We start from the raw sequence: 115343 nt of genomic DNA on the forward strand, positions 1-115343 counted from the left end.
ACAGAACATGTGTCGCGGCCCGCGGCTCTTTGTCGTCCTGCGGCTCTTCGTCGTGCGGCCCCGCCGGGGCGGGGCCGGGGTCCTTCAGGGGATCAGCGGAGGGCGGTCCTCGCCGTCGTCGGGGCGGGGCCGCCCGGGTGTGCCGTCCTCGCGGATGACCTCGCCCTGCACCACCTTGCCGTCCGGCCGGTGGATCCGGGCCTGCTGGAAGGCGTCGGAGAAGCCTCCCGGCGCCGCCGCCCGCATCCGGCGCTCCAGGGAGCGTTCGGTGTAGCGCGCGAGCACGGAGCGCACCGGGGGCAACAGCAGCAGGAGTCCCGCGGCGTCGGAGATCACGCCGGGGATCATGAGGAGCAGACCGCCCAGCATCAGGAAGCCGTTCCCCTTGCCGGCCGAGGGGGCCGCGGGCGGGGTGGCGGGAGCGCCGGGCCGGCCCGGCATCTGCTGGAGGGTCTCGGTGAGGTTGCGGAAGGCCCGGCGCCCGGCCCGCTTGATCACCGCGGCGCCGAGCACGATGCCGGCGACCAGGATCAGCAGCACGGTGAAGCCGTTCGCCGCGCCGGCCACCACGGTCAGCAGCCAGATCTCCAGCACCAGCCAGGCGGCGATGCCCAGCGGCAGGAGCGTACGGGCGCGTGAGCGCCGTGGACGGTTCGGAGGCGGTGTGCCGGTCGTCATACCCCCAGTGTGCCCGTAAGCCGGTGCGAGCGGCGTAAGGGGGGTGATCATGCGGCCTCGGCGGGACCGGTCAGGGCGTCTTGCGGCCCAGCACCTTGTTGGCCCGGCCGGTGATGCCCCAGCCCGTGACCCGCCACAGTGCCTCGACGAGGATGTCGCGGCTCATCTTCGAGTCGCCGATCTCCCGCTCCATGAAGGTGATCGGCACCTCGACGACGTGGTAGCCGGCCTCGACGGCCCGCCGGGCGAGATCGACCTGGAAGCAGTAGCCCTGGGAGGCGACCTCGTCGAGTCCGAGACCGTCCAGGGTCTCGGTGCGGAAGGCGCGGTAACCGCCCGTGACGTCCCGCACCGAGAGGCCGAGCAGCATCCGGGAGTAGAGGCTGCCGCCGCGCGAGATCATCTCGCGGTGCCTGGGCCAGTTGACCACCCGGCCGCCAGGCACCCAGCGTGAGCCGAGGACCAGGTCGGCGCCCTTCAGCGCGGTGAGCAGCCGCGGCAGTTCCTCGGGCTGGTGCGAGCCGTCCGCGTCCATCTCGACCAGGACGCCGTAGCCGTGCTCGGAGCCCCAGCGGAAGCCCGCCAGATAGGCGGCGCCGAGCCCTTCCTTGCCCTTGCGGTGCAGGACGTGCACATGGGTGTCGCCGGCCGCGAGCTCGTCGGCGACCTTCCCGGTGCCGTCGGGGCTGTTGTCGTCGGCGACGAGGATGTCCGCTTCCGGGACGGCGGCACGCACCCGGGCGACGATCAGCTTGATGTTCTCGGCCTCGTTGTAGGTCGGAATGATCACCAAGACTGTGCCGAGCGGGCCGAACTGCCTCTGACCGCCGTCGTTCACTACTGCCCCTTAAAGTCCGTACGCAGATGCACACCATATCCAGCACCGAGCGGCTGGACTCCGACGCGGTCACGGGGTGGCGTGTGGCGCCCCGGACAGAAGCACGGAACTGCGGACAGAAGGGCGCGGCACTGCGGATCGGGGCCCGGTGTCCTTCGGGCCGACCTGGGACCCGCTGGCTGCGGGTCGACCGAGAGCCGTTGTCTACTGAACCTCCGGGCCCCACCCGGGTCACACCTGCCGTCCGGACGAAACCTTCCCTCGCCCCCGAGGCGCGGGCGCTGAACCTGGCTGTCAGTGGTGGTGCGCCGGTGGGCACACCACCCCATGACCCAGCGGCGTTCGACGACTGCGTGGAGGTTTGACCGGTCGGACGTCCAGTGGTGGACCCGGCCGAACCTACCGGCCCGTGACCACTTTCTGTCAACACCCCTTCGACCTGCTGGTTTCATCAAAAACGCCAGGTCAGCACCGAGGCTGGGCAGGCCGTCGCAGAGTCCTGGCGCCATCGATCGGCGGTACGGAATATCTCGACGTCACTCGTTCGGCCGCACGTAGACAGTTTGTCCGAGTACCACCGTCCGCAGGCAGACCGGAAGCTCCGCACCGGGGGTGAGATCGGGCAGGCCGGGGGTGCCGGAACGGGGATCGGTTGACCACCGCGCCACCCGGTCGTCCGGGGCCTGGACCAGCAGGTCACCGGTACGCCAGACGGCGTAGTCGGCCGGTGCTCCCGGGACCAGTACGCCGCCGTCGTCCCGCCCGACGGCCCGCCAGCCGCCCCGCGTGTGGGCGGCGAAGCCGGCGCGTACGGAGACGCGGTGCCCGGGTGTGCGGTGATGGGCCGCGGCGCGCACGGTTCCCCAGGGGTCCAGGGGGGTGACCGGGCTGTCCGAGCCGAAGGCGAGGGGCACGCCCGCGCGCAGCAGGGCGGCGTACGGGTTGAGGGTCGCGGCGCGCTCCGGGCCCAGGCGCCGGGCGTACATGCCGTCAGGGCCGCCCCAGGCCGCGTCGAAGGCGGGCTGGACGGAGGCGGTGAGGCCGAGCTCGGCGAAGGCGGCGACGGTCTCGGGGGTGAGCATCTCGGCGTGCTCCACGCGGTGCCTGGCGGCCCGGATCCGGGCGAGCCCGAGTGTCTCGGCGGCGGCCCTGACGCCGGCCGCCACGGCGGACACCGCCGCGTCGCCGATCGCGTGGAAGCCGGCCTGGAGCCCCGCCTCGGTGCACGCCGTCACATGTGCGGCGATCCCCGCGGCGTCGAGCCTCCCGGTGCCGGTGTGCGGGGCGTCGGCGTACGGCTCGTGGAGGAGGGCGGTGTGCGACCCCAGCGAGCCGTCGACGAAGAGGTCGCCGGCCGCGCCGATGGCGCCGAGCTCGCGGATGCGGCGCGCGCCCTTCTCGTCCTGGACCTGCTCGGCCCAGTATCCGAAGACCCGGGGGCCCGGCTGTTCGGCGGCGAGTGCCAGCAGTCCGGTGAAGTCCTCCTCGTCGGAGATCTCCGGGCCCGCGCACTCGTGCACGGTGCCGATGCCGAGCGAGGCCGCGTGCGCGAGGGCCGCGCGCTGGGCCCGCGCCCGCTGCGCCGGTGTGACGGCGCCGTGGGCGGCGGCCCGCACCGCGTGGTGGGCGTCGCCGGTCAGAGGGGCGTCGGGGTGGTAGCCGGCCAGCGCGGTGACACCCGGGACCAGGTCCAGGAGCGCCGTGGTCACCACGGCGGAGTGGACGTCCACGCGGGGCAGATAGACGGCCCTGCCGCCTGCCGCCTCGTCGAGCTCGGCGCGCGACGGCGGCCGCTGTTCGGGCCAGCGGGCGGCGTCCCATCCGTGGCCGAGGATCACCCCGGCTTCCGCCCGGTTGTTCGCGAACGCACGCACAAGACCGAGGGCTTCGGCGAGCGTGTGCGCACCGGAGAGGTCGAGCCCCGTCAGGGCGAGACCGGTCGATGTGGTGTGCACATGGGAGTCGGTGAAGGCCGGGGTGACCAGGGCACCTTCCAGGTCGATCACCTCGTCGACGCCGCTCGCGAAGGCGTCGGCCGCCCCCTCCGAGCCCACCCAGGCGACATGGCCGCGTTCGACGACCATCGCGGTGGCGAACGGATCGGCGGGGCTGTGGACGTCTCCACCGCGCAGCAGCACGGTGCGGTGTTCGCTCTGGGGGGCGGTGCTCTCGGTCATGGGACCAGTCTCGCGCCTGCCGGGACCGGTTCCTCCCCCGCCCCCTCCGCAACGCCGTGCGGGTCCCCTCAGATGCGCGGCGGTCGTGCCTCGTAGGGCGTGGACAGGACGACGGTCGTACGGGTGGAGACGCCTGCCAGCGTACGGACGCGGGTGAGCAGGTGCTCGAGCTCCAGGGGGCTGGAGCACCGCACCTTGAGGATGTAGTTCTCATCCCCCGCGACGCTGTGGCACGCCTCCAGCTCCGGCACACCCGCGAGCCGTTCCGCGATGTCGTCGGGTGCGCTCGGGTCGAAGGGTTTCACCGAGATGAACGCGGTGAGCGGCAGGCCGACGGCCTCGGGGTCGACGACCGCGGCGTAGCCCCTGATCACCCCGCGCTGCTCCAGCCGGCGGACGCGCTGATGAACGGCCGATGTGGACAGGCCGGTGGCCTTGCCCAGGTCGGTGTAGCTCATCCGCCCGTCCTTGACGAGCAACTCCACAATCTGACGGTCCAGCTCCTCCATGCGGATCAACCTATGGCCCCTGGCCCTCCAGGCACAGCTGTGAGACCCCCGGAAGGACACGTTCGAGGGGCTTGTGATGAACGCCACAGGTTTACGGGTCGGTAGCAACGGGCGTCGTGGTTACGGCCGACTTCCGACGGGAAGTGCTTGCTGTGGCCGAGGCCGTGGCGTCTCGCCGGCCCATCCGAGGGGGAAAGATCCATGCAGAGCCTGAAGCTCACCGGACGTACCGAACCGGAACCCACCGGGAGCGCGACATCCGCCGCTCCGGACGAGGACACCGTTCTCGACGCGTACGACACCTTCGAGATGTACCGGGTGATCTGCCCGGACTGTGCCCGGCCGATCGCCCTGCTGGCGGACGAGGACGTGCTCCCCGAGCACGCGCTGTGCCCCACCCCGTGGAACCCGTTCGTCCTCACCGTCTGCCCCGGTACGAACGGTGACGCCTCCCTGGCGCGCCCCGCGGACGAGTCCCTCCGGGCCCAGGAGCAGGAGACCGCACTGCTGTTGACGCTCCCTCAGGGGCTCGACTGGCGGATGCAGCCGTTCTCGCACGCAGGCGGTCCTGGCTCGCGTCCCCTGCCGTACGTGCCGCAGGCCGGGCGGCGCGCCGCCTGATCCCTCCGCGCCCCTGAGGGCGCGCCCACGCGCGAGGAACGGGCGCGCGAATCGGCCGGCCAGTGACCCGGGGCCCCGTGGCGGCGTTGGTTCTGTATGACCACGCTGCCTTCAACGGCCGGCCCCGCACGCCGCCGACTCGCCGCACCCGTGTCCGAAGAATCGGTTCCTCGAACCGGACCGCCGCCCCGGGAACGCGAATCCGCGGCGCAGTCCGCGCCGCACACCACCGACCCTCCCATCTACCGGGCCATGCTGCGCCGTTGGGAGGGCACGGGGCGATCCCTGCCGGGCCGTCATGACCAGGAGTGGAACCGGATCATGACAACGCCCGTCTGGTCGGACCGGCCCGTCCGGGTCAGCGCGTCTCGGGACCCGCGAGGTGACGGGCGATGACCATGCGCTGGATCTGATTGGTGCCCTCGACGATCTGGAGCACCTTGGCCTCACGCATCAGCCGCTCGACCGGGAAGTCGAGGGTGTAGCCGTAGCCCCCGAGCACCTGGACCGCGTCGGTGGTCACCCGCATCGCCGCGTCGGTGCAGAACAGCTTCGCCATCGCAGCCTGCCGTGAGAACGGCAGGCCCGCGTCGCGGAGCCGCGCCGCCTCCAGGTAGAGCGCCCGGCCCGCCTCGACCTGGGTGGCCATGTCGGCGAGCATGAAGCGCAGCCCCTGGAAGTCCGCGATGGGCCGGCCGAACTGGCGCCGGTCGGTGGCGTATCCGACCGCCTCGTCCAGCGCGGCCTGGGCGACGCCGACGGCGCAGGCGGCGATGCCGAGACGCCCCGAGTCGAGCGCGGACAGGGCGATGGCGAAGCCCTGCCCCTCGTCCCCGATGCGGCGCTCGCCCGAGATCCGTACGCCGTCGAAGTGCAGCTGGGCCGTCGGCGAGCCCTTCATGCCCATCTTCTTCTCGGGCAGGGCGGCATTGAGGCCTTCGGCGTCACCCGGCACGAGAAACGCGGTGATGCCGCGCGGGCCGTCCTCCCCGGTGCGGGCGAGCACCGTGCAGAAGTCGGCGATGCCTCCGTGCGTGATCCAGGCCTTGGTCCCGGTGAGCACCCAGTCATCGCCGTCGCGCACGGCCTTCGTGCGGAGCGAGGCGGCGTCGGAGCCCGAAGAGGGCTCGGAGAGGCAGTAGGCGCCGAGCAGGCCGCCCGTGAGCATCGCCGGGAGGTGGGCGGCCTTCTGCTCCTCGGTGCCGTATCCGGCGAGCGCGTGGCAGGCCAGCGAGTGGACACTGACGCCGAGGCCGACGGTGAGCCTGGCGGCCGCCAGCTCTTCGAGGACCTGGAGGTAGACCTCGTACGGCTGGTCGCCGCCACCGTGCGCGGAGTCGTACGGCAGGCCGAGCAGGCCCGACTCGGAGAGCAGGGTGAAGAGCGGGCGCGGGAAGTGCCCCGCCTCCTCCTCCTCGGCCGCCCGGGGAGTGATCTCTTTCGACACGATGTCGCGTACGAGCTCGATGAGCTGCCGGGACTCCTCGGTGGGCAGACGGCGTTCCACCGGCTGCGGGGCACGGTCGGACATGACGGCGCTCTCCTCCCTGTCGGGCGTGACGACGGTCGCGCGCGGGGTGTGCGCGCACCGCCGGGTGGTCCCGGGCGATGCCCGGAAATCTACGGCTCCCCAACCGATCCTGCCTTCCCGGATCACGGGAGACGCTGGCCAGCGGCTGTGGCGCGTCGAGTATGCCCGATCGGAGCGCGGGCGTCACCGGGTAGCCGGAGCCCACCCTCAGGGAAATTGGTCCGAACCATTGACCCAACTGGTCTAGTCCTTCTACGGTCTCACCCATGCCTCATCGCGTCCATGCCAATTCTGGTTGGACCGGGCAGCCACCGCCCTCCCCCACGAGGAGCCACAATGACCGGACTTCACCGCCCTCGCGCCCGCCTCAGGGCGCTCGTCGCCACCGCCTGTACCGCCGCGCTCGGAGCCGCTCTGCTCGGCATCGTCGGCACCTCGTCCGCCGGCGCCGCCCCGGCAGCCGCCCCGCCGGCCGCCGAGGCCGCACCCGCGGCGGCCGGCGACAAGGTCGTCGGATACTTCACCAACTGGGGTGTCTACGACCGCGATTACCATGTCAAGAACATCGAGACGTCGGGATCGGCCGACAAGCTCACGCACATCAACTACGCCTTCGGGAACGTCGAGGGCGGCAAGTGCACGATCGGCGACAGTTACGCGGACTACGAGAAGACCTACACGGCCGACCAGTCGGTCGACGGTGTCGCGGACACCTGGGACCAGGAACTCAGCGGCAACTTCAACCAGTTGCGCAAACTGAAGAAGCTGCACCCGGACCTGAAGGTCATCTGGTCGTTCGGCGGCTGGAGCTGGTCCGGCGGATTCGGTGAGGCCGCGCAGAACCCAGCCGCCTTCGCCGATTCCTGCTACGACCTGGTCGAGGACCCGCGCTGGGCCGATGTCTTCGACGGTATCGACATCGACTGGGAGTACCCCAACGCCTGCGGTCTCACCTGCGACACCAGCGGACGTGACGCATACGGCGAGCTCCTGTCGGCGCTGCGGTCGAAGTTCGGCACCGACAATCTGATCACCTCGGCGATCACCGCCGACGGGTCCGACGGCGGCAAGATCGACGCGGTGGACTACGCGGGTGCGGCGCAGTACCTGGACTGGTACAACCCGATGACGTACGACTTCTTCGGGGCGTTCGAAGCGCAGGGTCCGACGGCGCCGCACTCACCGCTGACCTCCTACGACGGCATCCCGTCGGAGGGCTTCAACAGCGACGCGGCGATCTCCAAGCTCAAGGACCTGGGCATCCCCTCGGAGAAGCTCCTGCTGGGCATCGGCTTCTACGGCCGCGGCTGGACGGGCGTCACCCAGGAGGAGCCCGGCGGCACCGCGACCGGTGCGGCTGCGGGTACCTACGAGGCGGGCATCGAGGACTACAAGGTCCTGAAGAACAGCTGCCCGGCCACCAGCACGGTCGCGGGCACGGCGTACGCCCTCTGCGGCACCGACTGGTGGAGCTACGACACCCCGGCCACCATCGGCACGAAGATGGACTACAAGAACGAGCAGGGCCTGGGAGGCACCTTCTTCTGGGAGCTCAGCGGCGACACCACGGACGGTGAGCTCATCAAGGCCATCAACTAGCACCGGCGGGGTACACGGCCCGCAGGGCGGGTCAGGGGTGGGGTGCCGGGCGGGCGCCCCACCCCACCTTTCGTGGCCTGGGCCCCCACCCCACCTTTCGTGGCGGGTGGCCGCGGGTCACATGAGTCCGGCCTGGGTGACGAACATGGCGAGGACGACGACGAGCGTCCAGCCCAGGACGTGCTCCAGGATCTTCGGCCCGTCCTTGGGGCCGCCGGTGCGGGCGTGGGTCCGGTTCTCGGCTGTGGTCGCGGTCATGGCATCTCGCTCGCTCGCTCGGCAACTGGTCGTCCCCCGTGACCCGACCACAGTGCCAGCGCGGACGGGCGACGCGGTAGAGATCCGGGTCACAGCGGCCGGCCGGCCGCTGCCTCGCGGAGGGCGCGTATCCGAGCTCCCCCAGGGGGATCGGCGGGCCGACGCGCCCCGCGCGGGCAGGCCGGATGTGCTCCATGCCATACCGCCGGGCACGCCACAGCTTCCCGGATCAGGAACCGGCACTCCTCAGGTCATCGGCGAGCGAACTGATGGCCGCGGGGTTGCGCGGGCTCTCGACCAGGTCCACGTAGTCGAGGACGACGATCCGGTCGTTCTTGATCGCGGATACTCCGGCGAGCGGCTTGTAGGACTTCAGGAACGTCCGCTTCTGCTCCGCGGTGGTGTCCCCGTAGTTGTTGATCACGATGACCTCCGGGTCACGCGCGATGACCGTCTCCCAGCCCACCGTGGTCCAGCTGTCCTCGAGGTCCTTCATGATGTGGTCACCCCCGGCCTTGGTGATGATGTCGTGGGGGCCGGCGTAGGCGCCGGAGGTCAGGGGCTTGTCCTGCCCGTCGTCGTAGAGGAAGACGCGCGGCCGGTCGGCGCCCGTGAGGGCCTTCGACTGTGCGTCGGCGACCTGCTTGCGGAACGAGGCGATGAGCGTGTCGGCCCGGTCCTCGACGTCGAACATCCGGCCGAGGTTCTCCAGGTCGGTGTACAGCGCGTCGAGCGGTGCCATCACCCCGCGGGCCTTGCCCTGTCCGTTGCGGCAGGACTCGCTGAGCAGATACGAGTCGACGCCGACCCGCCGCAGCGCGGCGGGGGTGAAGCCGTCGCCCTCGCTGAAGCCGTAGTTCCAGCCCGCGAAGACCAGATCGGCGCCGGCGTCCAGGACCAGCTCCTTGTTGATCTGCTTCTTCGACAGCCAAGTGGTCTTCGCGTAGCCGTCCTTCCAGGGCACCGACGTCAGGTCGCCCTTGTCGTCGGGCATCACATAGCCGGCCATGTGGTCCTCGAGCCCGAGCGCGAACATGATCTCGGTGATGCCGACATCGTTGGTGACCACATGCTGCGGAGCCTTGTCGTACGTCTTCTTCTCGCCGCAGTTGGTGACGGTCACCGGGTAGTGGCCGTCGGCTGCCCGGGCGCCGTCCCCCTTCCCGCTCTCCGAGGTGACTTCCGCCCCGCAGCCGGCGAGGGCGGGACAGGCGGCGAGGGCGAGCGCGGCGGCAAGGGCGAGCACGGTGGGGCGCATGGCGGTGGAAGCTCCTTGGGTCGGGCAACGGGCGGAGGGGGCACGCGGAACGGAGGGGGTCACGCGGAGCGGAGGCGGTCGAAGAGCAGTTGCACCGCGCCGGTCTCGGGGTGCGGGACGCGATGCGCCCGTACGCCGAAGACCTCGGCCAGCAGCTCGGGCGTGAGGACGTCGTGCGGTGCTCCCGAGGCGACGATCCGCCCGCCGTCGATGACATGGAGGACGTCGCAGTGGAGTGCGGCGAGGTTGAGGTCGTGCAGCGCGGTGAGCACGGTCAGCCCGCTCCCCCGCACCAGTGACAGGACCTCCAGCTGCTGGGCGATGTCCAGGTGGTTGGTGGGTTCGTCGAGCACCAGCACCTGAGGCTGCTGGGCGAACGCGCGGGCGATCAGGACCCGCTGCTTCTCACCTCCGGAGAGGGTGAGGAAACCGCGGCCGGCCAGATGAGCGGCCCCGACGCCTTTGAGCGCGGCCTCGCACGTCCTGCGGTCCTCGTCGGTGGTGCGGGCCACCGGCCCCTGGTGCGGCAGCCGGCCCATGGCCACGATCTCGGCGACGGTGAAGTCGAACTCCGCGACCACCTCCTGCGGAAGTGCGGCGACCCGGCGCGCGCTCTCCCGCGCCGTCATGGACCGCAGATCCTCCCCGCCGATCCGGACCGATCCGCCCGAGGGGCTCAGAGCCCGGTAGACGCAGCGCAGCAGGGTCGACTTGCCGCTGCCGTTGGGTCCGACGAGGCCGACGAGCTGCCCGCTGCCGGCGCGCAGCGTGACGTCCTCCACCAGCCGCGCGCCGGCGATCTCCACCGTGAGCGTGTCGATCTCGACGTGCATCAGGCACCTCCGAAGGTGTAGGTACGGCGGCGCATCAGCAGGATGAAGCAGGGCACGCCGACGGCCGCGGTCAGTACGCCCACCGGCAGTTCGGCGGGCGCGAGCACCACGCGCGACAGGATGTCCACCCAGATCAGCAGGACTGCGCCGGCCAGGGGCGCGACGGCCAGCAGACGGCGGTGGTCCGCGCCGACCAGCATCCGCGCGGCGTGCGGGACCATCAGGCCCACGAAGCCGATCGCGCCGCTCACCGCGACGACGGCCCCGGTGACGGCGGCGGCGACGAGAAAGAGCTCCTTGCGCAGGCGCCCGGGGTCCACGCCCAGCGCGGCGGCGGTCTCGTCGCCCATGGCGAGGGCGTTCAGCCGGCGCGCCGACCAGCCGAGGTGGGCGAGGCCGCCGAGCACGGCGCCCGCGGCGATCGGCACGGACGACCAGGTGGCCCCGCCCAGACTGCCGAGCAGCCACATCATCGCGGACCGTGCCGCCTCGCCCCGCTCGGCGGCGAACACCATGAAGGTGGTCACGGCGGAGAAGCCGTAGTACATCGCGGTCCCGGTCAGCACGAGTCTGAGCGGTGTCAGGCCCCGGGGGGTCCTGGCGATCGTGTAGACCAGCACCATGGCGAGCAGCGCGGAGAGGAAGGCCGCCGAGGAGAGCGCCCAGACGCCGAACGCGCCGAAGGCCCCGAAGATGAGCACGGCGTTGGCGCCGACGGCCGCGCCCGACGAGATGCCGAGGACGAACGGGTCGGCGAGCGCGTTGCGCACCATGGCCTGCACGGCGAGGCCGACGGCCGACAGACCGGCCCCGACGACGGCGGCGAGCACGGTGCGCGGGAAGCGGAGTTCCCAGACGATGGTGTACGAGGAGACCTCGTCCGGTGTTATCCGCCCGCCGGTCAGCCCGGCCCACAGGTGGTGCAGCGTCTCGCCCCAGCTGAGCCCCGATGCCCCGATCCCCGCCCCGCAGGCGAGGGACAGCGGGAGCGCGACGCACAGGCCGGTCACGAGAAGGGGTACGGGGACGCGCTCGGGCGGTATTCGGTCGGGGGGCGTGGCCACGGGCGGATCACTTTCGCCTCGGGCCGTGCCTACGTAATCCAAGGGGCGGCCCGGGGCGCGAGAAGCGCCGTGCGCAGCACCTCTCGCAGTCCACGGCGATCGACAGAGCTTCGCCACCGTGGGTGATCGGGCTCGCGGAACCATGTGCGGGTTCCGCCTACCGTTGCGGGTCAGCGCCGGACTTCGACCGGACTTCCCCCACGAGGCGCCTGCAGTTTAGAGCATCCGGGTCAGCCGCTTCCCTGCGCATGATTCCGGCCGGTCACCCACCCGATTAAGTCAGTCGGTTGACTCAATTAGTGGGGTGATGTCTAGTGATCAAGAGAACGCGACGTCGAGGAGGAAGCCATCGTGAACAGAACCGAGCCTCGCACCGGCCGCGGCGCCGGCACACGCGAGGCCATCATGAAGGCGGCCGAGCGTCTCTACGCGGAGCACGGGCTTTCGGGCGTCTCCAACCGGCAGATCGGCGAGGCGGCGGGCCAGGGCAACACCACCGCCGTCAGTTACCACTTCGGGAGCAAGGCGACGCTCGTACGGGCCATCATGACCAGGCACGGCACCGAGGTCGACCTGATCCGCGCGCGGTACGTCGAGACCGCCGGCGACAGCACCGACCTGCGGGATTGGGTGCGCTGTCTGCTGCGCCCGGTGACCGACCACAACGCCGCCATCGGCGCCCCCTCCTGGCACGCGCGTTTCTCCGTACAGGTGATGACCGACCCGCTGATGCGGACGCTGGTGGCGGACGAGTCCCTCACTCGCGACAGCCTGCGCCGCACCCTGAAGGGGCTTGGCACCTGCCTGCACCCCATCGTGCCGCCGGACATCCGCCCGGCGCGGGCCGAAATGGCCCGCCATCTGATCACCCACACGTGCGCGGAGCAGGAGCGCGCCCTGGCCGAGGACCCGGCCGACGCCGACGCGTCCTGGAAGCGCACCGCCGACGCGCTGGAGGACGCGCTGGTGGGCCTGCTCGCCGCGCCCACCACGCGCCACTGACACACCACGAAGAGCACGAAGAGCACGCCACACATGAACAGGGAGAACACATGAAGATCACTGTGGACGAGGAGAAGTGCTGCGGCGCCGGACAGTGCGTACTGATCGCACCCGAGGTGTTCGACCAGCGTGACGAGGACGGCATCGTCGTCCTCCTCGACGCCGCGCCGCCCGCCGACCGGCACGAAGCGGTCCGCGAGTCCGCGGACATCTGCCCGGCCGCCGCCATCCACCTCCACGAGAACGCGTGAGTACGCCGTCGGACGTGCTCGTCGTCGGGTCCGGCGCAGCGGGTCTCGCCGTCGTCGAGTGCCTGCGCCGCAAGGGTTACGGCGGGCGCGTCACGCTGCTCGGCGAGGAGACCGGAGCACCGTACGACCGCCCGCCCCTGTCCAAGCAGGTACTCGCGGGGACGTGGGACGCCGAGCGCACGCATCTGCGCACCCGTGACGTACTGGACGCCCTGGACGCCGAGTTCGTCCTCGGTGAGCGTGCGTCGGCGCTCGACGCGGCGAGCCGTACGGTGCGCACCGCGAGCGGGTCCGAGCTGCGGGCGGGAGCCGTCGTCCTGGCCACGGGACTGCGCCCGCGCAGGCTGCCGGGGCTGTCGGGCCCGGCGGGCGTGCATGTGCTGCGGACCCTCGACGACGCCGCGCGGCTGCGCACGGAGCTCCTGGAGGCCCGGCGTGCCGTGGTCGTCGGTGACGGGGTGCTCGGCGCCGAGATCGCCGCGACGGCCCGCCTCATGGGCATCGATGTGACACTCGCCGGGCCGCAGGCAGCGCCGATGGAGACGCAGCTCGGCCAGGACGTCGCGGGCCGGCTCGCCGCGCTGCACACCGAGCACGGGGTGCGGCTGCGCCCGGACACGCTGGTGGACGGTCTTGCGACGGACGATGGACGCGTCACCGGTGTCCGCACGGCCGGCTCGGGGACCATACCCGCCGATCTGGTCGTCTCGGCGGTCGGCAGCACGCCGGCCACCGACTGGCTGGAGGGCAGCGGCCTGGTGCTCGATGACGGTGTGGTGTGCGACTCCCGCTGCCGAGCCGCCGACGGTGTCTACGCCACCGGAGATGTGGCCCGCTTCGACCATGAGGCACTGGGGCGGTCGGTGCGTCTCGAGAACCGTACGAACGCCACCGAGCAGGCCATGCTGGTCGCGGCGAACATCCTGGGCGAGGACCGCCCCTACAGCCCGCTCCCCTACTTCTGGACCGACCAGCTCGGCGTGAAGATCCAGGTGTACGGGGTGCCCACGCCCACCGCCACCGCGCACATCGTCGAAGGCAGCCCGGAGCAGGGCCGCTTCGTCGCCCTGTACACCGACGACGACGGCCCCGTCGCGGTCCTGGGCTGGAACATGCCCAAACAGGCCCGTCAGCACCGCGGGGACCTGCTCGGCCGGTACACCCCCGCGCCCCGGCCGGAGTCCGCGGTCGCCACGCCGTGACCGGCTGATCCTCCACCGCCCCACCCCCACAGGAGACGAGCATGACGAGCACACCCCCCGCCACCGATACGAGCACCCCCGGCATCCCCGACTTCCCCCCGGCGCGCTCCTCGCAGTGCCCCTTCGCTCCCTCCCCCGAGATGCGGGCCCTGACCGAGCACGGCCCGCTCACCCAGGTCCGTTCCTGGGGCGACAGCACTCCCTGGGCCGTGACCGGGCACGCCGAGCAGAAGGCGCTGCTGTCCGACCCGCGGCTGAGCGTGGAGTTCACCCGTCCCGGCTTCCCCAGCCCCGTGGACCCCGCGCACGCCCATGCCGGCAGTGCCGATCTGAGCTTCGTCGGTATGGACGACCCCGAGCACGCCCGGCTGCGCCGCATGATCAGCGGCGCCTTCACCATCAAGCGGGTCGAGGCCATGCGCCCCCGGGTGCAGAAGATGGCCGACGACTTCATCGACGCGATGCTCGCGGGCCCGGGGCAGGCCGACCTCGTCCAGGAACTCGCCCTGCCGATCCCCTCCCTGGTCATCTCCGAAATGCTCGGAGTCCCCTACGAGGACCACGAGTTCTTCCAGGCCAACAGCAAGGTCATCGTCTCCGCGGTCGCTTCCCCCGAGGAGCGCACCACGGCCCACACCAATCTCGCCACGTACCTCGACGAGTTGGTCGGCCGTAAGCTCACCGAGCCCGGCGACGATCTGCTCTCCAGCCTCTGCACCCAGATCGAGGCCGGCGAACTCACCCGCCGCGAGGCCGCCACGATGGGTGTGCTGCTCCTCCTCGGCGGTCACGAGACCACCGCGAACATGATCAGCCTGGGCACGCTCCTGCTCCTGCAGCACCCGGAGCAACTCGCCGTGATCCGCGACACCGACGACCCCACCGTCATCCGCGATGCCGTCGAGGAACTCCTGCGCTACCTCTCCATCGTCCATCTGGGCCGCCGCCGCACCGCCATGGAGGACATCGAGGTCGCCGGTCGCACCATCCGCGCCGGAGAGGGGGTCATCCTTCTCGGCGAACTCGCCAACCGGGACCCCTCGGTCTTCCCCGAGCCCGACCGGCTCGACATCACCCGTAACGCCCGTCACCACCAGGCGTTCGGCGCCGGGGCCCATCACTGCGTCGGCCAGCCCCTGGCCCGCATGGAACTCCAGGTTCTCTACCCCACCCTCTTCCGCCGCATCCCCACCCTCCGCCCCGTGGAGGACCTCGACACCATCGCCTTCAAGTACGACGCCATCATCTACGGGCTGCACTCCCTGCCCGTCACCTGGTGACCGCGCGGCGCTAGAGTTCCAGGCGTGCCCTCGTACAGCATTGGCCAGGCCGCGGAGATGCTGGCTGTGAGTCCGGAAACCGTTCGCCGCTGGGCGGACGGTGGGCACCTCACGATGGACCGCGGCGGGTCGGGGAACCGGGTGATCGACGGCGTCAGCCTGGCGGGCTTCGCCACGGAGCGGGCCGAGGGTCTGCACCCCGTATCCGGCGAGATCCTGACCTCGGTGCGCAATTCCTTCGCCGGCATCGTCACCGCCGTGACTGCGGACGACGTCGTGGCCCAGGTGGAGATCCAGTCGGGACCCCACCGGCTGGTGTCGCTCATCAGCCGCGAGTCCGTGGACGAACTCGGCCTGGAGGTGGGGGTCCTGGCGACGGCACGGGTCAAGTCGACGAACGTGCACATCGACCGTCCGCGGCCCAGGAGCTGAACCGCTCCCGACGCGGTCAGCGGCACAGCAGGGCCGCGCCCTTGCTTCACCGAGCTCGTCGGTGGCCGATGACACAGCGGCCGGAGCGGAGTGCGACATGGACCTCCACACCGTGCGGGAGGTACGCGATGCCCGCGACCGCGCCTGGCTCGCCTTGGCTCGCCTTGGACCGCCGAAAGTGACCCGATCCCCTGCCGGAACTCCCAGGCGCCAGGCGGAGTAGGGGTATTGCCTCGCAGTCACGGTTCCGCGGGGCGGCTGCTGGGCATACCTTCCGACAGCCGCCCCGCGGGGCCGTCCGACCCGGGGGGATTCCGTGAACCGACTCAGTGCACAGCACCGGCCCCCACCCACGGGGCGCGGCGCGCTGGCCGTGCTCGGAAACGTCGGGCGTCCGGCCACGCTGTCCGTGGGTGACCTGCGCAGCGGGTGGAAGCAGCACCGGGCCGAGGTCGTCTTCGACTGCGCGACCAGTGGCCCGCAGGAGCACCGGTTCGAAGGGCCGTTGCTGCGCGAGGTGGTCCTGGACGCGCAGCCGCTGTTCGACATCCGCCGGCGCAAGGACCGTTCCCGTTTCGTGCTCGCGGTGTCCGGTGGGGACGGGCACCGCACCGTGCTGGCCTGGGCGGAGATCGACGCCGACTTCCGCGACGCCCCCGTCCTGCTGGCCACCCGGATCGACGGCCAGGACCTGGACACGGCGGGCAGCCAGCTCGTGGTGCCCGTCGACCGGTGCGGTGCGCGCTACGTCAGCGCCATCACCCGTGTGTGGGTCGGGGCCGTATCAGCTCCTTAGGAGCACATCACGGTCGTGGCGATCGGCCATCGACGGAGACGACGACGGCTTCGGCGTCGATCGCAGAGGCGCGCGGCGGACGTCCGGTCGGATCGAGCACCGCAGTACTGACCAGACCTTCGCGTCCCTCCATGATTCGGTCAGGCCGCCGTGGCCGACCGGGCCACCGTCCTCGGCCGGTACGAACCGTGGGAGCCGGGCCGGGGGATGTTCGCCGGGTCCGCGCACGCCTCCGCCCTGATCCGGAAGGAGGACACCGACCCGGCCGTGTTCGCCCCACTGCTCGCCGACTGGCTCGTCGCGATGGCCCCGGCAGCTCACCGGACCGCCGACCAGCTGCGGAGCGGCGACTTCACCCGGGGCGTCGTCTCCGACCTCGCCATGCAGGTGGCCGGCACGCCGACCTTCCTGAGCACCGCCGAGCAGCAGGGGGTCAGCCCGGAGCTGCTCAGCCCCTACTTCGCGCTGATGCGGCGCCGCCTGGCCGAGGGCAGCGGAGATGAGGACCTCACGGGCGTGATCGACCTGCTGGTGCGCTGACCGGTCGCGACGGAGCCCTCCCGAACCTGGCCGCTCCCCCGTGGCGGCCTCCGGGCGGGCGTACCGCGGGGCTTTCCGGACACGACCTCGGACCATCCTCCAGATGCCGACGCATCTGCTATGTAGATTCACATTAAACTTTGTAAATACAAGCGGGCTTCCTCTAATCTGTCGCACATGCAGTCCCCACCCTTGGACAGGCGGCACGTCTGCTCGGCGTCCGCCCCGGCGCAGCCGAAGCCGCCCAGGGGCCGCACCTGAATCACGCGCAAGCCGGCCACGTCCCCCAAGGAGTCCCACCCTCATGTCTCTCATGTTCACCGGACGACGTACGGCCGCCGCGGTCCTCACCGCGGCGCTCCTTGTTCCGCTGGCCGCCTGCGGCAGCGACGACGACAAGAAGGAGTCGGGTGACAAGGCCACCTCTTCCGCGTCCGGGGCGCCGAAGGCCGACCTGACGGTTCTGGCCGCCTCCTCGCTCACCGACGTCTTCAAGACGGCGGGCGCGGCCTACGAGAAGGAGAACCCCGGCACGAAGGTGACGTTCTCCTTCGCCGGCTCGCAGGAGCTCGCCGCCCAGGTCAAGCAGGGCGCACCCGCCGACGCACTGGTCACGGCGGACACCAGGACGATGGACGGGCTGACGTCCGACACCGGGACGCCGACCGTCATCGCGAAGAACCGTCTGGTGATCGCCACGGGCAAGGGAAACCCGGAGAAGGTCGAGAATCTCAAGGACCTCGCCGACCCCGCGCTGAAGGTCGTCCTCGCGGCCCCCGAGGTGCCGGTCGGGCGCTACGGCCAGGAGATCCTGGACGCGCAGAAGATCGCCGTGAAGCCGGTCTCCCAGGAGCCCAACGTCCGCGCCGTGCTCAGCAAGGTCGAACTCGGCGAGGCGGACGCCGGTCTCGTCTACAGGACGGACGCCGCGACGGCCACCGACAAGGTCGAGGCGATCGACATCCCGGACGCGCAGAACGCCGTCGCCTCCTACCCGGCGGCGACGCTGAAGACCTCCGAGAACAGTGACGCCGCGACCGCGTTCGTGAAGTGGCTGTCCACCCCCGAGGCCCAGAAGATCCTCGCCGGCGCCGGCTTCCAGAAGCCGTAACCAGGACACTCACCTGTGCGGGCGGCCCGGTCCTGAGAGCCTGGCCGCCCGCACGGCACTTCCAGCACCGGGGATCTTCCATGAGACGCCTTCGCCGCAGCGCCACCGGCCCCCGCGCACCGATCGCCCTGGCGATCCCCGCGCTGCTGGCCGTCGCCTTCCTGCTCCTGCCGCTGGTCGGGGTCCTCGCCCGCACCTCGTGGGGCGAACTGGGCGCTCATCTGACCAGCCCCGGGACGACCCAGGCGCTCAAGCTGTCGCTGGTCGTCTCCGCCTGGGCCCTGGGCCTCTCCCTCGTCCTCGGTGTGCCCCTGGCCTGGCTGCTTGCCCGTGTCGACTTCCCCGGCAAGGCGTTCGTCCGCTCCCTCGTGCTCCTGCCGATGGTGCTGCCACCGACGGTCGGCGGCGTGGCCCTCCTCCTGGCCTTCGGCCGGCGCGGACTTCTGGGCCCCTGGCTGGAGGACACCTTCGGGATCACCCTGCCGTTCCACACCTCCGGCGCCGTCCTGGCCGCGACCTTCGTCGCCATGCCGTTCCTCATCATCAGCCTCGAAGGAGCGCTGGGCGGGCTGCGCCCACGCTACGAGGAGACCGCGGCCTCCCTGGGGGCTTCGCCGGTACGGGTGTTCTTCACCGTCACCCTGCCCATGGTCGCCCCGGGTCTCGCCGCGGGTGCCGCCCTGACCTGGGCACGCGCCCTCGGGGAGTTCGGCGCGACCATCACCTTCGCCGGAAACCTTCCCGGCACCACGCAGACCCTCCCGCTCCAGGTGTATCTGCTGCTCCAGGACAGCCCCGAGGCCGCGACCTCGGTATCCCTGCTGCTGCTGGCCATCGCCATGGTCGTACTCATCGCACTGCGCGGCCGGTGGACCGGCGCCCCGGGCGCTTCCACGGACCGGCCGCGCACCCCGGCCGACGACTCAGGGCCGGCCGCACCGATGGACATCGGGGCCGATCCCGAGGGCACGCCCGAGACCGTTGAGAAGGGGGGCAGTTGGCCGCTGCACGCCACCGTCACGGGCTTCAACGACCTCACCCTGGACGCGGAGGCCGGTACCACCATCGCGGTCGTCGGTCCCAACGGCGCCGGCAAGACCACTCTGCTCAGGGCGCTCCTCGGCCTCACCCCGCGCGCCCACGCCGAACTCCGGCTCGGCGACACCGACGTCACCGCACTCCCTCCGCACCGCAGGGGCGTGGCCTGGGTGCCCCAGGACGGTGCGCTCTTCCCCCATATGAACGCTTCGGCCAACACGGCGTACGGGCTCCGCGCCCGTGGCGTCCCGCGCGCCGAGGCCCGCCGCAGCGCGCAGCTGTGGCTGGACCGTCTCGGCGTGGGGCACCTCTCGCACCGCAGGCCGGGGCAGATCTCCGGGGGCCAGGCCCAGCGTGTGGCACTCGCCAGGGCGCTGGCCGCCCGGCCACGGCTGTTGCTGCTCGACGAACCGCTCGCCGCACTCGACCAGACCACCCGTGCACACGTCAGGCACACCCTCCGCCGCCATCTCGACGGGTTCGGCGGCGTATGCCTCATCGTCACCCACGACCCCGTCGAGGCCGTGGCGCTCGCCGACCGGGTCCTCGTCCTCGACGAGGGGCGGACCCTCCAGGACGCCCCGCCCACCGAGGTCACCCACCACCCGCGCTCCCCCTGGGTCGCCCGCATGCTGGGCCGCAACGCCTGGCCAGGCACCTCCGCCGACGACAGCATCCGGCTCACCGGCGGCGGGACCCTCGTGGCCGCGGAACTGCCCCCGCCCGGCACGGGCGCGCTCGCGATCATCGCCCCGGAAGCCGTCGCCGTGCACCGGGACAAGCCCTCCGGCAGTCCACGCAACGTCTGGCCCGGCACCGTACGGGAGATCACCACCAGCGGCAGCAGACTGCGGGTCCTGATCACCTCGGACCAGGTGCCGGACCTCGTCGCCGAGATCACCCCTCAGGCGGTCGCCGAGCTCGGCCTCGCCGAGGGGACGCCCGTCTGGACCAGCGTCAAAGCCACGGAAGCGACCGTCGTCGCCCTCTGAGCAGGGCAGAATTCCCCCCGTACGGGGAAGCGGCCCGTACGGCGGCAGGAGGAGCTGAGGATGACCACGAACCCGGAGCACGGCGACAGCACGCGGCAGTGGCTGCGCGGCCTCGACGTATTCGCAGGCCCGCTGCGGGAGTTCGACCCCGAGCAGGCACCGGCCGACCCGGTCCCGCTCTTCCTCTCCTGGCTCTCCGATGCCGTGGCGGACGGTGTGCGTGATCCGCACGCGATGACCCTGTCCACGGTCGACGCGGCGGGAGATCCGGACTCCCGTGTACTGATCCTCAAGAACGTGGACGCCTCCGGCTGGCAGTTCGCCGGGCATGCCTCCAGCCCCAAGGGCCGGCACCTCGCCGGACACCCCCGGGCCGCCCTCACCTTCTACTGGCCGGTCCATGGCCGCCAGATCAGAGTCCGCGGCGAGGTGACACCCGGCTCGGCCGAGGACAACGCCGCCGACTTCCTCGGCCGCTCCGCCACGGCCAGGGCCGAGTCCCTGACGGCCCGGCAGAGCCGGCATCTGACGGACACCGCGGAGCGGGACCAGGCGCTGAAGGAGTCCCTCGCCCGGGTCGACACGGACCCTTCGCTCGTCGACCCGGCCTGGACGCTCTACACCCTCGTCCCGGCCGAGGTGGAGTTCTGGCAGGCGGCGCGGAGCCGCATCCACACCCGGCTGCGCTACGAACGCGTCGCCGGCGGATGGGAACGCTTCCGGCTCTGGTCCTGAGCCGCGTCGTTCCCTCCCTGCCCACCTCCCTGCTCACACCGCGAGGCCGAGAACGATGAACACACGCACCCAGGACGGCAGCGCGGGGGACGCCGACTACGGCTCCATCGGCGCCGGCTACTCCTCCTACCGGCGGCCCGACCCCCGCATCGCCCAGGCCATCGCAGAGGCACTCGGCGGCGCGCGCCACGTCCTCAACGTCGGCGCCGGGACCGGCTCCTACGAGAGCGCCGCCCCCACGGTCACAGCGGTGGAACCGTCCGAGTCGATGCGGGCCCAGCGTGCCGCCCCGCTCGCCCGGGCCGTCGATGCCGTCGCGGAGGAACTCCCCTTCCCCGACGGGGAGTTCGACGGGGCGATGACCCTCTTCAGCGTCCACCAGTGGAGCGACGCCGCGGCCGGTCTGCGCGAGATGCGGCGCGTCACCCGCGGCCCGGTCGTGGTCCTGACCTGCGCGCCGGAGCGCGTCCGTGACTTCTGGCTGTACGCGTACGCGCCCGAGGTCCTCGACACGGAGGCCCGTCGCTACCCGCCGGCCGAGGATCTGGCCGCCGCCCTCGGCGGCACCGGCACCATCCGGACCGTTCCGGTCCCGCTGGACTGCACCGACGGCTTCAACGAGGCGTACTACGGCCGCCCCGAGATGCTCCTGGAGCCCGGCGCCCGCCAGGCCTGCTCGGCGTGGAGCTTCGTCGACGACGAGGTCCGGGAGCGCTTCGACCGTACTCTGCGCGACGACCTCGCGTCCGGCGCCTGGGACCGGCGGTTCGGGCACCTGCGGACGCAGCGGACGTACGAAGGATCACTGGTCGTCGTGCGCGCGGTCCCCTGACAGAGCCGCGGCCCCGGATACGGGGCGCGTACCTGGACGAGGTGGTGTTCGGACTCCTCGCCCAGGACCCGGAGTTCCCTCGGCGCGGACCTACTTGCTCATCGCGAAGCGCATCAGGGCGTGCTCGTCGCCCTGCTTGATCTTCCCCGTCACATTGATCACTTCGAGCTTCCAGGAACCGCCCGCCCGCACGGCCTTGGCGACGGCGCAGCCGTTGTCCTGGGTCAGCAGGCTGGGCCAGATGTCGGCCACCTGCTGTGTGCTGCCGCCGGTCGCGTCGTAGACCTTGAAGCTGATGTTGCGGGCCTTCTGGAAGGAGCTGCCCTTCTTGAAGGCGGCCGCGACGAACACGATCGACGTGATGTTGGTGGGCACACGCGCGAACTCGACCGTGACGGTCTCGTCGTCGCCCTCGCCCCGCCCCGTCTGGTTGTCGCCGCTGTGGACCAGCGAGCCGTTGCCCAGCGGGTCGAGCGAGTCCAGACCGGCCAGACGCACCGGGTCCGCGCCCTGCACCGCGATGGCGATCAGATCGAGGTCGGTGCCGGACTTGCGGCGGATCTTGCCCATGACCCCTCCGCTGCTCCCGGCCGTGGGGTCCCAGGACACGCCTATGGACAGATGAGTGACTCCGTCCAGGTCCGCCGGCCCGTCTTCTTTGGTGAGCGTAATCATGCGTGGATCATCCTCTGGTGAAGGAACTACGACAGGCTGAGTGTGCCTGGCGCCGCGGCAGCGCAATGCGCCGGGTCCTCACATCTTCACACTTCCCCGATGCCGTCACCCTTATCCCGCTTGGCCCGCTCCTGTCCGCACCCCGCGGGACCTGTACCCGGCACCGTGACGGGGTGTGCCACCACCCCACGCAGGGGTTCAGTCACACCATCGATCCGCACGGTAGCCGGATGCCCCCGGGGCCGGACCCGGCGAAGGATGGTGCTTGTCCGAATCCGCCGCTTCCTCAGTTCTCAGGGGTCACCCATGGCACGCCTCCGCTTCTCCGGTCCGCGCACACACCGCACTTTGTCGGCCATCGCCCTGCTGGCAGTCACCACCGGTGTCGTCACGGCCTGCGGCGACGAGGGATCCACGCACCCGGACCCGGCCCCACCGGCGGCCTCGGCTTCCGCTTCGGCTTCCGCCGCGTCCATTCCGGGGGCAGGCCGGTCGGCCGGGTCAACGTTGCACATGATCGACAACGACGGTCACCGCCTCGCGTTCCATGTCGTCGACGGGCACGGCCCCACCATCGTCCTGGACGCCGGCGGCGGCGAGGACTCCTCCTACTGGACGGACATGGTCCGCGAGCTGCACGCGGCCACCGGCGCCACGATCATCACGTATGACCGGGCAGGCCTCGGCGAGAGCGATGTGGTCCCCGGTCCGTGGGACGTGGAGAGTGCTGTCGGCGACCTGCGAGCGGGGCTGGAGAAGCTGGGTGTGACCAAGGATGTGGTCCTGGTGTCCCATTCGCAGGCCGGTGAGGTCGCGACGTACTTCACGAAGGAATACCCGGAGCTCATGTCCGGCGCGGTCCTCGTCGACGCCAGCCTGCCCCCGCTGTACACGGACGAGGAGACCGCCCGTATCGCCGCCGCGAACCAGCCCGCGGTCGACGCCGCGAAGAAGGACCCCTCCACGCCGCAGAACAGGCAGCTGATCGCCACGGCCGAGAACTACGTGCCGATGCACAAGGCCTACCACGGGGTCTCCTGGCCCGACAGCGTCCCGGCGACCGTCATCGTGTCGGAGAAGACTCCGTTCGACGGAATGCCCGAGGACGCCCGACTCTGGCGGGATGCCGCCGCGTCGTTCGCGCAGCAGGCGCCGAACCGGACCCTGGTCACCGCGAAGGGGAGCTCGCACGACGTCCCGAAGGACCGGCCCGCCCTGGTACTCCAGGAGATCGAGAAGATGGCGTCCGCGCGGAGCTGAGGATGGGCCTTCCCGTAGGAGCCCGAGGAGTTCGCGGCGGGAGCCCGCCCGTGCCCGCGAGCACCTCGGGTCATCCCTGTGCGCTGGAAGGCCGCGGCAGCGAGACCGCACATGATCAGGTCAGCCCGAGCGACCGCAGGACCCGGTGCTGACTTGATGCTGGGTCAGCCGGCCAGTAGACGTAGCACACCCCTCCCGTACCGCTCTTGACCTGCCCCTGTGCGTCGTAACGCTTGGTGCGGAGCCAGATGTTCTCCCACTCGCGCCGCCGGTAGACCCGGCGCACCGCCTCGTTGGACGGTGACGCCGGGTCGTTGGCGATCACGTCACCGTCGGCCGTGAAGCCGATGACGGTCATCAGATGGCCCGATGTTCCGTACCCCGCCCCGGTCAGCTCCTCGGCGAGGAACGACTGGGATGTGATGACCGGGATGCCCACGGTGACCAGCTTCTCCACGTCGGTCAGCGAACCGAGCCGGGTGACCACGGCGTTCATGTCCCTGTACGTCGCGGCGTAGGCGGCGTTGAAGGGCCAGTTGCCGCATCCCTCGTACTGGTTGTCGAAGGTGTAGCGGGCCGCGTGGCAGATCTGCGGGTCCTCGATGCCGGGCTTGACCCAGGCCAGGTCCTCGGGTGTCGGCGTGCGGCCCCAGTATTCGATGATCATCTGCGAGGAGGTGGGGCTGCACCAGGCCTCGCCCCCGTTGTCGTACTCCGGGTACTCCCCCACATGGAGGTTCTGCGAGTAGCGCGGCACCTCCAGCTCACGGGCCGCGCCGGGTGTGGTGGCGGGGACGGTGAAGCGGTCCGGGACGTCCGATGACATGGCGCCGACCCGGTACACCGTGGGTGTGAGGGTGGTGCCGGGAGTGCGGTGGAGGGTGAGCCTCAGGCGGTAGGACACCAGCCGGGGCCCGCTCGCCGCGTCGTCCAGGGCGAGGGTGTCGGTCCAGACCGAGCTCCTGCCGTCGGTCTGGTCGTCCACGGAGGTGCGGCGGATGTCCGTGTCACCGGCGGCCCAGCGCCCCATCACGTACCAGGGGGTGTCCGTCCCGTCCGCGTAGCCGCCGCGCAGCTCGACCTGGATCCAGGTGCCCTGCGGGGTGTGGGCGTTCCAGGAGGCGATCACCTCGGTGGCGGGAACGGCCGAGCGGTGGACAGGGGAGGTCCACGTCCCGTACTCCCAGGTGCCCGTCGTGCCGGTGTGCGGGTCGGTGTAGTCGGTGCTCCCGGCGGGGGTGGAGATCACCAGGCCCGGCCGGTCTCCGGCGGTGGCACGGGTTCCGGCGGACGAGCCGCAGCGCCAGTCGGTGTACGTCGTCCAGAAACGGTTGTCCACGAGCGAGGCCGCCGCCGGTGAGGAGGGAGTAGGGGAGACAGCGGCGCTCGACGGGCCGGCGGAGGCGACGGTGCCTGCTCCGGCCGCTGCCGCGAGTGCGGCGGTGAGCACGGTCCTGCGTGAAGTCGGTCTGGTCATGGGCGAGACCCCCGGTCGTGTGAGCGGATTGGGGCTGCGGGTGCCGATCGGTGCGCCAACTATCGCCGGTCGGGGCCGGGCCTGCCAGTGATTCGCCCCGTGCCGCGGCAGCAATATTGGTCTGGCCCAGTGGCGTGACCTGCGCGGGCCCCGGGGAAGCCGCGGTTCCGTGAGGTGGGGTTCCGTGAGGTGGGGTTCCGTAAGGTGGAGGGATGAACGACCTGGCGGATCACGCGCGCCGGCTGCGCTCCCTGCCCCCCTCCTGCGGGCCCGTGCGGCTGATCGCGGTCGACGGGCACGCCGGCTCGGGCAAGAGCACCTTCGCCGGCCGTCTGGCCTCGGCGCTCGGGGACGCCCCCGTACTGCACCTGGACGACCTGGCCACACATGGGGAGCTCTTCGCCTGGACGGACAGACTCCGGGCGCAGGTCCTGGATCCGCTCGCCCGGGGAGAGCCCGCGCGCTACGCCGCCTACGACTGGACGGCCCGGCGCTTCGGGCCGCCGAGGACGTTGGGCCCCGCTCCCGTGACGCTGATCGAGGGGGTGGGGGCGGGCCGGTCGGCGGTGCGCCCGTTCCTCGCCGGGCTGCTGTGGATGGAAGGGGACCGCGAGGCGTCCTGGGAGCAGGGCCGGCGGCGTGACGGTCCCGGGCTCTCGGATTTCTGGGACGGCTGGACCGTCGCGGAGCGGCGGCATTTCGCCGACGACCCCTCATATCCCTTCGCGGACGCGGTGATACGCCGGATGCCCACGGGATACGTGTGGCTGAAAGGGCCTCACCCGACAGCGGGGGCGAGTCACATCGTCACGGACAGTGAAATCTGAGGAGCGACATACCGGCCGGTAGGGAAAAGCCCCGGAACCACCCCAACTCGGCTTGACCGACGGCCCGTACAGGTCTTACGTTCTCAATGTGCGGCTTTTCGGAGCCCACACAGACGCGAAGCCCCCGGTTGTTCCCCCGTGATCGGGGGCTTCGTTCTGCCCTCTCACCCCCCGCCGCACCGGTCCTCGGCTCACCCTCGGTCACCGCGGCCCGCAGCGTCGGATACGCACCTGACCACTCCCTCCCCGCGCAGGTACGATGCGTCTCGGGTGTGGTCAATTCCCGTCCCCGGCACGGTGATTAGCTGCGCCGAGCTGGGCATGCTGTGCGGGCGGGACATTCTGGGGCACGGTTTGTGGGGGACCTGATGGACATCGGCACGCCGGGCGCGCAGGCCCCGGCCGACCTTGCCTGGCTGCGTGGGGTGGACGCCTACACCATGGGGGCGTACCCACAGGCCGAGGAGGAGTTCAGAACGGCGGTGCGTTTCGACCCCGGCATGGCCGACGGCTGGCTGGGGCTGCACGCGCTGCGGATCGACACGACCACGGCACTGTTGCGCATGCACCGCCATCGCGACCGCTTCGGCGAGCAGCGCACCCGCCACCGCCGCACGCTCAACTCGTGGTACTGGCTGGGGTGGTGGGTACAGCCGGTGCTGGAGAGCCCCCGCGATCTGCTCCTCGCGCACGCCTCGCACTGGCTGGACGGCCGTCATGTGCCGGAGCTGGACCGGGCGTTGGCGGGTCTGCCGCCGGTGGACACCGACCCGCAGGTGCGATTCCTGCACGCCTGCCGCTCCTATCTGGTCAAGGACTGGGAGCAGCTCGTGCGCACGACGGAGCAGCTCATCGATGATCCGCTGCTCGGGATCGAGGCCGGACTCTTCGGCGGCATGGCACGGGTGCGCCTGGAGATGTACGGGCAGGCGGAGCCCCTCCTGTCCGCCGCTCTGATGCGCTGTCGCAGCGAACAGCCGCAGCGCAAGGAGCTGCGCTACTGGCTGGCACGGGCCCACGAGGGCACAGGCCGCAGCGCGGCGGCCCTGCCCCTGTACCGGGCGGTGCACCGCGTGGACCCGGCCTTCATGGACACCTCGGCCAGGCTCGCGGCGATCTCCGAGGGCGACGGCTACGACGAGGCCGCCGATCTCGCCGCGGTGTCACTGGCGGGCTTCGGTTCGGACGGCATGGGCACGGGGGCACAGACGGACGGCGACATCGTGCTCGGCACGGACCTGGCCGAGGGCCGTGAGCCCTGGCTCGGCGGCGATCCGCAGGTCCTGCCCGGCTCCGCGGTGCCGCCCGCCGGACCCGGTGGCGGGGCACGCGAGAAGCCGGGAGCGCAGCGGGCCGCCGCGTTCCCGGCGGGGCCGAGCGACCCGGTGATGCTCGCCGATGCCCTGGCCGAGCTTGAGCGCATGGTCGGGCTCGAACCCGTGAAGCGCCAGGTCAAGGCGTTGTCCGCGCAGCTGAACATGGCGCGTCTGCGCGCGGAACAGGGCCTGCCCGTGCAGCCGCCGAAGCGCCATTTCGTCTTCTCGGGTCCTTCCGGGACCGGGAAGACCACGGTCGCCCGCATCCTGGGCCGGGTGTTCTACGCCCTCGGGCTCCTCGGCGGCGACCACCTGGTGGAGGCCCAACGCTCCGATCTGGTGGGCGAGTTCCTCGGCCAGACCGCGGTGAAGGCCAACGAGTTGATCGATTCGGCGCTCGGCGGGGTGCTGTTCGTGGACGAGGCGTACAGCCTGTCCAACTCCGGTTACAGCAAGGGCGACGCGTACGGGGACGAGGCTCTGCAGGTACTCCTCAAGCGGGCCGAGGACAACAGGGACCATCTGGTGGTCATACTCGCCGGCTATCCGGAGGGCATGGACCGGCTGCTCTCCACCAACCCGGGGCTCTCCTCCCGCTTCACCACGCGGGTCGACTTCCCGAGCTACCGCCCCCTCGAACTCACCGCGATCGGCGAGGTGCTGGCCGCCGAGAACGGCGACGTGTGGGACGAGGAGTCCCTCGACGAGCTGCGCAGCGTCAGCGGGCACGTGGTCGACCAGGGCTGGATCGACGAACTGGGCAACGGCCGTTTCCTGCGCACCCTGTACGAGAAGAGCTGTGCCTACCGTGATCTGCGGCTGTCCGGCTACGCCGCCGCGCCGACCCGCGACGACCTGGCCACGCTGCGCCTGCCGGACCTGATGCAGGCGTACGGCGAGGTGCTGTCGGGGCGGGGTCCGGTGGACCGGGGGAAGCCGGAGCCAGGAGCCCTGTGAAACGGCTGCCGGACGGCCCCTTCGGGACCGTCCGGCAGCGGTGGGGATCAGACCAGCGGGGCCATGGCCTTCGGCACCTCCACGGTGCGGCGGGGCACCGAGACCCGGTGGGCCGGGTCGCGTACCTCACCGACGAGCGTCTCCAGGACGTCCTCCATGGCGACCAGGCCGAGCACCTTGCCCGACGCGTCGGCGACCTGGGCGAGATGTGTGGCCGCGCGCCGCATGACCGTCAGGGCGTCGTCCAGGGGGAGTTCCGCCCGTACGGTGGCCATCGGGCGCCAGATCTGCTGCGGAACGGCCCGCTCGCCGTCCTCCAGCTCCAGGACGTCCTTGACGTGCAGATAGCCCATGAACGGGCCGCCGCCCTCCGCGCAGACGGGGAAGCGCGAGTAGCCGGTCCGCACGGTCAGCTCCTCGATGCTGCGCGGGGTGACCGAGGGGGCCACCGTCACCAGGGACGCGCGGTCGAGCAGCACATCGGTGACGGGCCTGCTGCCCAGTTCGAGGGCGTCCCCGAGGCGTTCCTGCGCCTCGGGTTCCAGCAGACCGGCCATACCGGCGTCCTCCACAAGACGGTTGAGCTGCTCACTGGTGAAGACGGCCTCGACCTCGTCCTTCGGCTCGACCTTGAAGAGCCGCAGGACGAGCTTGGCGCAGGCCCCGAGCGCCGAGGTGACGGGCCTGCACAGCCGGGCGAAGCCGACCAGGCCGGGGCTGAGCCACATCGCCGTCTTCTCGGGTGCGGCCATCGCCAGGTTCTTCGGGACCATCTCGCCGATGACGAGGTGGAGGAAGACCACCGAGACCAGGGCCACCGCGAAGCCGAGCGGGTGGACGAACCCGTCGGGCAGCTGCGCGGCGTGGAAGACGGGCTCCAGGAGGCGGGCGACGGTCGGCTCGGCGACGGCGCCGAGCGTGAGGGAGCAGATGGTGATGCCGAACTGTGCGGCGGCCATCATCTGCGGCAGGTTCTCCAGGCCGTACAGGACCTGTCTGGCCCGGCTCGACCCGGCTGCCGCGAGGGGTTCGACCTGACTGCGGCGTACGGAGACGAGTGCGAATTCGGCGCCGACGAAGAAGCCGTTCGCCAGCACGAGGAGCCCGGCGAAGAGCAGCTGTACGAGGCTCATCGCACGGCCTCCAGCAGGTCCTGGGTGAGGTGCTCCGGCCGGTCCGCCGGGGCTGCCGGTATGTCCGTCAGCCGGACGAAGCGGACCTGTTCGGCGCGGTAGTGGCCGACCTGGCGGACGGAGATCCGCCAGCCGGGCAGTTCGGCCCGGTCACCGGGTGCGGGGATGCGTCCCAGCAGATCGGCGACAAGGCCCGCCACGGTCTCGTAGGGCCCTTCGGGTACGTCCAGGCCTATCCGGCGCAGGGTCAGGACCCTGGTGCTGCCCTCCACGTCCCAGCCGGCCCGGCCGTCCTCGGCGACGACGGACGTCAGCTCGGGACGGTCGGCGCCCTCCGCGTCGTGCTCGTCCCTGACCTCGCCGACGAGCTCCTCGATGATGTCCTCGAGGGTGACGACACCGGCGGTGCCGCCGTACTCGTCGACAACGACGGCGATCGGCTGCTCGCTGCGCAGCCGCTGGAGCAGCTGTTCGACCGGCAGGGTCTCCGGCACCAGGAGCGGTGCCACGGCGACCCGGCTCACCGAGGTCCGCAGCCGGTCCTGGGAGGGAACGGCCAGGGCGTCCTTGAGGTGGACCATGCCGACGACCTCGTCGATACGCTCCCGGTAGACGGGGAAGCGGGACAGGCCGGTGGCCCGGGTGAGGTTGAGGACGTCCGCCGCGGTCGCCGACGTCTGGAGCGCGCTGACCTTCACCCGCGGGGTCATGACGTGCTGCGCGGTGAGACCGGCGAGGGACAGGGTCCGCACGAAGAGATCGGCGGTGTCCTGCTCCAGGGTGCCGGCCTCGGCGGAGTGCTTGGCCAGCGAGACGAGCTCGCCGGGGGTCCTCGCCGAGGCGAGTTCGTCGGTCGGCTCCACCCCCAGCAGCCTGACCAGCCGGTTGGCGACGGTGTTCAGGGCGGTGATCACCGGCCGCAGGAGGGTGGAGAAGCGGTGCTGGGGCCCGGCGACGAACCGGGCGACCTGGAGCGGCCTGGAGACCGCCCAGTTCTTCGGGACGAGCTCGCCGATCACCATCTGGACGGCGGCGGCGAGCAGCATGCCGGCCACCACGCTGACACCGGGGGCGACGCCTCCGGGCAGCCCGAGTGCGGTGAGCGGTCCGGTCAGCAGCTGGGCGAGCGCGGGTTCGGCGAGCATGCCCACGACCAGTGAGGTGATGGTGATGCCGAGCTGGGTGCCGGAGAGCTGGAAGGAGAGTTCCCGCAGGGCGGCGACGACGGTACGCGCCCGGCGGTCGCCTTCGGCGGCGGCGCGTTCGGCGTCCGGCCGTTCCACCGTGACGAGGCCGAATTCGGCCGCCACGAAGAATCCGTTGGCGAGGATGAGAAGGAATGCCGCGGTGAGCAGCAACAGGGGGGTGGTCATGCCGCCGCCTCCGGAGAGAGGGCGGCGCAGGTACTACCGGAAGATCCGTCCATTGCTGGAGGGAGTCACTCCTTGGGTCGCAGGAAAGTGCCCCGCGGCCTCGAAGGGCCTTCTGGTGCGGGGCGGGGCGCACCCGGTGCGCCACCGCTCCCCAGAATAATCGGGATCGGGGCGAACGGGGCGGGGGGCTCAGCTGTTCTCCGTGGCGTCCTTCACTCCGCTGCCGTGGAATTCGGCGAGAGCACGCAGTGTGCGGGCGTCACGGATGGCCCTTGCCCTGGCCATTCCGGGCTGGATGCCGAGGGCGGGCATGCTGGTGCCGTCGCTGAGATCGAGGAAGACCCACGGGTCACCGGACCGCAGATTGACGTGGAGGATCTCCTCCCACGCCAGTCGGCGGGTACGGGTGATGTTGACGACCGTGATTCCCGTCTCGTCGGCGGTGATGCGGGGCCGGCTGAGCAGGGCGAGCACGCCGAGGAAGAGCAGGGCGACGAAGACGAAGCTGGTGCGCTCCCCCGCGCCGAGGTTCTCCAGTGTGAGCGCGACCACGGTGATGACGACGAACATAGCCGCCCCCACGGTCAGCAGGACCACCCGGGTGAGGGTGGGCCTGAAGGTGGCCGGGAGGGACGGGAGTTCGGGTGGCCGGGGCGCTGGGGCGGACATGTGACGCTGTCGTCCTTCGGTGTGCTGGGGGCCGGCTGTCAGAGACGGCAGGCGTGGATGGCCGTCGTCAGGATGGCGCGGGCACCCAGCTCGTACAGGTCGTCCATGATCCGCTGGGCTTCCTTGGCCGCGACCATGGAGCGGACGGCGACCCAGCCCTCGTGGTGCAGCGGGGAGATGGTCGGGGACTCAAGCCCGGGGGTGAGGGCGACGGCGCGCTCCAGGTGCTCGACGCGGCAGTCGTAGTCCATCATCACGTAGGTGCGGGCGACCAGGACTCCCTGGAGGCGGCGCAGGAACTGCTGGACCTTGGTGTCCTGCGGGTCGGCTCCCCGGCGGCGGATCACGACGGCCTCTGACGTCATGATCGGCTCGCCGATGACCTCGAGTCCCGCGTTGCGCAGGCTGGTGCCGGTCTCGACGACATCGGCGATGATCTGGGCGACACCGAGTTCCACGGCCGTCTCGACCGCGCCGTCGAGGTGCACGACGGAGGCCTCGACGCCGATGTCGGCGAGGTGCGCCTCGACGATGCCCTCGTAGGACGTGGCGATCGTCATGCCGCCGAAGTCCTTGGGGCCTGTGGCCGTGCCCGGCTTGGTGGCGTAGCGGAAGGTCGAGCGGGCGAAGCCGAGCTGGAGGATCTCCTCCGCCTCGGCGCCGGAGTCCAGCAGCAGGTCGCGGCCGGTGATGCCGATGTCCAGGCGGCCGGAGCTGACGTAGATCGCGATGTCACGCGGCCGCAGGTAGAAGAACTCGACCTCGTTCGTCGGGTCGACCAGGACGAGTTCCTTCGACTCCTTGCGCTGCTGGTAGCCGGCCTCATGGAGCATCGCCATCGCAGGTCCGGAGAGAGAACCCTTGTTGGGGACGGCGATGCGCAGCATGAGGTCGGGTTCCTTTGTGCGGAGGAATATTCGGAAGGGTGTTCGAACTGCGTGCGGGGGGACTCAGAGGTGGGCGTAGACGTCGTCGAGGGAGATCCCTCGGGCGACCATCATCACCTGGACGTGGTAGAGCAGCTGCGAGATCTCCTCGGCTGCGGCTTCCTTGCCCTCGTGCTCGGCGGCCATCCAGACCTCGGCGGCCTCCTCGACGACCTTCTTGCCGATGGCATGCACGCCCTTGCCCACCAGCTCGGCGGTGCGGGAGGTGGAGGGGTCGCCGTCGGCGGCCTTGAGCTGGAGCTCGGCGAAGAGTTCTTCGAAGGTTTTGTTGGCCATGATGGTCCTTAGAATACGGGGTCCCGGAGCCCTGCTCAGCGCCAGGGTTCGCTGACGGTGCGCAGAGTGGCGGCCGTGGCCACGGCCGCGGTGACCGCTTCGTGCCCCTTGTCCTCGTTGGAGCCTTCGAGTCCGGCCCGGTCCAGGGCCTGCGCCTCGTCGTCACAGGTGAGCACGCCGAACCCGACGGGTACGCCGGTGTCCACGGTGACCTGGGTCAGGCCGTTGGTCACGCCCTGGGAGACGTACTCGAAGTGAGGGGTGCCGCCGCGGATGATCACCCCGAGAGCGACGATCGCGTCGTAGCCGCGGCCGGCCAGCACCTTGGCCACCACCGGGAGCTCGAAGCTGCCGGGGACCCTGAGCAGGGTCGGCTCGTCGATGCCCAGGTCGCGCAGGGCGCGCAGGGCCCCGTCGACGAGGCCGTCCATGACCTGCTCGTGCCACTGGGCCGCGATCACCGCCACCCGCAGGTCGCCGCAGTTGCGTACGGACAGTTCGGGTGCGCCCTTGCCACTCATGTCTCTCCTGTGTGCTCTGTGGGTTCTTCTGTCTCGTCGGTGCTTACTGGTTGCCGCAGGCGGACGCCGGGGCGTCGAGCCAGGGCAGGTCGTGGCCCATCCGGTCCCGCTTGGTGCGCAGATACCGCAGGTTGTGCTCGCCGGCCTGGACGGGCATGGGCTCACGCCCGGTGATCCTGAGACCGTGCCGTACGAGCGCGGCGGTCTTGTCCGGGTTGTTGGTCATCAGACGCAGGCTGTGCACGCCCAGATCGCTCAGGATCTGGGCACCCGCCGCGTAGTCCCGGGCGTCGGCGGGCAGCCCGAGTTCGAGATTGGCGTCCAGGGTGTCGGAGCCGCGCTCCTGGAGCTCGTAGGCGCGCAGCTTGGACAGCAGTCCGATGCCCCGGCCCTCGTGCCCGCGCAGATAGACGACGACCCCGCGGCCCTCGGCGGCGACGCGTTCCATGGAGGTGTGCAGCTGGGGGCCGCAGTCGCAGCGCTGGGACTGGAAGATGTCGCCCGTCAGGCATTCGGAGTGGACCCGGACCAGGACGTCCTGGCCGTCACCGATGTCGCCGTGGACGAGCGCGACGTGCTCGACGCCGTCGACGACGGAGCGGTAGCCGTAGGCGGTGAACGGGCCGAATGCGGTGGGCAGCCTGACCTCGGCCTCGCGGCGCACGGTGGGCTCGGAGCTGCGGCGGTAGGCGATCAGGTCCTCGATGGAGATGATCGTGAGGCCGTGCTTACGGGCGAACGGGACGAGCTCGGGGAGCCGCAGCATCACCCCGTCCTCGCCGGCGATCTCGACGATCGCGCCGGCGGGGCGCAGCCCGGCGAGCCTGGCCAGGTCTACGGCCGCCTCGGTGTGGCCGTTGCGGACGAGAACACCGCCGGTACGGGCGCGGAGCGGGAAGACATGACCGGGACGTACGAAGTCACCGGGTCCCGCCGTGCCGCCCGCCAGCATTCTCAGCGTGGTGGCGCGGTCGGCCGCGGAGATCCCGGTGGTCACCCCGTGCTCCCCGGAGGCGTCCACGGAGACGGTGAAGGCCGTCTTCATCGACTCGGTGTTGTGCGTGACCATCTGCGGGAGTCCGAGGCGGTCCAGCTCGTCGTTCTCCATGGGCGCGCAGATCAGACCGCGGCACTCGCTCATCATGAACGCGATGATCTCGGGGGTCGCCTTCTCGGCGGCGATGACGAGGTCGCCCTCGTTCTCCCGGTCCTCGTCGTCGACGACCACGACGGGCCGTCCGGCGGCGATGTCACGGATCGCCTGCTCGACGGGGTCGAGCGACAGGTCCTCGATCGGGCGGTCGTGCAACCAGGTGGGCTGGGCAGAAGTCATGCTGTGGCTCCTTCCAGAGCGGGTGTCCGCGTACGCAGCCACCAGTCGCGCATGCCCCACAGGACGAGGGCGCCGTAGACGACGTAGATGAGACCGGAGAAGGCGAGTCCGCTGTGGAAGTTGAGCGGTACGCCGACGAGGTCGACGAGCAGCCAGGCGAACCAGAACTCGACCATGCCGCGCGCCTGGGCCAGCATCGCGACGAGCGTCCCGGCGAAGATGTACGCGTCCGCCCACGGGCTCCAGGAGAGCGAGGGGAAGGCGGTGAAGAGGCCGCCGACGGCGAGGGTGCCGACGACGGCGCCACCCAGCAGGTACCCGCGCTCACGCCAGCTCGCGAAGCGCACGGCGATGGATCCGTCCTGCGCCTGCTGCCTGCCCCGGGTCCACTGCTGCCACCCCCAGACGGCGACGGCGATGACGATCAGCTGCTTGCCGACGCTGCCCGCCTGCTGCACGGAGACATTGGCGGCGACCAGGACGGCGCCGGACAGGAGCTGGGCGGGCCAGGTCCAGATGGAGCGGAGCCAGCCGAGCGCCAGGGCTATCAGGCCGATGGTGTTGCCGAGCATGTCCGACCAGATGATGTGCTGCCCGAGGACGGTGAACGCCTCCGAGTTCAGCCAGTCCAGGGGGCTCATGAGACCGGCTCCCCGGATTCCGGCGCGGCGCCGTGGCCGAGCAGCCGTTCGACGTACTTCGCGAGGACGTCCACCTCCAGGTTGACCGGGTCGCCGGGCTCCTTGATGCCGAGCGTGGTCAGCGCCAGGGTGGTGGGGATGAGGCTGATCGTGAAGTGGTCGGTGCCCGCGTCGACGACGGTCAGGCTCACGCCGTCGACCGTGATCGAGCCCTTCTCCACCACGTAGCGGGCCAGCCCGTCGGGGAGGGAGACCTTCACGATCTCCCAGTTCTCCGAGATCCGGCGCTCGACGATGTGACCCGTGCCGTCCACGTGCCCCTGGACGAGGTGTCCGCCGAGCCGACCGCCGAGCGCCATGGGGCGCTCCAGGTTGACGCGGGAGCCCGGCGCGAGCACGCCGAGGCTGGAGCGGTCCAGGGTCTCGGCCATGACGTCGGCGGTGAACTCGTCGTCCCCGAGGTCCACGACGGTGAGGCAGACGCCGTTGACGGCGATGGAGTCGCCGTGTTTGGCGCCCTCGGTCACGACGGGGCCGCGCAGTCGGAAGCGGGAGGCGTCGTCGAGCTTCTCGACGGCGGTGACCTCACCCAGTTCTTCGACAATTCCGGTGAACACTCAGTTTCCCTTCCGAGCAGGAACGGGGACGGCGGTGATGCGCAGATCGGGGCCGATACGGACGGTCTCGGTCACATCGAGGCGCAACGCCTGGGAGATGGTGGAGATTCCGGCGTCGGCGAGGGCTGCCGGGCCCGCGCCGAGCAGGACCGGAGCCAGATAGCCGACGACGGTGTCGACCGTGCCGGCGGCGACGAAGGAGCCGGCCAGGACCGGCCCGCCTTCGAGGAGTACGGAACGGACGCCGCGGGCGTGAAGGGCGGCGAGCAGCGCGCCGATGTCCAGGCCGGGCCCGGTGGCGGCACGCGGCAGGCGCAGCACGGCGTCCTCGGGGAGATGGCCGGCCTCGGCGTCGTCGGCGACCGCGATCAGGGTGGGCGCGGACCCGTCGAGTACCCGGGCTCCGGGTCGGACGGCGGTGGCGCCGGTGTCGACGACCACCCGGAGCGGCTGGGTGGCGCCCTCGATGCCGCGTACACCCAGCTGCGGGTCGTCGGCGCGGGCGGTGCCGGATCCGACCACCACGGCGTCGGCCTCGGCACGCAGCCGGTGGACGTCGGCGCGGGCCTCGGGTGAGGTGATCCAGCGGCTGGTGGCGTCGGCGGCGGCGATCCGGCCGTCCAGGGTCGCCGCGTACTTCCACAGGACGTACGGGCGGCCCAGGCGGACCGAGGTCAGCCAGGCGGCGTTGCCGGCCGCCGCCTCGTCGGCGAGGAGACCCTGCTCCACCTGGACGCCCGCGCCACGCAGGGTGTCCGCACCGCCGGTGGCCTGCGGATTCGGGTCGCTCACCGCGTACACGACGCGGCTCACGCCGGCTTCGACGAGTGCCTGCGCGCAGGGCCCGGTGCGTCCGGTGTGGTTACAGGGTTCGAGGGTGACCAGGGCGGTGCCGCCCCGGGCACGCTCGCCGGCCTCACGCAGGGCGTGGATCTCGGCGTGCGGCCCTCCGGCGCGCTGGTGGAAGCCTTCGCCGGCCTGTTCCCCGGCTGCGTCGAGGATGACGCAGCCGACGACCGGATTCGGGCTGGTGGCGCCGGTTCCGCGGGCTGCGAGCGTGATCGCCCGCCGCATGGCGGCTGCTTCGGCTGCGGTGGCCACCGGGTCCTCCTGCCTCTTCGGGCACGGACTCCGGGGCCTGTCGATGACGACAGATGAAGCGAGCCGCAACAGAAAACGCCGGAAACCACGTACGGACGAGGTGATCCGGGAATATCCCGGAGACCCGTCCGCCGACGGCGGCGTACCTGTGACAACCCGCCGCGCACTGCCTCCCATCCGGACTTTCACCGTCGGTCCAGGAATCTCACCTGGTCAACCGGCCGCTGGATGCGGACGGGTCGCGGACTATAACCGCCGGTTCGGAATTACACCGACCCCGGAGTGCGCTGCTGCTGGTACAGGACTCATTCTGCCACGTTGCGCAACGGTCCATGCGGGTGACTTCTGTGGTACGGCTCACAGGGCGTGCGGCGGCGGCGCGAGGGGGCTGCGGCTGTGGGAGGGACTTAAGGACAAGTTCGGCCCGGAATTCACCGAGGAAGACGTCCGTAACCCCCGTTCAGCGAACCATCGCCGACAACATGGCCAACCACGTCGAGACGACGGGCGGCAGGGGACGCCGGTACTTCAGCCCCAGGCAGGCGGACGGGAGGGCCCTACCGCGCGCCCGACTGGGTGTTGCGGCGGGGCCCTGCCGCGTACGTTTTCAGCCCGCGACGAACCCTACGAGCCCGGCCCAGGCATCGGGGCGGACGGTCAGCATGGGACCGGTGGTCTGCTTCGAGTCCCGGATGTGCACGTGGGTCGCTGCGGCGGCGAACTCGACGCAGTCGCCGCCTTCAGCCCCGCTGTAGCTGCTCTTGCCCCAGGCGACCTCGACGCACTCGCCGCCGTCGCCGGTGCTGTAACTGCTCTTGAACCACTCCAACTCTGGCGCAGTCGGTTCAGTGCGTCGAACGGTCATTTCTCTCCCAGAAGTTTCTGAACGAACTCCGAAGACTCACACGGAGTGAGCGCCTGCGATCGGATGATGCCATAGCGGGCTTCGAGCTGGCGGACCTTCGCCTGGCCTGTGTACAGACTGCTGTCACCTTGCGCTTCGGTGTAGGCGATGCGCTGCCCTTGCACCGTGTCAATGAGTGTGAACGGCCCGCCCAGTGCCCCGTGATCCTCCCTGTCGGTCGGCATCACCTGGACCTCAACGTTACGCTTCTGGCCGATGAGCAGTAGCTGTTCCAGCTGACCAAACAGCACCGCCTGTCCGCCAATAGGCCTCCTGAGCACCTCCTCATCGATGATGAAGCTCAACAGCGGAGCTGGGTGCCGGTCATAGATCGCTTGCCTCGCCAACCGACCTGAGAGCCCCCTCTCAATCGCGTCGTCGTCGAGCAAGGGGCGCCGCATCTGGAAGACAGCGCGCGCGTACTCGGTCGTCTGCAACAGACCGGGGATCGCGTAGACGCCGTACACAGACAGCGCTATGGCCCCGGCTTCCAATCCGGCCATGTCCCGGAAGAACGCCGGGTACTGAGACCGCGCCAGCTCCTCCTTGAGCGCCACCAACAGCCCACCCGCCTCCAGCTCCCGGTCCGCCTTGTCGACGAACTCCGGCTGCGGGATGCGCCGCCCCTGCTCGAACGAGGCCACCGACTGCGCCGCGTACCCCACCCGCTTACCGAACTCCACCCGGTCCAGCCCCGCCCGCGTCCGAAGCAGCTTCAACTGCCGTCCGAACGCGACCGCCACCCCGTTCTCCGACTTACCCTCCGGCAGCGTTCCCGCCGGGGTCACCGCCCCCGCACCCATGGCCGCCTCGTCCTGCGTCATCGCCACCGCCTGCCCCACGTACGTACACGCCTCGGCCCATCGCGTACAACCAGCCTGTGAGGGACGACCCTTCGAGATCCCGCCACACCAACGGCGCCGACCCCGGAAGCCGGAAGGCAGCGCCCGCCCCGGCCCGTCCCACTCGGGCACCGTAATGACCCGCCCTCTCGCACGCACACCATTCCGGCAGCGTTCCATCGAAGGAGTGGCCCGACGCTCGGCACCCGAGATTCAAGGGCCGGGATGCGAGCTTCAAGATCCGAGCGATGTTGTTCACCCGGTGCGGCCCACCGTCACGCCTGCTTACGGTGCGCCCAACGAATCGACCCCGACGCGGTGCGGAAACACCAGGCCGGGGTCTCACGTCAAGATCGAAAAGAGCGATCTCGTGGCTACCGAGCGCCTTAGCCCTGCCCTTCGCGCACCCGCGTACTCGCGCCCGTACGCGAAGTTCCGCCCCGGCTACGGCAAGCGAACCGCGAAAGGTCAACGTGCGTCCCGGGCCGATGACTTCGCCCTGATGTCGGAGCGAGAGCGGCACATCGCCGGAGGCGCCCGCCGCACCACCTGCTGAACGTGACGTACACGCACTGGTCGGACAGCTCCGCGACCTGACCCGCCCGCCCTGACCCGGCCAGGGTCGGCCATGCCAGGAAGAAGGGGAGCGCCGACGCAAGCTTCACGGAACCGACGGGACCGACGGGACCGACGGAACCGACGGGACGCCCCGGGGCCGCGACCGTCGGCGCAGGCCAAGCCCCAAGTCAACTGTCCTCGGGTTGCCGCTGCTCCTCGCGCGTACAGGCCCTGCACACGCCACGTACAGCCACCCCACGACAGCGCGTCACCTCTGGTCACGTAGGGCAACAGCGGAGCACCGTTGAGGCATGACCAGCACGCAACCGCCCCTTCCTGTACGCCCGGCCCGTACCCCTCGCACCCGTTTCCCCTGGCACCACTTCACGATGCGTTTCAGTTCCACCCCGCGGGGCGCCCGCCTTGCACGTCACCTGGCCGGTGAACGCCTCGACACCTGGGGCATCCCGTACGGGAGCGACGCGCACGACGCTGACGGTTGCCGAACTCAGCAGCAACGCCGTGCGCCACGGTCAAGTGTCCGGCCGCGACTTCCGCCTCCGCCTGTCCGCCGAAGGCACGGCCATCCGCATCGAGGTCACCGACACCCGGGGCGAACGCCTCCCCTCCCCCACTGACCCAGCCTCGCCCGACCAGGAGGGCGGTCGCGGCCTCCTACTGGTCGCAGCCCTCTCCGACCGCTGGGGCTGGTATCCCTGCGCGGACGGGCCGGGCAAGACGGTGTGGGCGGTCCTGGAAGTGCTCCCCGCGCTCGAAGCATCAGGATCCAGCCAGTAGGCGCGGTCACGTTGCACTCGAAAATCCGTGCGTGTGATGATCCTGCGCATGACCACGGGTGGGGACGGGATACCGGAGCAGCAGCGTAGGCGGTCACGGCTGGCGGACCTGGATGATCTTTCCGGGCCGCCCCCCGAGCGAACTCCCCCTATGACGTCGGCAGAGGCCGAACAGGACCAGGCGCGTGCGGCCCGCCGCGAGTTTGCAGTGCTGCTGGGTGAGTTCAGACGTACGGCGGTGTTGGTGCCGCTGGACGAGGCCGGTGACCTGTGGTCGGCGGAGCAGAACGGCGTCCGCTGGATCTGCGCCTTCTCGGACGAGGAGGCGCTGGCCCGGTTCGCGCTCGCCCGGGGTGAAGCCGGGCGGGAGTGGACGTATCAGGCCATTCTGGGTGCGCGGTTGCTGGATGTGATGGTGCCTCTGCTGCCAGGCCCTGCTGGGGTGGCGCTGGATGCGGGCAGTACGGCCGGCGGGATGTTGTTCCCGCCGGTGGCGGGCATCGTGCCGGACGCGGTTGCGGTGGATCTCGGGGGGATGCAGTGAGCGGGGAAATCGGGGATCTTCAGGTTCCGCCGGAGGCGTTGGCCGAGATCGCGAAGGGGATCGATCTGGCGCACGCGGAGTTGAAGGAACTCGGGTTCATCGGCGAGGCGTCGGTGGGCCGTGGGTTCTCGGATCTGGCGTTGTCGGGGCTGGAGTTGGGGCACGGCGGGCTGACATCGGAGTTCAAGACGTTTTGCGACCGCTGGGAGTGGGGTGTACGGGCCCTGACCCAGAAGGGGAACGGCTTCGCTCTTGGTGTCGGACTGTCGGCGGGTTCCTTCGCGGAGCAGGAGCAGTACGTCAAGGACTCGATCAAGATCGGCGTGAACTCCCTGAACGGCAACCCGCATGCCTCCGAGGACGACGTCAAGGGGATGAGCTGGGACACGATCAGCACCCAGTCCGCCTTCGACAACGCGGACTACAGCCGCGAGTCGTGGGACACCGCCCAGGCCGAGGTGAAACAGACCTGGAAGGACACCGCCTACGACGTGGACGACGCCCTGCTCGACTCGATGGAACGCAACGGGCTACTCGATCCGACAGTGCGGGACGCGACGGATGAGCGGCTGAAGGAGCAGCTCGATCCCTCCCAGGAGATCCTCGATCAGGCTGAAGAGCCGCGGTGGGGGGAGAGTCACTGATGGTGGACTGGAGGGGGTTCGCCGGGGATCTGTACGACGGTGCGGGCGATCTTTACGACAAGGGCAAGAAGGTCGTCGGCACGGGGATCGACGTGGGCACCGATGTGCTCGGCTCGGGTCTGGAGAAGGTCGGTGCCGACCAGTGGGCCGACAAGGTCGAGGACTGGGGCGACGAGACCGCGTCTTCGCTGGGCGCGGACGTCAGGGAGCAGCAGCTCGGTCATAGCGAGGAAGCCGACGAGCTGATCCACGGGCGCCCGGAGAAGATCAGCACGGCGGTGAAGAACCTCCAGGACTTCCAGAAGGCGTTCGATCTCGTCGGCAGCGGGATGAAGAAGCTCGACTCCGGTCACTGGAAGGGCGAGGCCGCCGACGCCTTCCGCGCCAAGTTCCAGACGCTGCCCACCGACTGGCTGCGTGCGGCGGACGCGTTCGAGGATGCGGCCAAGGCCCTGGAGACGTACGCGGGGGCGGTCACCAGCGCGCAGGCCAAGGCGGGCGAGGCGATCGCTCTCTACAAAGAGGGCAAGCAGGACTACGAGACTGCGGCAGCCGCCTTCAAGGAGAAGGCCGAGGCGTACAACGCGGTCCGCAACACCGACCACCCCCTCCCGCACCCGGGAGAGTTCTCCGACCCGGGAGCAGCCAAGCGCCGGCACGCGCAGGAGATTCTTCAGCGCGCCCGGCGGGCACGTGACGACGCGGCCGAGACGGCCAAGGGTGCGATCACCGCCGCGATGGCGCACGCCCCGAAGGAGCCGACAGGCCTGGACCGGGCCAAGCAGGAGTTGATCGACTACGGGGTCGGCCAGGGCATGGAACTGGCCCACTTCGGCGGCGGCGTCATCAAGGGCACCGCGGGACTGGTGAATTTCGTCCGCTCGGTCAATCCGCAAGACCCGTACAACCTGACGCACCCGGCCGAGTACTACAAGGGCGTCAACATGACGCTCGCCGGCCTCGCGTCCACCGCCGCGAACCCCGACCGCGCGCTGAAGAACGCCTGGGACGCGGCCAAGGGCGACCCCTCCGAATTCCTCGGCCGCCTCGTCCCCGAACTCATCGGCACAAAGGGCGGCGGCCTGATCAAGGGGCTCGCTCGCCATGGACTGAAGGACGGGGCAGAGAGTGCTGCCCGGAGGAGTGTAGAGAATCCGGCGAAGACCTCGAAGCCGGACAAGGGTGTGGAGAAGGACCCCACCGATCCGGTCGATCTGGCTACCGGGACGATGTACCTGCCGCAGACAGACATCGCTCTCCCGGGAACACTCCCGTTGATCTTCCGCCGCCGGGTCGCCTCCAACTACCGTGCAGGGCGCTGGTTCGGTCCCTCATGGTCCTCCACGGCAGACCAACGGCTGGAGATCGACTCCCAGGGCATCGTCTTCGTATGCGAGGACGGCCTGCTGCTCTCCTACCCACACCCCGCACCAGGCGTGCCGGTCATGCCGAGCCACGGCCCCCGCTGGCCCCTCGACGTGGACGCCACGGGCCACTACACGATCACTGATCCGGACAGCGGCCGAATACGGCACTTCAGCCCGCTTTCCGGGACGGTCGCGCTGCTCGTGCAGATCGACGACCGCAATGGCAACTGGATCCAGTTCGAGTACGACGAAGAGACCGGAGCTCCGTCCGGGATCATCCACGGTGCCGGCTATCACCTCAAGCTCACCACGAGCGAAGACCGGATCACCGCACTCCACCTCGTAGGGGCCGCCCAGAACGGTTCCGACCAGGAAATCCTCCGCTACCGCTACACCGAAGGCCATCTCACCGAGGTCGTCAACTCCTCAGGACTCCCACTTCGGTTCGCCTACGACCACTGTGGTCGGGTCACGTCCTGGACCGACACCAACGACAGCCGATACGAATACGCCTACGACGACCAGGACCGGTGCATAGCCGAAGGCGGAGCCGCAGGTCACATGGCCCTCCGCCTGGACTACGACGACACGGATCCCGAGACCGGGATGCGCGTCACGACTGTCACCAACAGCAGCGGGGCCGTCCACCGCTACGTCGTCACTGACAACTGCCAAGTGGTTTCCGAGACCGATCCGCTGGGCGCCACAACGCGCTTCGAACGCGACCGCTACAACCGCCTGCTGTCCCGGACGGACCCACTCGGCCGCACCAACCGCTTCGAGTACGACGAGTCAGGCCAGCTGACCTGCGCGGTCCGACCGGACGGCCGGCAAACGTCCGCCCAGTACAACGACCTGAGGCTGCCGATCCGTGTCACCAACCCCGACCGGACCGTCGTCCGACAGGAGTGGGACGAGCGCGGAAACCGTCTCGCCGTCATCGGCCCGTCCGGCACCGTGACACGGACGACCTACAACGCGGCCGGCCACGCGACTTCGGTGACGGACGGCCTCGGACATACAACTCACATCCGCAGCAACCCTGCCGGCCTGCCCGTCGAGATTGCGGACCCGCTCGGCGCAACGTCCAAGATCACGAGAGACGCCTTCGGTCGTCCTGTCATGCTCACTGATCCCCTTGGCGCGGTCACCCACCTCCAATGGACCGTCGAAGGCAAACTGTCCCGCCGTACCGATGCGGACGGCACCACACAGTTCTGGACGTACGACGGCGAGGGCAACTGCCTCACCCACACCGATGCCATGGGAGGCACCTCCCACTTCGAATACACGCACTTCGACCTCATGACCGCCCGTACCGGGCCGGACGGCGTGCGCTACGAGTTCACCCATGACCACGAACTCCGTCTTACACAGGTCCTCAATCCCCAGGGCCTGACCTGGAACTACACCTACGACGCCGCCGGGCTTCTCGCCACCGAAACAGACTTCGACAACCGCACACTTTCCTACCACCGCGACGCGGCAGGCCGTCTGACCACGCGCACCGATGCCCTCGGCCGGACCATCCACTACGAGCGGGACAGCCTGGACCGAGTCGTATCCAAGAACGCCGCAGGCTCAATCACGAGCCTCTCCTACGACTTCTCCGACAAGCTCGCCAGGGTTGTCAACGCGGACGCCACCATCACCTACCTCCACGACCGCCACGGACGTCTCAAGTCCGAGACCGTCAACGGCCGGACGATGACTTATGAGTACGACCGGCTCGGACGACGCATCGGCCGCACCACCCCGAGCGGCGCGGCCAGCACCTGGACCTACGATGCCGCAGGACGGGGCACCTCACTCACCACTTCCGGCCGCGTCCTCACCTTCGAACACGATGCGGCGGGCAGGGAGGTCGGCCGCCACATCGGCGACAGCGTCAGTCTGACTTCACGGTTCGACCCGATGGGCCGCCTCACCACCCAAGAGATCACCGGGGCAGGCCGCGGCATCCAACGCCGTGACTACGCTTACCGCGCCGACGGTCACCTCACCGGACTCACCGACCAACTGGCTGGTACGAAGATCTACGACCTCGATCCGGCCGGCCGTGTCACCAGTGTCCAGGCGCCGAATTGGACGGAACGCTACACCTATGATTCGGCTGGCAACCAGACCGAAGCCTCATGGCCGGCGACACATCCCGGCAAAAAGGCGACCGGCTCTCGCACTTACTCCGGCACCGCGATCACACGCGCGGGCGATATCCGGTACGAACACGACGCACTCGGTCGCGTAACTCTCCGCCAGAAAGTCCGGCTGTCCAGGAAACCGGATACCTGGCGATACGAGTGGGACGCCGAGAACCGCATGCGCTCGGTGACCACGCCTGACGGGGCGGTCTGGCGCTACCGGTACGACCCATTGGGGCGACGCGTCGACAAGCGCTGCTTCACTACCGGCAGCCTCATCCCTTCGGAACAAACCACATTCACCTGGGATGGGACAGCTGTCTGCGAGCAGGTCACCAGAAGCGAGGGCCTTCCGCACCCGATCGCTTTGACGTGGGAACATCAGGGACTGCGTCCGCTGGCGCAGCTTGAACGCGCCCTATCCGCTGACAATCTACAAGAAACCGTTGATGAGCGCTTCTTCTCCATCATCACCGATCTCGTCGGAACCCCCGCCGAGCTCGTTGATGAGTCGGGTAATCTTGCATGGCGTACCCGCAGCACCCTGTGGGGCGCTACAACATGGAAAAGGTCGAGTTCAACTTTCACTCCCCTCCGATTCCCCGGTCAGCAATTTGATGCGGAAACCGGATTCCACTACAATTATTTCCGCACGTACGACCCTGAAACCGCCCGATACCTCACGCCAGACCCATTAGGCATCACGCCTGCCCTCAACGCGAATACCTACGTCCACAATCCGGCAACCTGGACTGATGCACTCGGCCTCGCCCCCACCGATTATTCGGACTCAGTCCCCATCTACCGTGCACCCAAAGCAGTGGACGCTCAGTATGAACTCGACCACGGGCCAAATCCGGCGAACCACGTTCCGGGGGTAGACATTGGCGGCGGCATCCTGTCCGACGGCAAGATATATTTCGGCGAACGTGGTGTTGCAGCGGAGTACGCGGGACCTAATGGCATCAATTTCGCCAAGGGAGTTGTGCGATACGACATGCACCCATCATTCCTTTCCGAGTTTGCAGAATACGCCAAAGTGCACGACAGGAATGGCCCCGGCGGGGCCGTTCGAATTGAATTCCCGATACCAGTTGACAAGCTAGAAAGATTTAACGAATTGACTCGCAATAGATCTTGGGAACCAATCTTTGGAGGCCCTTAATGAATCTAATCAATAACCAAGAGGTCGACGTGATCATCACGGCAGTAGCACCTGTCGGTTCAATAGCCAAAGTAGTTGGCTCCAGCGCTACCGGATTCATCGACCAGGTGAAGCATCCGTCCTGGCATTCTGCGGGTACTTCCTCCCCGCAGGTCGGCGAACGCCTCCACGCCGTTGTCCTCGACGACTCGAGAACACCTCCACGCCTCAGTGCACTTCAGCAAGATATTGAAATTGCAAGGACACTGCGGGAAGACGCTACTCGCGAGCGCTGAGTGAGCTTGTCGGACCTCGGCATGTTGACTTCGAGTCTGGCAGCTCTGCGTAACGACGAATCTCCTGGTGGGCAGGCTTCGGGCCAAGATCGTCCACGCCCACCAGGAGCTTGGTCTATTGACGACCAGGCGCTCTTCCTCCAGGACCGAAAAGTACGCGCCCCCAGCTTCGCTGGACTCACGATCGCCGCCCGGAGCAACTTGCCGCACCATGTCGGGTCCGCACACCAACACGCGTCGGCCACCAGCGCACGCACAAACGGGGCAAGTGCCGGAGCAGCCGATCGCCGGGCGGTACGAACTCATGGAGGAGCTCAACAGCGGCGGCATGGGCGACATGTGGCGTGGTTCCGACGCCCTGCTGGACCGCCCGCCGCCGTGAAGATGGTCCGGCGGCAGGCCCGCGCTGGTCGCACCGTGTCGTCGTACGCCCACGAGGTGCCCGTCATCCACCATGACCTCAAGCCGGGAAACATCCTGGTCGCGCAGGACAGGACGGTGGAGGTCCTCGACCTCGGGATCGCTGCGCGGAGCCCTCCCAAGCGTGAATCGAAAAGTGCACCCGCCCCCGCCAGCCCCCTCATCCCCCCGCGCCGAACAGCGCCTCCTGCGCGGCCTCGCGCGCCGCGTACAGCGCGCCGCTCAGGACCGCGCCGCCGCCCAGTGTCCCCGCCCTGACCTCCGTGCGCAGCGGGGACATCCGGGCCAGTCGCTCCTCCACCCGCGCGGCGAGCGCTTCGCCGCCGGCGCGGCCGACCTCGCCGGCGAGGACCAGGCAGCCGGGGTCGAGGACGGAGACGACTGCGGCGGCTCCGAGCGCCAGCCGGTCGGCGAGCGCTGCCAGGAAGGCCTCGACTCCCCCGCCCTCGGCGCGCAGCGCGGCCCGGACGGCGTACGCGGCGGCGGGGTCCTGCTCCTGCGCGGCGCCGGCCGTGGGGTCCCATGCGGCGATGCCGTGTTCCTCGGCCAGCCTGCAGACGGCGGCCGAACCCGCCAGGGAGTGGAAGCCTCCCTCGCAGTTGACCGCCGACGGGACCCCGGAGGTGCCGGGCACCGGCAGGAAGCCGATCTCCCCTGCGCCGCCCGAGGCGCCGCGGCGCAGCTTCCCGTCGAGCATCACGGCGGCGCCGATGCCGTGGCCGAGCCAGAGCAGTACGAAGGTGTCGCGGTCCTGGGCGGCTCCGATGCGGTGTTCCGCGACGGCGGCGAGGTTGGTCTCGTTCTCCACGAGGACGGTGGCGGGGAGCCGCTGCTGGAGCTCCCTGACCAGGCCCCCGTGCCAGGCGGGGAGCCCCGCGGTGTTCCTGAGCTCGCCGGTGACCGGGTCGATCAGGCCGGGGGCCCCGATGCCGACGCTGTGCAGCGGGGCGGTGCCCGCCGTACGGGCGGTGCGCTCCAGCATCGCCACGGCGCGCTCGACGGCGGGCCGCGTCCCGGTGTCGCCGCCTATCGGCAGGGTGGCCTCGGCGAGCGTGGTGCCGAGCAGATCAGCCACGACCACGGCGACGCTGTCCGTGCGTACGTCGAGGGCTGCGAGGTGGGCCCGGTCGGCGACGATCCCGTACAGCCTGGCGTTGGGTCCGCGGCGGGCCGCGCCGCTCTCCCCGACGACCCGGACCAGGCCGGCGTCCTGGAGCCGGTCCACCAGATCGGCGACCGTAGGGCGGGACAGGCCGGTCAGGGCCTTCAGCTGAGTGGCCGTCAGCGGGCCGTCCTGCTGGAGGAGCCGCAGGGCGAGCCGGTCGTTGATGGCCCGGGCGGTGCTCGGGGATGCGGGCATGCCGGGATCCTTCCAGATCGCTGATGGACCGCCGCCCATGGGTTATTTATCAGGCAGGGTTCCTGATAGTTTACGCTCCTGCACTGCGCGACGCGGCGCCGGGACACCGGCGGCGGGCCGGAATTCCAGGGGAGGGCACGGCGTATGACAGAGGATCCAGCGGTCCCCGTCTTCGGCATGGACCGGATCAGACGGGCCAGGTACGCGGTCGCCGCGGTCTTCGCCGTGCACGGGGCCGTGACCGGCAGCTTCGCCACCCGGGTCCCCTGGATCCAGGACCATGCCTCGGTGAGCGCCGGCCAGCTCGGTCTGGCCCTCGCCTTCCCCGCCATCGGCGCGTCGCTGGCGATGCCGTTGGCGGGCAGCGTCAGTCACCGCTTCGGCGCCAGAACGGCCCTGCGCGGGCTGCTGGCGCTGTGGACCCTGGCGCTCGTCCTGCCGGCTCTGGCCCCGAATCTGCTCACGCTCTGCCTCGCGCTGTTCGTGTACGGGGCGTGCGCGGGAATGTCGGACGTGGCGATGAACGCGCTCGGTGTCGAGGTGGAGAACCGGCTCGACAAGTCGATCATGTCCGGGCTGCACGGTATGTGGAGCGTGGGCGCCCTGACCGGTTCGGCGGCGGGCACCGTCGCGGCGCACATCGGAGCCGACGCCAGGCTGCACCACACCCTGGCCGCACTGGTGCTCACGGCGCTCGGCCTGGCCGCCTGCCAGGGCGTCCTCGACCTGCGCAGCGCGCCCGACGCGGAGCCGCCGCCGCGCTTCACCCTGCCGCCGAAGTCGGCGCTGGTCATCGGAGCGGTGGGCTTCTGCGCGGTGTTCGCCGAGGGGGCCAGCCTGGACTGGTCGGCCGTCTATCTCAAGGACATCATGGGGAGTTCGGCCGGGCTCGCCGCGGCCTCGACCACGGCGTTCGCCCTCACGATGGCCATCGCCCGGATCGCGGGCGACAAGATCGTCGACCGCTTCGGAGCGGTACGGACCGTACGCGTCGGAGGCGTCCTGGCCACGGCCGGCGGACTGCTCGTGGTCCTGGCCCCCGGCCCGGCCCTCGCGCTCTGCGGCTTCGGGCTGATGGGCCTCGGTGTGGCGGTCGTCGTCCCCCTGGCGTTCGCCGCGGCCGGGCGCAGCGGCACGAACCCGAGCCGGGCCATCGCGGGTGTCGCCACCATCACGTACACCTCCGGACTCATCGCCCCGTCCGCGATCGGCTCCCTGGCGGAGGCGACCTCGCTGCTCGTGTCGTTCGGCCTGGTGACGGTGCTGGCGTTCGGGCTGGTCCTGGGCGCGCAGGTACTGCGGGCCGGTGACCGCAAGGTCGCCGAGGGCAGCGTCCCGCAGCCGGCCCCGTCCAGAAGCCCGGCGGGAGACTGACGCCCGGCGGGAAACTGACGGCCGGCGCGAGACTGACGGCCGGGCGCGGTCCACCGCGCCGGCCCGTCTACCATGGGCCTGATCTTTTTCCGCGGATGGACCCCCAGGGCGTACCGCAGACATCAATCAGGGAGCGACCATGGGCGGCCTCGGCGTGCGCTGGACCTTGCACGGCGACGGAAAGACTCCCGCCCCGGGAGCCGTCGTGCGTCCCGACGAGCGGCTCTCCTGGCCCCGTACGTTCGGCCTGGGCGCCCAGCACGTGGTGGCGATGTTCGGCGCGTCCTTCGTGGCGCCCGTCCTGATGGGCCTCGACCCGAACCTCGCCATCATGATGTCCGGTGTCGCCACCGCCATCTTCCTGCTCGCGACGCGGGGCCGGGTGCCCAGCTATCTGGGGTGCTCGCTCTCCTTCGTGGGAGTGGCCGCCACGATCCGGGCCAGTGGGGGCAGCAGCGCCACGGTCACGGGCGCGGTCCTCGTGGTCGGTGCCGTGCTGTTCCTGGTGGGGCTCATGGTGCAGCGGTTCGGCGCGCGGATCATCCACGCGGCGATGCCCCCCGTGGTGACCGGCGCCGTCGTGATGCTGATCGGCTTCAACCTGGCACCCGTCACCGCGTCGACGTACTGGCCCCAGGACCAGTGGACGGCCCTGCTGGTGATGCTGTTCACCGGTCTTGCCGTGGTCTGCCTGCGCGGGTTCTTCTCGCGCATCGCGATCTTTCTCGGGCTGGTCTTCGGGTACGTCCTGTCCTGGGTCCTCGACCTGGTCTTCGGGAAGATCCACTCCCCGGCCGGCGGCGCCGCGGCCGTCGACCACTGGCGGCTGGACCTGTCGGCCGTGGCGGACGCGGACTGGATCGGGCTGCCGTCCTTCCACGCACCCAGCTTCCAGTGGTCAGCGATCCTCGTCGCGCTGCCGGTCGTCATCGCGCTGATCGCCGAGAACGCCGGGCATGTGAAGGCCGTCGGCGAGATGACCGGCGACTCGCTCGACGACAAGCTGGGCACCGCCATCGCCGCCGACGGCGCCGCCTCGATGCTGTCCACGGCAGTCGGCGGCCCGCCGAACACCACGTACTCCGAGAACATCGGGGTGATGGCGGCGACCCGGGTCTACTCCACGGCCGCCTACTGGGCCGCGGCCTGCTTCGCTCTGCTCTTCGGTCTCTGCCCGAAGTTCGGCGCGGTCGTCGCCGCGATCCCCGGTGGGGTGCTCGGCGGGATCACGGTCATCCTCTATGGCATGATCGGCCTGCTGGGCGCCCAGATCTGGCTGAACGCCGGTGTGGACCTGCGCAGTCCCCTCAACCTCGTGCCGGCCGCAGCGGGCATCATCATCGGCGTCGGCGGCGTCAGCCTGAAGATCACCGACAACTTCGAGCTGAGCGGCATCGCGCTGGGCACGCTCGTGGTGATCACCGGCTATCACGCCCTTCGCGCCCTGGCGCCTGCCCATATGAAGACCGGGCCCGGCGAGCCCGGGCACTAGGGAATTTCGTTTCCCGCGTCGAGGTCGTGCGACGAGGCCGCCACCAGCTGGGTCATGGATGAGATGACTCCCAGATCCGCATGTGCCAGCGCGTCGGCCTCGGTGGGGCCTCCGGTGTAGCCGACGACCCGCATCGCCGCGGCGAGCGCCGCGTCCACGCCCGCCGGACTGTCCTCGATCACCAGGCATCGTTCCGGCGGGTGACCCATCGCCCGGGCCGCGTGCAGGAACAGGTCGGGCGCCGGCTTGCCGAGGGACACGTCATCGGCGCTGTAGACGCGCCCGGCGAACCGGTCCTGGAGCGCGGTGACCGACAGCGAGTGCGCTATGCGCTCGTGACTGCCGCTCGAAGCGACGCAGTAGGGCAGGCCTCGCGCGTCGAGGTGATCCAGCAACTCGCCCACGCCGGGCATCGTCCGTGGCCGCGCGGCGAACGCGTCACGGAACCTCGTGCGGTACTCGGTCAGCCACTCCGGGCCGACGGGAGCGGTGGCGTGGCCGCGTATCTGTTCGTAGAGGTAGCTCTCGGGGCGACCCAGGAACCGGCGGCGTACCTCTGCGGGGCTCAGGGGCCAGCCGGCCTCCGTGGCCATGGCCGCCACGACTTCGGGGCCGATGCGTTCGGTGTCCACCAGGACGCCGTCGCAGTCGAAGATGACAAGCTGGGCGTTTCTCAACGCGATCTGCGCATGCGTGTTCAACATTGCCTCGCTTCGTGATGCGGTGCGTTCGACGGCCGCCCGCCGCGTCCAGGGGCGCGGCGGGCGGAGCGGTTCTGCGGAGTGCCGGGCAGGCGGGACCTTCGGAACACGCCTCAGACGTCGTGGTCCTGGAGCAGCAGCGCGGCCAACGTGTCCAGCGCGTCCGCCGCGCCCTCTCCCTCGGCAGCCAGGGTGACCGCGTCGCCGTGCCCGGCCCCCAGCGCCAGTACCGACAGCAGGCTGTTGGCCGATACGGGGCTGCCGCCCTCGCGCGAGATGGTCACCGGCATGTTCTGTTCGGCCGCCGCCCGGACGAAGGCGGTGGCGGGCCGAGCGTGCAGTCCGCTGCGCGCGCCGATCGTGACGGTACGTTCCGGCATGGCAAGTCTCCCTCTGTATGACGGGTGTTGGTGTGGCAGGGATCCACGTGAGTGGTCCCGTGCGGACGCCTGGTCAGCGACCGGCGGCAGCGGCGAGTGACGTGAGAGCTGCCTCGACCACCGCGTCCTCGGTGAGGCCGACCGCGGCCATGGCGTCGTCCGCCGGAGCCGACGTACCGAAGTCGTCCACGGTCACGGCGCGGCCGTGTTCACCGAGCAGGCCGTGCCAGCCGAAGGCGGTTCCCGCCTCGACGACCACACGGGCGCGGACGGACGGCGGGAGCACACTGTCCCGGTAGTCGGCGTCCTGCTGCATGAACCAGTCCAGGCAGGGCACCGAGACGACCCTGGCCGTGATCTCGCGCTCGGCGAGAAGGCGTCGCGCCGCCATGGCAAGCGTGACTTCGCTACCGCTGGCCATCAGGACCACGTCGGCACTCTCTTGAGCGTCCGTCACCGCGTAGGCGCCACGTGCGACCCCCTCCCGGACCGTCTCGGACGGTGTCGGGAGGACGGGCAGGCCCTGTCGGGCGAGGGCAAGGCCCACCGGACCCCGGCAGCTCAGGGCGCTGAGCCAGGCGGCAGCGGTCTCGGTGGCGTCGGCCGGCCGGACCACGGCGAGCCCCGGCATGGCACGCAGGGCGGCGAGGTGCTCGACCGGCTGGTGGGTGGGGCCGTCAGCGCCCAACGCGACGGAGTCGTGGCTCCAGACGTGGACCACGGGCAGCTTCATGAGGGCGGCGAGGCGCAGGGAGGGGCGCTGGTAGTCGCTGAACACCAGGAAGGTGCCGGCGAAGGGGGTGTCGTACCCCACCAGGGCGATGCCGTTGAGGGCCGCCGCCATCGCGTGTTCGCGCACGCCCCAGTGGATGTTGCGCCCCGACGGGCCTTGAGGGTCGGCGTCGTCCGCCGGCAGGAACGACCCGCCGGACTTGATGGTCGTACGGTTGCTGTCCCCGAGGTCGGCGGACCCGGCCCACAGCCTGGGCAGCGCTTCTGCCAGCGCCTGGATGACCTTGCCCGAGGCGTCGCGCGGGGCGACGGTGCTCCCGGGCTCGAAGTGCGGAAGTACCGCTGCGGCGGCGGCCGGGTCCAGCGGTTGGACGGCATGTGCGCGGGCCTGCGCGACGTCGGGGTGCTCGGCCGCCCAGCGGGCCAGCTCCCTGTCCCAGGCGGCGTGCAGTTCGGCGCCGCGCGTGAGGGCTTTGCGCGTGTGCTGCAGTACGTCCACGGGGACGCTGAACTCGCCTTCGACGCCGAGCAGTTCCTTTACCGCAGCGGCTTCGGCGGCACCCAGCGGAGCGCCGTGCGACGCCGGCGTGTTGACGGCGTTCGGAGCGGGGAAGGCTATCTGCGACTTCAGGGCGATGAAGCTGGGCCGGCCGGTCTCCGCACGTGCGGCGCCGAGGGCCAGGTCGAGGGCGTCGGTGTCCACGTCGCCGTCGGCACCGAGGCCGACCGTCTGCACGAACCAGCCCTGCGCCCGGAACCGGGCCGCCGTGTCCTCATGTGTCGTCAGGCCGGTGGGGCCCTCGATCTGGATGTCGTTGTCGTCCCAGACGACGACCAGGTTGTCCAGGCGGTGCCGGCCAGCGAGCGCGCCGGCCTCGTAGGAGATGCCCTCCTGGAGGTCGCCGTCGGAGCACAGCACCCACACGGTGCGGCCCGCGGGGCCCTCGGGTGAGGTGTCCGCGCCGGCCAGCCGGTTCTCGTCCCGCTTGAGGGCCATCGCCATGCCCACCGCGGTGGCAACACCCTGGCCCAGCGGACCGGTTGTCGTCTCGACGCCGGCGGTGTGCCGGTACTCGGGGTGACCGGGCGTCAGTGAACCGAGCCGGCGGAAGCGGCGCAGGTCGTCCAACTCCAGCCCGTATCCGGTCAGGTGGAGCTGTGTGTACTGAAGGATGCTCGCATGGCCGCAGGACAGCACGAAGCGGTCCCTGCCCTCCCAGGCGGGGTCCGCCGGGTCGTGCCGGACATGCCGCTGAAACAGCAGGTGCGCCACGGGCGCGAGGGCCAGCGCCGTGCCCGGGTGTCCTGAACCCGCGGCCTCGACGGCGTCCACCGCCAGGGCCCGCGCCACAGCGACGGCCCGTGTGTCCGCCGCGCCGAACACACGCCTCCCAGCGGGGGAATCCTCAGGTGACCGTGTCGACCGTGCTGTTGAGAGAACCACGAAGACTCCTTGCAGAGAGCATGACGTCATGATGACTTCAGGAAACGTAACCCACTCCTCCGCATCGGCACCAGGGGGGTCGCATCGAGGCCCTACGAGGCATCACACCAGGCCAGAAGCGTGCTGGTGGCGACCACAGAGGGCAGCAAGGGCATCGAGCACCCGAAGATTTCGTTTAGGTGTCTACTATTGACTCATCGAATGTCCTGTAGTCATCATGATGTCTCGATGACATGTAAGCCCGACAAGGAGGTCGTGGATGGCCGGGCATAAGTATGTACAAGTGCGCGACCACCTCCTGCGGCGTGTGCAGAGCCTTCCCGTGGGGGAGCGACTGCCCGCCGAGGGCACCCTGTGCAGCGAGTACGACGTGAGCCGCATCACGCTGCGCCGGGCCGTGGACGAACTCGTCCAGGACGGCTACCTGGTGCGCGAGCACGGCCGTGGCACCTTCGTGAGCCACCCTCGCTACAACCTCAAGCACCGTGAGCGGTTCGTGAACGAGGTGACCGGCTTTCACACCCAGCTCACCAGACAGGGGCACACCGTCACCTCCAGGGTGACGGAGCAGCGGAGCGAACGGGCGGGCAGCCGCCTCGCCGCCGCGCTCGGTGTCAGTCCCGCCGCCTCGGTCATCCGCCTGGAGCGGCTGCGCAGCGTGAACGGCACGGTGCACCACCTGGCCGAGTCCTATGTCGATGAGGACCGGTTCCCCGACGTCCTCACTTCGGACTTCACCTCCTCCTCCCTGTACGCCCACCTGCGGGCCCGCCACGACGTGCTGCTCGTCCGCAACGAGATCGTCGTCGGACTGCACCGGTGCGACGCGCGGGAGGCGGAGCTGCTGGAAGTGGCCGAGGACACACCTCTGCTGCTGGCCACATCGCGCGTGTTCGAGCCGGGGCAGAAACCCGTCATCTTCGGCACATCGAAGTTCCTGCCGCACGCGGCGGAACTGTCCTTCGACATCGTGGCCGACTCCGATTAGTCGACCACGCCCGCCTTCCCCCGCACCCCCTGTGGAGCACGCATGCTCAGTCGCCTTCTCCCCGAGCAGAACATCCACTTCACCCAGGACGAACTGACCTGGCAGGAAGCTGTCACCCGGGTCGCCCGTCCGCTGGTGGAGGCCGGAGACGTCACCCCCGAGTACGTCCAGGCCATGCTCGACTCGATCACGGCCGGCGGCACCTACATCGACCTCGGCCACGGCATCGCCCTCGCGCACGCCCGGCCCGAGCACGGGGTGGTGCGCACCGGTATCTCCATGCTCCGCCTGCGGGAGCCGGCCCCACTGCTCGGCCTGCCCGAGCACGCGGTCGACCTCTATTTCTGCTTCGCGGCGGCGGACGCCGACGCGCACATGCGCGCCATGGCTTCCCTCGCGCGCATCCTCTCGGACGCCGGGACCCGCCAAGCCCTGCGCGACGCGGCCTCGGCGCCCGAGGTAGTCACACTGATCAAAGAATTCGAGGACTCAGAATGAAGTTCCTGGCGATGTGCAGCACCGGACTGGGCAGCAGCTTCATGGTGCGCATGAACATCGAGACCGTCGTACGCGAACTGGGGCTCCAGGGCGTCACGGTCGAGCACTCCGACATCAGCTCCGCCGGCCCCGACAGCGCGGACGTGTTCTTCGTCGCGAAGGACCTGGAGGACGCCGTCCAGGGTCTGGGTGACGTGGTCGTGCTGAACAGCATCATCGACATGGACGAGCTGCGCGGCGCGGTGAAGGAAGCGGCCGCACGCCACGGTCTCGCCTGACGCACAGCGGTCCCCACTGATCAGCAGAAACGTTTCTCCCGTACGTTCACGGGCGGCCGTCGGCCCCGGCACCGCCCCACGTCGATCCGCGCCGAACCCGGCACCCACCACTTCCCCGCACGCCGCCTCGTCGTGCCCGAAGAGAGGCGTTGTCTGTGAACAGCGTTCTGGACAGTCTTCTGGATGTCTTCCGTGAGCCATCCGTCATCATCGGCCTGATCGCCCTGCTGGGCCTGGTGCTCCAGCGCAAGTCCGCCTCCGACACCGTCAAGGGGACCATCAAGGCCTTCGTCGGCTTCCTCGTCCTCGCGGCCGGCGCCGACGTCGTCTCCGGCGCCCTGACCCCGTTCGGCGACATGTTCCAGCACGCCTTCGGGGTGCAGGGCGTGGTGCCCAACAACGAGGCCATCGTCGGCAAGGTGCTCACCGACTACGGCTCCCAGGCCGCGCTGATCTTCTTCTTCGGCATGATCGTGAACGTGCTGCTGGCCCGGCTCACCGTGTTCAAGTTCATCTACATGTCGGGGCATGTCGCCCTGTACCTGGCGGCCATGGTCGCCGTCATCCTCATCGCGAACGGCTTCAGCACCTGGCAGGCCATCCTCTGGGGCTCCCTCGCCCAGGGCCTGATCACCACCCTGTCGCCGGCGCTCGTCCAGCCCTGGATGCGCAAGGTCACCAAGAACGACACCGTCGCGCTCGGTCACACCGGGAACTTCGGCATCGCCACCAGCGGCCTCGTCGCCAAGTTCCTCGGTGACCGCTCCAAGTCCACCGAGGACCTGAAGATACCCAAGGGTCTCGGCTTCCTGCGTGACACCACCGTCGTCATCGCCAGCTCCATGGGCGTCATCTACCTGCTGGTCACGCTGGTGGCGGGCCCCGGCTACGTCGAGGGCGAGCTCAGCAACGGCCAGTGGTACGTCCTGTGGGCGATCATGCAGGCCGGCAAGTTCGCCGCGGGCGTGTTCATCATCCTCGCCGGTGTCCGCGTCGTCCTCGCCGAGATCATCCCGGCCTTCAAGGGCATCTCGGAGAAGCTGGTGCCCAACGCCAGGCCCGCACTGGACGTCCCGATCGTCTTCACCTTCGCCCCGAACGCCGTACTCGTCGGCTTCCTGGCCAGCTTCGTCGGCGGACTCATAGGCATGGGCATCCTCGTCGCCGTCGGCGGCACCATCATCATCCCCGGCATCGTCGCCCACTTCATGACGGGAGCCGCCTCGGGTGTCATCGGCAACGCGACCGGCGGACGGCGCGGCGCCGTACTCGGCGCCCTGACCAACGGCCTGCTGATCACCTTCCTGCCGCTGCTCGTCCTGCCCTTCCTCGGTGACGTGGGCCTGCAGAACTCCACCTTCTCCGACGCCGACTTCGGCATCTCGGGCCTCCTGATCGGCGGCGCCGAACGCTTCGGTCACACGGCCGTCATCGCTCTCGTCCTCGTCTCGCTGGCAGCCACCTTCGTCGCCAGCACCCTCGTCGCCCGGCGCGCCCCCACCGACGACGCCGACGCGGAGAAGGAGACTCAGCCCGTGGCCAGCTCGTAGGCGTAGTCCGGGCAGTCCGGTGTCCGTCGTCGGTGGTCCTGCCGAGCGCCCGGCCCGCCGGGTCGCACCACTCGCCTTCCGCCGGTGCCCCGTTGCCATTGCGGCTGGTGTCGATGACGGCGCCCAGGCCGGGCGGGCCGCCCGGTGCGGCGAGCACCCGCCCGGCGTACGCGGTCTCGTCGGCCGTGCTGTGGAAGTTGGACACGTTGGTGAAGACGCCGTCGCCACTGGTCGCGGCACCCGCATCGCGGAGTGCCGCGGCCTGTTTCGTGGGGCCGGGCTGCGCCGCGCGGTCCTGGTGGGGCTTCCCCTCCCCCGGCGCCGGGTGTCCGGCCTGTCGGCGCCACGGCGAGCCCACGGGGGACGCCGCCCGCGGGGCGGGATCGAGCGTTCCCCGCCGAAGCCGCCCTTCGCTCAGCCCTCGGGGAGTTCGACCGGCGCGATGGTGTCGAAGACATCGCCCGGGCCGGGGTTCGCCGGGTCGGTGGCGCCGCCGAACTGGGCCATCACACCCCATACGGCGTTCAGCGCGGTCTGCACGGCGCCCTCGGCCCAGCCCGCCGTCCAGGAGATGTCGTCGCCCGCGAGGAACAGGCCGCGCTTGTCGGCCGGCAGCCTGTCCTGCATGAAGTGGGTGAACAGGCGCCGCTGGTAGCGGTAGTGGCCGGGCAGGTTGGCCTTGAACGCGCCCATGAAGTACGGCTCGTTCTCCCAGGAGACGGTGACCGGGTTGCCGATGATGTGCCCCCGGATGTCGACGCCCGGATAGATCTCGCCGAGCGACTTGAGCATCACGTCCATGCGTTCGTTCGGGGAGAGCGGCAGCCACTTCAGGCTGTCGTCGCACCAGGTGTACGAGAGACAGATGACGGCCGGCTTGTCGGGCCCGTCGTCCAGGAGATACGTCCCCCGGGTCATCCGGTCCGTGAGCGTCATCGACATCGTGTCCCGGCCGGTGGGTTCCCCTGCGCCGTCGACGGCCCTGTCCAGCCAGAACGGCCGGTCGACAGGGACGAACAGCTTGGACGACTCCATGTAGTGGGTGCGCTCCATCGCCGTCCAGTGGTCGATCGGGAAGAGCGCGTCGTCGCAGGCGATCTTGGAGAGCAGCAGCCAGGACTGACCGGTGAAGACCGCCGCCCGGTAGGTGCGGATGTCACCGGTGGCGTCGGTGACCGTGATGCGGTTGCCCGCGGTGCGGTCGAGCCGGGTGACAGCGCCGCGCGGCGCCCCGCCGTGCAGGGAGGACAGCGAGGTGCCGGAAGGCCAGTGCACGGTCTTCTGCGGTTCCCGTTCCCAGAGGCGCAGCGGCAGTTGCTGGCTGCCGCCGACGATGCCCCGGTGGTGGTCGTCGGCCTCGGTGTAGACGACGCGGAGGATCTCCAGGATCGAGTTGGGGAAGTCGGTGTCCCAGCCGCCGGTGCCGAAGCCGACCTGCCCGAAGATCTCGCGGTGCCGGAAGGAGGCGAAGGCCTCGGAGCCGCAGAGGAAGCCGTAGAAGGTCTGGTCGTCGAGCTTCTCGACGAGCTTCGCCCAGATCTCCCGGATGCGCGGGACGTCGCGCTCACGCATCGCGCGGTTCATGTCGGAGAAGTCGGCGCCGTCCTCCAGGCAGGAGTTCCAGGCGTCCATCACCTCCCGGTACACCTGGGGCAGGTCGTCGATGGTCCGCGCGTAGTGGGACTCACCCTTGAGGTCGACGACGGTCGAGGGGGTGGCCGCGGAGAGCGGGTTGGGGAACGGCCTGGTCTCCAGGCCCACCAGGTCGATGTAGTGCTGGAGTGCCGTGGACGAGGGCGGGAACCGCATCGCGCCCATCTCGGCGGTCAGCGAGGGGTCGCAGCCGTCGAAGCCGACGGTGCGCAGCCGGCCGCCGATCCGGTCCGCCTCGTAGACGACGGGCTTCAGCCCCATCTTCATGAGTTCGTACGCGGTGATGATGCCGGACAGCCCGCCGCCGATGACGGCGACCTCGGTGCCGTGTTCGGTGGCGGGTATCTGCCCGATGCCCGCGGGGTGCGTGAGGAAGTCGTCGTAGGCGTACGGGAAGTCCGGCCCGAACATGGTGATCGGCGGCTGCGCGTCGGTGTGCTGGACGGCGTTGGGCACCGTGGACGTCATGGGGTACGGACTCCTTGCGGGGGGAAGCGTGGATCGGGGTCGGTCAGACCAGGGAGCCGTAGAGCGCCGGGAGACGGTCGCGGAGATACGGGTTGGCGGCGCGTGAGGCGGCGAGCAGTCCGGGGTCGGCATCGGCGACGAGCAGTTCGTCGCCGTCGCCGGCGCGGGCCAGGGCCGTGCCGTCGGGGCCGGCCAGGCAGCTCAGCCCGGTGAAGTCGAACTCGCCTTCCTTGCCCACCCTGTTGGCGTAGGCGATGTAGAGCTGGCTCTCGAAGGCGCGGACCGGGACGACGGCTTCGGCGACGAACGGGAAGGGGTGCATCAGCGCGGTCGGGACGAGCAGCAGCTCGGTCCCGGCCAGGGCGTGGGCGCGTACGTTCTCGGGGAACTCCACGTCGTAGCAGATCAGCAGCCCGATCCGTACGCCGTCGAGCTCGGCCTGCACCACGGGCAGCTCCCCCGGGGTGAACCACTTCTCCTCGAAGCCGCCGAAGAGGTGGGTCTTGCGGTAGTTGGCGAGCGGCGTCCCGTCGGGGCCGATGAGCTGCGCCGCGTTGAAGACCGCGTCGCCGGCCCGCTCCGGGTAGCCGTAGTGGACGGCGAGGCCATGGCGTTCGCAGATGCCGGCGACCTCGCGGGCGGCAGGCCCGTCGGCGGCCTGGGCCAGCGCGGGGACGGTGTCGCCGATGGCGTATCCGGTCAGGAACAGCTCGGGGCAGACGAGCAGCCGGGCGCCCGCGGCGGCGGCCCGTGCGGCGGCCTGGTCGAGTGCGGCGAGGTTGTCGTCCACGGAGCCCACGCGTCCGGAGCTCTGGAGCAGGGCGGTACGCAACGGCGGCATGGCTGACCTCGGGCGGGACGGGCGGGGTGGGGAGACGTATCGAAGGTACGGCGCCGGGATCACGGTGGACAAGGCGCGAATGTTGCGCGTGGACCGTTGATCCGTTGCGTGCGACGGCCCTCTGGCGGTGATTCGTTGCGTGCGGGCGTTGTCGCAGGTCGGGCAGTGATTTCGGTCTCGTCCGCAGGACGTCCCTCAGGTCAGGCGGGTGGGCCCGACGAGGAGTAGCGCCGCAGCAGCGGGGAGAGCACGAGGACCGACTTGGTCCGCTCGACGTACGGTTCGCCGGCGATCCGCTCCAGCACCTGCTCGAAGTGCCGCATGTCCGCGGCGAAGACCTGTACGACCGCGTCCGCGTCGCCCGTCACGGTGGACGCGGCCGCGACCTCCGGATACGCGGCCAGGCCCCGCTTGATCGCTTCGGGGGCGGTGTTGCGGCTGCAGTAGATCTCGATGAACCCCTCGGTGTGCCAGCCGAGCGCCGCCGGGTCGACCCGCACGGTGAATCCCGTGATCGCGCCTTCGGCGCGCAGCCGGTCCACCCTGCGTTTCACCGCGGGTGCGGAGAGGCCGATGAGGGCGCCGATGTCCGCGTAGGAGCGGCGGGCGTCTTCGGCGAGGGCGTGGACGATGCGTTCGTCGAGGTCGTTCAGGCGCACTTCGGGTGGATCACTTCTCTGCGGCGGAAGGACTCGGGGGCGGCCAGGGTTCTCGTCCTGGGTCCGCCCCCGAAGTAGACCACGCGCGCCCCGCGCGGGGCGCGCTCACCGCGGGCGGCGGCCGGTCAGAAGGGGAACTCCGAGCGGCCGTGCTGGACCGAGATCCACTTCTGGGTGGTGAAGGCCTCCAGCATCGACTCGCCGTTCAGCCGCCCGAGGCCCGAGTTCTTCTCCCCGCCGAAGGGGACGATGGGCTCGTCGTGGACCGTGCCGTCGTTGATGTGGATCATTCCGGTGCGGATCCGCTGCCCCACCCGTACGCCACGCTCGATGTTGCCGGTGTGGACGGCGCCGCTCAGTCCGTACGGGGTGTCGTTGGCGATGCGTACGGCCTCGTCCTCCCCGTCGAAGGGGACCAGGAGCGCCACAGGGCCGAAGATCTCCTGCTGCAGGACGGGTGAATCGGCGGCCAGCCCGGTCAGCACGGACGGGCCCACCAGATTGCCGTCGGCCCGGCCGTGCAGCAGGGCGGTGGCGCCCGCGTCGACGGTCTCGTCGACGAGCTTGGACACCGCGTCGGCCTGCGCCGAGGTGATCAGCGGGCCGATGTGGGTCGCGGGGTCGGCCGGGTCGCCGACGCGCAGGGAGGCGACCTTGGCGACGAACTTCTCGGTGAACTCCTGCTCCACGGAGCGGTCCACCAGGATGCGGTTGGCCGCCATGCAGACCTGGCCCTGGTGGATGTAGCGGCTGAAGACCGCGGCGTCGACGGCGTAGTCCACATCGGCGTCGTCCAGGACGATCAGCGCGCTGTTGCCGCCCAGTTCGAGCACCGCGCGCTTGAGGTTGGCCGCGCAGACCGTCGCCACGTGGCGGCCGATCCTGTCCGATCCGGTGAAGGAGATGACCTGCGGGACGGGGTGCTCCAGCAGGCTGTCGCCGATCTCGGCGATGTCGGTGACCACGACGTTCAGCAGGCCGGCGGGCAGCCCCGCGTCCTCGAAGACCTTGGCGATCAGCGTGCCGCCGCAGACCGGGGTGTTCTGGTGCGGCTTGAGGACCACGGCGTTACCGAGGGCCAGCGCGGGGGCGACCGACTTGAGCGACAGCAGGAAGGGGAAGTTGAAGGGGCTGATGACACCCACGACGCCGACGGGCAGCCGGTAGACGCGGTTCTCCTTGCCCTCGGTCGGCGAGGGCAGGATCTGCCCGGTGGACCGCAGGGTGAGCTGGGCCGCCTCGCGCAGGAACTCCTTGGCCAGGTGCAGCTCGAAGCCTGCCTTGAGCCGGGTGCCGCCGAGCTCCGCGACGATCGCCTCGGCGATCTCGGCCTCGCGCTCCTCGACCACACGCAGCGCCTTCTCCAGCACCGCCCGACGGACGTACGGGTTGGTCTCGCCCCATGCCGGCTGGGTCCGCTCGGCGGCGCGGTAGGCCTGGTCGACCTCTTCGGCCGTCGCGACGGTGACCGAGGCGAGCTTCTCCCCGCTGTACGGGTTGAAGTCGATGATGTCCCAGGACCCCTTCCCCGGCCTCCATTCACCGTCGATGTACTGCTGGGCCAGGTCGGTGAAGAAGGAAGTCATGAAATCCCTTACCGCAGAGGGGCGGGCAGCTGATTGCGATTCATATTACTTATCCTGCAATCAGGTTGGGGAGCGTTGAAGGACACACGCGAAAGGTGCTCCTCCCGGCGCGGACGCCGGGGAGGAGCACCCGTGGTGCGGGGCCGCGGGCCCCGGGGAATCAGTTCCAGCTGGCGTGGAGCGGCTTGCCCTCCGCATAGCCGGCCGCGCTCTGCACACCCACGATCGCCTTCTCGGCGAACTCCTCCAGCGAGGACGCGCCCGCGTAGGTGCAGGAGGAACGGACACCGGCGATGATCGAGTCGATCAGGTCCTCCACACCGGGGCGGGTGGGGTCGAGGAACATCCGCGAGGTGGAGATGCCCTCCTCGAACAGGGCCTTGCGGGCCCGGTCGTAGGCGGACTCCTCCGAAGTGCGGTTCTTGACCGCGCGCGCCGACGCCATCCCGAACGACTCCTTGTAGAACCGCCCGTCGGCGGACTGCTGGAGGTCGCCGGGCGACTCGTACGTACCGGCGAACCAGGAGCCGATCATCACGTTGGACGCGCCGGCGGCGAGCGCCATCGCCACGTCGCGCGGGTGCCGGACGCCTCCGTCGGCCCAGACGTGCTTGCCGTGCTTCTTCGCCTCGGCCGCACACTCCAGCACGGCGGAGAACTGCGGCCTGCCGACACCGGTCATCATCCGCGTGGTGCACATCGCGCCGGGGCCCACCCCGACCTTGATGATGTCGGCGCCCGCCTCGATCAGGTCACGCACGCCCTCGGCCGACACGACGTTGCCCGCCACGACCGGGACGCCCGGGTCGAGCGCCCGGACGGCGGCGACCGCGCTGATCATGGATTCCTGGTGGCCGTGCGCGGTGTCCACGACGAGGGTGTCGACGCCGGCGGCCAGGAGCTGGGCGGCCTTGCCCGCCACATCGCCGTTGATACCGACGGCCGCCGCGACCCGCAGCTTGCCGTCCGCGTCCGTCGCGGGGGTGTAGAGCGTCGCACGCAGTGCGGCCTTGCGGGTCAGGATACCGACGAGCCGGCCGTCCGCGTCGACCGCCGGAGCGAGCTTGCGGTTGGCGCCGTCGAGTGTGGTGAAGGCCTCGCTCGGATCGATGCCGGCGTCGAGCACGACCAGGTCCTTGGACATGACCTCGGACAGCTGGGTGAATCGGTCCACGCCGGTCAGGTCGTGGTCGGTGACGACGCCGACCGGCCGGTGCTCGGCGTCGACGACGACCCCGGCTCCGTGGGCCCGCTTGTGCAGGAGGGAGAGCGCGTCGGCGACGGTCTGTCCCGGGGCCAGCACGATGGGTGTGTCGAGCACGAGGTGGCGCTTCTTGACCCAGCCGATGACCTCGGTGACGACCTCGATCGGGATGTCCTGGGGGATGACGACCAGTCCACCGCGGCGGGCGATGGTCTCGGCCATCCGGCGGCCCGCGATGGCGGTCATGTTCGCGACGACGAGGGGGATGGTGGTGCCGCTGCCGTCCGGCGACGAGAGGTCCACGGCCTGCCGGGACCCGACCGCGGAGCGGCCGGGAACCATGAAGACATCGTCGTACGTGAGGTCGTAGGGGACCGAGGGGGAGGCCGAGTATCGACCGGTGCCGGGCTCAAGAAAACGCATAACACCCACTTTTTCATACGAAACAGTGCAGGTCGTTTCCACGAAGACACAGCAATGGACCCCCGCGTTCGTCATTTCCTCCGAATGGAGGCCGCCGGGGGCCGGACAAGTGGAGACCTGTCTTACCCGAGGACCCTACCCGAACAGGATTCGGACCTTGGTGATCACTATCCCTGGACCGGGTGACGGGGGGTCAGGTAGCTTCAAATCCGCAGGTCCCGCAGTGGGCACGACGCCCGCCCGTGGACCCGGAAACCTGTCACGCGTTCGGCCGGAAGAGGATGGGGATCCGCCTGTGGAGAGCGAACTGCCCGACATCTACTGCCCGTTCCCCCAGCGGAGCAATCCGCACGTGGACCACACCCGGGAGCACATCGGTGCCTGGACGCGACGCACCGGCCTGATCCACCGGGAATCGGCCAGGCGGCGCTTCGAGCAGGCCGACTTCGCCGCCTTCGTGGGCATGGTGCACCCGACGGCCGGCAGCGAGCACCTGGACCTGGTCGCCGACTGGTTCGTCTGGCTCTTCCTCGTCGACGACCAGTTGGACGACGGACATCTGGGCCGCAGCCCCGACCGGGTACGTGACGTGGTCGAGCGGATGCGTGGCGTGGTCGAGGGCACGGCTCCCGACCCCCGGCCGGACGAGGAAGCACCCGCCGCGCTCATCGCCCTGGCCGACCTGTGGGAACGTACGGTTCCGCGGGCCGCCCCGCACTGGCGCACCCGCTTCGCCTGGCACCTCATGACGTATCTGACGACCGCCACCACCTGGGAGACGGGCAACCGCGCCGCCGGGGTCGTCCCGTCCGAGACGACGTACATCGCTCAGCGCAGGCACACCGGGGCGATCCATGTGTGCATGGACCTGATAGAGATCGTGGCCGGTGTCGGGGCGCCCGAGTCGGTCCACAACGACGCCGGGTTCATCACCGCGCTGGAAGCGTCCTGCAACGTCGTGTGCTGGGCGAACGACGTCTACTCCTACGAGAAGGAGCAGGTGCTCGGCGAGATCCACAATCTCGTCCACCTGGTCCGCCACCACCGCGGCTACGGCAAGCGCCGGGCGATCGAGCACGTGTGCGCGGAGATAGCCACCGAGACGGAGCGCTTCCTGGCCGCCGAGGCCGAGCTGCTCGGCCGGTACCCGGAGCTCTCGGGTCTGCTCGTGCCCTATCTGGACGGGATGCGGAGCTGGATGCGCGGGAATCTGGACTGGTCACGGCAGACCCCCCGCTACAACCCCGCGGATGTCAGCCAGTACGCGGAGCCCGGGGCCTATCTGGAGGAGTCCGTCCTCGGGGTGAGCCCGGACCACGCGGAGCTGGCCGCCGACGGCGGCTGACCCCGGGGCAGGAGGGGGCCCGTGAACCGGACTCCCCCGCGCCGCGATCAGTCGTCGGGGTCGGCCCGCTCCAGCGCCGGGCGCTGAGCCGCCGCGAACTCCGTCAGGAGGTAGTCGGCCGCCGCCGTGTCCGTGACCAGGCTGGTGACAAGACCCGAGCGCAGCACCGCACCGATCGCCGCCGCCTTGCGCTGGCCTCCGGCGATGGCCACCACCTCGGGGATCCGGCGCAGCCTGTCGGCCTCCACGGTGATGCACCGCTCGCCGAGGTCCCGGCCGACCCGGCGGCCGTTCGCGTCGAAGAGGTGGGCGGACATCTCCGCCGCCACACCGAGCGAGGCGTAATGGCCCCGCTCCTCGTCCGAGAGCATGTCGTGGACCGTGGAGATGCCCGGCTCCCAGGACCCGATGGAGACCGCGGCGACCGTCACCTTGTCGAAGTACTCGAAAGCGCGGGCGATACCCGTCTGGTGCCGCAGCGCGGCCGCCGTCGCCGGATCGGGCAGCAGCATCGGAGCGTAGATCGGGTGCGCCTCGCCGCCCGACACCTGCGCGGCGCGGCGGACCGCCTCGACCGAGCCGCGCTCGGCCGTGCCCGCGTCGTAGACACCGGTCAACTGCACGACCGTGCACGGAGGCAGCCGGTCGAGGGCCGCGGCCATGTGGATGGTGGAGCGGCCCCAGGCAAGACCCAGCACATCGCCCTCGTTGACCAGCTCGCCGAGCAGGTCGGCCGCGACCTCGCCCAGATTCTCCGGGTCGGCGGCGTCGTCCTGCTCCTCCGCCGGTGACTCGACCACGACAGCGTGCCGCAGGCCGTAACGGGCCCGGAGCGCGTCCGAGCGCTCCGCGTCCAGCTCCGCCGGTACCCGGATCTCGATCCGTACGAGATCACGCTCGAGGGCCGTCTCCAGGACCCTGGCCACCTTGAAGCGGCTGACGCCGAACTCCTCGGCGATCTGGATCTTCGACTTTCCCTCAAGGTAGAACCGACGGGCCATGGCCGCCGCCTGCACCAGCTCCGCGGGTCCCATCCGCATGGCTGACCGACCCGCCGAGATGCCAGACACCGCGATCTCCTCACTGCTGTTCACACGCTTGATACGCCGTTCATCCTGTCAGAACCGACGCTCCTGGATCAGGCCCGTCGGGCCGCGTTCATCCGATCTTGGTTCAGTGGCCGCATGCCCAGGGTGCGGAAGCCGTGGCCGTGTCCGCCTGGGCGCGCAGTGCCCGCACCGCCTGGGCCGGGTCCTCGGCCCCGTACACCGCCGAGCCGGCGACGAACACATCCGCGCCGGCCTCGGCGCACCGCTCGATGGTGCTGGCGGACACGCCGCCGTCGACCTGGAGCCAGAGCTCGAGACCGTGCTTGGAGATCAGCTCACGGGTACGGCGGATCTTCGGCAGCATGATGTCCAGGAACGCCTGGCCGCCGAAGCCGGGCTCCACCGTCATGATCAGCAGCATGTCGAGCTCGGGGAGCAGGTCCTCGTACGGCTCGATGGGCGTCGCGGGCTTCAGCGCCATGGAGGCGCGGGCGCCCTTCGCCCTGATCTCCCGGGCCAGCCGCACCGGCGCCGCCGCGGCCTCCGCGTGGAAGGTGACCGAGCCCGCACCGGCCTCGACGTACTGCGGCGCCCAGCGGTCCGCGTCCTCGATCATGAGATGGCAGTCCAGCGGGGTGTCCGCCGCCTTGCTCAGCGCCTCCACGATGGGCACGCCGAGCGTCAGGTTGGGCACGAAATGGTTGTCCATGACATCGACATGGAGCCAGTCGGCGCCTTCCACTGCCTTCGCCTCATCGGCGAGGCGTGCGAAGTCCGCGGACAGGATGCTGGGGTTGATCTGGGCCATGCACCCAAGCCTGCCATGTCCGGCGCCACTTCCACGCCCCGGTGCGCCTCAAAGCCTCACGGGATCATCACGGTTCGCGCATTCCCGGCCATTCCGCCCCCGTGATCACGTGGTGTGATCAGCTGGTGCGGTCCCGCCCGCTGCGTACCGGGGTCCGCATGGGCACCGCGCCGCCGGGTCAGGCCGTGCGGCGCAGCAGGGCCAGGTACATCGCGTCGGTGCCGTGCACATGCGGCCACAGCTGGATGTCGGGCCCGTCGCCCAGCGCGGGGACCCCGGGCAGGAGCGGGCGGGCATCGACCCACTCGGCCTCGAACGGTTCCCCGCCGCGCCCCTTGAGCACGTCGTCGACGACGACCCTGGTCTCCGCGAGATGTGGCGAGCAGGTCGCGTAGCCGACGACGCCGCCGACCCGCACGGCCTTCAACGCCTCGCGCAGCAGGCCGCGTTGCAGAGGGGCGAAGCCCTCCAGGTCCGCGGCGCGGCGCCGCCAGCGGGACTCCGGACGCCTGCGCAGCGCGCCGAGGCCCGAGCAGGGCACGTCCATGAGGACCCGGTCGAAGGAGCCTGGCCGCCACGGCGGCCGGGTGCCGTCGGCGGTGATCACCTGGTAGGGCCCCGGGTTGCCGGCCAGCGCGCGCTCGACGAGCCGGGCGCGGTGCGGCTGCTTCTCCGCGGCGAGCAGGGTCGCGCCGCGTCCGGCGGCGAGCGCGGCGAGCAGGGCGGCCTTGCCGCCCGGGCCCGCACAGCCGTCGAGCCACCGGGTGTCGTCGCCCTCGACCGGAGCGGCGGCCAGCGCGGCGGCGACGAGCTGGCTGCCCTCGTCCTGCACGCCCGCGCTGCCGTCCCGCACGGCTGCCAGGGCGCCGGGCTCGCCGCCCTCGGCCATCCGTACGGCGTAGGGCGACCAGCGGCCGGGGAGGCCGCTCTCCTCGCCGAGGGCGTCCAGCAGTTCGTCGGTGGTGGAGCGGCCGGGGCGGGCTGCGAGCGTCACCTCGGGCCGCTCGTTGTCGGCCTCCAGCAGGTCCTCGATTCCTGCACGACCGCCGCCCAGGGCGTCCCAGAGCGCGGAGACGACCCAGCGGGGGTGCGAGTGGACGACGGAGAGGTGTTCCTCGGCGTCCTCCTCGTACGGGGGCGCGACGAGCTCCAGCCAGCCGTCGAGGTCGTGCTTGGTGACCTTGCGCAGCACCGCGTTGACGAACTTGGCGCGGCCCTCGCCCAGCACCACCCGAGCCAGCTCCACACTGGCGGAGACGGCCGCGTGCGTGGGGATGCGGGTGCCGAGGAGTTGGTGGACGCCCATGTTGAGCACGTCCAGCACCGGCGGGTCGACCTCGCGCAGCGGCCGGTCGATGCAGGCGGCGACGATCGCGTCGTAGGTGCCCTGCCTGCGCAGCGTCCCGTAGACGAGCTCGGTCGCCAGCGCCGCGTCCCTGCCCTCGAAGTCGCCCTTGGCGCGCGCCTTCTTCAGGAGCGGCGGCAGGACGAGGTTGGCGTAGGCGTCGCGCTCGTCGACGGCCCTGAGCACCTCGAAGGCGAGAAACCTGACCGGGTCCTTCTTGGGGCGCCGGTGCGGTGTGGCGGGACGGCGACGCTGCTGGTCGTTCACGTGAAAGGTGCTCCGCTGATGGTGAGGGGACGATCCCGTCCAGCGTACGTCGCCGGGGCCCGGCGGCCCTCCGGAGGCCTCAGAGCCCCAGCAGCTCCCCGTGGACGAGGCGGACGCCGCGCGCCCAGTCGGCGGCCCTCATCGGCTTCTTGCCCTGCGGCTGGACCCAGAGGAGCTCCACGGCGTGCGAGCCGGTGCCCACGTACACGTTGTTCTTGCCGGCGGACAGCTCGCCCGGGGCGAGCTCGGTCCGGTCCAGGACGGGCACGGCCTGCACCAGCTTGAGGCGTTCCCCGCGAAAGAGGGTCCACGCGCCGGGGGCGGGGGTGCAGCCGCGCACCACGCGGTCCACCCGGAGCGCGGGCTCGGACCACCGCACCTGGGCGTCCTCGACGGTGATCTTGGGTGCGAGGGTGATGCCGTCGACGGGCTGCGGGACGGCGTGCAGGGTGCCGTCCTCGATGCCGTCCATGGTCGCCGCGAGCAGCCCGGCGCCCGCGAAGGCGAGCCGGGTGAGCAGATCACCGCTGGTGTCGGTCGGCCTGACCTCCTCGGTCAGCACGCCGTAGACCGGTCCGGAGTCGAGGCCCTCCTCGATCAGGAAGGTGGAAGCGCCGGTGACCTCGTCGCCGGCCATCACCGAGTGCTGCACGGGCGCGGCCCCGCGCCATGCGGGCAGGAGCGAGAAGTGCAGATTGACCCAGCCCCTGGCGGGCACGTCCAGCGCGGTCTTCGGGAGCAGCGCGCCGTACGCGACGACGGGGCAGCAGTCCGGAGCGATCTCCCGCAGCCGCGCCAGGAACTCCTCGTCGCGCGGCTTCGCGGGCTTGAGCACCTCGATGCCGGCCTCCTCGGCGCGCTCGGCCACCGGGCTCGCGACCAGCCGGCGCCCCCGCCCGGCCGGTGCGTCGGGCCGGGTCACCACGGCGGCCACCTCGTGGCGGTCGGAGGCGATCAGTGCGTCCAGGGCGGGGACGGCGACCTCGGGGGTGCCTGCGAAGACGAGCTTCATGGGTGGCGGACTGCCTCTCGGGGCGGAACGTACGTGGCGAGCAGCACACCAGTCTAGGGGGTGGCTGTCGGTCCCGCCCCGACGGTGACGGCGGGGGCGTACGCAGGTTCGTGCGCCCCGCGCATAAGCACATACGCCCCTGTTGCGTGACCACATGGCCGGGTGACGCGTTGGTCAAGTGAGATTGACCGAAGTGGGCCGCCGCCGCGCGGCCCGATCCCTTTCAACGCCGGTTCGAGAGGCTTGTTCATGGCCGACCACGCAACCCACGACGCCCAAGCGCGTGCCAGTCTGCACCTGTTGGTGCGGGACATCGAGCGGGTCCGGCGGCAGGTGGACGCGCTGCGCACCCTCACTGCCCAGCTGGGCAACGTCTACCGTCCACGCCGCTCGGGCCCGTCCGCGGGCTTCGTCGTCTACGGCAGGGCGCCGGCCCCGACGGTCCGGCTCGCCCAGGAGCTCCGGGACAGTGTCGAGACGCTGGTGACCGCGGCCGTGGACTTCGACCGTTCGCTGGGCTTCTCGTGGGACGCGGTGGGCTCCGCCCTCGGGGTCACCAAGCAGGCGGTGCACCGTCGTTACGGCGCGCGCCGTACGACTCCGCAGCCCGGGTCGGCGGAGGCCGCTGCCGAGAGCGCGAACCGTGCGGTGCCCTCGGCTCCGGGCTCCTCCTCCATGCTGCCGGCCGTGCCGGCGGCCCGCTCCATGCCGCCGCAGCCGGCGGACCGCTCCGGCGTCTTCCCGGGCCCGCGCAACGGCTGACGGCGCTTCGCCCCGGCCACGTCAGCCGATGTCGGGCGGGTCGATCCTGATCCGTACGGGGTCGCCCGTGCCCCTGGCCGTCCGCGCCGCCTGCGCCGTCTTGAGCGCGGCAGCCAACGCGGCTCCCCGCCCCGGCGGGACCCTGACCAGCGCCCGCTCCCAGGTCTCGCCGGGCGGGGCGTCCCCCTGTCTGCGGGGCCTGCCGGGAGTGGCTCCCGCCACCGGTACCGGGCCGAGCACCTCCGCCTCGGACGGCAGCTCCGCACCGGCGAGGTAGGCGGCCACCGCCTCGGGCGGACCGGTGACCGAAGCCATCCGGGACACCGGCGGGAAACCGAGCTCGGCGCGCTCCGCGAGCTCACGGCGGGCGTGACCGACCGGGTCCCAGCGGACGAGTGCCTGCACGGGCCGCAGCGTCGGCTCGGCCACGATCACCACGACGCCCCCATCGGGCTGCCCCCGCACCAGCGCGGCGGCGGCCGTCCAGCGCCGCAGCGCCTCCTCGCCCGCCCGGAGGTCGGGCCTGCCGACCATCGCCCAGCCGTCCAGCAGCAGCGCCGCCGCATAACCGCCGTCGGCCACCGGCTCGGCCCCGGGGGTGCTGACGACCAGGGCAGGCTGACCTGGCACGGAATCCAGCACATGGTCACGCCCCGAGGTCCGCACGGGGACGGCGGGAAACGCCCGCCCCAGCTCCTCGGCGGTCCTGCGGGCCCCGACGATCTGCGCCCGCAGCCGGACCCCACCGCAGGCAGGGCAGCTCCACGCCGTCTCGGAACGCCCGCACCAGGCGCAGTCGAGGTCCCGCTGGTCCGGCGCCTGGAGCGGCCCCGCGCAGTGCCGGCACCGCGCGGGTTCACGGCAGCGCTCGCAGGCCAGCCTCGGCGCGTAACCCCGGCGCGGCACCTGGACGAGCACCGGGCCCTCGCGCAGACCGTCGCGCACGGTCTGCCAGGCCAGGCTGGGCAGCCGCGCCGAGCGGGCCGCGCCGTCCCGCGCGAGCTCCCCGTCGCCGACCGTACGCACGAGGGGGGCGGCGACGCGCAGCGGGTCACGCTCCGCGCGCAGCGGCAGGGCCCAGCCGCTCTCGACCAGCTGGGCCGCCTCCACCGTGCAGTTCGTCCCGCCCAGCAGGAAGGCGCAGCGGCCGTGCGCGGCCCGCAGCTCCAGGACCTCCCTGACGTGCGGGAAGGGGGCGTTGTCGTCGCTGTGGCTGGAGTCGCCGTCGTCCCAGAGGGCCACCAGGCCCAGGTCGGCGACCGGGGCGAACATCGCGGCCCTGGTGCCGACCACCGCGCGCACGGAGCCGCGCCTGACCGCCAGCCACTGCCGGTAGCGCTTCTCCGGTCCCGAGTCGGCGGTCAGCAGCGCGTGGCGTCCCTTGCCCAGCACCTCGGTGAGCGCGGCGTCGACCCGCCCGGCGCTCCGCCCGTCAGGGACGACGACGAGGGCGCCCCGGCCCGAGGCCAGGGTCGCGGCCATGGCGCGGGCGATCTCCTCGGGCCAGTGCGGTCCCGGCAGCGCCGTCCACACGGCCCGGGGCGCCCCACCGTCGGCCAGCGCCCGCAGGAAGCCGGGACCCTGGGCGTACCGCTCCCAGGTGCCGGGCTCCGGGGCGGACGGCGGCGGCAGGGGTTCGGGCGACGGCCTGCCCTCGGCGCGGCCGCTCCTCGGAGGCACAGCGAGCTGCAGCACATCGGCGAGGCTGCCGGCGTACCGGTCGGCGACGGCCCGCGAGAGCTCCAGCAGCTCCGGGCCGAGCACCGGCTCGGGGGAGACGACGTAGGCGAGGGCCGCCAGCGCGCCTTGGTAGTCCGACGATGCCCGGCGCTCGATCAGGAAGCCGTCGATCAGCCCGCCGCCCTCGCGTCTGCCGCCGCGGACCTGACGCCCCCCGGCCCCGAACCGCACCCGGACCCGGACGCCGGGCTGTGCGTCCGCGTCGAGCTCCTCGGGGACGGCGTAGTCGAAGTACTGGTCGAGGTGGAGTGCGCCCTTGTTCACCAGGACACGGGCGACCGGCAGCTCGCCGGCGAGCGCGGCGCCCCGCCAGGTCCTGGGCTTGGCCCGCGGCACCTTGGCCTGCCGCACCGTCTCCCGGATGAGCGCAAGCTGCTCCGGTGCCCCTGCCCCGGGCTCGTCGGGCTGCTCGTCGTCGCTGCTCACAGCCACCTTCCTACCAGAGACCACTGACACGCCCCGGCGGGGAACGGCCGCACGCACCGGGGCCCGGACACCTCGTACGGTGTCCGGGCCCCGGCGTCGCGACTGGTGCTACAGCCCCGCCGCCTGACGCAGCGCGTCCACACGGTCGGTGCGCTCCCAGGTGAAGTCGGGGAGCTCGCGGCCGAAGTGTCCGTACGCCGCGGTCTGGGCGTAGATCGGACGGAGCAGGTCGAGGTCACGGATGATCGCGGCCGGGCGGAGGTCGAAGACCTCACCGATGGCGTGCTCGATCTTCTCCGTGTCGACCGCTGCGGTGCCGAAGGTCTCGACGAACAGACCCACCGGCTCGGCCTTGCCGATCGCGTAGGCGACCTGGACCTCGCAGCGGGTGGCGAGCCCGGCCGCCACGACGTTCTTGGCGACCCAGCGCATGGCGTAGGCGGCCGAGCGGTCGACCTTGGACGGGTCCTTGCCCGAGAAGGCGCCACCGCCGTGGCGCGCCATGCCGCCGTAGGTGTCGATGATGATCTTGCGTCCGGTGAGGCCGGCGTCGCCCATCGGGCCGCCGATCTCGAAGCGTCCTGTCGGGTTGACCAGGAGGCGGTAGCCCTCGGTGTCCAGCTTGATGCCGTCCTCGATGAGCTGGCCGAGCACGTGCTCGACGACGAACTCACGGATGTCGGGCGCGAGCAGCGAGTCGAGGTCGATGTCGGAGGCGTGCTGCGAGGAGACGACGACCGTGTCGAGGCGGACGGCCTTGTCACCGTCGTACTCGATGGTGACCTGGGTCTTGCCGTCGGGGCGCAGGTACGGGATGGTCCCGTTCTTGCGGACCTCGGAGAGCCGGCGCGAGAGCCGGTGCGCGAGGTTGACCGGTAGCGGCATCAGCTCGGGGGTCTCGTCGCAGGCGTAGCCGAACATCAGCCCCTGGTCGCCGGCGCCCTGCTTGTCGAGCTCGTCCTCCTCTTCCTTCCGGGAGGACCCTTCGACACGCTTCTCGTACGCGGTGTCGACGCCCTGGGCGATGTCCGGGGACTGCGCCCCGATGGACACCGAGACGCCGCAGGAGGCTCCGTCGAAGCCCTTCTTGGAGGAGTCGTAGCCGATCTCCAGGACCTTGTTGCGCACGAGGTTGGGGATGTCGGCGTAGGCCTTGGTCGTGACCTCACCCGCGACATGCACCAGACCAGTGGTGATCAGGGTCTCGACGGCGACGCGCGAGGACGGGTCCTCGCGCAGGAGCGCGTCGAGAATCGTGTCGCTGATCTGGTCAGCGATCTTGTCGGGGTGGCCCTCGGTTACGGACTCCGAGGTGAAGAGACGGCGGGACACATCGCTCCCTGGGGTTGCAGCGGCTGCTGGCTGAGCATTGATGGAACTCCGGGAGCTGCGCCCGGCACATTCCGCGACCAGTTTATCGGTCACTGCCGGTGAATGGGGCACGTGTCTCGCTCCTTGGGAGGTCTGTGACCTGCGGCACTGTTGACGGCAGTACGACAATTCCTCCGTCCGGGTGCGAGATATGGCCGAATATGGTGAGTTAACTCCCGCCGGAACGGCTCCTACGCGTCCTGGCCAAGACGCGCCGCCACCAGGTCCCAGACCGTGTCGGCGAGCGCCTCCTTCGGCCCGTGGGGCACCGGGGTCTCGCCGCCGTCGGCGCCCAGCACGACCGCCTCGTTCTCCTCGGACCCGAAGGTCTTGCGCTCCCCCACCTCGTTGACGACGAGAAGGTCGCAGCCCTTGCGGCGGAGCTTCTCGCGGCCGTTGGCGAGTACGTCGTCGGTCTCGGCGGCGAAACCGACGACGAGCTGTCCCTCCCGGGCGCGGTCCGCGGCGACCTCGGCGAGGATGTCGGGGTTGCGGACGAGCTCGACGGGGGCCGGCTCCTCGCCGTCCTTCTTCTTGATCTTCCCCGTCGCGTAGGCGGTGGGCCTGAAGTCGGCGACCGCCGCGGCCATCACCACCACGTCGGCGTCGGCCGCCGCCTTCAGCACGGCCTCCCGCAGCTGCACGGTGGTCCCGACACGCACGACGTCGGCGCCCGCCGGGTCGGGGAGGCCGGTGCCGGTCTCGATCAGCGTGACCCGGGCGCCGCGCGCGACGGCGGTGCGGGCCAGCGCGTAACCCTGCTTGCCGGAGGAGCGGTTGCCGAGGTAGCGCACCGGGTCCAGCGGCTCGCGGGTGCCTCCCGCGCTGACCACGACGTGCCGGCCCGCGAGGTCGGGGGCGCCTGCGCCCCGTGCCAGGACACGCCGGCAGACCTCGAAGATCTCCCCCGGGTCGGGCAGCCGGCCCTTGCCGGTGTCCACACCGGTGAGCCTGCCGACGGCGGGCTCGATGACGACGGCGCCGCGCCTGCGCAGGGTGGCGACGTTCTCCTGGGTGGCGGGGTGCTCCCACATCTCGGTGTGCATCGCGGGCGCGAAGACGACCGGACAGCGCGCGGTGAGCAGCGTGTTGGTGAGGAGGTCGTCGGCGATGCCGTGGGCGGCCTTGGCGAGCATGTCGGCGGTGGCGGGAGCGACCACCACGAGGTCCGCGCCCTGGCCGATCCGGACGTGCGGCACCTCGTGCACGCTCTCCCAGACCTCGGTCGACACCGGGTTGCCCGACAGCGCCGACCAGGTGGCCGCCCCGACGAAGTGCAGCGACGCCTCGGTGGGGACGACCCGTACGTCGTGGCCGGACTCGGTCAGCCCGCGCAGCAGCTCGCACGCCTTGTACGCGGCGATGCCTCCGCTGACCCCCAGGACGACCTTCGGCTTCTCCACAGCGTCTCCCCGCACTCGTGATGCTCCGCACACGCGTGCGGAGTGAATGGCGTACGTCCCCATGCTGCCTCACCGGAACACACCACAGGCCCGGCGGGTACCGACCGCCGGGCCTGTGGTGAAGGAGACGTCTGCTGCCTACTGCGCGGGGCCCTCGATGGCCTCGGAGGTCAGCAGGCCCGCGTTGATCTCGCGGAGCGCGATCGAGAGCGGCTTCTCGTGCACGTGGGTGTCGACGAGCGGACCGACGTACTCAAGGAGGCCTTCGCCGAGCTGCGAGTAGTACGCGTTGATCTGACGCGCGCGCTTGGCGGCGTAGATCACAAGGCTGTACTTCGAGTCGGTGGCCTCGAGGAGCTCATCAATCGGCGGGTTGATGATGCCCTCGGGCGTGGTGATGGAAGAGGACACTCTCTGCCTTCCGAAGGGGATAGAGATCAAAGAGATCTTTGATCATGCTGGTTCCGCAGTGGTGATGCTCTGCGTCCGTGGAACTCCTGAGGACCGGTGAGGTCAGTCGTCGCTACCACGGAGGCCGGAAGCCTGCAGCATCAACGTTAGCAGCTCGCGTGCCACGTCCTCGACCGAGGTGTTGACAAGTGTCGTATCGAACTCGGCCTCTGCGGCGAGTTCGACCTTCGCCGCCGCGAGCCTGCGCTCGATCACCTCCTGCGACTCCGTCCCCCGGCCGGTGAGCCGGCGAACCAGCTCGTCCCAGCCGGGCGGCGCCAGGAAGACGAGCTGGGCCTCGGGCATCGACTGGCGGACCAGCCGGGCGCCCTGGAGGTCGATCTCGAGCAGCACCGGCTCGCCGGCCTCCAGGCGTTCGAGCACGGCCCTGCGGGGCGTGCCGTACCGGTTGCCGGCGAACTCGGCCCACTCCAGCAGCTCGCCGTTGGCGATCAGCTTGTCGAACTCCTCGTTGTCCACGAAGAAGTAGTGGACACCGTTGCGCTCGCCGGGGCGTGGCTTACGTGTCGTGGCCGACACCGAGAGCCACACCTCGGGGTGAACCTTGCGCATATGAGCGACGACCGTGCTCTTGCCGACCCCTGAGGGTCCGGAGAGCACGGTCAGCCGCGGACGTACGTCCGGGGGTACGGGGGGTGTCCCCCGGGATGTTGCAGCCATGGGGCGATTATCCCCGCTCTCAGGAGTGCCTGAGAACGTCAGGCGGCGCTGCCGCCGAACTCACGCTCCAAGGATGCGATCTGGTTGGAGCCAAGACCCCGGACCCGGCGGCTCTCGGAGATACCGAGACGCTCCATGATCTGCTTGGCACGGACCTTGCCCACGCCCGGCAGGGACTCGAGAAGAGCGGAGACCTTCATCTTGCCGATGACGTCGTTCTCCTGGCCCTGCTTGATGACCTCATGGAGCGAGGCGCCGGAGTGCTTGAGTCGATTCTTGACCTCGGCCCGCTCCCGGCGAGCCGCGGCGGCCTTTTCGAGCGCGGCTGCGCGCTGTTCAGGGGTAAGGGGCGGAAGAGCCACGCCTACGTCACCTCGGATGTCGATCTGTCGGATACGGACCGGTGGGGAGCCTGGTGGCCCCTCACCTGGTGAGCAACGAACAACGTGTGCGCGTTGGCTCTCGACGGAGACTAGCGGCCCCGGCCGCCTGAGTCAGCGAGAACAGACGAAAAGTCCTGGTCAGCCTGAGCCGACCCGGACATTTAGGCCATAACAACCCGGAATTTTGGTCAGGATTCCGTCAACAGCCCGTTACGTGGCATGGTCACCTTTCCGGGACGGCCGTACGGACCTCGTCCGCGAACCGTCCGGCGGCTTCGCGCAGCCCTGACGCGTCGGGTCCGTGACGCAGCACGCCCCGGCTCACACTCGGCACGACATTGCCCACGGCCGCCCCGAAGACCCTGGGCAGATCCGCGGGCGTGGCGCCCTGGGCTCCGATGCCCGGAGCGAGCAGCGGGCCGTTGATCGACAGGTCGACCCCGGCGTCCCCGAGCGTCGCCCCGACCACCGCGCCGACGGAGCCGAGCGGCGTCGCGCCCGCGTTCTCGGCGGCCATGTGGTCGAGCATCACCCGCGCCAGCGGCCGGCCGTCGGCGGCGGTGGCGCGCTGGACCTCCGCGCCCTCCGGGTTCGAGGTGAGGGCGAGCACGAAGACACCCGCGCCTGAGACGGCGGCCGCGTCCAGTGCCGGGCGCAGAGAGCCGAAGCCGAGGTAGGGCGAGACGGTGACCGCGTCGGAGAAGAGCGGCGAGTCCTTGTCGAGGTAGGTGGCCGCGTAGGCGCCCATCGTGGAGCCGATGTCGCCGCGCTTGGCGTCCATCAGGACGAGGGCGCCCGCCGCGCGTGCCTCTTCGACGGCCTTCTCCAGGACGGCGATGCCACGCGACCCGAAGCGCTCGAAGAACGCGGACTGGGGCTTGAGCACGGCGACCCGGTCGGCCAGCGCGTCGACGACCGTGCGGGTGAAGCGCTCCAGGCCCGCGACGTCGTCGTTCAGGCCCCAGGAGGTGAGTAGGGAGGCGTGCGGGTCGATGCCGACGCAGAGCGGCCCGCGGGTGTCCATGGCGCGGCGCAGGCGCGCGCCGAAGGGTTCAGGGGTCACTGGATGACCTTCCGTGTCTCGGCTCCGACGGCTTCGGCGAGTGTCGTGTACGGCGATGCGGCCAGCCGGGCCGCCAGGCCCTTGTGGATCGCGCGGGCGTAGAACGGGCCCTCGTAGATGAAGGCGCTGTAGCCCTGGACGAGCGTGGCGCCGGCCAGGATGCGCTGCCAGGCGTCCTCGGCGTTCTCGATGCCCCCGACGCCCACCAGGGTGATCCGGGTCCCCACGCGGGCGTACAGGCGGCTCAGGACCTCCAGTGAGCGCGCCTTGAGGGGTGCGCCGGAGAGCCCGCCGGTCTCCTTGACCAGGGAGGCCTCCGACCTCAGGCCGAGGCCGTCGCGGGCGATGGTGGTGTTGGTGGCGATGATGCCGTCGAGACCGAGCTCGACGGCGAGGTCGGCGACGGCGTCGACGTCCTCGTCCGCGAGGTCCGGGGCGATCTTGACGAGCAGCGGGACGCGCCGGCCGGTGACGGTGCGGTCGGCGGCCTCGCGTACGGCGGTGAGCAGCGGGCGGAGCGCCTCGGTGGCCTGGAGGTTGCGCAGTCCGGGCGTGTTGGGCGAGGAGACGTTGACGACGAGGTAGTCGGCGTGGGCGGCGAGCCGCTCGGTGGACTTCACGTAGTCGCCCACGGCCTCGTCCTCGGGGACGACCTTGGTCTTGCCGATGTTGACGCCGACCGTCGTACGGAAGACCGGGGTACGGGCGGCGAGGCGCTCGGCCACGGCCTCGGAGCCCTCGTTGTTGAAGCCCATGCGGTTGATCAGCGCCCGGTCCGCCACGAGGCGGAACAGCCGCTGCTTCGGGTTGCCGGGCTGCGGCTCGCCGGTGACCGTACCGATCTCCACGTGGTCGAAGCCGAGCATCGACATGCCGTCGATCGCGACGGCGTTCTTGTCGAAGCCCGCGGCGAGCCCGAAGGGTCCGTGCATCCGCAGGCCGAGCGCCTCGGTGCGCAGCTCCTCGTACCGGGGTGCGAGGACGGCGGCGACGTAGGTGCGCAGGACGGGGACGCGGGCGGCGAGGCGGATCCAGCGGAACGCGAGGTGGTGCGCCTGCTCCGGGTCCATCCGCTTGAAGACGAGCTGGAAGAAGAACTTGTACATCGGGGTGTCCTCATGAAGAGGGGGACACCGTTTCCGGTGTCCCCCTGCTGGGCTGCTAGTCGCGGGCCGCGATCAGATGTTCGGCGTGTTCCTGGAGGGAACGCACGCCGACGTCGCCGTGGTTGAGCGCGTCGATGCCCTGGACGGCCGCGGCGAGCGCCTGGACCGTCGTGAGGCACGGCACGGACCTGGCGACGGCCGCGGTGCGGATCTCGTAACCGTCGAGCCTGCCGCCCGTTCCGTACGGGGTGTTGACGATGAGGTCGACCCCGCCCTCGTGGATCAGCTGGACGATGGTCTTCTCGCCGTTCGGGCCCTCGCCCTCGGACTGCTTGCGCACGAGGGTGGCGTTGATGCCGTTGCGCTTGAGCACCTCGGCGGTGCCGGAGGTGGCCAGCAGCTCGAAGCCGTGGGCGACCAGCTCGCGCGCCGGGAAGATCATCGAGCGCTTGTCGCGGTTGGCGACGGAGATGAAGGCGCGTCCCTTGGTGGGCAGCGGGCCGTACGCGCCCGCCTGCGACTTGGCGTACGCGGTGCCGAACACCGAGTCGATGCCCATGACCTCGCCGGTGGAGCGCATCTCCGGGCCGAGGACGGTGTCGACGCCGCGGCCGTGGATGTCGCGGAAGCGCGACCACGGCATGACGGCCTCCTTGACGGAGATCGGCGCGTCCAGCGGCAGGGTGCCGCCGTCGCCGTGCTTCGGCAGCAGGCCCTCCGCGCGCAGTTCGGCGACGGTCGCGCCGAGCGAGATGCGGGCCGCGGCCTTCGCGAGCGGGACCGCGGTCGCCTTCGAGGTGAAGGGGACGGTCCGCGAGGCGCGGGGGTTGGCCTCCAGGACGTAGAGGATGTCGCCGGACAGCGCGAACTGGATGTTGATCAGCCCGCGTACGCCGACGCCCTTGGCGATGCCTTCGGTGGAGGCCCGCAGCCGCTTGATGTCGAAGCCGCCGAGGGTGATCGGGGGCAGCGCGCAGGCGGAGTCGCCGGAGTGGATGCCGGCCTCCTCGATGTGCTCCATGACGCCGCCGAGGTAGAGCTCGGTGCCGTCGTAGAGCGCGTCGACGTCGATCTCGATCGCGTCGTCGAGGAAGCGGTCGACCAGCACCGGGCGGGTGGGGCTGATCTCGGTGGACTCGGAGATGTACGAGGACAGCCGGGCCTCGTCGTAGACGATCTCCATGCCGCGCCCGCCGAGCACGTACGAGGGGCGTACGAGGACGGGGTAGCCGATCTCGTCGGCGATGGACTTGGCCTCGGCGAAGGTGGTGGCGGTGCCGTGCTTGGGGGCGGGCAGGCCGGCCTCGGCGAGCACCCGGCCGAAGGCGCCGCGGTCCTCGGCGGCGTGGATGGCCTCGGGGGACGTCCCCACGACCGGCACGCCGTTGTCCTTGAGTGCCTGCGAGAGGCCGAGCGGGGTCTGCCCGCCGAGCTGGACGATGACACCGGCGAGCGGTCCGGCCAGCGTCTCGGCGTGGACGATCTCCAGCACGTCCTCCAGGGTGAGCGGCTCGAAGTAGAGCCGGTCGGAGGTGTCGTAGTCCGTGGAGACGGTCTCCGGGTTGCAGTTGACCATCACGGTCTCGTAGCCCGCGTCGTGCAGGGCGAAGGAGGCGTGGACGCACGAGTAGTCGAACTCGATGCCCTGGCCGATGCGGTTCGGGCCGGAGCCGAGGATGATCACCGCCGGCTTGGTGCGCGGCGCGACCTCGCTCTCCTCGTCGTAGCTGGAGTAGAAGTACGGCGTCTTCGCGGCGAACTCGGCGGCGCAGGTGTCGACCGTCTTGTAGACAGGGCGGACACCGAGCGCGTGCCTGACCTCGCGCACGACGTCCTCGCGCAGCCCGCGGATCTCGCCGATCTGGGCGTCGGAGAATCCGTGTCGCTTGGCCTCGGCGATCAGGTCGGTGTCGAGGCGCTCGGCGGCGGCCAGCTCGTCGGCGATCTCCTTGATCAGGAAGAGCTGGTCGACGAACCAGGGGTCGATCTTCGTGGCGTCGAAGACCTCTTCCTGGGTGGCACCTGCCCGGATCGCCTGCATCACGGTGTTGATGCGGCCGTCGGTGGGGCGGACCGCGTCCGCGAGCAGTTCGGCCTTGTCGCCCGGCTCACCGGTGAAGGCGAACTGCGAGCCCTTCTTCTCCAGGGAGCGCAGGGCCTTCTGGAGGGCCTCGGTGAAGTTGCGGCCGATCGCCATGGCCTCGCCCACCGACTTCATGGTGGTGGTGAGTGTGGAGTCGGCGGACGGGAACTTCTCGAAGGCGAAGCGCGGGGCCTTGACCACGACGTAGTCGAGGGTCGGCTCGAAGGAGGCCGGCGTCTTCTCGGTGATGTCGTTGGGGATCTCGTCGAGCGTGTAGCCCACGGCCAGCTTGGCGGCGATCTTGGCGATCGGGAAGCCGGTGGCCTTGGACGCGAGCGCGGAGGAGCGGGAGACGCGCGGGTTCATCTCGATCACGATGACGCGGCCGTCGGCCGGGTCGATGGCGAACTGGATGTTGCAGCCGCCGGTGTCGACGCCGACCTCGCGGATGATCGCGATGCCGACGTCACGCAGCCGCTGGTACTCACGGTCGGTGAGCGTCATCGCCGGGGCGACGGTGATGGAGTCGCCGGTGTGGACACCCATCGGGTCGAAGTTCTCGATGGAGCAGACGACCACGACGTTGTCGTTCCGGTCGCGCATGAGCTCCAGCTCGTACTCCTTCCAGCCGAGGATGGACTCCTCCAGGAGCACCTCGGTGGTCGGCGAGAGCGTGAGTCCCTGTCCCGCGATGCGGCGCAGCTCCCCCTCGTCGTGGGCGAAGCCGGAGCCGGCGCCGCCCATGGTGAAGGAGGGGCGGACGACGACGGGGTAGCCGCCGAGGGTGTCGACGCCCTCGATGACGTCGTCCATGGTGTGGCAGATGACGGAACGGGCGGACTCGCCGTAGCCGATCTTCGCCTTGACGGCTTCGACGACTCCCTTGAAGAGCTCGCGGTCCTCGCCCTTGTTGATGGCCTCGACGTTGGCGCCGATGAGCTCGACACCGTACTTCTCCAGCACTCCGTTGTCGTGCATGGAGATGGCGGTGTTGAGCGCGGTCTGCCCGCCGAGGGTCGGGAGCAGCGCGTCGGGGCGCTCCTTGGCGATGATCTTCTCGACGAACTCCGGCGTGATCGGCTCGACGTACGTGGCGTCGGCGATCTCCGGGTCGGTCATGATCGTCGCCGGGTTGGAGTTCACCAGGATGACGCGCAGGCCCTCGGCCTTGAGCACCCGGCAGGCCTGGGTCCCGGAGTAGTCGAACTCGGCGGCCTGCCCGATGACGATCGGACCGGAGCCGATGACCAGGACGGACTGGATATCGGAGCGCTTAGGCACGCTGGCCCTCCATCAGGGTGACGAAACGGTCGAAGAGGTATGCGGCGTCGTGCGGGCCGGCGGCTGCTTCGGGGTGGTACTGGACGCTGAAGGCCGGCTGGTCCAGCAGCTGGAGGCCTTCGACGACCTGGTCGTTCAGGCATACGTGGGAGACCTCGGCGCGGCCGAACTCCGTGTCGGAGACCTTGTCGAGCGGGGCGTCGACGGCGAAGCCGTGGTTGTGCGCGGTGACCTCGACCTTTCCGGTCGTGCGGTCCTGCACGGGCTGGTTGATGCCCCGGTGGCCGTACTTCAGCTTGAAGGTGCCGAATCCGAGGGCGCGGCCCAGGATCTGGTTGCCGAAGCAGATGCCGAAGAGCGGGGTCTTCCGCTCCAGGACGCCTCGCATGAGGGCGACGGGGTGCTCGGCGGCGGACGGGTCGCCGGGGCCGTTGGAGAAGAAGACTCCGTCGGGTGCGACCGCGTACACCTCGTCGAGCGTGGCGGTCGCCGGCAGGACGTGCACCTCGATGCCGCGCTCGGCCATGCGGTGCGGGGTCATGCCCTTGATGCCGAGGTCGATCGCCGCGACGGTGAACTTCCTGGTGCCGACGGCGGGGACGACGTAGGCCTCCTTGGTGGCGACCTCGGCCGCGAGGTCGGCGCCGGCCATCTCGGGTGCCTGGCGCACCTTGGCGAGGAGCACGCCCTCGTCCTCAAGGGCGTTCCCGGAGAAGATGCCGACGCGCATCGCGCCGCGCTCCCGCAGATGGCGGGTGAGCGCGCGGGTGTCGATGCCGCTGATGCCGACGACGCCCTGACTCGCGAGCTCGTCGTCCAGGGTGCGGCGCGAGCGCCAGTTCGAGGGGTGGCGGGCGGGGTCGCGCACGACGTAGCCGGAGACCCAGATGCGCTTCGACTCGGGGTCCTCGTCGTTCACACCGGTGTTGCCGACGTGCGGGGCGGTCATGACGACGACCTGGCGGTGGTACGAGGGGTCGGTCAGCGTTTCCTGGTAGCCGGTCATGCCCGTGGAGAACACCGCTTCCCCGAAGGTCTCCCCCACGGCCCCGAAGGCGCGGCCGCGGAAGGAGCGGCCGTCCTCCAGGACGAGTACGGCGGGAGACACCGCCTTCCTCTTCGAGGCGTGCCCCGGATTGGAGATCGTCATCGTGCGGTGCCTTCCGTCGTGCTGATGGTGGTGCTGGTGAGGTGGTTCACGGCGTCGACCCACGCCTGGTGCTCGGCCGAGTGGTCGGAGCGGAAGCCGGAGTCGATCAGCGTCCCGCCGTGCGCCCAGGTGATGACCAGGAGGCCCCCCTCGGGCAGGACCTTCCCGGCGAGCGCCTTGTCGGTCCTGGCCTCGCGCAGATCGGCGGCCGGCACGAAGAAGTCGGCGGCCCCGGGGCGTACGACGTCGAGGCCCTGCCCCGTGAGGGTCAGCTCGACCCGGCTGCGGGTGCCGAGGCCGTGCGCCACGATGCGGTCGAGCCACTGGCCCGCGGTCGTCGAGGCGTGGTAGCGGCCGGTGAGTGTGAGCAGCGTCTCGCCGTCGGTGAAGCCTTCGGGGGTGGTCGCGAGCTCGGGCAGGTCCGACTGGAGGCTCCCCCGCCACTTCCATCCCTGGCGCATCAGCCAGTAGACGAACGCGATGAGGACGAGCAGTCCGACGACCCAGCTGATGCGGGCGGACCAGTCCGTCACTTCGGCCGACTTCTCGTCGGCGGCGAGCTGGTACAGGCTGTTGAGTGTTGTCACGCGAGCTTCCCGTCGACGACCGTGGCACGGCCCCGCAGGAAGGTGTGGGTCACTCGGCCGGGCAGCTCGCGACCCTCGTACGGAGTGTTGCGGCTGCGGGAGGCGAAGCCCGCGGGGTCCACGGCTCCACGGTATGCCGGATCGACCAGGGTGAGGTTGGCGGGCTCACCCGCCGAGACGGGCCGGCCGTGCCCTTCGAGCCTGCCGATGCCCGCGGGGCGCACCGACATGCGGTCGGCCACGCCCGCCCAGTCGAGGAGCCCGGTGTCCACCATCGTCTGCTGGACCACGGAGAGCGCGGTCTCCAGGCCCACCATGCCCATGGCGGCGGCGGCCCACTCGCAGTCCTTGTCCTCGTGCGGGTGGGGGGCGTGGTCGGTGGCCACGCAGTCGATGGTGCCGTCGGCGAGCGCCTCGCGCAGGGCCATGACGTCGGCCTCGGTGCGCAGCGGCGGGTTCACCTTGTAGACGGGGTTGTAGGTCCGCACGAGCTCGTCGGTCAGCAGCAGATGGTGCGGGGTGACCTCGGCGGTGACGTTCCAGCCCTTGGACTTGGCCCAGCGGACGAGCTCCACGGAACCCGCGGTCGACAGGTGGCAGATGTGCACCCGGGAGCCGACATGGGCGGCGAGGAGCACATCGCGGGCGATGACGGACTCCTCGGCGACGGCGGGCCAGCCGCCGAGGCCGAGCTCGGCCGATACGACGCCCTCGTTCATCTGGGCGCCCTCGGTGAGGCGGGGCTCCTGAGCGTGCTGGGCGACGACTCCGTCGAAGGCCTTCACGTACTCCAGGGCGCGGCGCATGATCACCGCGTCGTCGACGCACTTGCCGTCGTCGGAGAAGACCCGCACTCCGGCGGCGGAGTCGTGCATGGCGCCGAGCTCGGCGAGCTGCTTGCCCTCCAGGCCGACGGTGACGGCCCCGACGGGCTGCACGTCGCAGTAGCCGGACTCCCTGCCGAGCCGCCAGACCTGCTCGACGACACCCGCGGTGTCGGCGACGGGGAAGGTGTTGGCCATGGCGTGGACGGCGGTGAAGCCTCCGACCGCCGCCGCCTTGGTGCCGGTGAGGACGGTCTCCGAGTCCTCGCGTCCCGGCTCGCGCAGATGGGTGTGCAGGTCGACGAGTCCGGGCAGCAGGACGTGGCCGGCCGCCTCGATCACGGTGGCGTCAGCCGCCTCGATTCCGGTGCCGGTCTCCGCGATCGTCTCGCCGTCGATGAGCACGTCCTGCGGCTCGCCGCCGAGGACCTTCGCACCGCGGATCAGGATCTTGCTCATGGTTACTTGTTCTCCTCGGTACGGGCGGCGGCGGACGGCAGGGCGGTCTCGGAACCGCCCAGCAGCAGGTAAAGGACGGCCATGCGGGTGGAGACGCCGTTCGCGACCTGTTCGACGGCGGTGCAGCGGTCGGAGTCGGCGACATCGGCCGTGATCTCCATGCCGCGGACCATCGGGCCCGGGTGCATCACGATGGCGTGCTCCGGCATCCTGGCCATGCGTTCGCCGTCCAGGCCGTAGCGGCGCGAGTACTCGCGCTCGGTCGGGAAGTAGGCGGCGTTCATCCGCTCGCGCTGCACACGGAGCATCATGACGGCGTCCGACTTCGGCAGCACGTCGTCAAGGCTGTAGCTGACGTCGCAGGGCCACTGCTCCACGCCGACGGGCACGAGGGTGGGCGGGGCCACCAGGGTGACGTGCGCACCGAGCGTGTGCAGCAGGTGCACGTTGGAGCGGGCCACGCGGCTGTGCAGGATGTCGCCGACGACCGTGATCCGGCGGCCTTCGAGGTCGCGGCCGATGCCCGCGTCGGGACCGACCAGCCTGCGGCGCATGGTGAAGGCGTCCAGCAGGGCCTGGGTGGGGTGCTCGTGGGTGCCGTCGCCCGCGTTGACCACCGCGCTGTCGATCCAGCCCGAGGTCGCGAGGCGGTACGGGGCCCCGGAAGCGCCGTGCCGGATGACGACGGCGTCGGCGCCCATGGCTTCCAGGGTCAGGGCGGTGTCCTTGAGCGACTCGCCCTTGGAGACGGACGAGCCCTTCGCGGAGAAGTTGATGACATCGGCCGACAGCCGCTTGGCTGCGGCCTCGAACGAGATCCGGGTCCGGGTCGAGTCCTCGAAGAAGAGGTTGACGACCGTTCGTCCACGCAGGGTGGGGAGTTTCTTGATCGGCCGGTCCGCGACCCTGGCCATCTCCTCGGCGGTGTCGAGGATCAGGACGGCGTCGTCGCGGGTGAGGTCCCTGGCCGAGATGAGGTGACGGGGGGTCCGGGGGTTGTCGCCGGGAGGGCGCAGCATCTGGGAGTCTCCGTGAAGGGTGGAGGGATCAGGCGGGTGGGCGTGCCGAAGCAGCCGTGCGGCCGGTGGCGCGCACGGGACGGGACTCGGCTACTGCTCGCCTGCCGGGATGGTCTGCTTGACGCCGAGCAGCACGGCGTCACGGCCGTCCTCCTCGGCGAGCTGGACCCTGACCGTCTCCCGCAGCGACGTGGGGAGGTTCTTGCCGACGTAGTCGGCGCGGATCGGGAGTTCGCGGTGGCCGCGGTCGACGAGGACCGCGAGCTGTACGGCACGGGGCCGGCCGATGTCGCCGAGCGCGTCGAGTGCCGCGCGGATCGTGCGGCCGGAGAAGAGCACGTCGTCGACCAGGACGACGAGGCGGCCTTCGATGCCCTCGCCGGGGATCTCGGTGCGTGCGAGAGCGCGCGCGGGGCGCATGCGCAGATCGTCGCGGTACATCGTGATGTCGAGCGACCCGACCGGCGTCTTTCGGCCGGTGATCTCCTGGAGTTTCTCGGCGAGCCGACGGGCGAGGAAGACCCCGCGTGTCGGGATGCCGAGGAGCACCACATCGTCGGCGCCCTTGGCGCGTTCGACGATCTCGTGGGCGATCCGGGTCAGTACCCGGGCGATGTCGGGAGCCTCGAGAACGGGGCGTGCCGCATTGCCGGTGTCGTCATGCTGTGCGTCCATAAGAAACGGACCTCCTTCTCCGCCTCACTGGACGGATGTTAAAGGACGTCGAAATTGCGTCATCCACGTTACCAGGGCTTGTGCGAGGCCCCGACCCCGCCCCCGGGAGGCCGCAGTCCGGACCTTTCGGCTTGACGCAGCCAAGTAACGCTGCGTAACCTCACAGTGAGTTACCAGCCACGCGGCAGCCACGCGGCACAGCCGCAGAATGTCCCAGCGTCCGGGGAGCCTTATGTCCAGCGAATACGCAAAGCAGCTCGGGGCCAAGCTCCGCGCCATCCGCACCCAGCAGGGCCTCTCCCTCCACGGCGTGGAGGAGAAGTCGCAGGGCCGCTGGAAGGCCGTCGTGGTCGGTTCCTACGAGCGCGGCGACCGCGCCGTGACCGTTCAGCGACTTGCCGAGCTGGCCGACTTCTACGGCGTTCCGGTGCAGGAGCTCCTGCCCGGCACGACGCCCGGCGGTGCCGCCGAGCCGCCGCCGAAGCTGGTCCTCGACCTGGAGCGCCTCGCCCATGTGCCGCCGGAGAAGGCCGGACCGCTGCAGCGTTACGCGGCGACGATCCAGAGCCAGCGCGGCGACTACAACGGCAAGGTGCTGTCCATCCGCCAGGACGACCTGCGCACGCTGGCCGTGATCTACGACCAGTCCCCGTCCGTGCTCACGGAGCAGCTGATCAGCTGGGGTGTGCTGGACGCCGACGCGCGTCGCGCGGTCGCCCACGACGAGGGCTGAGCGGCCCCACCCAGACACGTACGCCGGACCGGCGGGGCCCTCGGGCCCTGCCGGTCCGGCGTTTTCCGTACTCCGTGTTCCGGCCGGGCCTGTATGCCGAAGGGCCCACGGCCGCGTGCGACCGTGGGCCCTTCGTGCGGCTCGACACCGCCGGAGACTACTGCTCCCGGCGGAGATTCGGCTTGAGGTCCTTGAACCGGGCCAGCAGGCCGTTCACGAAGGTCGGGGAGTCGTCCGTGGAGAACTCCTTGGCGAGCTGGACCGCCTCGTCGATCACCACGGCGTCCGGGGTCGCGTCCATCCAGATCAGCTCGTACGCTCCGAGCCGCAGGATGTTCCGGTCGACGACCGGCATGCGGTCGATCTCCCAGTCCACGGCGTAGGTGACGATGAGGTCGTCGATCCGGTCGGCGTACTGCGCGTACCCCTCGACCAGTTCCATCGTGAATTCACCGACCGGCGGCTGACGGTCGTCGGTCCGCGAGAGCCGTACCCAGTCCGCGAGGACCGTCTGCACGGACTCACCGCGCTGGTCGGCCTCGAAAAGGATCTGGAAGGCGCGCTTGCGGGCCTTGTTGCGGGCAGCCACGGTTAGCTGTTCACCCGGCCGAGGTAGTCGCCCGTACGGGTGTCGACCTTGATCTTCTCGCCGGTCGTGATGAAGAGCGGGACACCGATCTCGTAGCCGGTCTCCAGGGTGGCGGGCTTGGAGCCACCGGTGGAGCGGTCGCCCTGGACGCCCGGGTCGGTGTGCTGGATGGTCAGCTCGACCGCGGCGGGCAGCTCGACGTAGAGCACCTCGCCCTCGTGCTGGGCGACGGAGGCGGTGAAGCCCTCGATCATGAAGTTGGCGGCGTCACCGACGGCCTTGCGGTCGACCATCAGCTGGTCGTACGTGTCCATGTCCATGAAGACGAAGTACTCGCCGTCCATGTACGAGAACTGCATGTCACGGCGGTCGATGGTGGCCGTTTCGACCTTCACACCGGCGTTGAACGTCTTGTCGACGACCTTGCCGGAGAGCACGTTCTTGAGCTTGGTGCGCACGAAGGCGGGGCCCTTGCCGGGCTTGACGTGCTGGAACTCGACGACGGACCAGAGCTGGCCTCCGTCGAGCTTGAGCACCAGGCCGTTCTTGAGGTCGTTCGTGGAAGCCACGGTTGCGGAATCTCCTGGACTGAAGCTGGTGGACGGCCAAGGATGCGCGCCGGAGTCCTCCATGGGGAGATCTCCTAGAGCGCGAGCAGCTCCTTGGTCGTAATGGTGAGTAGCTCGGGTCCGCCGTCCGCCTCGGGGCGCACGACGAGCGTGTCATCGATCCGGACACCGCCCCGGCCCGGGAGGTGGACCCCCGGTTCGACGGTGACCGGCACACAAGCGTCCAGTTTACCCATGGCTGTCGGTGCCAACTGCGGGTCCTCGTCGATTTCGAGTCCGACACCGTGTCCCGTGCTGGGCCTGAGGCATTCCGAGTGACCCGCCGAGTCCAGGAGATGACGGGCCGCGTGGTCCACGTCGCGGTAGGCGGCTCCGGGGCGCAGAGCCTCCCGTCCGGCCCTCTGAGCGGCGAAAACGAGATCGTAGAGCTCGATCTGCCAGTCCGCGGGACTGGTTCCGATGACGAAGGTCCGGCCGATCTCGCAGCGGTAGCCGTGGTAGTTCGCGCCCAGGCAGACGGAAAGGAAATCGCCTTCCTCGACCCTGCGGTCGGTGGGCCTGTGGCGGCCCTGACCGGAGTGCGGGCCCGTCCCCACGGAGGTGGCGAAGGCCGGGCCGTCGGCGCCGTGGTCCACCAGACGGCGCTCCAGCTCCAGGGCGAGGTGGCGTTCGGTGCGCCCCACCAGGATGGATTCGAGGAGTTCACCGAGCGCCTGGTCGGTGATCTCCGCTGCGATCCGCAGACAGGCGATCTCCTCCTCGTCCTTCACCAGGCGCAGCTGTTCCACGGCGGTGCCGAGGTCGCACAGGCGCAGACCCGGGGCCGCGGAGCCCATGGCGCGGTGGCGGGAGACCGTCAGATCGTGTTCCTCGACCGACAGGGAGCCGGCGCCGAGACCGCCGGCGAGAGCGGCCGCCGCGACCACCGGGTCGTCGTCGGTCTCGGCCAGGACACTCACCCGCAGCCCTTCGTCGGGGCGCCCATGGGCGGGATCACCGGTCGGCGCGCGGGGGCAGAGCAGGACATCATCGCCGGGACCGAGCAGCAGCACGGCGCCCGGCGGGGCACCGCCCGCGAGATAGCGGACGTTCGCGGGGCGGGTGACCAGGGCGGCCGCGGATCCGGCGGCGGCGTACCGGTCGCGCAGCAGCCCGCGTCGGACGGCGTACACCTCTGACATGTTTGTGAGCCTACGAGCGTGGGCGGGGCCCCGCCCGGTCAGCGCACCCGACCGGGAACCGGCACCGCCGCTACCAGGCGGGCGGGCTGGCTATGGAGCGCGCCAGGACGTCGTCGAGGACCCGGGCGGTCGTCTCGACGTCGTAGGTGGAGTTGTCGATGATCGGCAGGCCGGAGCCGTACCAGCCGGCCATACGGCCGTGGATCCGGGCGACCTCCTCGTCGGAGAGCCTGCGGTTGCCGCTGCGCGCCGCGTTCCGCTCCAGGACCACCTCGAGGCCGGGCAGGAGGACCACGGGGAGCAGTCCGGGGCCCACATGGCGCTTCCAGCCGCCCAGGCCGACGACCGGCCTGTCGGGGAAGACGGCGTCGTCGAGGATGCAGGAGATGCCGTTGGCCAGGAAATTGCGGGCGGCGAAGCCGCAGGTGCGCCGGGCCAGACGGTACTGGGCCTCGGAGTGGTCGTTCCAGCCGGCCTGCGGGTCGGCGAAGCCGGAGCAGACCCATTCGCGGACGTCGTCCAGGGACACATGCGCGGTGGGCACCCGGCGGCGGCCGGCCCAGAGCTTGGCGACCGTGGTCTTGCCCGCTCCGGCGGGTCCGATCAGCAGCACGGCCAGGGTCGCGGCGCCGGTGCCCGCGTCCGCGGGCGGCGCGGGCAGCGGGACGGGGCCGCCCGGCGGCAGCTGGATGTGCCCGGTGGTCTCCGGGGAGGACAGGGCCGGGGCGTGCCGCGGTGCCTGCGGCGGCGGTGCCGACTGCGGCGGTGCCTGCGGCGGCGGTGCCTGCGGCTGGGAGGACCCGGGGGCCATGGGTGGCGGAGGCGGCCCCGCTGGTCCGGGGTGGCCTGGGTGCTGGGCCTGGTGCGTCCACGGCCCGTTACCGGGACCCTGGGGCGGCGGCAGCGGGGCCCCCACTGCGTGCTGCATCCGGTGCCACTCCGTCTCGTACAGGCAACTGGCGCTGGTCGACGGCAACCGTACCTCCCCCGGCCGCCACGCTGTGAACGGGCGGGGGAGGCACGAAGTGCCCGGGTGTCAGTCCGTCAGTTCGTCGGCCAGGGCGCGCAGGGCGAGCCGGTAGGAGCCGATCCCGAAGCCCGCCACGGTCCCGGTGGCCACCGGGGCGACCACCGAGGTGTGGCGGAACTCCTCGCGGGCGTACGGATTCGAGATGTGCACCTCGATGAGCGGGGCGGTGCGCTGGGCCGCCGCGTCGCGCATTCCGTACGAATAGTGCGTGAAGGCACCGGGGTTGAGGACGACCGGGAGCGAGCCGTCAGCCGCCTCGTGGAGCCAGCGGATCAGCTCCCCCTCGTCGTTGGTCTCCCGGACGTCGACGTCGAAGCCGAGTTCCTTGCCGAGGGCCCGGCAGGTGTCGACCAGACCCGCGTAGGACGTCGCCCCGTAGACATCGGGCTCCCGGGAGCCCAGACGTCCGAGGTTCGGGCCGTTGAGCACGAGGACCCGCCGGGTCGTCACGCGGAGACCTCCCCGAAGGCGGCGAGCAGGACTGCCGGGTCGGGGCCCTCAAGCACGGTGGGCTTGCCGATGCCGTCCAGGACGATGAAGCGCAGCAGGTCGCCGCGTGACTTCTTGTCGACCTTCATGTTCTCCAGGAGCTTCGGCCACTGGTCACCACGGTAGGTGAGGGGCAGTCCGACTGACTCCAGGACGGCGCGGTGGCGGTCGGCGGTGGCGTCGTCGAGACGTCCTGCGAGCCGGCCGAGCTCGGCGGCGAAGACCATGCCGACCGAGACGGCCGCACCGTGGCGCCACTTGTAGCGCTCGTTCTTCTCGATGGCGTGGGCCAGGGTGTGGCCGTAGTTGAGGATCTCCCGCAGGCCGGACTCCTTGAGGTCGCTGGAGACGACCTCGGCCTTGACCCGCACCGAGCGCTCGATCAGCTCCGCGGTGTGCGGCCCCGCGGGAGTACGGGCGCCCTGGGGGTCGGCCTCGACGAGGTCGAGGATGACCGGGTCGGCGATGAAGCCGGCCTTGATGATCTCGGCCATGCCGGAGACGTAGTCGTTGACCGGCAGCGAGTCCAGCGCGGCGAGGTCGCAGAGCACACCGGCCGGCGGGTGGAAGGCGCCCACGAGGTTCTTGCCCTCGGCGGTGTTGATGCCGGTCTTCCCGCCGACCGCCGCGTCGACCATGCCGAGCACGGTCGTCGGTACGGCGATCCAGCGGACCCCGCGCAGCCAGGAGGCGGCGACGAAGCCCGCGACATCGGTGGTGGCACCGCCCCCGACGCCGACGATGACGTCGGTGCGGGTGAAGCCGGTCTGGCCGAGCGCCTTCCAGCAGTAGGCGGCGACCTCGACGGTCTTGGCCTCCTCGGCGTTCGGCAGCTGGATCGCGATGGCCTCGTAGCCCTGGGCGGCGAGGTCCGTGCGGACCGCCTCGCCGGTCTCCGCGAGCGCCTCGGGGTGCAGGACGGCGACGCGCTTGGCACGGTCGCCGATGAGGTTCGGCAGCTCGCCGAGGAGCTGGTGGCCGACGAGCACCTCGTACGGGTCGGTGCCTGCCGTACCGGCGATCTGGATGCGCGTGGTGCCCTGCTCGGTCATCGTTGAGTTCTCCTGGTCGGACGACGGTGCGGGACCGTCTGTGCGCTCCGGCAGTTCCAGTGCCTCGATGATCGCCTGGGCGACCTCGTCGGGAGCGCGTTCGTCGGTGGCGACGGTGACGGCTGCCACCTCTTCGTAGAGCGGGCGCCGGGCGTCCATGAGCTCGCGCCACTGCCGTCGCGGGTTGACGGCGAGGAGGGGCCGGGCGGTGTTGAGACCGACCCTCCGTACGGCCTCGTCCACGTCCATGGAGAGGTAGACGACCGGATGGCCCGCGAGCAGCGCACGGGTCTCCCCGTCGAGCACGGCGCCGCCGCCGAGCGCGAGGACGCCGGTGTGCCGGTCGATCGCGTCCCGCACGGCCTGCCGCTCCAGGGCGCGGAACCGTTCCTCGCCCTCGTCGAAGAAGATCTCCGAGATCTCCTTGCCGGCCGTGGCCACGATGTCCGCGTCGGTGTCGCGGTAGGGGGCGCCCAGACGGTCGGCCAGCAGTCCGCCCACCGTGGACTTGCCGACCCCCATCGGGCCGACCAGGACGATCAGCGGGCCGCTCACCGGATCTGCAGGTGGGAGAGGTACGACTGCACGTTGCGGTGGGTCTCGGCGACGCTGTCCCCGCCGAACTTCTCCGCGACGGCATCGGCCAGCACCAGGGCGACCATCGCCTCGGCGACGATCCCGGCGGCCGGGACGGCACAGACGTCGGAGCGCTGGTGGTGCGCCTTGGTCGCCTCGCCGGTGACGACGTCGACCGTGGCCAGTGCCCGGGGCACGGTGGCGATGGGTTTCATCGCGGCCCGGACGCGCAGCAGTTCGCCGGTGGTGAGACCACCCTCGGTGCCGCCCGCACGGCCTGAGGTGCGCCTGATCCCGTCCGCGGTGGACACGATCTCGTCGTGCGCCTTCGAGCCGGGCACCCGGGCGAGGTCGAAGCCGTCGCCGACCTCGACGCCCTTGATGGCCTGGATGCCCATCAGTGCGGCGGCGAGACGGGCGTCGAGCCTGCGGTCCCAGTGCACGTGCGAGCCGAGGCCGACGGGCACGCCGTAGGCGAGCACCTCGACGACACCGCCGAGGGTGTCGCCGTCCTTGTGGGCCTGGTCGATCTCCGCGACCATCGCCTTCGACGCGTCGGCGTCCAGACAGCGCACCGGGTCGGCGTCCAGGCGTTCGACGTCGGAGGGCTCGGGGTGGACGCCGTAGGGCGCCTTGGCCGCGGCCAGCTCGACGACGTGCGAGACGATCTCGATGCCCGCGGTCTCCTTGAGGTAGGAGCGGGCGACGGCGCCGAGGGCGACCCGGGCCGCGGTCTCCCGGGCGCTGGCACGCTCCAGGACCGGCCTGGCCTCGTCGAAGCCGTACTTCTGCATCCCGGCCAGATCGGCGTGGCCGGGCCTGGGGCGGGTCAGCGGGGCGTTACGGGCCTGCTCGGCCAGCACGTCGGGGTCGACCGGGTCGGCCGACATGACCTGCTCCCACTTGGGCCACTCGGTGTTGCCCACCATGACGGCGACGGGCGAGCCCATGGTCAGGCCGTGCCGGACACCGCCGAGGAAGGTGACCTCGTCCCGCTCGAACTTCATCCGGGCGCCGCGCCCGTAACCGAGCCGGCGCCTGGCGAGCGCGTCCGCCACCATCTCCGTGGTGACGGGGATACCGGCGGGAAGACCCTCCAGCGTCGCCACCAGTGCGGGGCCGTGCGACTCTCCGGCGGTCAGCCAGCGCAACCTGCTCAACGGTGCTCCTCATGCTCGCGCCTGTAACTGCGACGGCGCGACCCGGGTGCGCGGCCCTGGCCCGCCACTCCGATCCTCCCACGATCAGGAGGGCGGATCCGCCGCCGGTCCAGCAGACGGACGTTCACCCGCCCGTGCGGCGAGGGCCTGCTCGCCCGCCGCCCTCATGACGGCGAGCGGGCCCGGGGTCCGTCCTGTCATCTGCTCGGCCTGGAGAACCGCCTGGTGGACGAGGAGATCGAGGCCCCCGACGACCGTCCCCCCGGCCCCGCCCCAGCGGGCGGCCAGCGCCGTCGGCCAGGGCTCGTACAGCACGTCGAACAGGGTGCCGGGGGCGGCCGGGACGGCGTCCGCGAGGGCGTCCGTGGTGCCGGCCGGCGTGGTGGCGATCACCAGCGGGGCGCCCAGGGCCTCGCCTGCCTTCGCCCAGTCGGCGATCCTGACGTCGACGCCGAGCCGTTCGCCCCAGCCGCGCATCTCGTCCGCCCGTGCCGCGCTGCGCACATAGGCGGTGACCGGGCCCGCGCAGATCACGGAGAGGGCGGCCAGGGCCGAGGACGCCGTGGCACCGGCGCCCAGGACGGCTGCGGACTCGACCTTCTCCACGCCGCGTTCACGCAGCGCCGCGACCATGCCCGGGATATCCGTGTTGTCGCCGATGCGGCGGCCGTCCTCGGTGAGGACGACCGTGTTGACGGTCTCGACCGAGGCCGCCGTGTCGCTGATGGTGTCCAGCAGCGGGATGACCGCCCGCTTGAGCGGCATGGTCAGGGAGAGCCCCGCCCAGGAGGAGTCCAGCCCCTCGACGAATCCGGGCAGGGCGGCCTCGTCCACGTCGAAGCGCTCGTACGACCAGTGGTCGAGGCCGAGCTCCGCGTACGCGGCCCGGTGCAGGACCGGGGACAGGGAATGGGCGATGGGCGAGCCGAGTACGGCTGCCCGGCGGGTGGTGCTCACTGGTCCGCCTTGCTCTCCGCGTACTTCCTGCGGTTGGCCTCGTGCTCCTCGTTCGTCACGGCGAACAGCGTCTTGTCCTGGGTGACGGACACGAAGTAGTACCAGGGACCGTCCGCGGGGCTGATGGCAGACTGCAGCGCGTCCGCACCCGGATTGGTGATCGGGCCGGGCGGAAGCCCTCTGATGCTGTAGGTGTTGTAAGGATCGTCGATCTTCCGCAGGTCGTCGACGGCTCCCACGTCCAGCGTGCTCTCGGCCCGGATGTAATTGACCGTCGAGTCGAATTCGAGCCTGCCGACCGTTTCGAGGTTCGCCGGCTTGAGCCGGTTGTAGACCACCCTCGCGACCTTGTCGAAGTCGTGTTTGTACTTTCCCTCTTCCTGGACAAGGCTCGCCACGGTGATGATGTCGCGCGGTGATTCCAGCTTCTGCTCTTTCGCGTTCTTCTCGAGATCGAGCTTCTCGTACTCCTTGTTGGCCCTGGCGACCATCTTCTTGAGGGCGTCCTCGGGCTTCGCCTCTTTGGGGACCGCGTAGGCGGCCGGGAAGAGAAACCCTTCCAGCGGGTCCTTGATCGCGGGATCGGCGTCCGCCCACTTGGGCAGTCCGAGACTCTCGGCCTTCGTCTTCGCGACCTCGGCCGTGGTGCCCTTCTTCAGCTCGAGCCGCTTGTCGATCGCCGCGTAGATACCGATGGTGGTCGTACCCTCGGGAATGACCAGGGCGTTCTGGCTCTTCGGGTTCAGCATCAGCGCGACGGCGCTGTCACCGGACATCTCCTTCTTCAGGAGATAGACGCCGGCCTGGAGGGACTTCCCCTTGGGATTCGCTTCCTGGGCGGAGATGAAGGCGTCGACCGATTTCACGACACCGGCCTTCTTCAGGATGTTCGCGATCTCGTTCCCGTAGGCACCCTCGGGAATCTCGACCTCGACCCTGCCCGATCCCTCGCCCGCGAAGTCCGGGGCATCACCGAACTTGCTCTGGTAGTACGAGTAGCCGAAGTAGGCCACTCCCCCGAGACCTCCGACCAGGACCAACGAGATGACCAGGCAGGCGCAGCCACCGCGTTTCTTCTTCTTGCCCTTGCCGCGGCGCTCACCGCCGCCACGGGAGTCGCCCGGGTCGTCGTCGTGGTCGTCGTACGAGTCGTCCCCGCGGGAGCGGGTGCGGGAGCCGCGGCCTTCGGCCGGCTCGTCGGCGCCCGTGAAGAACGGGTGCGTCTCCTCCTGCGGCTCCTCCGGATCCCAGTCGGGACCCTGCCGCTGCGCGGGTTCCTCACGCTGCCCCGGGGGCTGCGGCGGAGGGTAGGCCCCGGGGGTTCCGTAGTAGTCGGCCTGTTCGTCGTAGCCGCCGGGGTTCTCGCCGTACTGCGGCTGCTGCTGCGCCGCGTACGGCATCGCCGCCTGCTGGCCGGTGTCCCAGCCGCCGTCGTACTGGGGGTGCTGCTGGGGCTGCTGGGCATACGGGTCCTGCGGAAAACCGCCGTGCTGCTGCTGGTACTGCTGCTGGGCGTACGGATCCTGCTGCTGCTGCGGCTCGTACGGGTCCTGCTGGTAGCCCTGCTGGGCGTACGGGTCCTGCGCGTAGGGCTGCTGCTGGCCTTCGTACTGGCCCTGGCCGTGGGCGGCCTGGTGGCCTCCCCATCCCTGGTCCCCGTACAGGGGATCCTCGGGATGCCACGGTTCGGGGCGTGGGCCCCGGCCATACTCAGTCATCGATCCCCTTGAGCCGCGAGACGACACTCCGTCTCTTCCGCTTTGCTGTGCGGTGTCTGTTCGAACACCGGCGCATCGCGCGGAACGTTACCGTATCGCGATCAGACAACCACTTCGACGCCCTCGCCAGGGGCCGCGCCTGACGCCCGTTCGGACTCCAGAGCGTTCTGAAGGATCACCACAGCGGCAGCCTGGTCGATGACAGACCGGCCCTTCTTGGACTTCACGCCCGAAGCACGCAGCCCATGGGTGGCCGTCACTGTGGTCATCCTCTCGTCCACGAGACGCACCGGGACCGGTGCGATCCCCCGGGCGAGCACCTGGGCGAAGGCACGGACCTTCGCGGCCGCCGGGCCTTCGCCGCCGCCCAGCGAGCGGGGCAGTCCGACGATGACCTCGATCGGCTCGTACTCCTCGACGATCAGGCCGAGGCGCCGGTGGGCGGCCGGGACGTCGCGTCCCGGCACGGTCTCCACCGGCGTGGCGAGGATCCCGTCGGGGTCGCACGAGGCGACCCCGATACGGGCGTCACCGACGTCGACGGCGAGCCGGCGACCACGGCGCATCTGCGGCACGTCCGGTGTCATGCCGTCTCGGTGACGAGGCGTTCGACAGCGGCGACGGCGTCGCCGATGGCGTCCGGGTTCTGGCCGCCGCCCTGGGCGACGTCCGGCTTGCCGCCGCCGCCGCCGCCGAGGGTCTTGGCAGCGGTGCGCACCAGCTCACCGGCCTTGAGGCCGCGCTCGCGGGCCGCCTCGTTGGTGGCGATGACGGTCAGCGGGCGGCCGTTGGCCGTGGTGAACAGGGCCACGACGGCCGGCCGGCCACCCTGGATGCGCCCGCGCACATCGAGGACCAGCTTGCGCAGGTCGTCGGCCGAGGTGCCGGACGGCACCTCTCCGGTGACCAGGGCGACACCGCGTACGTCCCTGGCGGAGTCCACGAGCCCGGCGGCGGCCGCCAGGACCTTCTCCGCACGGAACCTCTCGATCTCCTTCTCGGCGTCCTTGAGCTTGCCGAGCATGCCGGAGATCTTCTCGGGGAGTTCCTCGGAACGGCCCTTGAGCAGCTCCTGGAGCTGGGCGACGACCGTGTGCTCCTTGGCGAGGAAGTTGTACGCGTCGACACCGACCAGGGCCTCGATACGGCGCACACCGGAACCGATCGAGGACTCGCCGAGCAGCTTCACCAGGCCCAGCTGGGCGGTGTTGTGGACGTGCGTCCCGCCGCACAGCTCCTTGGAGAAGTCGCCGATGGTGACGACCCGGACTCGCTCGCCGTACTTCTCGCCGAACTCGGCGATGGCGCCCTGCTTCTTGGCGTCGTCGATGGACATGACCTCGGCCTGGACGTCGAGCTCCCTGGCCAGCACCTCGTTGATCTTCTGCTCGACGTCGGTGAGCACCGTGCCGGGTACGGCGGCGGGCGAGCCGAAGTCGAAGCGGAAGCGGCCGGGCGAGTTCTCCGAGCCGGCCTGGGCGGCCGTCGGGCCGAGCGCGTCGCGCAGCGCCTGGTGGGTCAGGTGCGTGGCGCTGTGGGCGCGGGCGATGGCCCGGCGGCGGGTGGTGTCGATGACGGCGAGGGCCGAGGACCCGACCGTCACCTCACCGACCTGCACCGAGCCCTTGTGGACCGAGACGCCGGGGACGGGCTGCTGCACGTCCCGGACCTGGATGACGGCGCCGCTGTCGAGCCGGATCCGACCCTGGTCGGCGAGCTGGCCACCGCCCTCGGCGTAGAACGGGGTGCGGTCGAGGACGACCTCGACCTCGTCGCCCTCGGTGGCGGCGGGCGAAGGGACACCGTCGACGAGGAGGCCGACGATCTTCGACTCGCCCTCGACTGAGGTGTAGCCGGTGAACTCGGTGATGCCTGAGTTGTCGGCGACCTCGCGGTAGGCCGACAGGTCGGCGTGCCCGGTCTTCTTGGCCTTGGCGTCGGCCTTGGCGCGCTCCCGCTGCTCCTTCATCAGGCGGCGGAAACCGTCCTCGTCGACGGAGAGGCCCTGTTCGGCGGCCATCTCCAGCGTGAGGTCGATCGGGAAGCCCCAGGTGTCGTGCAGCAGGAACGCCTTGTCGCCGGCCAGGACCTGGCCGCCGGAGGCCTTGGTCTCGGTGACGGCGGTGTCGAGGATGTTCGTGCCGCCCTTGAGTGCCTTGAGGAAGGCGGCTTCCTCGGCGAGGGCCACCGTCTCGATGCGCTTGCGGTCGGTGATCAGCTCCGGGTACTGCAGCCCCATGGTGTCGACGACGACGTCGACGAGCTCACGGACGACCGGCCCGGTGGCGCCCATGAGGCGCATGTTGCGGATGGCACGGCGCATGATCCGGCGAAGGACGTAACCACGGCCCTCGTTGCCGGGGGTGACGCCGTCACCGATGAGCATCACCGAGGTACGGATGTGGTCGGCGACGACCCGGAGGGAGACGTCGGAGCCCTGCTCGGCGCCGTAGCGCACGCCGGTGAGCTCGGTGGCCTTGTCCATGACGACGCGCAGGGTGTCGGTCTCGTACATGTTCTGTACGCCCTGGAGGATCATGGCGAGGCGTTCGAGGCCGAGCCCCGTGTCGATGTTCTGCGACGGCAGGTCACCGAGGATCGGGAAGTCCTCCTTGCCGTCGCCCGCACCCCGCTCGTACTGCATGAAGACCAGGTTCCAGATCTCCACGTACCGCTCGTCGTTGACGGCGGGGCCGCCCTCGACGCCGAACTCGGGGCCGCGGTCGTAGTTGATCTCGGAGCACGGGCCGCAGGGGCCGGGGACGCCCATGGACCAGAAGTTGTCCTTCTTGCCCAGGCGCTGGATGCGCTCGGCCGGGACGCCGATCTTCTCGCGCCAGATCCGCTCGGCCTCGTCGTCGTCGAGGTAGACCGTGATCCACAGGCGCTCGGGGTCGAGGCCGAAGCCGCCGTCCGCCACGGAGTCGGTGAGGGCCTCCCAGGCGTACTGGATGGCCCCTTCCTTGAAGTAGTCCCCGAAGGAGAAGTTGCCGCACATCTGGAAGAACGTGCCGTGCCGGGTGGTCTTGCCGACCTCTTCGATGTCCGGCGTACGCACGCACTTCTGCACGCTGGTGACGCGCGGGGCGGGCGGCTTGACCTCACCGAGGAAGTAGGGCTTGAAGGGGACCATGCCCGCGGGGACCAGCAGCAGAGTCGGGTCGTCCGCGATGAGCGACGCCGAAGGCACGACGGTGTGGCCGCGCTCCTCGAAGAAGCTCAGCCAGCGGCGGCGAATTTCAGCCGACTCCATTAGTGGTCCTCATTCCGGTTGTTCGAGTTGTAGGGAAGTGCCCGGTGGACGGCGAGCTCGGGGTCGGGCGGTGCCTCGATGCCGAGTGCCCCGCCCAGTTCGGCCTCGCGCCTGACCATGCCCTCACGGACGTCGAGTGCGAAGTCCTTCAGCCTGTGACCCGCGTCGAGCGCCTTGTCGGCGGCCTGCGCCGCGAGGCTCTCGGGAGTCAGCTGCCGGATCTTGCGGTTGACCTTGGTGGTGGCCCAGACACCGGCGGCTGCGCCGGCGGTGAACCAGAACGTACGGCGGAACATCGCTGGTTCAGTCCTTCTGTCCACGGGAGCTTCGGCCGTTCCGCTTCCTGGCGCGGGCGGACGGCACGGTACGGCCGACGATCACGGCGCGGCGGGAGGTCCGGCCGGCCGGCTCCGGCTCGGCGGCGGTGCGGCGGCCGATCGCCTGCCGCACCCCGTAGCCGAACGCCGCGACCTTCACGAGCGGGCCGCCGAACGTCGACGCGACGGTGGTGGAGAGCGCCGAGGCGTTGGAGGTGACCTCCTGGACGTCGCTCGCGATGGCATCGACCTTGTCCAGCTGGCTCTGCGCGGAGCGCAGCGTGGCGGAGGCGTCGGCGAGCAGCGGAACCGCCTGCTCCGTCACGTCCGCCACCAGGGCGGTGGCCGCCCTGAGCGTCTGGGCCAGTCTCACCAGTACCACGGCGAGGAAGGAAACCAGGATCGCCCAGAAGACAGCCACCAGGATGCCGGCCACCTCTCCACCGGACACAGTGCACCGCTCTCTGTTTCGTCGCCCGCACCGGCCGGGACCTCTCCCGGCCGCTGTCTGCCTGCCACCGCTCGGCCGGCGCGTCCTGCCGCCACTGCCGATCGTCGTCCCCCGAGCCTATCGCGCCGGGCGTCGCGCGCCGTACCGCATTACGGGAGCGGCGTGGGCCCCCGTGAAGCGGGGAGATTGTACGGAGAGCTTATGTGCCAGTACTCTGCGTGTTTCATGCGACGCCCTCAGCGCCCCTCCCCCACGCCCGACGATGCGGAGCCCGCCGCCGTACGCGGAAATCTCCCCGCGGAGCTGAACGCCTTCGTGGGACGTGACGACGAACTGGCCGAACTGGAGCCGCTGCTGCGGAAGTCGAGGCTCGTGACCGTCGCCGGTGTGGCCGGGGTCGGCAAGACCCGCTTCGTGACCAGAGTCGCCGCACTGGTGGAGAAACGGTACTGCGACGGTGTCTGGATCGCCGAGCTCTCGGCCGTCCAGGACCCCGAACTGCTCGAACACGCGCTGGTCGACGCGCTGGGGATCACCGAACAGACCGGCAGGCCGCCCCGCACGATGCTGCTCGACCACTGCGCCGAGCGCCGGCTCCTGCTCGTGATCGACGGCTTCGAGCAGCTGACCGACGCGTGCGCCTCACTCGTACGGGAGCTGCTGCGCCGGGCGCCGCACCTCCAGGTGCTGGCGGCCGGGCGGCGCCCCCTGCGGGTGGACGGTGAACTCACCTTCCCGCTGTCGCCGATGCGGGAGGACGACGCCCTGGAGCTCTTCACCCGGCGCGCCGCCGCGGTGCGCCCCGGGGTCCTTCTGACGGACGCCGACCGGGAGACGGCACGGGAGCTCTGCCGGCGCCTCGACTGCATCCCGCTGGCCCTGGAGCTCGCCGCGGGGCGGCTGCGCGCCCTGACGACGGAGCAGGTGCTGCACCGCCTCGACGACCGGTTCCGGCTGCTGACCGGGGGCAGCCCCAGCGCGCTCCCCCGCCACCAGACGCTGCGTACGGCCATCGGCTGGAGCCATGAGCTGTGCGCCCCCGAACAACGCCTGCTGTGGGCGCGGCTCTCGGTGTTCGCCGGGCAGTTCGACCTGGAGGCCGTCGAGTACATCTGCAGCGGCCCCGGCCTGCCGGCCGATTCCGTGCTGGACGTGCTGGACGAACTGCTGGCGCAGTCCGTGGTGCTGCGCGAGGACTGCGCCGTCGGCAGCCGCTACCGGCTGCTGGACACCGTGCGGGAGTACGGCGCCGAGTGGCTGCGGGCGACCGGGGACGCGGAGCGGCTGCGGCACAGGCACCGGGACTGGTATCTGGGGCTTGCCACCTGGTGCGAGCTCGACTGGTTCAGCCCCAGGCAGGCGGAGGCCGCCGCCCGGATCGACAGCGAGCTGCCCAATCTCCGCCGTGCGATGGAGTGCTCGATGGAGAGTCCTGAGGAGGTTCATCTCGCCCAGTACCTGGCGGGCACCCTCTGGTTCTACTGGGTGGGCTGCGGACGCCTCTCGGAGGGCCGCCACTGGCTGGACCACGTACTGGAGGCGGAGTCGCCCTCCGACCACTCGCGTCTGAAGGCCCTGTGGGTGCTTGGGTACGTCGCCGTGCTCCAGGGGGATCCGGCCGGCGCGGTCTCGGCCCTGCAGGAGTGCCGGGAGGAGGGCGAGCGCTCGGGGGACGCCACCGCCGTGGCCTACGCAGCGCACCGCACGGGCTGCCTCTCGCTCGTCACGGACGACCCGGTCCGCGCGGAGGAACTGCTGCGCGAGGCGATCGACCGTTACCGGGAGATCGGCGAGCTGAACAGCAATGTACTGATGGCCCAGGTCGAACTGGGCATGGCCGTGGCCTTCCGCGGTGACCTGGACGCGGCCTCGGTGATCTGCCAGGAGGTCAGGGAGATCTGCGAGGACCACGGTGAGCGGTGGACCCGGGCCTACGCGCTGTACGTCCTGGGCTTCGCGGCCCTGCGGGCCGGGGCCGACGCGCGTGCCCGCCGGATGCTCCGGGAGTCCCTCTCCATCGGGCACGCCTTCCACGATCTGCTCGGCACCGCGCTCTCGCTGGAGCTGCTGGCCCTCATCTCGGTGACCGAGGGCGACGCGTCGGAGGCCGCCGTACTCCAGGGCGCGGCGGACCGGATCTGGCCCTCGGTGGGCCTGCCGCTGTTCGGTTCCGTCCACTACGGCAGGCCCAGGACCGAGTGCGAGAAGCGTGCCAGGGCGGCGCTCGGAGACGCACGGTACGAGGCGGAGCGGCGCGTGGGCCTCCGGCTGGACGCGAACGCGGCGGTGGCGCGGGCGCTCAGGGCCGGCACGAGCGGCGATGACACGGCCGCCGAGGGCGAAGGGGCGGCTGGGGCGGCTGGGGAGTCAGTGCCCGGTGGCGGGGCCGCCGAGACGGCGGGGGAAACGCGAAGGCCCGCCGCCTCCCGTACAACAGGGAGGGGCGGGCCCGAGCTCGGTTGAGAGCTACGCCTGCGTCAGCGGGCGTAGTACTCGACGACGAGCTGCTCGTCGCAGATGACCGGAATTTCCTTGCGGTTCGGGTCACGGTCCAGGCGGAAGGCCAGGGCCTTCAGGTTCACCTGGAGGTAGCGCGGGGTCTCGCCGTCGGTGTCGAAGCCACCCTCGCGGGCCACCTGGAAGGGGACCTTGGCGCGGCTGCGCTCGCGGACCTGCACGACGTCGTCGGGGCGCACGCGGAAGGACGGCTTGTCGACCTTGCCACCGTTGACCTCGATGTGGCCGTGGACGACCATCTGACGAGCCTGGTAGATCGTCTTGGCGATGCCCGAGCGCAGGACCAGGGCGTCGAGGCGACGCTCCAGCTCGACGACCAGCGCCTCGCCCGTCTTGCCCTCGGCCTTACGGGCGCGGTCGTAGGCGCGCGCCATCTGGCGCTCGCTGATGTCGTACTGCGCACGCAGACGCTGCTTCTCGAGCAGACGGACCTTGTAGTCCGAGTTCTGCTTGCGGCCACGGCCGTGCTCGCCCGGCGGGTAGGGGCGGGCTTCGAAGTACTTGACAGCCTTCGGCGTCAGGGCGATGCCGAGTGCACGCGACTTCTTGACCTTGGGACGCGACTGGTTAGGCACGTTCTCCAGACCTCCGTTGTAGGTTAGGTTAGGCTTACCTTACTCAAGGAGATCGCATGTCTCGCCCTGGGAACACCACACACGTCACGGACAGCACAGACAGCGACGGCGCACAAGAAGGCGCCGCAACGACGGAAGGCCGATCTGATCGTGGTCAGCCGCGTCCCAGCGGGCTTGAAAACACTCGGATGCCGTCAGCAGCCGAGCGCACACGAACTCTCGTACAGAGTACCTGCTCCGCGGTGCTGCTCGTACCGGGGCTGTCGGTGATCCACCCGGACCAGCTGATGCCCGACAGCAGGAGCATCGGCCCCGAGGGGGATCTGTTCCTCGGTTTCCCCGCCGAATCCCCGGTCGTACGGGCCGCGACCCGCGCCCAGGGCGACGAGCTGACCGCTGTGCTGGAGATCACCGATGTCGCCCCGGTCTCCGTCCCGCACCGGATCCGCGGCCGTGCCCGGATCGCCGGCTGGCTCACCGCGGTGCCGGGGCTCGGGCAACCCGGCCGGATGGTGCTCCGGCTGGAGACCGGGGAGGCGTCGGTCGACGACCTGTGGGGATTCGACGAGGTGGAGCCGGAGGACTTCCGCGACGCCGTCGCCGACCCGCTGGTCGACCACGAGGCCGAGCTGCTCCAGCATCTGCACGCCGCCCACAGCGAGCAGCTGGCCACCCTGTCCGCGCTGCTCGGTGACCGTGCCGAGTGCGGCTGCGCGGACCACAGGCTCGCCGCCGTGCCCGTCGCGCTCGACCGCTTCGGCCTCCGGGTGCGGTTCGTCGAGGACGGTGACGCCTGCTTCGACGCCCGGTTCGAGTTTCCCGAGCCCGTGCGCGACATCACCGAGCTGCGCCGCGCGATGCACACCCTCTTCGAAGCGGCGTCCTGCTGAGCGGCGTCGTACCGAGCGGCGTTGTGCTGAGCGGCACTGTGCTGGGCGGCGGCCGTCACGAGGACGACGGACCGCCCGACTCGCCGCGGCCGAGCCGCTCACGGACCCGATCGGCCACATCGGCATACCGCGCCTCCGCGCCGTAGCGCGTGGGTTCGTAGTAACGCCTGCCGCGGACGGCGTCCGGGGCGTACTCCTGGGCGGCGATCCCGCCGGGCACATCGTGTGGGTAGACATAGCCCTGGGCGTGGCCCAGCTTGGCCGCGCCCTTGTAGTGACCGTCACGCAGATGGGCCGGGACCGGGCCCGCGAGGCCACGGCGCACGTCCTCCTGCGCGGCGGAGATCGCCAGGGTCGCCGCATTGGACTTGGGGGCGAGCGCCAGCGCGATCGTGGCATGGCTGAGGGTGAGCGCCGCCTCGGGGAAGCCGATCATGGCGACGGCCTGGGCCGCCGCCACCGCTGTGGGCAGCGCCGTCGGATCGGCGAGGCCGATGTCCTCGCTCGCCGAGATCATCAGCCGCCTGGCGATGAAGCGGGGGTCCTCCCCCGCCTCGATCATCCGGGCCAGATAGTGCAGGGCGGCGTCCACGTCGGACCCGCGGATCGACTTGATCAGGGCGCTCGCCACGTCGTAGTGCTGGTCGCCGTCGCGGTCGTACTTCACGGCGGCGCGGTCGACGGTCTCCTCCAGCGTCGTGAGCGTGATCTCCCGCTCGTGCGTGGTGAGGGCCGCTCCCGCCGCCGCCTCCAGCGCGGTCAGCGCACGGCGTGCGTCACCGCCGGCGATACGCAGCAGATGCGCCTCGGCGTCATCGGGCAGGGTGACGGCACCGCCGAGACCACGCTCCTCGGTCAGCGCCCGGCGCAGGAGCGCCCGCAGATCCTCGTCCGTGAGCGGCTCCAGGGTGAGGAGCAGGGAGCGCGACAGCAGCGGGGAGATGATCGAGAAGTACGGATTCTCCGTGGTGGCCGCGATCAGCGTGACCCAGCGGTTCTCCACAGCGGGAAGCAGGGAGTCCTGCTGGGCCTTGGAGAAGCGATGGATCTCGTCCAGGAAGAGGACGGTCTCCTTGCCGAAACCGCCGGTGGCGCGGCGCGCGCCCTCGATGACGGCCCGGACCTCCTTGACTCCCGCGGTGATCGCGGAGAGCTCGACGAAGCGCTTGTTGGTGGCCTTGCTGACCACATACGCCAGGGTGGTCTTGCCGGTGCCCGGCGGCCCCCAGAGGATCACCGACGAGGGGCCGGCAGGCCCACCGCCACCCTCACCGACGAGACGGCGCAGCGGCGAGCCCGGTTTGAGCAGATGCTGCTGGCCGACGACCTCGTCCAGCGTACGAGGGCGCATCCGGACAGCGAGGGGGCTGCTGGACGGGTCCTTCTCCTGGCGGTCTTCGGCTGCTGCGGTAAAGAGGTCGGGCTCCACATCGAGAAGCCTATGTCACCCCACTGACAGGACCGCCCGGCGTCAGCTCGTCCAGAAGTCCCACCAGCGGGTCAGGATCAGCATTCCGATGATCCCGATCCAGAGGACCGGCGGCACCCAGTGGAATTCGGTGAGGGTGTTCCGCAGCCAGGCGGGGGCGGGCAGGATGCCGTGCTTGATGTTGTGCGTGGTGACGTAGCAGAACATGAAGATCGTGGCGACCCAGGCCAGGCAGCACCACAGGCAGAGCGAGTTGATGTTGTACAGCGACTGGTACTGCAGCCAGGTGCAGAATCCGACGCCGAACAGCGTGCCCGCGTTGAGGCCGAGCCAGTACCAGGCGCGGAAGCGGGCGCCCGCGAGGAGCGCCATGCCGATGCCGATGACCACCGAGTAGGTGCCGATGCCGAGCATCGGGTTGGGGAAGCCGAAGGCGGACGCCTGCTCGCTCTTCATGATGTTGCCGCACGCGACCACCGGGTTCAGGCTGCAGCCCGGGACGAAGCTCGGGTCCTCCAGCAGCTTGAACTTGTCGATCGTGATCACCCAGCCGGCGAGCAGCCCGGCCGCGCCGGTGATCACCAGCAGCAGCGCGAACGCGCGACCGCTGCCGAAGGTCTTCGCCCCGTTGTCCTCGTCCTGCCGGGAGGAGGGGTGGTCTACCGCTGCCATCGTCATATCGCCGTTCCATCACTGAGTAGCCGGCCGGGCATGGTCATTGTGCCGCACCTCAGAAGCGGCCAACCGTTCGATGCGCATAAAGATGTGCCCGAACGGGCCCGGGAACACGGCACTTCGGCCGGTCCCGGCGCTGCCGACTGTCGCAGGCGCCTCCTGATCGATGCCGTTCGACGGGATGAACCGGCTCACACCGAGTTGACGGTGCGGGAGACGAACGCGCGTCGTCCCGCGCCCCGACGCGTGTGTGCCCGCCCGGGCGGACCGGGCGGGCACACGTGTCGAGCGGTGGGCAGGGGCGGTCAGGCCAGCTCGTCCCGGACCGTGGTCACGAGCGCGTCGAGCGCGACCGGCCTCTGCTCGCCCGACTCCATGTCCTTGAGCTGGACGACACCATCGGCGAGGTCACGCTCGCCCGCCACGACCGTGAAGCGCGCGCCGGAGCGGTTGGCGCTCTTCATCGCGCCCTTGAGCCCCCGGCCGCCGTACGCGAAGTCCGTGGCGACCCCGGCCTTGCGCAGCTCCGTGACCAGGCCGAAGAGCACGCGCCGTGCCTCCTCGCCGAGCGGTACCGCGTACACACTGGTGGTGGCGGGGATGTCGAGCGCGATGCCCTCCGCCTCCAGGGCGAGCACCGTGCGGTCCACGCCGAGCGCCCAGCCGACGGACGGCAGCGCGGGGCCGCCGATCATCTCCGACAGCCCGTCGTAGCGGCCGCCGCCGCCCACCGCGGACTGGGAGCCGAGCCCGTCGTGGACGAACTCGAAGGTGGTGCGGGTGTAGTAGTCCAGACCGCGGACCAGCTTCTCGTCGTCCTCGTAGACCACGCCCGCAGCCGTCAGCAGCGCACGGACCTCCTCGTGGTACGCCTTGCAGGCGTCGCAGAGGTAGTCGCGCAGCATCGGGGCGCCGGCCAGCTGCTTCTGGACCTCGGCCCGCTTGTCGTCGAGCACCCGCAGCGGGTTGATCTCGATGCGGCGCCGGGTGTCCTCGTCGAGGTCGAGGTCGCGCAGGAAGCCCTGGAGCGCCTCGCGGTAGACGGGACGGCACTCCTTGTCGCCCAGCGAGTTGAGCAGGATCCGGAACTCGCGGAGCCCCAGGGAGCGGTAAGCCTGGTCGGCCAGGATGATCAGCTCGGCGTCGAGCGCCGGATCCTCGGTGCCGATGGCCTCGGCGCCGACCTGCGAGAAGTGGCGGTAACGGCCCTTCTGCGGGCGCTCGTAGCGGTAGTACGAGCCGGAGTACCAGAGCTTGACCGGGAGGTTGCCCGCCTTGTGCAGGTTGGCCTCGAGCGCCGCGCGCAGCACGGATGCGGTGCCCTCGGGGCGCAGCGCGAGCTTGTCGCCGCCCTTGGTCTCGAAGGCGTACATCTCCTTGGACACGATGTCGGTGGACTCGCCGACGCCCCGGGCGAACAGGGCCACGTCCTCGAAGCCGGGTGTCTCGATGTAGCCGTAGCCGGAGTTGCGCAGGGGCGCGGAGATGGCCTCCCGCACCGCCAGATACGTCGCGGAGTCCGGCGGGATCAGGTCGTATGTGCCCTTGGGGGCCTGGAAGGTGCTCACAGCTTCTGTTCTCTCGTCACATTCCTCGGCGGGGCGCGGCCTGGCCGTTCATGTACGGGTTGGCGGCGCGCTCGCGGCCGATGGTCGTCTGGGGGCCGTGGCCGGACAGCACCACGGTCGAGTCGTCGAGCGGCAGGCACACGCGGGCCAGCGACTCGAGCAGCTCGGCGTGGTCGCCGCCGGGCAGGTCGGTGCGTCCGACGGAGCCGGCGAAGAGCAGATCGCCCGAGAAGAGGACCTGCGGGACGTCCGCGGCCTCGGGCATCCGATACGTCACCGACCCCTTGGTATGGCCGGGCGCGTGCGCGACGCCGAACTCCAGACCCGCCAGCTCCAGCCGGGCGCCGTCGGTCAGCTCCTTGACGTCGTCCGGCTCCCCCACGGCGAGCTCGCCCATCAGCGGCATGCCGATGGAGCGTCCCAGCGCCCTCTCGGGGTCGCTCATCATGAAGCGGTCCTCGGGGTGGATCCAGGCCGGGACGTCATGGGCGCCGCACACGGGGACGACCGAGGCGACATGGTCGATGTGGCCGTGGGTGAGGATGACGGCGACAGGCTTGAGCCGATGCTTCTTCAGTGCGTCCTCGACGCCCTGGGCGGCCTGGTGGCCCGGGTCGATGATCACGCACTCCTCGCCGGCGGCGGGGGCGACCAGGTAGCAATTGGTCCCCCAGGCCCCGGCGGGGAACCCGGCAATGAGCACGTTCGTCCTTAGGTATTCGTCCGACGAGGAGGGCCACGGAGAAGAACGTGGCCGTTCAGAGACTACCGGCGCTCCTCATTCCACAGCTAACCCATATACCGTACGGGCAAATCCAGGACCGATAAGACGACGTACAAGGAGACCATCCGGTGGTCAGCAGCGATCAGCGGCGGCGGCAGCTCGCCCGGGAGAAGTTCGAGCGGCAGCAGCAGCGCCGGGAGGAGGCGCGCCGGAGGACCAGGCGTCTCACGGTGATCATCGCTTCGTCGGTGGCCGTGGTGGCGGTCATCGGAGTGGGCGCCTATGTCTCGCTCGACGGCGACGACTCGAAGGACACGACGGAGGCGGCCGCGAGCGCCGACCCGTCGGCTTCGCCCTCGGAGAGCGAGAGCAGCACTCCTGAGCCCGCGATGAAGATCGACAAGAAGGCGAAGTACACGATGTCGCTCAAGACGAGCCAGGGCGACATCGGCATCGCGATGGACGCGGCGAAGACCCCGCACACCACGAATTCGTTCAAGTCCCTGGCGGACGACAAGTACTTCGACGGTACGAAGTGTCACCGCCTGACCACGGAGGGCATCTTCGTCCTGCAGTGCGGTGACCCGAAGGGTGACGGGTCGGGCGGCCCCGGCTACAACATCCCGGACGAGAATCTGACCGCGCTGGGCAAGGCGGGCGCCGAGGGCGCGGTGACGTATCCGGCGGGCACCGTGGCGATGGCGAACACCGGCCAGCCGGGCACCGGCGGCAGCCAGTTCTTCCTGGTCTACAAGGACACCAAACTGCCGCCCAGCTACACGCCGTTCGGCACCATGGACGACGCGGGCCTGAAGGCCGTCAAGAAGGTCGCCAAGGCGGGTGTCGCCGAGGGCGCGGGCGACGGTGCTCCGAAGAAGACCGTCACGGTCGAGAAGGTGACGGTCGACAAGGCCTGACCGCGTAAGCTGCCGCCCCGCACGACGCCCGATGAGCCCACCGGAGAATTTCAGCCGCGCTGAGTGCGGACAGCCGGGTGGCCGGTCGCCTAGATTGGCGTTGTGCAGGGCGGGCGCTGCCCGCCCCAGGAAACTGTGGACGATGCACGGGGGGCGAACCCCCTCGATGCATCAGGTGGAGGAGGCGCTGTGAGCAGCGACCCGTGGGGCCGTGTCGACGAGACGGGCACCGTGTACGTGCGTACAGCCGATGGCGAGCAGGTCGTCGGATCGTGGCAGGCCGGTTCCCCCGAGGAGGCTCTGGCCTATTTCGAGCGCAAGTACGAGGGCCTGGTGGTCGAGATCGGCCTCCTGGAGCGGCGGGTGAAGACCACCGACCTGTCGGCGAAGGACGCCACGGCGGCGATCGAGCACCTGCGTCAGCAGGTCGACGAGCACCACGCCGTCGGCGACCTCGCCGCGCTCGGAAAGCGGCTGGACGGGCTTGTCGCGACGGTCGATTCACGTCGCGAGGAGCGCAAGGCCCAGAAGGCGAAGCAGACCGACGAGGCCCGTCAGGCCAAGGAGGCGCTCGTCGTCGAGGCCGAGGAACTGGCGCAGAGCGAGCAGTGGCGGTCGGCGGGTGAGCGCCTGCGTGCGCTCGTCGACACCTGGAAGGGGCTGCCTCGTCTGGACCGCAAGTCCGACGACGAGCTGTGGCACCGCTTCTCGCATGCCCGTTCCGCCTTCTCCAAGCGCCGTAAGGCCCACTTCGCGGCGCTCGACGCCCAGCGCGAGGAGGCCCGCAAGGTCAAGGAGAGGCTCGTCACCGAGGCCGAGTCGCTGTCCGGCTCGACCGACTGGGGTGCGACGGCCGCGCGTTACCGCGACCTGATGACCGAGTGGAAGGCGGCGGGCCGCGCCCAGCGCGAGGCCGAGGACGAGCTGTGGAATCGCTTCCGCGGGGCCCAGGACGTGTTCTTCGCGGCGCGCAGCGGTGTCTTCGCCGAGCGGGACGCGGAGCAGGGCGAGAACCTCAAGGTCAAGGAGGAACTCGCCGCCGAGGCCGAGAAGTTGGTCCCGGTGAAGAACCTCAAGGCCGCCAGGGCCGCGTTCCGGTCGATCAACGAGCGCTGGGAGGCCGTCGGCCATGTCCCGCGTGACGCCCGCCCGAAGGTCGAGGGCCGGGTACAGGCGGTGGAGCGGGCGCTCCAGGAGGCCGAGGAGTCCGAGTGGCGCCGGACGAACCCGGAGGCGCGGGCACGCGCGGAGGGTCTGACCGGTCAGCTCCAGGCGGCCGTCGACAAGCTGCGTACGCAGATCGACACGGCCCGCACCTCGGGCAACAACGCCAGGGCGGACAAGCTCTCGCGTGAGCTGGAGGGCCGGCAGGCTCTGCTGGACCAGGCGCTCAAAGGCCTGGAGGAGTTCGGCGGCTGAGCCGGGCGTTTCCCGTTCCACGGAGGGGCTTTCGTACGTGACGCGTACGGGAGCCCTTTCCGCGTGCCGGGCGGCAGTGAAGGACCTGTGACGGCTGCCGGAATCGGGCAATGACCCAGGACGGCGCAGTGAGGCATGATCCCGGCACCGGCGACGCCGTGTCGCCGTCGGGTTTCCGCCGAATCACCACCTTCTTGAGGCAGGTCAACAGATGAGACTTACCCGTGCCGCGCTGACCGTCGCATCCACCGCTCTGGCTCCGGCTCTCCTGCTCACAGGACCGGCCTTCGCCGCCGGCCCCGCGGCGGCGTCCACCGCCGTGTCGGCCGCACCGGAGAGCGACGGCACCGGCACCGCGGTGAACGACATGTCCGACGACGACGTCCGGGTCGCCCTGGCCCGCCTCCTGGCCGACCCCGCGTCGGGCAGGCGTGTCATCGCCGAGGTGAACGAACTCCTCGACAACGGCACACCCGACGAGATGCGGCAGTGGCTGGAGACCGGCTACCCCCTCGCCCAGGCCGAGGACGACCAGGCCGCACTCTTCCGCATCCTCGGCGACCCCGACTCCGGCAAGCGCGTCACCGCCGAGATCAACGAACTCCTCGACAACGGCACACCCGACGAGATGCGGCAGTGGCTGGAGACCGGCTACCCCCTCGCCCAGGCCGAGGACGACCAGGTCGCACTCTTCCGCATCCTCGGCGACCCCGACTCCGGCAAGCGCGTCACCGCCGAGATCAACGAACTCCTCGACAACGGCACACCGCAAGAGATCCGGGAGTGGCTGGAGACCGGCTACCGCCTCGCCCAGGCCGAGGACGACCGGGTCGCGATCGTCCGCATCCTCGCCCGCCCCGGCATCAGCGACGCGCTCCGCGCCGCGGTCCAGGAGGCCATCGAGGGCACACCGGAGGAGATGCGGTACTTCCTGGAGTACGGCCAGTACGAGGTGGACGCGTAGCAACCAGGCGCCTCCCGTCGGCGGCCCGGAGGGCCGGAGCCCCGGTCGCCGACGGGAGGGCCTGCGCTACGGCCGACGTGCCGAGGTGACTCGGTAGACGTCGTAGACGCCCTCCACACCGCGTACGGCCTTCAGGACGTGTCCCAGGTGCTTGGGGTCGCCCATCTCGAAGGTGAAGCGCGAGGTGGCCACCCGGTCCCGTGAGGTCTGCACCGCGGCCGACAGGATGTTCACGTGCTGGTCGGACAGGACGCGGGTGACGTCGGACAGCAGACGGGAGCGGTCCAGCGCCTCGACCTGGATGGCGACGAGGAAGACCGAGGACTGGGTGGGGGCCCACTCGACTTCGAGGATCCGCTCCGGCTGCTGCGAGAGCGAGTCGACGTTGACGCAGTCCGCGCGGTGCACGGAGACGCCGCTGCCCCGGGTGACGAATCCGATGATCGGGTCCCCGGGTACGGGCGTACAACAGCGGGCCAGCTTGACCCAGACGTCTTCGACGCCCTTGACGACCACGCCCGGATCCGCCTTGCTGCGGCGCTTGTTGCGGCCGTGCGAGGGCGGTGAGCTCTCCGCCAGGTCCTCGTTGGCGGCGTCCTCGCCGCCGAGTGCCTGGACGAGCTTCTGGACGACGCCCGCCGCGGCGACATGGCCCTCGCCGATCGCCGCGTACAGCGACGAGATGTCGGGGTAGCGCATCTCGTGCGCGAGCGTGACCAGGGAGTCGCCGGTCAGGATCCGCTGGATCGGCAGGTTCTGCTTGCGCATGGCCCGGGCGATGGCGTCCTTGCCCTGCTCGATCGCCTCGTCGCGCCGCTCCTTGGAGAACCAGGCGCGGATCTTGTTGCGCGCCCGGGGCGACTTGACGAACTGGAGCCAGTCGCGGGAGGGCCCGGCACCGGCCGCCTTGGAGGTGAAGACCTCCACCAGGTCGCCGTTGTCGAGGGTGGACTCCAGCGGTACGAGCCGGCCGTTGACCCGTGCTCCTATGGTCCGGTGGCCGACCTCCGTGTGGACGGCGTAGGCGAAGTCGACCGGCGTGGCGCCGGCGGGCAGCGCTATCACGTCGCCCTTCGGCGTGAAGACGAAGACCTCGTTGCGCGAGAGGTCGAAACGCAGGGACTCCAGGAACTCGCTGGGGTCCTCGGTCTCCTTCTGCCAGTCGAGGAGCTGGCGCAGCCACGCCATGTCGTTGACGGTGTCCTGGCCCCGGCCGCCGCCGCTGTTCTTCGGGATGTCGGTGCGGACCTTGGAGGCGCCCGCGACGGCCTCCTGCTTGTACTTCCAGTGCGCGGCGATGCCGTACTCGGCGCGGCGGTGCATGTCGAACGTGCGGATCTGGAGCTCGACGGGCTTGCCGCTGGGACCGATCACCGTGGTGTGCAGCGACTGGTACATGTTGAACTTGGGCATCGCGATGTAGTCCTTGAACCGCCCGGGCACCGGGTTCCACCGGGCGTGGACGGTGCCGAGCGCCGCGTAGCAGTCACGGACGGTGTCGACGAGGACGCGGATGCCCACCAGGTCGTAGATCTCTGCGAAGTCGCGGCCCCGCACGATCATCTTCTGGTAGACGCTGTAGTAGTGCTTGGGCCGGCCGGTGACGGTGGCCTTGATGCGGGCGGCGCGCAGGTCGGACTGCACCTCGTCGGTCACTATGGCGAGGTACTCGTCGCGCTTGGGCGCACGCTCGGCGACGAGGCGGACGATCTCGTCGTACATCTTGGGGTAGAGGATCGCGAAGGCGAGGTCCTCCAGCTCCCACTTGATGGTGTTCATGCCCAGGCGGTGGGCCAGCGGCGCGTAGATCTCCAGCGTCTCGCGGGCCTTCTTCTCCTGCTTCTCCCGCTTGAGGTAGCGCATGGTGCGCATGTTGTGCAGCCGGTCGGCGAGCTTGATGACGAGGACCCTGGGGTCCTTGGCCATGGCGACGACCATCTTGCGTACGGTCTCCGCCTGGGCGGCCTCGCCGAACTTGACCTTGTCCAGCTTGGTGACGCCGTCGACGAGCAGCGCCACCTGGTCGCCGAAGTCCTTGCGGAGGGTGTCCAGGCCGTACTCGGTGTCCTCGACGGTGTCGTGCAGCAGCCCGGCCATCAGGGTCGCCGGGTCCATGCCGAGTTCGGCGAGGATCGTGGTGACGGCGAGCGGGTGGGTGATGTAGGGATCGCCGCTCTTGCGCTTCTGGCCGCGGTGCCAGCGCTCGGCGACCTGGTAGGCCTTCTCGATCTGGCGCAGCGTGGCGGACTCGATCTTGGGGTCGTTGCCGCGGACCGTACGCAGGAGGGGTTCGAGGACCGGGTTGTACGGACT

General features: G+C 70.4%; 101 protein-coding genes, 4 pseudogenes and 2 riboswitches (1 of these 107 running past the window's edge). Of the genes and pseudogenes, 35 read left to right on the forward strand and 70 right to left on the reverse strand.

Annotated elements, in window-relative coordinates:
* Positions 1–84: 84 nt before the first annotated feature.
* The 4 genes from fxsA to AB0C75_RS13225 form a co-directional block, all read right to left on the reverse strand.
* On the reverse strand, positions 85–678 hold the full coding sequence (fxsA, locus tag AB0C75_RS13210; RefSeq protein WP_362890101.1) for an FxsA family membrane protein: 594 nt from the start codon (positions 676–678) through the stop codon (positions 85–87).
* Between the two features lie 70 nt (positions 679–748).
* Positions 749–1516 carry a polyprenol monophosphomannose synthase gene (locus tag AB0C75_RS13215; RefSeq protein ID WP_362890103.1) on the reverse strand — a complete coding sequence of 256 codons (768 nt, stop codon included), beginning with the start codon at positions 1514–1516 and terminating at the stop codon, positions 749–751.
* Positions 1517–2052: 536 nt separating this feature from the next.
* The gene (locus AB0C75_RS13220; protein WP_362890105.1) at positions 2053–3693 is read right to left on the reverse strand and encodes an amidohydrolase; all 1641 of its coding nucleotides are present in this window, start codon (positions 3691–3693) and stop codon (positions 2053–2055) included.
* Positions 3694–3761: 68 nt separating this feature from the next.
* A complete protein-coding gene (locus AB0C75_RS13225) occupies positions 3762–4202 on the reverse strand; it encodes an Lrp/AsnC family transcriptional regulator (protein ID WP_362890107.1) in 441 nt (146 codons plus the stop codon).
* A 201-nt stretch (positions 4203–4403) separates the two neighbouring features.
* On the opposite strand from AB0C75_RS13225, the gene AB0C75_RS13230 reads away from it, so the two are divergent.
* Positions 4404–4823, forward strand: a complete 420-nt coding sequence (locus AB0C75_RS13230) for a hypothetical protein (RefSeq protein WP_362890109.1) — start codon at positions 4404–4406, stop codon at positions 4821–4823.
* A gap of 358 nt (positions 4824–5181) precedes the next feature.
* On the opposite strand, the gene AB0C75_RS13235 is transcribed toward AB0C75_RS13230, so the two are convergent.
* Positions 5182–6354 carry an acyl-CoA dehydrogenase family protein gene (locus AB0C75_RS13235; protein ID WP_362890111.1) on the reverse strand — a complete coding sequence of 391 codons (1173 nt, stop codon included), beginning with the start codon at positions 6352–6354 and terminating at the stop codon, positions 5182–5184.
* Positions 6355–6690: 336 nt separating this feature from the next.
* Between AB0C75_RS13235 and AB0C75_RS13240 the strand changes: the two genes are divergently transcribed.
* On the forward strand, positions 6691–7953 hold the full coding sequence (locus AB0C75_RS13240) for a glycoside hydrolase family 18 protein (RefSeq protein ID WP_362890113.1): 1263 nt from the start codon (positions 6691–6693) through the stop codon (positions 7951–7953).
* Positions 7954–8070: 117 nt separating this feature from the next.
* Here AB0C75_RS13240 and AB0C75_RS13245 read toward each other — a convergent pair whose 3' ends face one another.
* From AB0C75_RS13245 to AB0C75_RS13260, 4 genes are all read right to left on the reverse strand, one after another.
* Positions 8071–8211, reverse strand: a complete 141-nt coding sequence (locus tag AB0C75_RS13245) for an SCO1431 family membrane protein (protein WP_362890115.1) — start codon at positions 8209–8211, stop codon at positions 8071–8073.
* A gap of 229 nt (positions 8212–8440) precedes the next feature.
* On the reverse strand, positions 8441–9469 hold the full coding sequence (locus AB0C75_RS13250) for an ABC transporter substrate-binding protein (protein ID WP_362890117.1): 1029 nt from the start codon (positions 9467–9469) through the stop codon (positions 8441–8443).
* A gap of 59 nt (positions 9470–9528) precedes the next feature.
* Positions 9529–10302, reverse strand: coding sequence for an ABC transporter ATP-binding protein (locus AB0C75_RS13255; RefSeq protein WP_362890119.1), 774 nt, complete (start codon positions 10300–10302; stop codon positions 9529–9531).
* A complete protein-coding gene (locus AB0C75_RS13260; protein WP_362890121.1) occupies positions 10302–11366 on the reverse strand; it encodes an iron ABC transporter permease in 1065 nt (354 codons plus the stop codon). The genes AB0C75_RS13255 and AB0C75_RS13260 overlap by 1 nt, the downstream gene beginning before the upstream one ends.
* Before the next feature lie 120 nt (positions 11367–11486).
* Positions 11487–11565, reverse strand: a riboswitch (cobalamin riboswitch).
* Between the two features lie 206 nt (positions 11566–11771).
* Here AB0C75_RS13260 and AB0C75_RS13265 point away from each other — a divergent pair.
* From AB0C75_RS13265 to AB0C75_RS13315, 11 genes and pseudogenes are all read left to right on the forward strand, one after another.
* Positions 11772–12368 (forward strand): helix-turn-helix domain-containing protein, encoded by a 597-nt coding sequence (locus tag AB0C75_RS13265; RefSeq protein WP_362890470.1) that lies wholly within the window; start codon positions 11772–11774, stop codon positions 12366–12368.
* A gap of 50 nt (positions 12369–12418) precedes the next feature.
* Complete coding sequence (locus AB0C75_RS13270; protein WP_362890123.1) at positions 12419–12619, forward strand: ferredoxin; 201 nt, start codon at positions 12419–12421, stop codon at positions 12617–12619.
* Positions 12616–13821: an FAD/NAD(P)-binding oxidoreductase gene (locus tag AB0C75_RS13275; RefSeq protein WP_362890125.1), complete on the forward strand. Its 1206-nt coding sequence runs from the start codon at positions 12616–12618 to the stop codon at positions 13819–13821. Before AB0C75_RS13270 ends, AB0C75_RS13275 begins: the two co-directional genes overlap by 4 nt.
* A gap of 41 nt (positions 13822–13862) precedes the next feature.
* Positions 13863–15101 (forward strand): cytochrome P450, encoded by a 1239-nt coding sequence (locus AB0C75_RS13280; protein ID WP_362890127.1) that lies wholly within the window; start codon positions 13863–13865, stop codon positions 15099–15101.
* A gap of 24 nt (positions 15102–15125) precedes the next feature.
* Complete coding sequence (locus tag AB0C75_RS13285; RefSeq protein ID WP_362890129.1) at positions 15126–15533, forward strand: TOBE domain-containing protein; 408 nt, start codon at positions 15126–15128, stop codon at positions 15531–15533.
* 316 nt (positions 15534–15849) lie between these two features.
* A complete protein-coding gene (locus AB0C75_RS13290; protein WP_362890131.1) occupies positions 15850–16329 on the forward strand; it encodes a molybdopterin-dependent oxidoreductase in 480 nt (159 codons plus the stop codon).
* 204 nt (positions 16330–16533) lie between these two features.
* Positions 16534–16869: pseudogene (locus AB0C75_RS13295) on the forward strand (NAD(P)-dependent oxidoreductase); the annotation flags it as partial.
* A 304-nt stretch (positions 16870–17173) separates the two neighbouring features.
* Positions 17174–17980 (forward strand): molybdate ABC transporter substrate-binding protein, encoded by an 807-nt coding sequence (modA, locus tag AB0C75_RS13300; protein WP_362890133.1) that lies wholly within the window; start codon positions 17174–17176, stop codon positions 17978–17980.
* Between the two features lie 80 nt (positions 17981–18060).
* Positions 18061–20010: an ABC transporter permease gene (locus AB0C75_RS13305; protein ID WP_362890134.1), complete on the forward strand. Its 1950-nt coding sequence runs from the start codon at positions 18061–18063 to the stop codon at positions 20008–20010.
* Between the two features lie 60 nt (positions 20011–20070).
* Complete coding sequence (locus AB0C75_RS13310; protein ID WP_362890135.1) at positions 20071–20745, forward strand: pyridoxal 5'-phosphate synthase; 675 nt, start codon at positions 20071–20073, stop codon at positions 20743–20745.
* Between the two features lie 55 nt (positions 20746–20800).
* Complete coding sequence (locus AB0C75_RS13315) at positions 20801–21577, forward strand: methyltransferase domain-containing protein (RefSeq protein WP_362890136.1); 777 nt, start codon at positions 20801–20803, stop codon at positions 21575–21577.
* A 90-nt stretch (positions 21578–21667) separates the two neighbouring features.
* Here AB0C75_RS13315 and AB0C75_RS13320 read toward each other — a convergent pair whose 3' ends face one another.
* The gene (locus AB0C75_RS13320) at positions 21668–22252 is read right to left on the reverse strand and encodes a TerD family protein (RefSeq protein ID WP_362890137.1); all 585 of its coding nucleotides are present in this window, start codon (positions 22250–22252) and stop codon (positions 21668–21670) included.
* A 306-nt stretch (positions 22253–22558) separates the two neighbouring features.
* On the opposite strand from AB0C75_RS13320, the gene AB0C75_RS13325 reads away from it, so the two are divergent.
* The gene (locus tag AB0C75_RS13325; RefSeq protein ID WP_362890138.1) at positions 22559–23512 is read left to right on the forward strand and encodes an alpha/beta hydrolase; all 954 of its coding nucleotides are present in this window, start codon (positions 22559–22561) and stop codon (positions 23510–23512) included.
* A 115-nt stretch (positions 23513–23627) separates the two neighbouring features.
* Here the strand turns inward: AB0C75_RS13325 and AB0C75_RS13330 are convergent, their stop codons facing one another.
* The gene (locus AB0C75_RS13330; RefSeq protein ID WP_362890140.1) at positions 23628–24989 is read right to left on the reverse strand and encodes a peptidase C39 family protein; all 1362 of its coding nucleotides are present in this window, start codon (positions 24987–24989) and stop codon (positions 23628–23630) included.
* Positions 24990–25201: 212 nt separating this feature from the next.
* Between AB0C75_RS13330 and AB0C75_RS13335 the strand changes: the two genes are divergently transcribed.
* Together AB0C75_RS13335 and AB0C75_RS13340 are read left to right on the forward strand one after the other, a co-directional pair.
* A complete protein-coding gene (locus tag AB0C75_RS13335) occupies positions 25202–25816 on the forward strand; it encodes a hypothetical protein (protein WP_362890142.1) in 615 nt (204 codons plus the stop codon).
* Positions 25817–26184: 368 nt separating this feature from the next.
* Complete coding sequence (locus AB0C75_RS13340; protein ID WP_362890144.1) at positions 26185–28089, forward strand: AAA family ATPase; 1905 nt, start codon at positions 26185–26187, stop codon at positions 28087–28089.
* 47 nt (positions 28090–28136) lie between these two features.
* Here the strand turns inward: AB0C75_RS13340 and AB0C75_RS13345 are convergent, their stop codons facing one another.
* The 12 genes from AB0C75_RS13345 to AB0C75_RS13400 form a co-directional block, all read right to left on the reverse strand.
* Complete coding sequence (locus tag AB0C75_RS13345; protein ID WP_362890146.1) at positions 28137–29222, reverse strand: hemolysin family protein; 1086 nt, start codon at positions 29220–29222, stop codon at positions 28137–28139.
* Positions 29219–30595 (reverse strand): hemolysin family protein, encoded by a 1377-nt coding sequence (locus AB0C75_RS13350; RefSeq protein ID WP_362890148.1) that lies wholly within the window; start codon positions 30593–30595, stop codon positions 29219–29221. The genes AB0C75_RS13345 and AB0C75_RS13350 overlap by 4 nt, the downstream gene beginning before the upstream one ends.
* A 189-nt stretch (positions 30596–30784) precedes the next feature.
* Positions 30785–31264, reverse strand: coding sequence for a PH domain-containing protein (locus tag AB0C75_RS13355; protein ID WP_362890149.1), 480 nt, complete (start codon positions 31262–31264; stop codon positions 30785–30787).
* A 38-nt stretch (positions 31265–31302) separates the two neighbouring features.
* Complete coding sequence (hisG, locus tag AB0C75_RS13360; protein WP_362890151.1) at positions 31303–32151, reverse strand: ATP phosphoribosyltransferase; 849 nt, start codon at positions 32149–32151, stop codon at positions 31303–31305.
* A 63-nt stretch (positions 32152–32214) separates the two neighbouring features.
* Entirely contained in the window at positions 32215–32487 is a 273-nt protein-coding gene (locus AB0C75_RS13365; RefSeq protein WP_277335015.1) for a phosphoribosyl-ATP diphosphatase, read from the reverse strand.
* A gap of 35 nt (positions 32488–32522) precedes the next feature.
* On the reverse strand, positions 32523–33008 hold the full coding sequence (ribH, locus tag AB0C75_RS13370; protein WP_362890153.1) for a 6,7-dimethyl-8-ribityllumazine synthase: 486 nt from the start codon (positions 33006–33008) through the stop codon (positions 32523–32525).
* A gap of 43 nt (positions 33009–33051) precedes the next feature.
* The gene (locus tag AB0C75_RS13375; RefSeq protein ID WP_362890155.1) at positions 33052–34341 is read right to left on the reverse strand and encodes a bifunctional 3,4-dihydroxy-2-butanone-4-phosphate synthase/GTP cyclohydrolase II; all 1290 of its coding nucleotides are present in this window, start codon (positions 34339–34341) and stop codon (positions 33052–33054) included.
* Entirely contained in the window at positions 34338–34982 is a 645-nt protein-coding gene (locus AB0C75_RS13380; RefSeq protein WP_362890157.1) for a nicotinamide mononucleotide transporter family protein, read from the reverse strand. The genes AB0C75_RS13375 and AB0C75_RS13380 overlap by 4 nt, the downstream gene beginning before the upstream one ends.
* Positions 34979–35599: a riboflavin synthase gene (locus AB0C75_RS13385; protein WP_362890159.1), complete on the reverse strand. Its 621-nt coding sequence runs from the start codon at positions 35597–35599 to the stop codon at positions 34979–34981. The genes AB0C75_RS13380 and AB0C75_RS13385 overlap by 4 nt, the downstream gene beginning before the upstream one ends.
* Positions 35600–36700 carry a bifunctional diaminohydroxyphosphoribosylaminopyrimidine deaminase/5-amino-6-(5-phosphoribosylamino)uracil reductase RibD gene (gene ribD / locus AB0C75_RS13390; RefSeq protein ID WP_362890161.1) on the reverse strand — a complete coding sequence of 367 codons (1101 nt, stop codon included), beginning with the start codon at positions 36698–36700 and terminating at the stop codon, positions 35600–35602. It abuts the gene before it with no gap.
* 159 nt (positions 36701–36859) lie between these two features.
* Positions 36860–36990: riboswitch (FMN riboswitch) on the reverse strand.
* Between the two features lie 317 nt (positions 36991–37307).
* Positions 37308–37565 carry a DUF397 domain-containing protein gene (locus tag AB0C75_RS13395; protein WP_362890163.1) on the reverse strand — a complete coding sequence of 86 codons (258 nt, stop codon included), beginning with the start codon at positions 37563–37565 and terminating at the stop codon, positions 37308–37310.
* Complete coding sequence (locus AB0C75_RS13400) at positions 37562–38428, reverse strand: helix-turn-helix transcriptional regulator (RefSeq protein ID WP_362890165.1); 867 nt, start codon at positions 38426–38428, stop codon at positions 37562–37564. Before AB0C75_RS13400 ends, AB0C75_RS13395 begins: the two co-directional genes overlap by 4 nt.
* Before the next feature lie 887 nt (positions 38429–39315).
* Here AB0C75_RS13400 and AB0C75_RS13405 point away from each other — a divergent pair.
* The 5 genes and pseudogenes from AB0C75_RS13405 to AB0C75_RS13425 form a co-directional block, all read left to right on the forward strand.
* Positions 39316–39802, forward strand: a pseudogene (locus AB0C75_RS13405) (ATP-binding protein).
* A gap of 48 nt (positions 39803–39850) precedes the next feature.
* A complete protein-coding gene (locus tag AB0C75_RS13410) occupies positions 39851–40345 on the forward strand; it encodes an SseB family protein (RefSeq protein WP_362890472.1) in 495 nt (164 codons plus the stop codon).
* On the forward strand, positions 40342–40989 hold the full coding sequence (locus AB0C75_RS13415; RefSeq protein ID WP_362890167.1) for a hypothetical protein: 648 nt from the start codon (positions 40342–40344) through the stop codon (positions 40987–40989). Before AB0C75_RS13410 ends, AB0C75_RS13415 begins: the two co-directional genes overlap by 4 nt.
* Positions 40989–45662: a putative T7SS-secreted protein gene (locus tag AB0C75_RS13420; protein ID WP_362890169.1), complete on the forward strand. Its 4674-nt coding sequence runs from the start codon at positions 40989–40991 to the stop codon at positions 45660–45662. Before AB0C75_RS13415 ends, AB0C75_RS13420 begins: the two co-directional genes overlap by 1 nt.
* 543 nt (positions 45663–46205) lie before the next feature.
* Positions 46206–46465 (forward strand): annotated as a pseudogene (locus AB0C75_RS13425) (hypothetical protein); the annotation flags it as partial.
* A gap of 52 nt (positions 46466–46517) precedes the next feature.
* On the opposite strand, the gene AB0C75_RS13430 reads toward AB0C75_RS13425, so the two are convergent.
* Positions 46518–47717, reverse strand: a complete 1200-nt coding sequence (locus AB0C75_RS13430) for an ROK family transcriptional regulator (RefSeq protein ID WP_362890171.1) — start codon at positions 47715–47717, stop codon at positions 46518–46520.
* 144 nt (positions 47718–47861) lie between these two features.
* Between AB0C75_RS13430 and AB0C75_RS13435 the strand changes: the two genes are divergently transcribed.
* Both AB0C75_RS13435 and AB0C75_RS13440 read left to right on the forward strand, forming a co-directional pair.
* Positions 47862–49091: an MFS transporter gene (locus AB0C75_RS13435; protein ID WP_362890173.1), complete on the forward strand. Its 1230-nt coding sequence runs from the start codon at positions 47862–47864 to the stop codon at positions 49089–49091.
* A gap of 139 nt (positions 49092–49230) precedes the next feature.
* Entirely contained in the window at positions 49231–50583 is a 1353-nt protein-coding gene (locus AB0C75_RS13440) for a solute carrier family 23 protein (RefSeq protein WP_362890175.1), read from the forward strand.
* Here the strand turns inward: AB0C75_RS13440 and AB0C75_RS13445 are convergent.
* From AB0C75_RS13445 to AB0C75_RS13455, 3 genes are all read right to left on the reverse strand, one after another.
* A complete protein-coding gene (locus AB0C75_RS13445) occupies positions 50580–51287 on the reverse strand; it encodes an HAD family hydrolase (RefSeq protein ID WP_362890177.1) in 708 nt (235 codons plus the stop codon). The genes AB0C75_RS13440 and AB0C75_RS13445 overlap by 4 nt on opposite strands.
* A gap of 110 nt (positions 51288–51397) precedes the next feature.
* The gene (locus AB0C75_RS13450; RefSeq protein WP_362890179.1) at positions 51398–51664 is read right to left on the reverse strand and encodes an HPr family phosphocarrier protein; all 267 of its coding nucleotides are present in this window, start codon (positions 51662–51664) and stop codon (positions 51398–51400) included.
* Between the two features lie 73 nt (positions 51665–51737).
* Entirely contained in the window at positions 51738–53780 is a 2043-nt protein-coding gene (locus AB0C75_RS13455; RefSeq protein ID WP_362890181.1) for a transketolase, read from the reverse strand.
* A 319-nt stretch (positions 53781–54099) separates the two neighbouring features.
* On the opposite strand from AB0C75_RS13455, the gene AB0C75_RS13460 reads away from it, so the two are divergent.
* From AB0C75_RS13460 to AB0C75_RS13475, 4 genes are all read left to right on the forward strand, one after another.
* Positions 54100–54828, forward strand: coding sequence for a GntR family transcriptional regulator (locus AB0C75_RS13460; protein WP_362890183.1), 729 nt, complete (start codon positions 54100–54102; stop codon positions 54826–54828).
* A gap of 42 nt (positions 54829–54870) precedes the next feature.
* Positions 54871–55326 (forward strand): PTS sugar transporter subunit IIA, encoded by a 456-nt coding sequence (locus AB0C75_RS13465; RefSeq protein WP_362890185.1) that lies wholly within the window; start codon positions 54871–54873, stop codon positions 55324–55326.
* The gene (locus AB0C75_RS13470; protein ID WP_362890187.1) at positions 55323–55604 is read left to right on the forward strand and encodes a PTS sugar transporter subunit IIB; all 282 of its coding nucleotides are present in this window, start codon (positions 55323–55325) and stop codon (positions 55602–55604) included. Before AB0C75_RS13465 ends, AB0C75_RS13470 begins: the two co-directional genes overlap by 4 nt.
* Positions 55605–55759: 155 nt before the next feature.
* Positions 55760–57154, forward strand: coding sequence for a PTS ascorbate transporter subunit IIC (locus tag AB0C75_RS13475; protein WP_362890189.1), 1395 nt, complete (start codon positions 55760–55762; stop codon positions 57152–57154).
* Positions 57155–57188: 34 nt separating this feature from the next.
* Here the strand turns inward: AB0C75_RS13475 and AB0C75_RS13480 are convergent.
* From AB0C75_RS13480 to AB0C75_RS13505, 6 genes and pseudogenes are all read right to left on the reverse strand, one after another.
* Positions 57189–57422 (reverse strand): annotated as a pseudogene (locus AB0C75_RS13480) (glycoside hydrolase family 6 protein); the annotation flags it as partial.
* Positions 57423–57568: 146 nt separating this feature from the next.
* Positions 57569–59275 carry an NAD(P)/FAD-dependent oxidoreductase gene (locus AB0C75_RS13485; protein ID WP_362890191.1) on the reverse strand — a complete coding sequence of 569 codons (1707 nt, stop codon included), beginning with the start codon at positions 59273–59275 and terminating at the stop codon, positions 57569–57571.
* A 43-nt stretch (positions 59276–59318) separates the two neighbouring features.
* Entirely contained in the window at positions 59319–60116 is a 798-nt protein-coding gene (locus tag AB0C75_RS13490; protein ID WP_362890193.1) for a carbon-nitrogen hydrolase family protein, read from the reverse strand.
* A 200-nt stretch (positions 60117–60316) separates the two neighbouring features.
* On the reverse strand, positions 60317–60775 hold the full coding sequence (locus AB0C75_RS13495; RefSeq protein WP_362890195.1) for an Lrp/AsnC family transcriptional regulator: 459 nt from the start codon (positions 60773–60775) through the stop codon (positions 60317–60319).
* Between the two features lie 125 nt (positions 60776–60900).
* On the reverse strand, positions 60901–62361 hold the full coding sequence (locus tag AB0C75_RS13500; protein WP_362890197.1) for an aldehyde dehydrogenase family protein: 1461 nt from the start codon (positions 62359–62361) through the stop codon (positions 60901–60903).
* A gap of 160 nt (positions 62362–62521) precedes the next feature.
* Positions 62522–63988 carry a GuaB1 family IMP dehydrogenase-related protein gene (locus tag AB0C75_RS13505; RefSeq protein WP_362890199.1) on the reverse strand — a complete coding sequence of 489 codons (1467 nt, stop codon included), beginning with the start codon at positions 63986–63988 and terminating at the stop codon, positions 62522–62524.
* 295 nt (positions 63989–64283) lie between these two features.
* Here AB0C75_RS13505 and AB0C75_RS13510 point away from each other — a divergent pair, with 295 nt between their 5' ends.
* A complete protein-coding gene (locus AB0C75_RS13510; RefSeq protein WP_362890201.1) occupies positions 64284–65333 on the forward strand; it encodes a terpene cyclase in 1050 nt (349 codons plus the stop codon).
* Positions 65334–65380: 47 nt separating this feature from the next.
* On the opposite strand, the gene AB0C75_RS13515 is transcribed toward AB0C75_RS13510, so the two are convergent.
* The 4 genes from AB0C75_RS13515 to fmt all read right to left on the reverse strand — a co-directional run bounded on the left by AB0C75_RS13515 (position 65381) and on the right by fmt (position 69814).
* Positions 65381–66367, reverse strand: a complete 987-nt coding sequence (locus AB0C75_RS13515; RefSeq protein WP_362890474.1) for a sugar-binding domain-containing protein — start codon at positions 66365–66367, stop codon at positions 65381–65383.
* Between the two features lie 139 nt (positions 66368–66506).
* Positions 66507–67190: a ribulose-phosphate 3-epimerase gene (gene rpe / locus AB0C75_RS13520; RefSeq protein ID WP_362890203.1), complete on the reverse strand. Its 684-nt coding sequence runs from the start codon at positions 67188–67190 to the stop codon at positions 66507–66509.
* Positions 67191–67368: 178 nt separating this feature from the next.
* Positions 67369–68802 (reverse strand): transcription antitermination factor NusB, encoded by a 1434-nt coding sequence (locus AB0C75_RS13525; RefSeq protein WP_362890205.1) that lies wholly within the window; start codon positions 68800–68802, stop codon positions 67369–67371.
* Between the two features lie 79 nt (positions 68803–68881).
* Positions 68882–69814, reverse strand: coding sequence for a methionyl-tRNA formyltransferase (gene fmt / locus AB0C75_RS13530; RefSeq protein WP_362890206.1), 933 nt, complete (start codon positions 69812–69814; stop codon positions 68882–68884).
* A gap of 249 nt (positions 69815–70063) precedes the next feature.
* Here fmt and AB0C75_RS13535 point away from each other — a divergent pair, with 249 nt between their 5' ends.
* Positions 70064–70576: a hypothetical protein gene (locus AB0C75_RS13535; protein ID WP_362890208.1), complete on the forward strand. Its 513-nt coding sequence runs from the start codon at positions 70064–70066 to the stop codon at positions 70574–70576.
* A gap of 21 nt (positions 70577–70597) precedes the next feature.
* On the opposite strand, the gene AB0C75_RS13540 is transcribed toward AB0C75_RS13535, so the two are convergent.
* From AB0C75_RS13540 to pyrR, 14 genes are all read right to left on the reverse strand, one after another.
* Positions 70598–72742 carry a primosomal protein N' gene (locus AB0C75_RS13540; protein ID WP_362890210.1) on the reverse strand — a complete coding sequence of 715 codons (2145 nt, stop codon included), beginning with the start codon at positions 72740–72742 and terminating at the stop codon, positions 70598–70600.
* Positions 72743–72850: 108 nt separating this feature from the next.
* Positions 72851–74074 carry a methionine adenosyltransferase gene (gene metK, locus AB0C75_RS13545; RefSeq protein WP_362890212.1) on the reverse strand — a complete coding sequence of 408 codons (1224 nt, stop codon included), beginning with the start codon at positions 74072–74074 and terminating at the stop codon, positions 72851–72853.
* 230 nt (positions 74075–74304) lie between these two features.
* Positions 74305–75516 carry a bifunctional phosphopantothenoylcysteine decarboxylase/phosphopantothenate--cysteine ligase CoaBC gene (gene coaBC, locus AB0C75_RS13550; RefSeq protein ID WP_362890214.1) on the reverse strand — a complete coding sequence of 404 codons (1212 nt, stop codon included), beginning with the start codon at positions 75514–75516 and terminating at the stop codon, positions 74305–74307.
* Positions 75517–75654: 138 nt separating this feature from the next.
* Positions 75655–75927 (reverse strand): DNA-directed RNA polymerase subunit omega, encoded by a 273-nt coding sequence (rpoZ, locus tag AB0C75_RS13555; protein ID WP_003970369.1) that lies wholly within the window; start codon positions 75925–75927, stop codon positions 75655–75657.
* 102 nt (positions 75928–76029) lie between these two features.
* Positions 76030–76647, reverse strand: a complete 618-nt coding sequence (gene gmk / locus AB0C75_RS13560; RefSeq protein ID WP_362890216.1) for a guanylate kinase — start codon at positions 76645–76647, stop codon at positions 76030–76032.
* A gap of 38 nt (positions 76648–76685) precedes the next feature.
* Positions 76686–77009: an integration host factor gene (locus AB0C75_RS13565; protein WP_014157387.1), complete on the reverse strand. Its 324-nt coding sequence runs from the start codon at positions 77007–77009 to the stop codon at positions 76686–76688.
* A 244-nt stretch (positions 77010–77253) separates the two neighbouring features.
* Positions 77254–78093, reverse strand: a complete 840-nt coding sequence (pyrF, locus tag AB0C75_RS13570) for an orotidine-5'-phosphate decarboxylase (RefSeq protein ID WP_362890218.1) — start codon at positions 78091–78093, stop codon at positions 77254–77256.
* A complete protein-coding gene (locus tag AB0C75_RS13575; RefSeq protein WP_362890220.1) occupies positions 78090–79199 on the reverse strand; it encodes a quinone-dependent dihydroorotate dehydrogenase in 1110 nt (369 codons plus the stop codon). Before AB0C75_RS13575 ends, pyrF begins: the two co-directional genes overlap by 4 nt.
* A gap of 55 nt (positions 79200–79254) precedes the next feature.
* Positions 79255–82563, reverse strand: a complete 3309-nt coding sequence (gene carB / locus AB0C75_RS13580; RefSeq protein WP_362890222.1) for a carbamoyl-phosphate synthase large subunit — start codon at positions 82561–82563, stop codon at positions 79255–79257.
* Positions 82556–83713: a glutamine-hydrolyzing carbamoyl-phosphate synthase small subunit gene (gene carA, locus AB0C75_RS13585; RefSeq protein WP_362890224.1), complete on the reverse strand. Its 1158-nt coding sequence runs from the start codon at positions 83711–83713 to the stop codon at positions 82556–82558. The genes carB and carA overlap by 8 nt, the downstream gene beginning before the upstream one ends.
* Positions 83710–84300 (reverse strand): hypothetical protein, encoded by a 591-nt coding sequence (locus AB0C75_RS13590; protein ID WP_362890226.1) that lies wholly within the window; start codon positions 84298–84300, stop codon positions 83710–83712. Before AB0C75_RS13590 ends, carA begins: the two co-directional genes overlap by 4 nt.
* Positions 84297–85583 carry a dihydroorotase gene (locus AB0C75_RS13595; protein WP_362890228.1) on the reverse strand — a complete coding sequence of 429 codons (1287 nt, stop codon included), beginning with the start codon at positions 85581–85583 and terminating at the stop codon, positions 84297–84299. The genes AB0C75_RS13590 and AB0C75_RS13595 overlap by 4 nt, the downstream gene beginning before the upstream one ends.
* A gap of 2 nt (positions 85584–85585) precedes the next feature.
* Positions 85586–86602 (reverse strand): aspartate carbamoyltransferase catalytic subunit, encoded by a 1017-nt coding sequence (locus tag AB0C75_RS13600; RefSeq protein WP_362890230.1) that lies wholly within the window; start codon positions 86600–86602, stop codon positions 85586–85588.
* A gap of 90 nt (positions 86603–86692) precedes the next feature.
* On the reverse strand, positions 86693–87277 hold the full coding sequence (gene pyrR / locus AB0C75_RS13605) for a bifunctional pyr operon transcriptional regulator/uracil phosphoribosyltransferase PyrR (protein WP_362890232.1): 585 nt from the start codon (positions 87275–87277) through the stop codon (positions 86693–86695).
* A gap of 232 nt (positions 87278–87509) precedes the next feature.
* On the opposite strand from pyrR, the gene bldD reads away from it, so the two are divergent.
* Positions 87510–88010, forward strand: a complete 501-nt coding sequence (bldD, locus tag AB0C75_RS13610) for a transcriptional regulator BldD (protein ID WP_014157378.1) — start codon at positions 87510–87512, stop codon at positions 88008–88010.
* Positions 88011–88167: 157 nt separating this feature from the next.
* Here the strand turns inward: bldD and nusB are convergent, their stop codons facing one another.
* The 13 genes from nusB to AB0C75_RS13675 all read right to left on the reverse strand — a co-directional run bounded on the left by nusB (position 88168) and on the right by AB0C75_RS13675 (position 101337).
* Positions 88168–88599 carry a transcription antitermination factor NusB gene (gene nusB / locus AB0C75_RS13615; RefSeq protein WP_362890234.1) on the reverse strand — a complete coding sequence of 144 codons (432 nt, stop codon included), beginning with the start codon at positions 88597–88599 and terminating at the stop codon, positions 88168–88170.
* Between the two features lie 2 nt (positions 88600–88601).
* Positions 88602–89168: an elongation factor P gene (efp, locus tag AB0C75_RS13620; protein ID WP_362890236.1), complete on the reverse strand. Its 567-nt coding sequence runs from the start codon at positions 89166–89168 to the stop codon at positions 88602–88604.
* A 74-nt stretch (positions 89169–89242) separates the two neighbouring features.
* Positions 89243–90349, reverse strand: a complete 1107-nt coding sequence (locus AB0C75_RS13625) for a M24 family metallopeptidase (protein WP_362890238.1) — start codon at positions 90347–90349, stop codon at positions 89243–89245.
* A gap of 70 nt (positions 90350–90419) precedes the next feature.
* A complete protein-coding gene (locus tag AB0C75_RS13630) occupies positions 90420–91277 on the reverse strand; it encodes a Pro-rich N-terminal domain-containing protein (protein ID WP_362890240.1) in 858 nt (285 codons plus the stop codon).
* A gap of 108 nt (positions 91278–91385) precedes the next feature.
* Positions 91386–91829 carry a type II 3-dehydroquinate dehydratase gene (gene aroQ / locus AB0C75_RS13635; RefSeq protein ID WP_362890242.1) on the reverse strand — a complete coding sequence of 148 codons (444 nt, stop codon included), beginning with the start codon at positions 91827–91829 and terminating at the stop codon, positions 91386–91388.
* On the reverse strand, positions 91826–93475 hold the full coding sequence (gene aroB / locus AB0C75_RS13640; protein WP_362890244.1) for a 3-dehydroquinate synthase: 1650 nt from the start codon (positions 93473–93475) through the stop codon (positions 91826–91828). Before aroB ends, aroQ begins: the two co-directional genes overlap by 4 nt.
* Positions 93472–94656, reverse strand: a complete 1185-nt coding sequence (aroC, locus tag AB0C75_RS13645; RefSeq protein ID WP_362890246.1) for a chorismate synthase — start codon at positions 94654–94656, stop codon at positions 93472–93474. The genes aroB and aroC overlap by 4 nt, the downstream gene beginning before the upstream one ends.
* An 84-nt stretch (positions 94657–94740) precedes the next feature.
* Positions 94741–95613, reverse strand: a complete 873-nt coding sequence (locus AB0C75_RS13650) for a shikimate dehydrogenase (protein WP_362890248.1) — start codon at positions 95611–95613, stop codon at positions 94741–94743.
* Entirely contained in the window at positions 95610–97331 is a 1722-nt protein-coding gene (mltG, locus tag AB0C75_RS13655) for an endolytic transglycosylase MltG (protein WP_362890250.1), read from the reverse strand. The genes AB0C75_RS13650 and mltG overlap by 4 nt, the downstream gene beginning before the upstream one ends.
* A 101-nt stretch (positions 97332–97432) precedes the next feature.
* A complete protein-coding gene (ruvX, locus tag AB0C75_RS13660; RefSeq protein ID WP_362890252.1) occupies positions 97433–97918 on the reverse strand; it encodes a Holliday junction resolvase RuvX in 486 nt (161 codons plus the stop codon).
* Positions 97915–100584: an alanine--tRNA ligase gene (gene alaS, locus AB0C75_RS13665; protein WP_362890254.1), complete on the reverse strand. Its 2670-nt coding sequence runs from the start codon at positions 100582–100584 to the stop codon at positions 97915–97917. Before alaS ends, ruvX begins: the two co-directional genes overlap by 4 nt.
* A complete protein-coding gene (locus AB0C75_RS13670) occupies positions 100584–100880 on the reverse strand; it encodes a DUF6167 family protein (protein ID WP_362890256.1) in 297 nt (98 codons plus the stop codon). Before AB0C75_RS13670 ends, alaS begins: the two co-directional genes overlap by 1 nt.
* 7 nt (positions 100881–100887) lie before the next feature.
* Positions 100888–101337 carry a DUF948 domain-containing protein gene (locus AB0C75_RS13675; protein ID WP_362890476.1) on the reverse strand — a complete coding sequence of 150 codons (450 nt, stop codon included), beginning with the start codon at positions 101335–101337 and terminating at the stop codon, positions 100888–100890.
* A gap of 240 nt (positions 101338–101577) precedes the next feature.
* Here AB0C75_RS13675 and AB0C75_RS13680 point away from each other — a divergent pair, with 240 nt between their 5' ends.
* Positions 101578–103815: an AAA family ATPase gene (locus AB0C75_RS13680; protein WP_362890258.1), complete on the forward strand. Its 2238-nt coding sequence runs from the start codon at positions 101578–101580 to the stop codon at positions 103813–103815.
* Positions 103816–103829: 14 nt separating this feature from the next.
* Here the strand turns inward: AB0C75_RS13680 and rpsD are convergent, their stop codons facing one another.
* Positions 103830–104444, reverse strand: a complete 615-nt coding sequence (gene rpsD, locus AB0C75_RS13685) for a 30S ribosomal protein S4 (protein ID WP_362890260.1) — start codon at positions 104442–104444, stop codon at positions 103830–103832.
* A 188-nt stretch (positions 104445–104632) separates the two neighbouring features.
* Here rpsD and AB0C75_RS13690 point away from each other — a divergent pair, with 188 nt between their 5' ends.
* On the forward strand, positions 104633–105334 hold the full coding sequence (locus tag AB0C75_RS13690; protein ID WP_362890261.1) for a DUF2470 domain-containing protein: 702 nt from the start codon (positions 104633–104635) through the stop codon (positions 105332–105334).
* A gap of 55 nt (positions 105335–105389) precedes the next feature.
* Here the strand turns inward: AB0C75_RS13690 and AB0C75_RS13695 are convergent, their stop codons facing one another.
* The 4 genes from AB0C75_RS13695 to AB0C75_RS13710 form a co-directional block, all read right to left on the reverse strand.
* A complete protein-coding gene (locus tag AB0C75_RS13695; RefSeq protein ID WP_362890262.1) occupies positions 105390–106763 on the reverse strand; it encodes a replication-associated recombination protein A in 1374 nt (457 codons plus the stop codon).
* Between the two features lie 42 nt (positions 106764–106805).
* Positions 106806–107441 (reverse strand): vitamin K epoxide reductase family protein, encoded by a 636-nt coding sequence (locus AB0C75_RS13700; protein ID WP_362890264.1) that lies wholly within the window; start codon positions 107439–107441, stop codon positions 106806–106808.
* Between the two features lie 302 nt (positions 107442–107743).
* Positions 107744–109006, reverse strand: a complete 1263-nt coding sequence (hisS, locus tag AB0C75_RS13705; RefSeq protein ID WP_362890266.1) for a histidine--tRNA ligase — start codon at positions 109004–109006, stop codon at positions 107744–107746.
* Between the two features lie 16 nt (positions 109007–109022).
* Positions 109023–109709, reverse strand: a complete 687-nt coding sequence (locus AB0C75_RS13710; protein ID WP_362890268.1) for an MBL fold metallo-hydrolase — start codon at positions 109707–109709, stop codon at positions 109023–109025.
* A gap of 149 nt (positions 109710–109858) precedes the next feature.
* Here AB0C75_RS13710 and AB0C75_RS13715 point away from each other — a divergent pair, with 149 nt between their 5' ends.
* The 3 genes from AB0C75_RS13715 to AB0C75_RS13725 all read left to right on the forward strand — a co-directional run bounded on the left by AB0C75_RS13715 (position 109859) and on the right by AB0C75_RS13725 (position 113030).
* Positions 109859–110647 (forward strand): peptidylprolyl isomerase, encoded by a 789-nt coding sequence (locus AB0C75_RS13715; RefSeq protein WP_362890269.1) that lies wholly within the window; start codon positions 109859–109861, stop codon positions 110645–110647.
* Between the two features lie 189 nt (positions 110648–110836).
* Positions 110837–112066, forward strand: coding sequence for a DUF349 domain-containing protein (locus AB0C75_RS13720; RefSeq protein ID WP_362890271.1), 1230 nt, complete (start codon positions 110837–110839; stop codon positions 112064–112066).
* Between the two features lie 211 nt (positions 112067–112277).
* Positions 112278–113030, forward strand: coding sequence for an ALF repeat-containing protein (locus tag AB0C75_RS13725; protein WP_362890273.1), 753 nt, complete (start codon positions 112278–112280; stop codon positions 113028–113030).
* A 66-nt stretch (positions 113031–113096) separates the two neighbouring features.
* On the opposite strand, the gene AB0C75_RS13730 is transcribed toward AB0C75_RS13725, so the two are convergent.
* Positions 113097–115343, reverse strand: the 3' portion of a protein-coding gene (locus AB0C75_RS13730) for a RelA/SpoT family protein (protein ID WP_362890275.1). 495 nt of this gene lie beyond the right edge of the window; the window shows 2247 of its 2742 coding nt (coding positions 496–2742); its start codon lies off the right edge, out of view; its stop codon occupies positions 113097–113099.

The sequence above is a fragment of the Streptomyces sp. NPDC048565 genome, from assembly GCF_040650935.1.
GTDB lineage: Bacteria > Actinomycetota > Actinomycetes > Streptomycetales > Streptomycetaceae > Streptomyces.

Bases quoted from the DNA above. Each gene is read 5' to 3' on its own strand.
- fxsA (WP_362890101.1), bottom strand. From the start codon at position 678: ATGACGACCGGCACACCGCCTCCGAACCGTCCACGGCGCTCACGCGCC.
- AB0C75_RS13220 (WP_362890105.1), bottom strand. From the start codon at position 3,693: ATGACCGAGAGCACCGCCCCCCAGAGCGAACACCGCACCGTGCTGCTG.
- AB0C75_RS13225 (WP_362890107.1), bottom strand. From the start codon at position 4,202: ATGGAGGAGCTGGACCGTCAGATTGTGGAGTTGCTCGTCAAGGACGGG.
- AB0C75_RS13230 (WP_362890109.1), top strand. From the start codon at position 4,404: ATGCAGAGCCTGAAGCTCACCGGACGTACCGAACCGGAACCCACCGGG.
- AB0C75_RS13235 (WP_362890111.1), bottom strand. From the start codon at position 6,354: ATGTCCGACCGTGCCCCGCAGCCGGTGGAACGCCGTCTGCCCACCGAG.
- AB0C75_RS13240 (WP_362890113.1), top strand. From the start codon at position 6,691: ATGACCGGACTTCACCGCCCTCGCGCCCGCCTCAGGGCGCTCGTCGCC.
- AB0C75_RS13245 (WP_362890115.1), bottom strand. From the start codon at position 8,211: ATGACCGCGACCACAGCCGAGAACCGGACCCACGCCCGCACCGGCGGC.
- AB0C75_RS13250 (WP_362890117.1), bottom strand. From the start codon at position 9,469: ATGCGCCCCACCGTGCTCGCCCTTGCCGCCGCGCTCGCCCTCGCCGCC.
- AB0C75_RS13255 (WP_362890119.1), bottom strand. From the start codon at position 10,302: ATGCACGTCGAGATCGACACGCTCACGGTGGAGATCGCCGGCGCGCGG.
- AB0C75_RS13265 (WP_362890470.1), top strand. From the start codon at position 11,772: ATGAAGGCGGCCGAGCGTCTCTACGCGGAGCACGGGCTTTCGGGCGTC.
- AB0C75_RS13270 (WP_362890123.1), top strand. From the start codon at position 12,419: ATGAAGATCACTGTGGACGAGGAGAAGTGCTGCGGCGCCGGACAGTGC.
- AB0C75_RS13280 (WP_362890127.1), top strand. From the start codon at position 13,863: ATGACGAGCACACCCCCCGCCACCGATACGAGCACCCCCGGCATCCCC.
- modA (WP_362890133.1), top strand. From the start codon at position 17,174: ATGTCTCTCATGTTCACCGGACGACGTACGGCCGCCGCGGTCCTCACC.
- AB0C75_RS13305 (WP_362890134.1), top strand. From the start codon at position 18,061: ATGAGACGCCTTCGCCGCAGCGCCACCGGCCCCCGCGCACCGATCGCC.
- AB0C75_RS13310 (WP_362890135.1), top strand. From the start codon at position 20,071: ATGACCACGAACCCGGAGCACGGCGACAGCACGCGGCAGTGGCTGCGC.
- AB0C75_RS13315 (WP_362890136.1), top strand. From the start codon at position 20,801: ATGAACACACGCACCCAGGACGGCAGCGCGGGGGACGCCGACTACGGC.
- AB0C75_RS13320 (WP_362890137.1), bottom strand. From the start codon at position 22,252: ATGATTACGCTCACCAAAGAAGACGGGCCGGCGGACCTGGACGGAGTC.
- AB0C75_RS13325 (WP_362890138.1), top strand. From the start codon at position 22,559: ATGGCACGCCTCCGCTTCTCCGGTCCGCGCACACACCGCACTTTGTCG.
- AB0C75_RS13330 (WP_362890140.1), bottom strand. From the start codon at position 24,989: ATGACCAGACCGACTTCACGCAGGACCGTGCTCACCGCCGCACTCGCG.
- AB0C75_RS13335 (WP_362890142.1), top strand. From the start codon at position 25,202: ATGAACGACCTGGCGGATCACGCGCGCCGGCTGCGCTCCCTGCCCCCC.
- AB0C75_RS13340 (WP_362890144.1), top strand. From the start codon at position 26,185: ATGGACATCGGCACGCCGGGCGCGCAGGCCCCGGCCGACCTTGCCTGG.
- AB0C75_RS13345 (WP_362890146.1), bottom strand. From the start codon at position 29,222: ATGAGCCTCGTACAGCTGCTCTTCGCCGGGCTCCTCGTGCTGGCGAAC.
- AB0C75_RS13350 (WP_362890148.1), bottom strand. From the start codon at position 30,595: ATGACCACCCCCCTGTTGCTGCTCACCGCGGCATTCCTTCTCATCCTC.
- AB0C75_RS13355 (WP_362890149.1), bottom strand. From the start codon at position 31,264: ATGTCCGCCCCAGCGCCCCGGCCACCCGAACTCCCGTCCCTCCCGGCC.
- hisG (WP_362890151.1), bottom strand. From the start codon at position 32,151: ATGCTGCGCATCGCCGTCCCCAACAAGGGTTCTCTCTCCGGACCTGCG.
- AB0C75_RS13365 (WP_277335015.1), bottom strand. From the start codon at position 32,487: ATGGCCAACAAAACCTTCGAAGAACTCTTCGCCGAGCTCCAGCTCAAG.
- ribH (WP_362890153.1), bottom strand. From the start codon at position 33,008: ATGAGTGGCAAGGGCGCACCCGAACTGTCCGTACGCAACTGCGGCGAC.
- AB0C75_RS13375 (WP_362890155.1), bottom strand. From the start codon at position 34,341: ATGACTTCTGCCCAGCCCACCTGGTTGCACGACCGCCCGATCGAGGAC.
- AB0C75_RS13380 (WP_362890157.1), bottom strand. From the start codon at position 34,982: ATGAGCCCCCTGGACTGGCTGAACTCGGAGGCGTTCACCGTCCTCGGG.
- AB0C75_RS13395 (WP_362890163.1), bottom strand. From the start codon at position 37,565: ATGACCGTTCGACGCACTGAACCGACTGCGCCAGAGTTGGAGTGGTTC.
- AB0C75_RS13400 (WP_362890165.1), bottom strand. From the start codon at position 38,428: ATGACGCAGGACGAGGCGGCCATGGGTGCGGGGGCGGTGACCCCGGCG.
- AB0C75_RS13410 (WP_362890472.1), top strand. From the start codon at position 39,851: ATGACCACGGGTGGGGACGGGATACCGGAGCAGCAGCGTAGGCGGTCA.
- AB0C75_RS13420 (WP_362890169.1), top strand. From the start codon at position 40,989: ATGGTGGACTGGAGGGGGTTCGCCGGGGATCTGTACGACGGTGCGGGC.
- AB0C75_RS13430 (WP_362890171.1), bottom strand. From the start codon at position 47,717: ATGCCCGCATCCCCGAGCACCGCCCGGGCCATCAACGACCGGCTCGCC.
- AB0C75_RS13435 (WP_362890173.1), top strand. From the start codon at position 47,862: ATGACAGAGGATCCAGCGGTCCCCGTCTTCGGCATGGACCGGATCAGA.
- AB0C75_RS13440 (WP_362890175.1), top strand. From the start codon at position 49,231: ATGGGCGGCCTCGGCGTGCGCTGGACCTTGCACGGCGACGGAAAGACT.
- AB0C75_RS13445 (WP_362890177.1), bottom strand. From the start codon at position 51,287: ATGTTGAACACGCATGCGCAGATCGCGTTGAGAAACGCCCAGCTTGTC.
- AB0C75_RS13450 (WP_362890179.1), bottom strand. From the start codon at position 51,664: ATGCCGGAACGTACCGTCACGATCGGCGCGCGCAGCGGACTGCACGCT.
- AB0C75_RS13460 (WP_362890183.1), top strand. From the start codon at position 54,100: ATGGCCGGGCATAAGTATGTACAAGTGCGCGACCACCTCCTGCGGCGT.
- AB0C75_RS13465 (WP_362890185.1), top strand. From the start codon at position 54,871: ATGCTCAGTCGCCTTCTCCCCGAGCAGAACATCCACTTCACCCAGGAC.
- AB0C75_RS13470 (WP_362890187.1), top strand. From the start codon at position 55,323: ATGAAGTTCCTGGCGATGTGCAGCACCGGACTGGGCAGCAGCTTCATG.
- AB0C75_RS13485 (WP_362890191.1), bottom strand. From the start codon at position 59,275: ATGACGTCCACGGTGCCCAACGCCGTCCAGCACACCGACGCGCAGCCG.
- AB0C75_RS13490 (WP_362890193.1), bottom strand. From the start codon at position 60,116: ATGCCGCCGTTGCGTACCGCCCTGCTCCAGAGCTCCGGACGCGTGGGC.
- AB0C75_RS13500 (WP_362890197.1), bottom strand. From the start codon at position 62,361: ATGACTTCCTTCTTCACCGACCTGGCCCAGCAGTACATCGACGGTGAA.
- AB0C75_RS13505 (WP_362890199.1), bottom strand. From the start codon at position 63,988: ATGCGTTTTCTTGAGCCCGGCACCGGTCGATACTCGGCCTCCCCCTCG.
- AB0C75_RS13515 (WP_362890474.1), bottom strand. From the start codon at position 66,367: ATGGGACCCGCGGAGCTGGTGCAGGCGGCGGCCATGGCCCGTCGGTTC.
- rpe (WP_362890203.1), bottom strand. From the start codon at position 67,190: ATGGCCCAGATCAACCCCAGCATCCTGTCCGCGGACTTCGCACGCCTC.
- fmt (WP_362890206.1), bottom strand. From the start codon at position 69,814: ATGAAGCTCGTCTTCGCAGGCACCCCCGAGGTCGCCGTCCCCGCCCTG.
- AB0C75_RS13535 (WP_362890208.1), top strand. From the start codon at position 70,064: ATGGCCGACCACGCAACCCACGACGCCCAAGCGCGTGCCAGTCTGCAC.
- gmk (WP_362890216.1), bottom strand. From the start codon at position 76,647: ATGGCTGCAACATCCCGGGGGACACCCCCCGTACCCCCGGACGTACGT.
- AB0C75_RS13575 (WP_362890220.1), bottom strand. From the start codon at position 79,199: ATGTACAAGTTCTTCTTCCAGCTCGTCTTCAAGCGGATGGACCCGGAG.
- carA (WP_362890224.1), bottom strand. From the start codon at position 83,713: ATGACGATCTCCAATCCGGGGCACGCCTCGAAGAGGAAGGCGGTGTCT.
- AB0C75_RS13595 (WP_362890228.1), bottom strand. From the start codon at position 85,583: ATGAGCAAGATCCTGATCCGCGGTGCGAAGGTCCTCGGCGGCGAGCCG.
- AB0C75_RS13600 (WP_362890230.1), bottom strand. From the start codon at position 86,602: ATGCTGCGCCCTCCCGGCGACAACCCCCGGACCCCCCGTCACCTCATC.
- pyrR (WP_362890232.1), bottom strand. From the start codon at position 87,277: ATGGACGCACAGCATGACGACACCGGCAATGCGGCACGCCCCGTTCTC.
- bldD (WP_014157378.1), top strand. From the start codon at position 87,510: ATGTCCAGCGAATACGCAAAGCAGCTCGGGGCCAAGCTCCGCGCCATC.
- AB0C75_RS13625 (WP_362890238.1), bottom strand. From the start codon at position 90,349: ATGTCAGAGGTGTACGCCGTCCGACGCGGGCTGCTGCGCGACCGGTAC.
- AB0C75_RS13630 (WP_362890240.1), bottom strand. From the start codon at position 91,277: ATGCAGCACGCAGTGGGGGCCCCGCTGCCGCCGCCCCAGGGTCCCGGT.
- mltG (WP_362890250.1), bottom strand. From the start codon at position 97,331: ATGACTGAGTATGGCCGGGGCCCACGCCCCGAACCGTGGCATCCCGAG.
- ruvX (WP_362890252.1), bottom strand. From the start codon at position 97,918: ATGACACCGGACGTGCCGCAGATGCGCCGTGGTCGCCGGCTCGCCGTC.
- alaS (WP_362890254.1), bottom strand. From the start codon at position 100,584: ATGGAGTCGGCTGAAATTCGCCGCCGCTGGCTGAGCTTCTTCGAGGAG.
- AB0C75_RS13670 (WP_362890256.1), bottom strand. From the start codon at position 100,880: ATGTTCCGCCGTACGTTCTGGTTCACCGCCGGCGCAGCCGCCGGTGTC.
- AB0C75_RS13680 (WP_362890258.1), top strand. From the start codon at position 101,578: ATGCGACGCCCTCAGCGCCCCTCCCCCACGCCCGACGATGCGGAGCCC.
- AB0C75_RS13690 (WP_362890261.1), top strand. From the start codon at position 104,633: ATGCCGTCAGCAGCCGAGCGCACACGAACTCTCGTACAGAGTACCTGC.
- AB0C75_RS13700 (WP_362890264.1), bottom strand. From the start codon at position 107,441: ATGACGATGGCAGCGGTAGACCACCCCTCCTCCCGGCAGGACGAGGAC.
- AB0C75_RS13725 (WP_362890273.1), top strand. From the start codon at position 112,278: ATGAGACTTACCCGTGCCGCGCTGACCGTCGCATCCACCGCTCTGGCT.